The organism is Flavobacterium sp. HTF (assembly GCF_003105115.1).
Classification (GTDB): Bacteria; Bacteroidota; Bacteroidia; order Flavobacteriales; family Flavobacteriaceae; genus Flavobacterium.
Map to the genome: position 1 here is coordinate 1 of NZ_QETH01000013.1, position 87,336 is coordinate 87,336.

Below are 87,336 nucleotides of genomic sequence, written 5' to 3' on the forward strand. Positions count from 1 at the left end.
AATCATAATGTAAATAATGAATTAGGGTCTTCAAATGTAATTTTTTTTAGGGAACATCCGATGTGATTTTATAAGTTTTAAAATATAATATGAATGAAATTTTGAAATGCTGTTTTGTGAAGGGCTTATAAAATAAAAACCCATTTTTTTTGGTTTTTGTAAGTTAAAAAAGCTAAAAAACAAATTTGTAGGAATTGATTTAAGTATATTGTAAACCAGTATTTTGTAATATTTAATTTAAATAAATGATTTATGCGTAAAAATAAAAAAATCCAATTGCTGAAAATTGGATTTTTTGTTGCGTGAAAATGAAAAAATAGGATTGGATTTAATTTTTTGGCTTAATTTTAATCTTCCAAAAAGTATAAACGGTGATTATATTTACACTTACTAAAATCCAAAGAACCGAACTCGAAAAAAAGCTTTTATAACTCCTACCGTTCGGTATTTCAACATACGGAACTGTAATGAAAACGTCTAAAACCAGGGCGGTAAGTGACATTACGATTCCCAGAATCAATCCGTTGATTTTTGAACCGTTTTTATAATAAAAATAAGCTCCTGTTATAGAATATAAAATTATCATTATCAGAACTATTAAGGCCTGTGTGTTAAAGTTGTTTTTTAATATTGGAATTAAGCCTGAAACATAGAAAGAAGCACTAACACAAAGCCAGACAAAAATGCCGGGAAGCAGAATTTTGATACACTTCATAGCTTTGGATTTTAAACATTAACGGTGTTCCAGATTCCGCTTTTTGCTGTTTCTTTTGCGTAAGTGGCAAAATTGGTCGGTTTGCGGCCGGTTACTTTTTCAATATCATGCGTAATGCCCGAATTTCTTCCATCCAGAACCTGTTCAAAAAGGTAATTTACCAACCAGATATGATCCTCCGGAACCTGATATTCCCGTAACATTTGGATGTATTCTTCCAGAGTCAAAGCCTGAAATTGGATCTCCCTGTCCGCTGCTTTGGCAATAATCGAAACAGCCTCTGGAAAGGTAAGTAATTCCGGCCCGGTAAGTTCGTATGTCTGACCGTTGTGTTTGTCGTTTAAAAGGCACTCTGCAACAACATCTGCAATATCATCTGCATCTGTAAAAGGCTCCAGGGCTTCTGCTCTTGGTAAAGCTACAAAACCGGCTAAAATGGGATCTAAAAAGAAGCTTTCGCTAAAATTCTGATTGAACCAGCTCGCCCTTACAATCGTCCAGTTTTTAGCGGAAGCTTTTACAATTTCTTCGCAAACCTGCGCTTCTTTTTCGCCTCTTCCGGATAATAATACCATTTTCTGAACCCCAAGCCTGGTGGCCAGAAATGTAAATTTCTGAATGATTTCTATTGCTGCAGGAACGGCCAGATCGGGCTGAAAAGTAATATAAACCGTATCTGCTCCGTTAAGAACTGCCGGCCAGGTTTCGGGATTTTCCCAGTCAAAAGCCGGTTCTGCAGTGCGTGAACCCATTACGATTTCGATATCATTTCTTTGCTGTAAACGTTCCGCAACTCTTTTTCCTGTTTTTCCGTTAGCACCAAGTACTAAAATTTTCTTTTTGCTCATATCAATATTTTTTAAATGAATACTGATACAAAGGTGTTTAGTTCCTGATTAAACCATTTGTTGCAAAAGAATTATGATTTGTTTGAAAAGCATTTTTGCCTGACGTCATTTGGTCGCGTGGCAAATTTTTTATAGAAGGCATTCGAGAACGAACTAAGGCTTTCGTAACCCACTTCCCAGGCCGCTTCCTGTACAGTTTTGTCACTGTTTTGCAATAGTTCATACGCTTTGTTCAGACGTTCTTCCTGTACATATTTAAAAACCGGAATACCAAATAACTCCTTGAAATTCTTTTTTAGTTTATTGCTGTTAAGTCCCACCATCTTTGAAAGTTGGGTAATCGATGGCGGCTGTGAGTAGTTGTGCGTAACAATTTCCCTGGCCTGAAAAATTTTGTCCCTGTCTTTTTCAGAAAAATCGATTTTCTGATCTGTTGACAATAAGGCAAAAAAATGCGACAGAAGTTCATTGACCTGACTTTTTAAAAACAATAAACGTGTATTTTCAGTATAGGTGGTATGGAATATTTTCTGAACCGCCAACTGCATTTCGAGTGTCATATAAAACGATGGGCCTTTTACAAAATGCTCCTGCGGATTTAATAATTCGGGCAGGTATTTTTCAAAAATCTCTTTCTCTGCCTGTGGTAATAAAGGCAGATTTTTTAGTTTGGTAAAAATACTAATCGACTGCAGAGGCTTATCAGGCTCGATTTTGTGGGCAAATTCTACCTTCTGGTTTCCAAAAAAGCAAATGGCCAGACCGGTTGTGTTTGTTAAGTATTTGGTTTGTTGATTGTGTTTTATTTCGAGTTCGACATTGCCCGAACCATAAAAGGCAAATCCAACAGCATCCCCGTCGATTTCGCATTTCTGAATGAATGTTTCCGAGGCATTTGATTGCTCGATTAAAACAATAAAGTCATTTAATTCGATGATGTCTGTTGTCATTTTTTAGGAATTATGGTATTGTCTGCCAGGTTTTTAATAGGACATCAAATTGAAAATTTGTTACGTGAATTTAAAAAATATTTTTTAGCCGGAGATTTAAATTAGTTGAAGAAACGGTTTTACAGGCTTTACGAATGTTTCAAATTATAGCATAAATCATATTCATGTTTCATTTTATAGAATGAAACATGTTTGCTTGATATTGTATGTTAGTTATTGGTAATTTAGTCATAACCAATAAATTAAGCCTATTCGGGTATAAATCTATAGCATGAGATGTTTTTAAATCATGACAATAAGTTGTGGAAAAGACAGCTAAAACAGGTCTGTTACTAATCAACAGGCAAAGGCTTTTTATAGTTGTTTATTGATTTACTAATCTATAAAACCAAAAAATATGTCTCTTCCCAGTGAATTATACAATGCAAAATTTGCAGAGTATATCGAATCTCTTAAGATTTTGTATTTGGTTGATGATCAATTTAAATCGATCTGTAATGAATATTGCAATAGTCGTATAAAGACCGAAAAATACAAGAAAAAGTTTGAAAAAAACTTCAGGAATAAATTAGAATTTGAAAACCTGTCAAAAGAACTGGAAGAAGAAATCCTGATTTACCTGATCCGGAATAAATAGCCAACATATAAATCATGAAGAATTAAAGTTTTACTCCTTAAAATCAAAGTTATGAATTGTACTAAAGTTATAAAAAAGACACTTGAAATACTTCTTATTAGTACTGTTTTAATCTCTTTTTCGTGCCAAAAGAACAAAGATGAAAAATTAGCTGAAAATGTAAAACCTTCCGTTGATTCTGTGGCAACAACAGACATTGGCTGGCCAAGGGAGGTTACAGTCAACGGATCAAAACTGGTATACTATCAGCCTCAGATTGATCAGTGGAAAGATTTTAAAGAACTGACCGCACGTGTTGCGTTTTCCCTTACCCCAAAAGGCGAAAAAGAGGTTCTGGGCGTAGCTTCTTTACAATCAGAAACGCTGGTAGACAAAGATTCGAGAAATGTATTTTTTAAAAATATTGCAATAACCGATGTCCGGTTTCCGGCTCTTGATGAAAAACGGGTACCTAAAATGGAGCAATTGCTAAAAGAATTATTTCCAAAAGGAGGTGACCCCATTTCTTTGGACCGTGTAATGGCTGATATGGAAAAAAACAGTGTACCGGCAACAGGTGTTGCGGTCAAAAATGATCCTCCACCCATATTTTACAGCTCAGACCCATCTGTGTTGCTTATTGTGCAGGGAGAACCTGTTTTGGTTCCGGTAGAAAAAACAGATATAAGTTATGTAGTCAATACCAATTGGGATTTGTTTTTTGATAAACCCTCCAAAAATTACTATTTACTGGTTGAAAATGTATGGCTGACTTCCAAAGTTTTAGACGGAAAATGGACAAAAACAAGCAGCTTGCCAAAGGCTTTGAACAATTTACCTTCAGGCCAGAATTTTGATGAAGTCAAAAAAATGATTCCGCCGCCATCTGTGAAAACAGAATTGCAGGTTTTCTTTAGCAATAAACCGGCTGAACTGATTTCGGTAGACGGCACACCTAAATTTGTAAAAATCCCCGGCACACAGCTAATGTATATTGAAAACACAGAAAATGACATTTTTGCGGATCAAAAAGACGGACAGTACTATGTTTTATTATCCGGCAGATGGTTTAAGGCCAAAGAACTGACAGGACCATGGAGTTATTCTACCAATAATCTTCCGTCAGATTTTGCAAAAATACCCAAAGATTCGCCACGTGCCAGTGTACTTTCATCCGTGCCCGGTACAATTGAAGCTTCAGATGCCGTAATGTTATCTCAGGTTCCGACAACTGCCATTGTAAAAAAAGCGGATGCTGAAGCCAAAGCTAAAGTAAATTATGACGGTGAACCTCAATTTAAGCCCATAGAAGGCACTTCTATGCAATATGCGAGCAATACTCAGGAAAAAGTGATAAAGGTAGGCGATATGTATTATTTGTGCTTTCAGGCAGTCTGGTTTATGTCTACTCAGCCAAATGGACCCTGGAAGGTTACAAATTCAGTTCCAAAAGAAATTTATAGCATTCCGCCAAGCTCGCCTGTTTATAATGTGACGTACGTTACCCAAACCAATGTGACTGATACAACGGTCGAAAGCAGTACAACGGCAGGTTATTTCGGAGCTTTTGTTGTCGGAGCTATTATAGGTTCTGTCCTCACGTACGGAACAGGGTTTTATTATCCGCCCTATATGTATTATGGACCCATGTATCCAATTTACCGTCCGTGGCCTTGTACCTATGGTATTGGAGCGGTGTATAACCCGTGGACGGGAGGCTGGGCAGCCGGAAGAGCGGTTTACGGCCCTTACGGAGCTGCCGGAACATCTGCCTGGTACAATCCGGCAACAGGACGATATGGACGTTCGGCAAGTGTACAGGGCTGGTATGGCGGACGCACCGTTGCCAGTTCTTATAATCCGTGGACAGGAAATTACGGAAGAACAGTTCAATCTCACAATGCCTATGCGCAATGGGGGCATTCTGCTGCATCAAACGGTCATGACTGGGTAGAAAGCGGACATGTAACAACGAGACGCGGAACTGTAATGGGGTATAAGACTTCAGGCGGCAAGGAAGGCGTTATAGTACATCACAGAGGCGGCGGAACAACAATTCATACCAATAACAACCTGTACGCCGGACATGACGGGCATGTGTACAAAAAGGACAGTAACGGAAACTGGAGCCATTATAACAACGGCAATGGCGGCTGGACGCAGGCGGGAACTTTGGGATCGTCTAAAAATTCAGGCGAAAGGATTCAGCCTTCAGGAGATAAAATTCAGCGGGACAATAATCTGAATTTGCAAAAACCGGACAGAGTACTCGGTTCACCAGATAAACCACTTGGAGAAGCCGGTCGTTCCAGCACAATTGACGGACTGAACCATTCTGATTTTTCGCGTCAGAGAGGGGAGACGCAGGCACGAAATTTCCAAAATTTCCAGAGAAATAGTGGTAGCCGACTCGGTGGCGGAGCCACAGGCGTCAGAGGTTTCAGAGGAAGAAGATAAAAAAACAGGGTTTAGAAACGATTATTCTAAACCCTGTTTTGTATTCTTTTCAAATTCTAATTCTGCAATAATCTGTTTTTTCATCAGGGTATGAATATAATCTTTGGCCTCAGCATACGAGATATTATATTTTCTCGGAATATCCTGTAAATGAAGTGGAAAAGCCTCCAATAACTGGTCATAATAAACATCCAGCTGATCTTCATCCGGCATTTCAAATTGTAATCTTAACTGAAATCTCCTCAATAATGCGGTGTCAATTGCGTGATAATGATTCGTAGCGCAAATCAGCAGGCTGTCAGCCGGTAAATAATCAATTAGCTGGATAATCGTATTTACCAGACGTCGCATTTCGCCCACATCTTTATCATCGCTGTCACGGCTTTTTCCTATCTGGTCAAACTCATCCAAAAATAAAACCGATTTCTCCCGAATTGCTTTGTCAAATATCGCTTTTACATTTTTGGATGTTTCACCAATCTTTGCATTGATTAACGTGCTCAGGTTGATAATCACAATGTTTTTGTTTAAAGCTGTAGCAATAGCTTTTGCCGTTGTAGTTTTACCACAGCCCGAGTGACCGTGCAGCAGGATTTTGTTGTCAACCTTAAGATTGTATTTTTTTAATTCCTCAAGATATTGGTGTTCTTTTATGGTTTGGGTTAAAGCAGCTTTGTTTTCATTACTAAAAAACAAATCGTTTAAAGCAATTTTTTCGGTATCAGTTACGGTAAGTTCGTACAGATTCATTTTTATGTTTTATTTGGTGCAAAATTAGAGTTTATTCCGCAATATTCTTATTTCAGATTCCTTTTGTAAAAGATTGTTTCAGTTGTGAATTAATCCTTTTTATCAGCGAACAAGAGTAGAAATTATCAGGGTTGCAATAATAATCCAGTTTTGATTATTGAAAATAGTCCAGCCTTAGCAGATTCAGTAAATAAAATTTTTCTGGTTGCGATTCATTAGTTTATATTTGTAAGAAGCAATACTTAGTAAAATGAAAATCAGAACTTTTATACTTTATGTTCTTCTTTTGACGGTATCGGTGATGTCTTACGGACAAAACGTAAAACTAATTACAGTCGATCAGCTTCAGGAAAGAATAAAAAACGGAAAAGACAGTACGTATGTCGTTAATTTTTGGGCAACCTGGTGCGCTCCCTGCATCAAGGAATTGCCTCATTTTGAGAAACTGGGACAGGAAAACAAATCAGATAAACTGGCAGTATTATTAATCAGTGTTGATTTTAAATCAAAACTAACTTCCGGGGTTGTGCCATTCGTTAAAAGAAAGAACCTTAAAAATCAGGTTTTTCTTTTAAATGAAAGCAATCCGCAGGAATATATAGACCGTATAGATCCGTCCTGGTCAGGAAGTATTCCGGCAACGCTTTTTATTAAAAACGACAAACGTAAATTTGCCGAAAACGAATTTACTTACGAACAATTAGTAACTGAATATAAAAAATTATAAATCATGAAAAAGTACATCACCCTTGTGCTGGTTTTTACAGCTATTCTTTCTCAGGCACAAAGCAAAACACTAAAAGCCGGAGAAACTGCACCTGATTTTAAACTGAAAAATGTAGATAACAAAGAGATTTCTTTTGAAAGTTACCCGAAAGCAAAAGGATTTATTGTGGTTTTTACCTGCAACACCTGTCCGTACGCAATAGCTTACGAGCAAAGGATTTTAGATCTGGATAAAAAGTTCAAATCACAGGGTTATCCGGTAATTGCCATCAATCCAAATGATCCTGAAGCTTCAAAAGCAGATACTTTTGATAAAATGCAGGATCTGGCAAAAGCGAAAAAATATTCTTTCCCTTATTTATTTGATCAGGGGCAAGTAGTTACAGACCAGTACGGAGCCAAACATACACCGCATCTTTTTGTGGTTTCCAAAACAGAAAAGGGAACCGTTGTAGAATATACCGGAGCAATTGATAATGACCCGGAAGGAACGAAGACGGAAAAAACAAAATATGTTGAAGATGTTATAGCTTCTTTATTGAGTAATAAAAAACCAGCCATTACGGAAACAAAAGAAATTGGCTGTACAGTAAAAAGAAAGCCCAAAGCATAATTAACTGTAACGAACAACATTCCAAATGTTTCAAAAAACGTCCCGATAACCGGGGCGTTTTTTTATTTTTGGAACCAAAATATTTATAATGTATTTTCTTGTTATTAACATAAAAGATGAATTCAATATAAGAAAAAAACTATTTTTTAATGTTTAGTTTGCTTAATTAACTGATTTATATCTATTTTTGTTTAGACCAAATCTAAATAACAATGAAAAATTTCCTTATTGCAGATTCTGAAAACCTACATATAATTGGGCTGAAATACACACTCAAAAAGCTCGTAAAATCTCCCAATTTAAAAATTGTAAACTCAAGAGAAGAATTATTTAGATGCTTAAACTCCGGTATCGTTGAATGTCTGATCATTGACCCAAATAATATCTTTCTTTTTTATGATGATGATCTGAAAATCCTGAAAGCAGATTATCCCAAATGTAAAATCATCATCTTATCTTATTTTAAAAATAAACAAACCATCGACAGCTTTCTGAAAGATAATATAAACGGCTTTATTTCAAAAGACTGCGAAGAACAAACCATTTATGACGCTTTGTACAAAATCGAACATGGCGAGCGCTATTTATGTCCCAAAACTTTAAATGCTCTTATTGACTCTTTTGTACTTCCAAAACAGGAAAGTGATGAAAAACTTACTTTGCGTGAGTTCGAAATTCTGAAACAAATCGCAAAAGGTAATGACGGAAAAAAAATAGCATCACAGCTTTTTATCAGCATTCATACTTTTCGTACCCACAGAAAAAATATTATGAAAAAGACGGGCAGACATACCACTTCTGAACTGATTTTGTATGCTTTAGAAAATAAAATAAGGTAATTTTCGTATAATATAAAATCATTTCAGAGATTATTTCCTACTATAGGTGAGGTATTTTATCTACCTCTTTTGTAGAAATAATTTTCGCTTTTTTGTGGTATTGATTACATTTTTGATCGCCTCTACATTTGTCAAAAAATATTCTTTAGAATCAATCTAAATAAAAAAGAACAAATGGAAGCACAGGAAAACCTAGAATCAATACTGCAGGAAAGGGTAGTTAAGGGAAAGCATAATAAACATGTTTTCTCCAATAACAAAAAATCGATTGGGATTTATACCAAAAGCATGAAAAAGGCTATCAGGACAATTGGTAACCACTTAAAAGAAAGAAATACTCCGTTTACCGGAGCTACAATTTCATCAATCAAAAACAGGATTGATACTATCCATCTCGAAAATAATACGGAAGGAAAAAGCCTGGACTACGTTTTAGACGAACTAAAGGATATTTACCTAAACGACTGTATCCATTTTCATGATCCAAAATACATCGCACATCTTAATTGCCCGATTTTAACGCCAACACTGGTGGCCGAAGCTTTTGTTTCGTCCTTAAATTCTTCGATGGATACCTACGACCAAAGTACCGGCGCCACTTTTATAGAATTAAAACTGGTCGATTGGACAATTGAAAAACTGGGCTATCCTAAAAACGCTGACGGAATTTTTACCAGCGGCGGGACACAATCAAACATGATGGGACTGCTTTTGGCAAGGGATCATTATATCAAAAAACACTACGGAATTGATCCAAAAATGGACGGGCTTCCGCCTGAAGCTTCTAAATTCAGGGTTTTATGTTCTGAGGTAAGCCATTTTAGCTTAAAGAAAAACTTAAGTTTACTGGGATTAGGGCAAAATGCTGTGGTTCCGGTTGCTGTTGACGCTAACTTTAAGATGAATACCAATGCCCTGAAAAAGGTAATTCAGCAGCAAAAAGACTTAGGAAATATTCCGATTGCTGTGGTGGGAACTGCAGGAACAACCGATTTTGGTTCTATTGATCCGCTATCGGAAATTGCTACGATCGCGTACGATAATGAGTTGTGGTTTCATGTTGATGCGGCCTATGGCGGCGGATTGTTAATCAGCAATGCGCATAAATACAAACTGGACGGAATCGAATTGTCTGATTCGGTTACCATCGATTATCATAAAACATTTTACCAGCCGGTAAGTTCAAGCGGATTCTTTATGCGTGACAAATCGTTTATCGATTATATAAAATACCACGCCGATTACCTGAATTCCAAAGAACAGGAAGACGAAGGGATTCCAAACATGGTCAAAAAATCAATCCAGACGACACGCCGTTTTGATGCTTTAAAATTGTGGTTTACACTGCGAATGATTGGTACCGAAGGTTTAAGTTCTTATATGGAAAAAGCGATGGACAACGCCCAGTTTACCGCAGAATTGCTTCAAAACAGGGAAGATTTCGAAATCATCCATAATCCTGAAATTAGCGCCATTGTGTTTCGTTACACGCCATTCAAAGAAAACGGAGCTTCGTTTTGTGCTTTGAATTCGTATATCCGTAAGGCGATTTTCAATGAAGGTAAAGCAATCATTACCAGCACAAAGGTCTACAATGAGGTTTTCCTGAAATTCACTTTGCTAAACCCGCTTACGACTCCTAATGACATTCAGGAAGTCATTGACCTGATCGTACATCACGGACAGGAATATTCATTAAAAAATTAATTCAGTTACCATGCAACATAAAATATACGACTTTATAGCAGTTGGAGTAGGACCTTTTAATTTAGGCCTTGCCTGTCTGACAGCCCCAATTGAGAATCTTGACGGTTTGTTTTTTGATAAAAATGAATCGTTTAACTGGCACCCGGGAATGTTATTGCAGGATACGACTTTACAAATTCCGTTTATGGCTGATCTGGTTACACTGGCAGATCCGACGAGTCCTTTCAGTTTTCTGAATTACATCAAAGAACAGGGAAAAATGTACTCTTTTTACATTCGTGAGAACTTTCTTTTACTAAGAAACGAATACAATCAGTATTGCCAGTGGGCGATCAGAAAACTTCCTAATGTGTTTTTTAATATAGAAGTTACCGCGATTGAATATGATGAAAATCAAAAGATATACCTGGTAAATACACTTTCTGTAAAAACAGGAATTACCACTGTATATCAGACCAAAAAAATCGTTCTGGGAACCGGAACAGCACCGCATATTCCGAAATCCTGTCAGTCTTTGCACGGAAAAGCAATTCATTCTTCGGCTTATATCCAGAACAAAGCTTCCCTTCAAAAGCAAAAATCAATTACGGTTTTAGGAAGCGGACAAAGTGCAGCTGAAGTTTTTAATGATCTGTTACAGGAAATTGATGTTTACGGCTACCAGCTGAACTGGATCACGAGATCATCAAGGTTTTTCCCGATGGATTACAGCAAGTTAACGCTCGAAATGACCTCTCCGGAATATGTTGATTATTTCTACAATCTTCCTTCGGACAAAAGAGATCATTTGCTTAAAAATCAGAAATTATTGTACAAAGGAATCAACAAAGACCTGATTGCAACCATTTTTGATACTATTTACAATAAAAAAGTCATTACTGAAATTGATGTTAATTTAAGAACGAATGCCGCCTGTACAAAAGCTTCTTTTGACGAAAATAACGAAACATTCGAGTTAGAATTACATCAGGTTGAACAGGATAAAAGATACCGTCATAAAACCTCTGCACTTGTTCTGGCAACAGGTTATGGTTACAAAATGCCACGTTTTCTGGAAGGAATTGCCAACCGGATTCAGTGGGACGAAAAAGGCCGTTTTGCAGCCAACAGAAATTATACAATTGATGCTAATGCCAATGAGGTTTTTGTGCAAAACGCTGAATTGCACACACACGGATTCGTCACGCCGGATTTAGGAATGGCGTGTTACAGAAATTCATACATAATCAAAGAAATTACCGGAATCGAACATTATGCCATAGAAACCAAAATTGCATTTCAGGAATTTGGTGTTCCGGCAGCTGAAGTTATTGAATCTCCGGTATTTGAAACTATCGCATAATTATGGAAACAGTACAACAAAAAAAGAGAGTTCTGGCAATCGATATTGCCAGAGGTATGAGTGTGATTTTGATGATGATGATTCACACTATGCTGATATACGGGACAATTCCGACACAAACCAATACCATTTTGGGCGAAATCACTTTATGGCTGGGACGCGGAACAACCATGTTTCTGGTAAGTATGGGAATTTCGTTTGTTTTGTCGAGAAGACAGAGTTTTACCGCCGTCTGCAAAAGAGCGTTATACATTCTGGCGATTGGTTACGGGATGAATTTTTTGAAATTCCTTGTCCCGGAATTTATTTTTGGAGGGCTTCCGGAAGCTTTTGTTTCGGCTTATGGCTTAAAATCGGGCACTTTAGAAACAGGAATTTTCTTTTTGCTTTTAGGAGATATTTTGCAGCTCGCAGGAGTTACGCTGTTTATAATGGGATTGATCAATCATTTTAGCAAAAGCAAATATGTACCTCTTGCGGCTGCATTATTCATAATTGCAGTTTCTAAGGAATTAAGCGGTTTCAGAATCGGGATTACAGGATTGGATTATATCTGTGATTTGCTGTTCAGCAACCAGTTTAATGTGTATTTCCCGGTTTTCCCGTGGAGCGCTTTTATCCTGATCGGAATGTTTTTGGGAAGATGGTATAAGGAACTGAATGAAAATCAGGAATTGTTTTTCAAACGAATGTTATTCGTCGGAATTGGTTTTATGATTTCAGGAAGTCTTTTAAATTTCTCTAATCCGGAATATCATTTTGGAGATTATTACCATTTAGGCCCGGGCGGAAGTATTTTACTTCTTGGTGCCAATCTGGTGCTGTATTGGCTGATTAATATTGTGGTTCAGCTGTTTAAAGAAGATAACAGTGTTTTTAATTTATTGATTTTCTGCAGTAAACATGTGACAAGTTTATACGTGATTCAGTGGGTTTTGATCAACTGGGGAATGTATGTGATTGGATTCTGGAATCAGACTCAATTGACGGTTTTGGTTCTGTTTCCTGCCGTTATTGCACTTAGTATCTCTGTACAGCTTGCTTATAATGAACTTAAAAAGCAATTGCGTACAAAGAAAGCCCGAAAAATTGCTCTGAATTAATTTAAATAGTAAAAAAATGAATACCTATAATTCTATTTATTCTACCACAATTCCGGATTTCGGGACTATAGATTTCCGTCCGCTGCAACTGGATAATGATGCTGAAATCATTCATGACTGGGTCAATCGTGATTATGCGCAATATTGGGGAATGCAGGGAAAAAATCTCGAAGAGGTGCGTTCGGAATATGAAAAAATAACCAAAGATTCAGATGTTTTTATCGGACTGGTAAACGGTGATGTTTCTTTTTTACTGGAACGTTATAATCCAAAACACGATATAATCGGAAATTATTATACCGTTCAGGATTACGATTGCGGGATGCACGTCATTGTGGCGCCATCTGCAAAACAGGTTCATCAGTTTACCTGGCATATTTTTTCGGCCATCATGAAATTTGTTTTCAGTGATCTCAGAATTCAGCGAATTGTTGTAGAACCGGATATCCGAAACAAAAAAATGTTTGGCATTTGCCATCGTGTTGGTTTTGAAGATGCCGACGTGGTTCATTTACCGCACAAAACAGCTTTGCTTGCATTTTGCACGAGAGAGCAATTCATTAAAAAAACAGATTCAGTAAACCTCAATACAAGTGAAATGAGCGAAAATCAAATTGAATTTCCGGAACAGGCGATTACGCACATCCAGCCGGAAGTATGGGAAAAAGCCAATCGTTTATTGGTAAAAAAAGCAATCTGTGAGTTTTCGCACGAACTTTTGATCGAACCGGTTGCAGAACAGGATCTTCAAAACGAAAACCAATATTCATTGTTTTCAGACGATAAGTCGGTAAAGTATATTTTCAAAGGACAATTACTGGCGATGAATCATCTTAATATCGAAGCAGATTCTATTCAAAAATATAAAAATGAACAGCCGGAAGCTTTAGATGCTGTTGATTTTATTCAGGAATTCAAAACAAGCCTTGGAATTTCAGAACAGCTTCTTCCGTCTTATATCGAAGAAATTATCAGTACGCTTCACGGAAGCTGTTATAAATTATTAAAAGAAAATTCCACTTCAAAATCCCTTGCCAATTCTGATTTTCAGACTATTGAACAGGCCATGATGGAAGGGCATCCCGGTTTTGTGGCCAACAACGGAAGAATTGGCTATAACAGTATGGACTACAAAGCGTATGCACCCGAAACCGGAAATCCGTTCAGGATATTATGGCTGGCGGGTCACCGCGACAGAACGGTATATGCCGGAACCAAAAAACTGGATTATGATACGCTGATTCAGCAGGAATTAGGTACGGAAACCATCGCAAAATTCAATGCCACTATTTCAGAAAAAGGGCAGAATCCGGACGATTATTTCTTTATTCCGGTTCATCCGTGGCAATGGTTTAATAAGCTGGCCAATTTGTTTTCACCCGAAATTGCCAAACAAAAACTAATCTGTGTAGGTTACGGCCCCGATTTATATCAGGCGCAGCAATCGATAAGAACATTATTCAACCTGAGTAATCCTAAAAAGTTTTATACCAAAACATCACTTTCCATCCTGAATATGGGCTTTATGCGTGGTTTGCCGGTATTTTATCTGGGAACTGCACCGGAAATGGCCGAATGGCTGGATCAGTTATTAAGCAAAGACGAATACCTGCAGGAAGTTGGTTTCGGAATGCTTGGTGAAGTGGCTTCGGTAAGTTACATCAATCCGTATTTTGAAAGTTTCGGAAAACACAATCCGTACAACAAAATGATCGCTTCCTTATGGAGGGAAAGCCCGGTTGCCAAACTGAAAAATGACGAACAGCTGATGACGATGGCGGCTTTTTTACATCTGGATAAAGACGGGAAATCCTTATTGTCTGAAATCATAAAAGCATCGCCTTTGTCTATAGATAACTGGCTTTCAGAATATTTCAAAGTTTATCTGAGCCCGTTATTGCATTGTTTTTACCAGTATGATCTGGTTTTTATGCCGCATGGCGAAAATCTTATTTTAGGTTTGGAAAACCATGTTCCGGTTCGCTCTTTTATGAAAGACATTACCGAAGAAGCGGTTATTCTAAACCCGGATGTGGTAATTCCTAAAAATATTGAAAGGATTTATGCTGAAGTTCCGGAAGACGTAAAATTACTGTCGATTTTTATTGATGTTTTTGATGGTTTCTTCCGTTTCATGTCAGCGATTTTGGTTTCAAGTGATAATTATAATGAAGATCGTTTTTGGGAATTGGTCGCAGAATGTATTTCTGATTATCAGGAAGCGAACCCGCATCTGGAAGCAAAATTTGAGAAATACGATTTGTTTGCCAATGAGTTTCAGTTGTCCTGCCTGAACCGTTTACAGCTGAACAACAATAAAACGATGATTGATCTTGATGATCCGGTGGCGTTGTTGCAATTTCAGGGAAAATTGCAAAATCCGATTGCACCTTATAAAAAAATAATAGCTTAAGAGATGAATAGTATAATAACTCATCCTGAAAATGACGTCGCAACTGATGTTGTTTTTGTAAAAACGATTCCGGGTTTAGGTGTTTTTGAGCTGCGTCCGATCGATATGCAAAGTGATATTGCCCTGATTCATAACTGGGTAAATCGTGATTATGCCGTTTACTGGGAAATGAATGGATTTTCTGAAGAAGATGTAAGGGAAACGTATTATAAGATTCAGGAAAAAGCGCAGGTTTATATCGGGGTTTTCAACGGAAATGTGGCTTTCTTACTGGAATGTTATGATCCGAAAAATGATATTGTTGGCGATTATTACGAAGCCGAAAAAGGCGATAAGGGCATGCATATTCTGGTGGCACCGTCCGAAAAAGCAATTCCGAATTTTACCTGGACCATTTTTACGGTAATTCTGGATTTCATCTTTTCTGATGCTGCGAATAAGCGAATTGTAGTGGAGCCCGATGCACGAAATCATAAAATTCATTTGCTGAACAAAAGAGCCGGATTTGTTTTTCAGCGTGTACTGGACTTACCGCACAAAAAAGCCCATTTGGAATTTTGTACGCGAAATGATTATTACAAGGCATTACAATCGGTTTAATTTATGAAAATGAAAACACCAACTCAAAACTTAAAACACCTGACCAAAGAAAACTGGGACAGGGCTAATGCCATATTGCTGAAAAAGACACTAAGCGAATTTGCCCATGAATTACTGATTTTACCCATTCAGAACAAGGACAATTCGTATAGTGTTTTTTCTCCGGACCAAACGATAGAATATACTTTTGAAGCCTCTGTTTTAGCTTTAAATCATTGGTCAGTTGCCATTGAATCCATTCAAAAAACGATAAATAATGTGGCATCGCCATTGCGTTTACTGGAATTTATTATTGAATTTAAAGAGGTTTTAGGAATAAGCGAAAGCCTTTTGCCGACTTATCTGGAAGAAATTACAAGCACTTTGTACAGTACGGCCTATAAAATCTCGAATGAAAAATATTCTTCAAAAGATTTATTAGATCTGGATTACCAAAAGACAGAACACGCCATGACCGAAGGGCATCCTTGTTTTGTAGCCAACAGCGGTAAAAACGGTTTTAATATTGATGATTTTGCTACCTATTCGCCCGAAGCCAATGCGCCCATACAATTGTTATGGCTGGCCGGGCACAGGAGCAAGGCTACTTTTTCGGGAATTGAGAATCTGGATTATCAAAAAGTACTGCAACAGGAATTATCTGCCGAAACAATTGCTTTTTTTGAAAATGTAATCACGTCTCAGGGATATCACATTGAAGATTATTACTTTTTCCCGGTTCATCCTTGGCAATGGTTCAATAAACTGGCACTGATTTTTGCTCCCGATATTGCCGAAGGCCATTTGGTTTGTCTGGGTTATGGCGAAGACGAATATTCGGCTCAGCAGTCTATCCGTACTTTTTTTAATCTATCGTCACCGGAAAAATTTTATGCCAAAACAGCACTTTCTGTTATCAATATGGGTTTTATGCGCGGACTTTCTCCTTATTATATGGAAAGCACTCCGGCCATAACCGAATGGGTGGCAGATTTGGTTGAAAATGATGCCTACTTACAACAAAAAGGTTTTACGCTATTGGGAGAAGTGGCCACAATTGGCTATCGTAACTTTTTGTACGAACCTTTAGGGCGAAGTATTCCGCATAATAAAATGCTGGCGGCTTTGTGGCGCGAAAGCCCAATTCCGAAATTAGCAAAAGGGCAGAAGATTATGACTATGGCGGCTTTGCTGCACGTTGATCAGTCCGGAAATTCTTTTGTTTCCGAATTAATAAAAGAATCCGGAATAAGTGCAAAATCCTGGATTAAAAGTTATCTGGATGCTTATCTTTCGCCTTTGCTGCATTGTTTTTATCAGCACGAAATGGTTTTTATGCCGCATGGCGAAAACCTGATTCTGGTTTTAGAAAATCATGTTCCGGTAAAAGCGATCATGAAAGATATTACCGAGGAAGTCATGCTTTTTAATGGAGAAATTCCGTTGCCGGAAAAGGTAAAACGTATTCATATTGATATAAAAGAACCGTTGAAAATCTTGTTTTTATTCAATGATGTTTTTCAGTTTTATTTCCGTTTTCTGTCGGCTGTTTTATCAGAAAGCAAAACACTTGCCGAAGAAGATTTCTGGTCTGCTGTTGCCGATTGTATTCTGCAATACCAGGAAGAGCATCCGCATCTGAAAGAACAGTTTAAAAAGTACAATTTATTTGATTCCGAATTTGATTCCTGCTGTCTGAACCGTTTGCAATTGCGCAACAACAAACAAATGCTGGATTTGGCAGATCCGATAGAGAGTCTGCAATTTGTCGGAAAACTTAAAAACCCTGTAGCGGCTTCAGTTTTGCTATTAAACTAAATCATTTTCCAGTTATGTCATTTCGAAGGAGAAATCTCCGTTTGCTGAGCAGGTTTGCCTGGTTTCTTCTGAAGATTTCTCCTTGTTCGAAGTGGCAATTTTGTTCAGATAAGATGTTGAAATATTACGAATTAGCGTCAATAATATTTTTTACAATAACTATAAAAGTCTCTGTATTTTTAATTTCCTGTTTCATGGATAATAAAACATGATCGGCCAGTTTAAACTGTTCCATCATATCTTTCTTCAAATATTTTATCATGGACTCCAGGCTTCGGGTGTCGTTTTCTTTTTGATTTTTTAATTCACGTTGTTTGCTTTCCAAATATTCTAACGTCCTTTTTAACCTCTGAATGTTTAATTTTTCCAACCTGTTTCTACTTTAAAATTAAGAAAAAACGATAATCAAGAGTGTGATAAATCCAATATGCTCCAAAAAACTATTACCATTTGAATTTACCCTGATCAAGAGTACCGTTTCCTCCATTTACGTACAAACAGATGATTTGGATTGAGAAAGTTTAAAAAAAATTGAAAAGAAAATTGAAAAGAAAAATTATCTTTTGTAACTTATTGAAATTCAGGTTTTATTAAAAAATAATAGCAGAAAAAAATTATTTCAAATTGCGTAAATATTCAGAAGGGGAGATTCCGAATTCATTTTTAAAGTTTACGGTAAATCTTTTGGGTGAATTAAAACCAACCGCATAAGCAATCTCGGCAATCTGAAGCTGACTTTTTTCCAACAGCTGTCGGGCTCTTTTTAATCTTACGGTTCTAATGAATTCCGCAGGGCCTTTTCCGGTGATGTGCATTAGTTTTTTGTACAAATGCGTCCTGCTCAGACCAACGATGGCACTTAGTTCTTCTACTGTAAAGTCGGGATTGCTAATGTTTTCCTCAACCGTTTTAATCGCTTTTTCGATTAATTGTTCATCAAGGGAAGTAATCGTGATTTCGCTTGGCGCAACATCAATTTTCTGGCTGAAAGCCTGATGTGATTTTTTTGTCCAGTCCAGAAATTTGTCAACACGAAGTTTGAGCAGATTAAAATTAAAAGGTTTCGTCAGATAATCATCCGCACCCAGCATAAGTCCTTCAATTTTATATTCTTCTGCCGTTCTTGCAGTCAGTAAAATAACCGGAATATGTGACCATTCGATCGTGGTTTTAATCTGGGCGCACAATTCTGTTCCGCTCATTTTAGGCATCATCACATCGCTTACCACAATATTGACGTTGTTTTCCTGAAGTTTTTCTACAGCTTCCAATCCGTTATAGGCTATTAAAACCGTGTAAAATTCAGAAAGACTTTCGGACATGAAATCGCAGAAATCCTTATTATCATCTACAAAAAGCAAGATTGGCTTTTCGTCTGTTTTCTTTTCAGGAATGATTTCCAATGCTTGTATCTGCTCCTGGTTTTTGACTTTTTGTACCGGAAGGCAAAAGGTAAAAACGCTGCCTTTCGGCGAATTGTCTTTAACCGAAATACTTCCTCCATGCATGTTTATGTATTCGCGTACAATATGAAGCCCGATTCCGCTTCCGGTATTTTCCTCGCTTTGTTCTGCCTGATAAAAACGTTCAAAAATATTTTTCTTTTCATGATCGGGAATCCCATGTCCTGTATCTGAAATGGTCACGCATATGTTTTTATTTTCCTTATAAATATGCAGGTTAATACTTCCGCCATCGGGTGTGTATTTAAAAGCATTCGATAAAAGGTTAAAAAGAATCTTCTGCACTTTTACACTGTCAAATTCCATCAGAAACGTTTCCATTTCACTTGTATAAGAGAATTTTATGTTGCGGTCTGTGGCATACGACTGAAAAAGCGTGCATCTTTCTTCGATATAATAAACAAAATCGCCGGCTTTTAAGTTCAGCTGTTCGGTACCCACGTCAAGTTTTCTAAAATCGAGTAATGAGTTGATGAGCGTCATTAACTGCTCTACATTTTTATACACGATGTTCAGTTTTGCTTTAAGACCTTCTTCCAGATCTTTATTCAAAATAGTCTGTAACGGAATGGTAATCAGTGTAAGCGGTGTTCTTAAATCGTGACTGATGTTGGTGAAAAAGCGCAGTTTCATTTCATTTAGATTTATCTGCTGCAGATGTTCTAAGTTAATTCGTTGTTGTTCAAGTTCTTTTTGATGTTTTTTCTTTGTCTGTCTGATAAAGTAAATCGTAATTCCGGCAATTGCCAGCATATAAAACAATATTGCCCAGCCGGATAAATAGAAGGGAGGCATTACTGTAATATCTAATACGGTCGCTTTTTCGTTCCAGATTCCGTCGCTGTTTGAAGCTTTTATTAAAAGCTTGTAGGAGCCCGGAGCCAGTGATGAAAATTCAATTTTGTTATTTTCTGTCGGAAGCCATTGATTATTAAAACCTTCGAGTTTATATAAATAGCGGACTTTATCAGCATTGATTAAATCTGCGGTGGTAAACTGAATGGCAATTAATTTATCATCATGACTGAATTTTATTTCAGACGTTTGTTCCATAGAACGTATCAGCAATCGTCTCCCGTTGTAGAGCGAATCTACCTGAACCGGAGTATTGCCAAGGGTCAACCCTGTAAAAATAACTTTGGCAAGAGGTTTGCTTTTCTCTGCCATTTTATTCGGATTTACAGTAGTATATCCTTCCGTGCCTCCTAAAAGAATATCTCCGTTCTCCCGTTTGTAAATCCCGTGTGTATTAAAGTAATTATCACGTAGTCCGTCTTTTGCAGAGAAATTTCTGCTGCTTATTTTCAGTATCCCTTTTGCATTGGGTTCAACACTCAAAACCGATAAGCCATTGCTTGTCGTTACCCAGATATGCTGGTGATTGTCTTCGATAATTCCTTTGATGATATTATCGCATAAGCCATTCGTTTTGTCAAAATAATAAACGGTGTCCTTTTTAGTGTCCCAAACAGATAAGCCTTTTGAGTGCCCAAGCCATACATTTTGCCTGGAATCCCGAAAAATACTGGAAGTAAACTGCTGTCTGAATTTTTGGGTTTTGCTTTTGTTTCCGGAGAGTTTTTCCTGCTTTCCTGTAACGATATCAATAGTAAAAAGTCCGCTGTCTGTGCCAACATATAAGGCATCACCATTGTCGTAAAACATATCGAGGGTAAATTCTAAACCTTTGATTGTTTTGGTTATTGTTTCAAAACGGGCTACATCATTTCGAAGGCACTGAATTCCACGCCCCAGCGTACCGATCCATAAGTTGCCATAACGGTCTTCTTTGAGGCTCCAGATGTCATTTGAATTTAAAGTACTATTCTCTGTGGTATAATGCCTGAAACTTCCGTTTTCATAACAAAATAATCCATTTAAATAAGTTCCAACCCAGATTCTGCCTTTTTTATCTTCGAGTAAAGTTACTATCACATTGCTCGCAATAGGCATTTTTCTGATACTGTTTCCGGTGGATTTTTCTTTGAGATACAAACCGTTTCCGTCGGTTCCGAGCCAGAGATTTCCGTTTTTGTCTTCCAGAAAATTACTTACGTCTTTGCAATCCTGCAGTTCTGTATTAACGAGATTTCCGAAACTGCTGTTATAATACGAAATGCCTTTTTTGTTATGGCCTGCCCACATTGTTCCGGTATCGTCTTTATACAAACATCCGATATTATTTGAAGCAATGGAAGAATTTGAATTTGGGTTATAAATAATGTTGGTAACTTCAGTAGTAACGGTATTATAAACAAAAATGCCCTGATGATCTGTTCCGATCCAGACTTTACCGTTTTCGCCGTCTTTTATGTCAAATATTACATCGTTTTGCGAGTTAACAGACGAGTTGAGTGTGATTTTTTTCCACTCTGTCTGACTGTTTTTCTGATAAAAGACCGAAGCCGTTTTAGAATAAATCCATAAGCCGTTTTGGGCATCGGTATAGATTTTATTTTTTTGATTTCGAATGTTTTGTGTGACGAAACCGGGAAGTTTTAGAATAGATTCCTTACCGTCTTTTTTGGTTGTTTTTAAAATATTCCCTGATTTCAGGATTCGGAAAAGAGTATTTCCGTTATCGCCTAAAAAAATATCCGAAGCTTCCGTTATTTTTTCTTTGGTCAGGAAGGTTTTTAAAGCTTTTTTATGCGTGTCATAAACAAAAACTTTATTGCCGTACAAGACCCATAAATCCTTGTTTTTATCTACATAAATTTTGTAATTCTGATCTGCTTTTATTCCAAATTCCTTTAGTAAATTCGGAATATCACTTCTAAAATTATCCTTATTTCGCTGATAGACAATATAACTGAATTCGGTACTGATCCAGATATTGCCCAAACCGTCTTCCTGTAGTCCGCGGATATCGTCATTTATTATCGAGGAAGGTTTATCTGATTTTGTTGCATATACCTTAAATCCGTAGCCATCATAACGATTTAGTCCGGATTCTGTACCAATCCACAAGAAACCATAACTGTCTTTGAGAATGCTTTTTATGGTGCTGTTAGAAAGTCCGTCGCTGGTTCTTAAATGATGAAATGTATACGATTGTCCCGCAGCTTCAAAGCAAGCGAGAAGCGAGAAAAAAAGGAGGTATACAATTCGGTTAAAAGGGTTCATTTAAGGTCACAGCTTTTGAAAGCACAAGATAGTATATTTTGAGAAGGTATAGAAAAAATGTATTGCCACGAATTACACGAATTCCACGAATTTATTAAATATTGATGAAAGAATAATTCGTGAAATTTGTGTAATTCGTGGTAACAAAATCTTAAAATTCCATCATAAGACGTCTTAATTATACCTACAAGGTTTTTAAAACCTTGCAGGAGTTGTTATATGAAATTTGCAGAATATTTTGAAATTAACGTTCCTGCAAGGTTTCCAAAAACCTTGTAGGTATGCTTACAAAATAAAAAGAGGTTTTATGCTAATAAACCTCTTTTTTGTTTTATTTCAGCTTAATAGTCTGCTGCTGTCCGTCATATGTAATTTCTTTTCCTTTCGCCTCATATCAATATTTAATGAATTCGTGAAATTTGTGTAATTCGTGGCAACAAAATCTTAAAATTCCATCATAAGACGTCTTAATTATACCTACAAGGTTTTTAAAACCTTGCAGGAGTTGTTATGTGAAATTTTCAGAATATTTTGAAATTAACGTTCCTGCAAGGTTTCCAAAAACCTTGTAGGTATGCTTACAAAATAAAAAAGAGGTTTATACAATTAGCATAAACCTCTTTTCTGTTTTATTTCAGCTTAATAATCTGCTGCTGTCCGTCATAAGTAATTTCTTTTCCTTTGGCCTCATAATCAAAAGCCTGTGGTTTGTTTTTGCTTACGGCTACAATTACAAATTTTCGGTTTTTGATCATTCCGTCAAATTTGCCTTTTTGGTCACCAATGGTCAGTGTTCCCGAAGCTTCGTTATAACTGAAAGCGATGTTAGAGAAACTTCCTTTTTCGTAGTTATAATTTTCATTTTCATCTTCATATAAAGTAAACTTACCATCTTGTCCCATATAGACATACAGTACAATTTTGTCAGCCGGTTTCTCTGTAGTGTATTGTATTTCAGGTCCAACCGGAATAATGGCGCCTTCGCGAATGAATAGCGGAATCTGCTCATAAGGAGCGTCAACATTTACCTGCTGACCGCCCGTGATGTAACGGCCTGTATAGAAATCAAACCAGTTTGTTCCTTCAGGGAAATACACATTTCGGTTACGGGCTTCGTATTTATAAACCGGACAAACCATAAATGAAGGTCCGAACATAAACTGATCGCTTACATTTTGCACTTTTTTGTCAGCAGCAAAATCCATAAACAAAGGTCTCATGATGGTATAATCATCAAAATACGTCATTCCGGCCATGGTGTAGATATACGGCATCAATCGGTAACGAAGTTTCGTGTAGTACAAAATGGACTGGTAAGCAGGGTGTGTGTCCGGTGCTATATTCCACGGCTCACGGAACGGAAACTGTCCGTGTGCTCTGTACAAAGGAGCAAAAGCACCAAACTGAAACCAGCGTGTGTTTAATTCTCTCCATTCTTTGTAATCAGCATTTTCCTGTCCGTTTTTGTCGTATTGCTGTTGTCCGCCAACATATCTGTCTTCTACACAAAAACCACCAATATCCATTGTCCAGTACGGAATACCGCTTACCGCAAAGTTCAGTCCGGCAGAAATTTGTGCTTTCATATCTTCCCAGCGCGTGGCAATATCACCACTCCAGGTTGCTGTAGAGTAACGCTGTAAACCTGCAAATCCCGAACGGGTTAACAAAAACACTCTTTTATTTGGCTCAACGCTGCGTTGTCCGTCATAAATAGCCTCTGCATTCATTAAGGCATAAGTATTGAAAAACTCGGTAGATGAACCCAAAGCCGTTGGTCCGCACAATGCTTTGCGATAATCCATATCAGTACAATCCAGTACGTTTGGTTCGCTGGCATCCATCCACCAGGCATCAATTTTTAGCGGGTATAAATTATCATAAATCTGTTTCCAGAATAATTTTCTTGCTCCGCCGGAATACGCATCATAAAAAGAACCTACATAACCGGGACCAACCCAGTCACGAACATTGTCTTTTATGGCTTGTTGGTACATCCAGCCTTTTTGGTCAAATTCTTTGAAATGTTCGGTCGTTTTATAAAACTTCGGCCAGACCGAAATCATCATCTTTCCATTCAAAGCATGAATATCATCTACCATTTTCTGTGGGTCCGGGAAACGTTTTTTGTCAAATTCATGGCTTCCCCAGGCATCTTCTTCCCAGTAATTCCAGTCCAGAACGATGTTGTCAATCGGGAATTTGCGTTTTCTGAATTCTTTTAGATTCCCCACAATTTCATCCTGTGTTTTATATCTTTCACGGCTTTGCCAGTATCCCATTGCCCATTTTGGCATAATCTGAGATTTTCCCGTAAGGGTACGGTAGCCTTTAATTACTTCATCTGCAGAATTTCCGTGAACGAAATAATAATCGATTTTCTGCGTCATTTCGCTCCACCAAACCTGATTGTTTACTTCTTCTGCCGGTTGTGGCGTCAGTACACGTAAACCGCAATACGAAGTTCCGCCGTCAGGTTTCCATTCAATTCTTAGGGGTACACGTTTTCCGGCTTGTAGCGGAAGTGCGAATTTAAAACTATTAGGATTCCATGCTGTTCTCCAGCGTTCCGGAACTACTAATTCGTTGTTTAAATACACTTTTACGTAACCGGCATAGTATAAAGTAAATTTATAAGTTCCGTTTTCCGGTGCTTCAATTTCTCCTTCATATGTTACGTTGGCATTTTTTAAAGGGAAATTTTGTGGCAGTTTTTTAATGCTTTTGATGTCTTCAAAGAAAATTGATTCTTCTTTGCGTTCGATGTTTTGTACGTCTTTAACATTCGAAATATAAGTCCCGGTAAGAGCTCCCGGATTTCCTTTTTTATCATATAATTTAAAAACCGTATTCAATTGCGCATACGGACGGCTTTCGCCAAAACGGCTCAGGGAATAACTGTCCCACAAAACCCCGTAGTTTTTGTTTGAAACGATAAAAGGCACGGAAACTTTGGTATTGTACTGAAACAATTCTTCGTTTTTACCTTTATAATTAAACTCATCTGCCTGATGTTGACCCAATCCGTGAAAAGCTTCATCGGCAGGAGAATCAAAAATCTGACGAACGGTATATCCTTTTGTGCCTTCTACTTCAATTGGAGTAAAATTTCTTGTTTTTTCAGCCAGAATCGTTTTACCGTCTTTGTCCTTAAAGTTGATTCCGCCGTTTACTTTAGAAACCATCACTTTTAATTTTGATGTTATTACCGCTATGGAATCGGCAACATTGGTTTCTACTTTATACGGAACTTTTGATTTTCCGGCAACGATAATCAGCGAAGAATCTTTTTTGAATTCTGCATCGGGTGTTGCAGAAACATGAATCAGTTCATCCTGTAAAACCTGAATTCGTACTTTCTGGACATCAGTTGTACTGTTTTGCTTTACGCTTACAATAATGCCGTCATCTATGGTCTGGTATTGTTTTACAGAACACGATGCCAGGAGGGTTGCAGCAAATAAGTAATGTATTTTTTTGTGCATGGTCAAATAGTTAGTTTAAGTAAATATTAAGGTAACAAATTTCACCAATAAAATTGTAATCAGGGTATTTGTATGTTTTGAAGAAGGTATCATGATGAATTATTTTGCAGGTAAAAGCCAATAAACACAGCGATTCTCAGGTTTTGATTCCAAAATAAAAAAGCCTTCTTAAATCGTATGATTCAGAAGGCTTTTGAAAGAGAATAAGTATGTCCTAAATTTATCTCTTAGTATTTTTAGTTTTATTTTTTAATTAATTTCTCGACTTTGACACCGGCTTCGGTTGTAATTCGGATGAAATAAAGACCGTTTGCCTTATTCGAAAGATCAATCTGCGCAGCATTGTTGTCTTCAATTACCGTCTGAAGGATTCTTCCCTGAACATCAAATAATTCAATACTTCTTATGGTCGTATTGCTGTTGATATTTACATTTCCGTTAGTCGGATTTGGATATAAAGCAACACTTTTGTCTACTTCATGATCTTTAACTCCTAATGATTTGAAAATAGTCTCTGCTTTTTCGGTTTCAATTGGTGCGTTGTAGTCAAAATAGATTTCTGCTTCTTTTTCAACATGGTCACCTGTTACAAGATCTGCTGCCGTTTTTATTTTGAATAAAATATTTCCGTGGCTTCCAACCGGAGGATCTTTGGCCATTTTAAGATTAATTTTCGGGAAGCTGAATTCGGCTACATTTCCATGAACAGTAGTTTGTGATGGATGCGAAGAACTTATTAACTGCAATGAATTTACATCGTATTTGGTTTCATCAATAACAATTTTTACCACTACGTTTTCAGCGTCAGCCGTTCCGGTATTTTCAAAATTCACTATATAATGCAGGTAATCACCAATGGTACCAGGAGAAACGCTTTTTCCTTCCAGACAGGTAATGTCATTTGGATCAAATGAACCCACAACAACCTGACTGTAATTGAACACATTGTCTGCCGGGTTAAAATCTCCCGCAATTGGATTTACCGTTGCGGTAAAATTCAGTATATCTCCCAGATTTGCGGGCGGAACCTGTACAGGAGTATTTACATTTAAGCCTACATAATAACTTTTGCTTTCAAAAGGAATCAGGTTGGTGTAATTCCATCCCAGTTCACCCGGAATTTGTACTGCCGGAGCTAAAGTTGCGAGACCGTAATGCAAAAGGGTTTGGTTATAAGTAAAATTAAAGCTTCCGCTGGCAGCCTGATTTCCTTTGTTTTTGATTGTAATCTGGTACCAGGCCATAAAACCGGGTTTTGCAGGAGAAATAGGAGCAATCACAATTTCAACATCACTTTGTGAACCTGCGGCAGTGATACAGAAATCCTGTGTAGTAACATGATTATTCTTGTCCGGAAAAGTAAGTAAGGCATTTACCGGAGAAATAGTAAACAGGGTTGGATTTTCGAGATGCGGTGTGATATTAAAATTTCCTGCATCTGTATAGTAAGTAAATTTTCCGTTGATGTTGGTAAAAGTTTCACTTTGAATAGTCCCGTCATTAATACCGACTTTCACATTGGGTTGTTTAATATCAGCGGCATCACAGCCATTATTGTCAATGTCAAAAGAAATAGTACCGGTTATAGTATTGTAACTTCCGCCCGGAGTAAAAGTACAGTAAGAGTTTACCACCGTATTTGATAATCCCAAATTACCCAGATAGGTTTTTGTAGCGGCGATATCTGCCTCATCCTGACAAACAAATTTAAGGGCAGTATTTGCGGAAGTAAAGAACAGACTTTCGTTTTTTCCGTTTTTGGCAAAAACAGTTTCAAGAGTCGGAATACTGTTTGCTGACAATGACTGGAAATTGGTTAGATTAGAAATATCAATGCTTTTCAGTTGTGTGTTGCTCACGTTTAAGATTTCGATATTCGGAGAATCTGAAAAATCTAATGTGGTTATCGGTGCATTGTTGCAAAACAAACTGGTTAATCCTGAACAGCCTGTAAGGTCAATTGCAGTAACATTGCTATAACTGCAGTTAAATTGCTTTAAACTACTAAGCCCGGCAACATTTACAGTGGTAAGAGGCATTTTTTGAGAAACGGTCCCTGAAATAGAAAAAGTTTCAAGAGCAGTACAGCCCTGCACATTAATGGATGCCAATAAACTGCTTGTATTATTAAGAGAGGGTAAACCAGTACAATTTGAAAAATCGGCATTGGCAATAGTCGTATTTGCAATATTTAAATATGTTAAGCCGCTACAACCGGCAAGATTCAATAAAGTTGTCGGATTATCGTCTATATCCAGCACTTTTAAATGTGTATTGCCCGAAAGGTTTAAGGAAGGAATTTCATTTATACGTACGGTAACCGTTTCTAAATTGACACAGCCCGTCACGTTTAAGTCAGCAATCAGGTTGTTATTTGCTAAAAGTTCGAGAAGATTTGGTGAATCACTCACATCCAGCGCAGTAAGTTTGTTATTGTAAGCTTCGGCCCTGATCAGGGAAGTACAGCCGGAAAGATTTATAAGTGGTAAATCGTTGTTTCTTACACTAAATTGCGTCAGGGCACTACAACCCGAAAGATTTAAGGAAGTCAGTTTATTATCCGGCATATCAAGTCTTTTTAAACTTGTACAATTCGAAAAATCGGCAGTTGTGATTTCATGGTTCTGGGCAAATTCAGAACCCGGAATATCCAGTAATGTACAGCCTGCGGCATTTATTGTAGTAAGAGTTGGATTATCCGTCACGCTAATGACCGTTAATTTGGTTAAACCGGAAACATTTATACTTGTAATTTTATTATTTACTGCATTAAAAAATTCCAGGTTGGGACAACTCGTAAAATCTATTGCAGTAAGCTGGTTATCTGCCAGGTATATTTGTGTTAATCCGTTTAGGTTACTAAGATTCAGAGTAGAAAAAATACTGTTTTGCTGCGCTATAATCATAGACAAAGCCGGACAATTGGAAACCGTTAATGTTGTCAGTAACGGATTTTCCTGTACCGAAAGGGTAGTAAGAGCGTTAAAACCTGAAATTGTAGCAGAAACCAGTGTCGGGCTTTTGCAAAAGAAAGTTTTCAGATTGGGCATTGTAGCCAGATTAATGTTTGTGGCGCTAATTTCCCTGAAACCTAAGTCGGTCAGGTTGGTAAAACCTTCAACTCCCTGAATATTGGTAACCTGCGGGGCATTGAGGCCTTCTATCCAGAGCCTGTCAATAATAGCTGCTTCTGAAGCCTGAATCTGATTGTCAAAGTTGGTATCAATCCGGGTTACGGCAACACCGCCGGAATAGGCTGTAAAGTTATTTGCACCGCCATTTATCAGCATGGCTTTAAAGACAGGATCGGTAAAAGTGAGGATCTGCGCATTTACCATTCCGGTAAAAAGCAATACCATTAAGAGTAATTTTTTTCTCATAATAAACTGGTTTTGAGTATTCGTTAGAAATCTTGGGGTGTTTTTTTAAAGTGAATTAATGAGTTCCTGCAATTTTTCTTTTTTGCTCTGGGCAATCGGAATATTGGCATTATCCGCCATAATTACATATCCGCCATCGGTTTTGATATACGATTTTAAATAAGATAAATTGATTAAATGGGACTGATGAATCCGTTCGAAACCGTGTTCAGTCAATAATTCTTCGTATTCTTTCAGTGTTTTGGAAATCAATACCGGTTTATGATTTTTGATAAAAAACTGGGTGTAATTAATTTTGGCTTCGCAGCGAATGATATCCGAAACTTCAAACAAATGAATTCCGTCGCTGGTAGACAAGGCGATTCTTTTAAAATTATCTACTTTCTTCCGGATATTCTCCAGCAGTAAATCGATGTTCTCAAAGGAGTTGTTTTTCCCGACAGCTTCTTTTATTTTGGCCATTGTAAGTTGCAGCTCTTCGGGGTCAACAGGTTTTAAAATAAAATCCAGAGCACTGAATTTAAACGCTTTTAAGGCATATTGCTCGTGAGCGGTAATAAAAACCACGTGCGCTTTTATTTTGCCGTTTATTTTTGATAAGCGTTCCAGGATATCAAAACCGGTTCCGTCTGTGAGGTGAATGTCAAGAAAAATTACCTGCGGGCGTAATTTCTCTATGGCAACAATTCCTGTTTTGACACTTTCTGCTTCACCAACAATTAGAATATCATTGGTGTAACGTTCCAGAAGTGCTTTCAAACCCGTTCGCAAATGCTTGTCATCGTCTATTAATAGTGCTGTTATCATTTATTCAGGTATTATGGTATGTATTGAATTGGCAGGTACAAAGTGACTTTTGTACCCGTTTTTTGTGGTTCGGAATTTAGATCGGAAATCTCAATTTTAGCCGATTTGGACGTAATGGATTCCATAATCTTAAGCCGTTTTTTGGTGATGGCTAATGCCATGGACTGGTGTGCTGTAACCGAGTTTTCCTTTAAAATTTTCGATTCAGATAAACCGATCCCGTCATCAGTAATAGTGCAGACAAGCTGTAGCTTCTGGACATCAAAACGAACGCTTATTTTTCCTTTTCCGTCTTTGGGAACCATGCCGTGCAGAATGGCGTTTTCTACAAAGGGCTGTATAAGCAGTGGCGGTAATCCCATATTAAATTCTACATTTTCAGTAGACTGAATTTCAAATTCAAATTTATCATCAAACCGGAGCTGTTCCAGTTCCAGATAATTCTGCAGGCTTTCAATTTCCTTATCAATCGGAATCAGGGAACCTTTTGAATATTCCAAAGTAAGCCGCATTAATTTGGAAAACTTAGACAGGTATTTCAAAGCCGAATCCGTTCCGTTCTGAACAATAAAACTGGAAATAGAACTCAGGCAATTAAAAACAAAATGGGGGTTCATTTGCAAATGCAGTGCTTTCTGTTCGTATTCTGCCACTTCTTTTTTTAATGTCAGCTGGCGTTTTACCTGCATTCGGTTATAAATAACCAGACTTAAAATGATCAGCAGCAACCCGCCTAAAATCGAAAAGATAACAAACTGAATTTCCCTTTTGTGCTTTTCAGACAGTAATGCTTCTTTCTTTTTAAACTCATAATTCATTTCCGCTTCCGCGAATTTCATATTTGTTTCCTGATTGATTATACTGTCACGGGCGTTTATATAATTTTTGTAATGCAATAATGCCTCTTTTGGATTATTCATGGATTCGTACAATTCGCTCACCAGTTTCTCCGAATGAAAAGTCTGGTCCTGAACGCCAATTTCCTGTGCATACGCTAATGATTTTTTGGCATAAGAAAGAGCTTCACTGTATTTTTGCTGTTTTTGCAATAAAAGCCCGATGTTGTAAACGGCAAGAGAAGCCCCGAATTTATTCTGCAGTTCCTCATACAAAGCCAGGGATTTTTGGTAATAATTTTGTGCCAGGAGAATATTGTTTTGTTTTTTATAATAATCACCTAGATAATTATTGAGAAGTGCAAATCCGCGTTTGTTCTGGTATTTTTCAAAACCTGCTTTTGCCTTTTCATAATAGGAAAGAGCCTCTTTATATTTTCCTGATTCAAAATAAATGGCGCCAATATTGGTGAGTGTCATGGGAGCATTTTCTTCTTTCAGAACCAATTGTATTTTATAAGCTTCCTTAAGGTAATACAACGCTTTCGGATAAATTTGCTGTGATTTGCAGAGGATGCCAATATTGTTCAGCACTTTAGAAATGTTTTTCTGGTCTTTCAGTTCCTGATAAAATTCTAAGGCTTTTTCGTAATTTTTTAATGATAAAACATATTTGCTTTGCTCGGAATACACGACCCCGGAACTTGCGTAGGCACGTGCCAGGCCGCTTTTTGCTTTTTTATTCAGAGGATCTTTTTGTAAAGCAGCCTGAAATTCTGACTGCGCATTCCTGAAATATTTTAAGGCTACCGAATAATTTGCCAGTATTATAGAAGCATTTCCCTTATTGAAATTTGCTGTTGCCAGTCCAAAATTATAATCGTTTTTTGAACTTAGCAATGCCGCTTTGTTAGCAAAATACAAAGTCGAATCGGGATTGATTTCTTTGTATAAATCTGCCAGCTGATTGTATTGATTAGCCTTTAGTGTATCCGTTTTGGTAATGCGCAGCGCATTTTTTAAACTGTCTATCTGAACATTCTGAGCATCAGATATCCCGAAGGCAAGAATAAATGCTAAGAAACAGATTAAACGGATTTTTGGGTTCACGTGGTTTTGGTTTTTGGTTGTTGTGAGACAAATGTATGATATGTTTTTTAGTATCATAATATCAATTATTATTTATGCGGTTTTGATTATTATTTGCTTCGTCTGACTTATTTTAAAATTCAAACCACATTAAAAGGGCTTGTAGTGCAGGTTTTTCTTTCCTCAAAAATCATCATTTCTAGTGAGCCTGCACGTTTTGTGTTCTTCTACATTTGCTTTCGCTTATCTTAAAAATAAACTGATATGAAAATCAGGCAACGGTGTATAGCTATTATTTTGGTTTTTAATGTCATGCTGGCAATCGCCCAGAATAAAAAAGCGGACAGGAATATGGAAGAATTACAGAACAGAAAAAAAGAAGAGCTGGTACAAATGGCTTTTAACCTGATTATTGAACAACAGCCCAATGTAACATTTGACCCGCGTGATTTTGAAATCACAGCCTGGAAAAACAGCAGGGGAGTGCTGGTGAAATTCCGGAGGATTATTAAATTTTTTCCTTTGAAACCGCTAACTGACAAGCCGGTAGATTTTGATATAACAGTAAATTTAACCCAAAATAATATCCTGCCTTTTGATAACCTTATTAATACGTCTTTTTATATTCCTACTGAAGCAGATCTTGTTGCTCTTGCTTTTATAAAAGAAAAATTTGGTTTGTTTTCCCCAAGTTTTGAAAATGTCATCCGCGAAGGCGAAAATGATTATTTTATTGATTGCGAAAATGAATTTTCATTTGGAAAATACAGTCTCAACAAAAAAACGGGTGAGCATGGTCCCGCTTTGCAGGGGTCTTACATACCGGTTCCTTTTGTGTTGGATGAAAAAGATACAGCAGATTTTTTAATTGAAATAAAAGAATAAATGATGAAGAATTATACTTCTTATAAAAGAATTGATCCGGTTTATTTCAGCGGAGAAGCATTTTTCCCGGTTGGGTTACTACTTGTCGCTGCTTTGATTAGTTATGGCCTGCTGTATGTTTTTGGAATTATTACCGCCATTTTTTTTAATGTTATTATTGCCTGGTGCGGTTACTTTTATATATATTATTATGGCAAATCCCTGACATATATTACATTAGAATTTCTTGCCGGGGTTTTGGGGATAACAGCACTTTTGCTTTTTGTAGATTATGGCGTATATGCATTGGTCAGGTATCAGAAGACCGGTTTGTTTAATGGGCTATATTTTGGTATTTGGATCATTATTCTTTTCGGAAGCCCTTTTGCCCATTACGGATATAAAATCAGCATTAATTATCTGGCAAGGGTTCGGCTGGCACAAACATATTTTAATACCCCGTTTAGCGTTTATCATGATCGTGAACTGCTTACCTATATTGATTCCATTACTTTTATAAACTCTTCTAAACACAGGATTTCAGACATACAGGTAAAAAATGATGTTCCGTTTTATTCCGATAAAGAACTGGACGAAATGGAAACCCGGTCAAAATACAATCACCTGCAGCAATCGGCTTTTTCAAGTTTAATCCATATTCCGTTTAATAGTGACCGTTTTGAAATGAAATGGTATTCTATTGTGGAGGACAAATATTTTAGTATAAATGTGCCTTTTCTAAATGAAAAACTGGTTTTGGAACAGGAAAAATATCCTTATGACGAATCGGAAGCCCTGAGAGGAAAAAAAAGCAAGCGAATGCAGCTTCACCTTTATCAGAACGGAGGATTTAAGTTATATACCGAAGATATAGTTTTGCTTGATTTTTCTGCTAATAATACAGTTGAAATCAGCGCGGAAGAAAAAGAAGAAAGGATAAAAAAACACCGTAGGTCGCACAAGTATTATGATGACGAAGAGCGTTTTTCAGCATTAATAGAAAAACTAAAAAAATCGGATACAATCAGGGAACGCTTTGAACTGCAAAATAAAAAACAGGTCTGGAACCTGAAATTTTCCGGTTTGGACGAACGAAATTATATTGAGTTTTATGATACTTCTTTCAATAGCTATAAAAAAATAGAAAAAGAAGCCATAGCCGAGCCTGAACTGCGATTTTTACCAACAAAAATTGTATTTGTTTACAGAGGCTCATCCCTGTTTCCGTGGTTGAAATTGCATATTGATGTTCAGAAACTCAATCAGGTTATAAAAGAAAACAAAAGCGAAAATGAAAATGATCCGGTTTTATTTTCTCTTGATTTTCATAATGAATCAGAAATTGAAATGGTTTTTAATGTTGTGGTAAACGGAAAAAAGATATTCTTTGGCGATTGGGAAATTGAGATTGATGAAAGGTGGAAAAAAGAAATTGAAGAGGAGCAGGCCGATAAAAAAGAAGACGACCTGAAAAGAAAACTTTTGCAGGAAGGCTGGGATTTTGTTTTTGCAAAGGATTATGATTCGGCACAAAAAAAATGTGATGCTTTATTAGAAATCGATCCAAGGTTTGGTTTTGCTTATTTTCTCGAGGCAAGGCTGGTCTGGTACACCAAAGGTTTTGATGCCTGTTATGCCAAAAAAGATTATTTTATTACCAAAACACAACACGAACCGGCCGCTCTGGCGCACATTTACAATAGTTTTGGCTGTATCCTGGATTTGGAACTGCGTTATGAAGAGGCTTTGGGATATTTTGAAAAAGCGGTAGAGATAAATCCGAAAGAACCTATTTATGTCTGCAATCTGGGAGAGATATTCTACAAATTACACCATCCTAAAAAAGCACTGGAACAGGCAAGAAAAGCCAAAATAATGGGCTATGCGTCTGCAATGCTGAATGAAATTATAGAAAATAAAGGAAAAATCCCTTTGAAAGAAGAAATCAAAATACACTAAAAATCACTAGAAATGGTGATGCCCAATTTATACCATGCTAATACATTTGCCGTATAACAATTACTAAAAAATAAGTAAATATGGGATTAGCAGAAAAGCGTTTAGCCGAATCGATTAAAACAGAAAAAGTTCCTGCTTTTGAAGCAAAATTAAAAGACAGAGCCGGTTATGATATTAAAGTAGACATTGACTGGAATACTTTTACCGCTTATGATGAATATCCATTATCCCGTTTGGATATTGTTTTTGATGATGTAGAGTCATTTGTAAAAAAAATATGTTCTGATGATATGGGCAAAGAAGCGCTGCAGGATAAAATGAAAACAATTCATTTTACCAATTCAGAGAACAACGACGATGTGAAAATGGAATTAAAAGAGAATACTTTGTTTTTAACGGTTCAACTGGTACAATCTTCTTTCAATTCTCAAACCGATTCTCAGATCGCAAATTATGTAGAAGCACTTTTGTAATATGTTGCATTTTTTTGAATATTAGAAAGAAAGGGGAATAGTCTGGTCACTATTCCCTTTTGAATTTTTATATTGTTTTACTTATTTCAGAGTCGATTTAATCACAACCGCAGCCTGTTCTATAGCAGTTTGCACAGCCGGAACATTTGCAATTGGGTTCAAAAGTCCGTAATCATGTATCAATCCGCTGTATCTTGTTAGTGTTACAGGTACTCCAGCTTCGTTTAGTTTTCTGGCATACGCTTCGCCTTCATCTCTCAAAACATCATTTTCGGCAGTTTGCACAAGTGCAGGAGGTAAGTCTTTTAATTGGTCTAAACTGGCCTGCAATGGAGAAGCATAGATTTCTTTTCTTTTATTGTTGTCCGGTAAATAGTTATCCCAGAACCATTTCATCATATTTTTGGTCAAAAATCTTCCGTTTGCAAAAGAATTATAAGATTCAGTTTCAAAATTTGCATCTGTTACCGGCCATAATAAAACCTGTAGTTTAATGTGCGGTCCTTTTTTATCTTTCGCCATTAGGGTAATAGCGGCAGTCATATTTCCTCCGACACTGTTTCCTACTACAGCAAGGTTTTTTCCGTTTACGCCAATTTCTTTTCCATTTTCAGAAACCCATTGTGTTGCCGCATAAATTTCGTTTATGGCCACCGGATATTGTGCTTCCGGAGAAGGAGTGTAGTCCGGAAATACAGCAACCGCGCCACTTGCCACAACCAAATCCCTAACTAATCTTCTGTGTGTCGGATAATCTCCCAAAACCCATCCGCCACCGTGGATAAAGATAAAAACCGGGGCATCTGCTTTTGAACCTTTTGGTTTGGTGATATGAATTTTCACTTTAAGTCCGTTTTGGGAAATCACTTTTTCAGATTCCTCAATTCCGGAATAATTTACTTCTACCGATTTTTGAGCTCCAACCAACACGCCGCGTGCATCAGCGACACTTAATTGTTCAAGCGGTTTTCCGTCACCGGAATTTAATGCTTTCAAAAAACTTCTTACCTCTGTAAAAACCTGTGGGTCATTTTCTCCTTTGTATTGTCTTTCCTGTGCCATGACATTTGTGTTAAGAGTTAGTAATGCGATAATAAACAAACCTTGTTGGATTCTGTTTTTGATGTTACCGTTCAAAACGGCTTGTGCTATAGTTTTCATATCTTATAATGTTTATCAGTTAATTTGACAGGACAAAGATATGGCGGTAGTCAGGCTCAGGAAATAGATAAAAGTCTATTCTGATTGTACATTTTTCCCTTGTAGGTATTTTTTCTTGAAATTTGAGGGAGTATCTCCAACTTTGTTGGTAAAAAGGCGGTTAAAATAAGCCGGATCTTCATATCCGAGCTGGTAGGCAATTTCTTTTACGCTTAAGGCAGAATATCCTAAAAGTCTTTTGGCTTCCAGAATAATCCGGTCTTTTATAATATCGTTTGGCTGCGTTAACTCCAGGCGATTAAATTTATTGGATAAGGTTTTGGGTGCCACGCCCAGTATATCGGCATAATCGGCAACCGTATGTTTGGTCCTGAAGTGAATTTCTACCAGACGGCTGAAATCCCTGAAGAAATCCATTTCTTTTGAAGGCTCATTATTCAGAGCACCCAATTGCTGAATTTTCCAGATTCGGGTTGCTTTTATGATCAGTTGTTTCAGGTACGTCCGGATCATTTCTTCCTGTGAAGAGTCCGGAGTATCAAATTCCTGCTGAATCTGGGTATAAATGCCTTCTACAAACAAAACCTCATTATCAGGCAGGGCTGTCATTGGCATTTCAAATATATTATTAAATAACAATCCGTCACAGGCCACTTCGGCATCGTGAATCTGTACACAATAAAAGTCACGGTTATAATACATAAAATAACCGTGTTGTTTTCCTTCTTTATTAATCTGCAAATATTGGTTGCTGTTAATAAAAAAAAGGGAAGGGCTTGTTGTCTGATAATGTTTGAAATCGATTGTTATCGAATAATTTTCCGGTAAGTAAAGAACTTTAATATAAGGTTTGAAATAATCCCCGTTAATTTCTTCAGCAGAATCAGCATTAAGAACCAGGAACCCTAGTTTTTTATAATTTGATTCAAAAAAATTATGGTTCTTCATTATACCGTAATTTCGGTTTCAACAATTTTTAAAATGTTTTTAGGAATCTCCTCAAAGCCTTCTATAGAATAAGGTTTAATCAGGTACGCTTTTACGCCCAGCTGATCACATTTTTCTTTATAGGCAGGATTTATACTGGTCGAATAAACAAAACACGGTATATGCTTAATTTGATCGGTATTCAAAATTTCCTGTAATGCTTCGATTCCGTCTTTTAGCGGCATATTGATATCCGTAAGAATTACATCCGGTGTTTCCTTAGAAGTGTCTTTCAGGTAATTCAAAAGCTCTTCTCCGTTTGTTACCAGGCTAACTTTATCAAAATGCGCATTCTTATTAAAGGAATCGCAGATGATATCTGCGTCATCAATATCATCTTCGGCAATAATTATATGTAGGTTCATTTTTTGCATTTTTATAGAATTGAGAAATATAGATTAAATGTAGTGCCTTCGTTAAGTTTACTATCGACGGTTATATAACCGGAATGGTTTTCCATAATCTTTTTACAGATCGCAAGACCAATTCCGTTTCCTGAATATTCATTCTTAGCATGTAAACGCTGAAAAATGGTAAAAATTTTGGTCAGGTGGCTTTCTTCCATCCCTATGCCGTTATCTTTTATTTTAATCTGGACAAATTTGTGGTTCTGATTTGGGTTTTGTGCATCGTAATCACCAATCTGAAAAATCTGAATAACAGGAGGAATATCCGTTTTACTATATTTAATGGCATTTGAAATCAGATTGGAAAACAGCTGGCGCATTTGCACTTTGGAAGCGCGCAATACAGGCAGTTTTTCAATTTGGATAGTCGCTTTTTTATCGGTTATGATGATTTCCAGATCTTCTTTTACTTCTGAAATTATTTCGGCCAGATTCACTTCGGTAAGTTCCTCCTGTACCGTATGGGAAGAATAACTAACCAAATCGTCAACGAGTGAATTCAGTCGTACTGCAGATGATTTCATTACATTCATCGCTTTGGCGTCAGCTTCAGCCAGTTTCTCGGCGTTTATTCTTTGGCTGTACATCACTATTTTCCTCAAAGGTTCCTTAAGGTCATGTGATATTACATGTATAAATTCTCCCAGATTTTTGTTGATCCTGTTCAGTTCATTGATTTTTTCCTCAAGCTCCTTCTGATGATGAATTAAGGCATCTTCATGTTTTTTCTTTTCGGTTAAATCCGTAATCACAATACCAATACCCTGTACAGAAGGTTCAAGATCTGTCAGGGCAATGTAAGCCGGAAAAGTTTTTTTCTCATGAATGGTATTAAACACAATTTCATGCGTTGTAACACCATATTTAAGAGCTTCAATAAGAGAAACAAAGTTGCTCTCATTATTAAAATATTCATACAAATAAGTTCCGATTATTTTTTCTGAAGAGATACCTACCAGTTTTGCAAAATAATCATTACAATATAATATCAGCCCATTTCTTGATATACTCAGGGCTCCCTGTCCAAATTTTTCGATAAGGAGCCTGAAGGTGTAATCGGCAGTTTCTAATGAATAAAGCTGTGGTACTCCATTACTGTTTAAAACCAACGCATCTACATCGCCGCCCTTTATAGCATCAACAATACTATTTGATTCATATAGTTCTTCTTTCAAAGACGCTATTTCTGCCAATAAGGATTTGATATTTAAATTTTTATCCTCCAAATTTATTCCTCTATATTTAAAATTTTTAAAACCTTTGCTTTGTCTGATAAATCACCTAAAATGATTCTTTTGGGTTCCGGGCTTGTTTTTATTAAAGTCGGAATGGCAACAATTTGATGTATAATGGCCTGCTCTTTGTCACGGCTGATATCTATAATTTCCAGATCGTAATTATTTTCCAGATACTTGTCACATATCCGGCGCAGGTTCTCTATTGCATGTCCTGATTTAACAGACATACCGGCAACAAAAAGTATAAACCTATGTTTGGACGCACTTGTATCATCAGTTGAGTTACTCATTTTTATGACTTTATAGGTTTAATATTAAGACCCACAAGTACTCTCTCCTCATTAGAAAGGTCGCCAATAATTTTACGGATTGGTTCCGGAAATTTTCTCACTAAAGTTGGTACAGCCAAAATCTGGTCGCCTTCTGCCAACTGTGGATTTTTCAGCAAATCGATAATTTCAATGCTGTATTTTCCGGCCAGATATTCTTCCGCATATTTTTTTATGTTTTCCAGTGCCTTTATTGACTTTGGTGTTTGTCCGGCTATATAAAGCAATAATTGCCATTCGGCTACAACTTCTTTTTTCATTTTACTGTTTTTTTCTGTTAGAAGACAATTTTTTCTGTAATTCTTCTGTGGCTTTCAGGATACTTAATTCATCTTCTGCAGATTCAAACTCGGTTTTAAGTGCTTCTATATTAGCTTCCAAAACTTTACGTTTTCGCTCAATTTCCCTGTCTTTTCGGCTTATTTCGTTTTGTAATTTAATATCCGAAATGGTTTTTTTGAACTGGTGTGACGTTCTCGCTGCACCTGTCAATATTCCCTGCGGGCCCAGTTCTACATCCAGTAATTCAATTCCTTTGTTGGTAATAACAAATTCCCTTACCTGGTTAGAATGCCCCATACCTCTTGATTTTACAATAAAGATTCCACGGTTTCTTTCCCCGATTCCTTCCATATCGCGTACCGTAATCCAGGTGTCAACCAATGAGGATACGGATTCTTCTGCAAGATCCGGTCTGAAATTTTCAGTTTGTTTATTTAAAGACGTAAAAAGTGCCGTAATATTGTTCGCTTTCAGCATATCTATAAGCCTCACCAGCATTGATTTTACCTCGTGCTCGCTTCCTACAGAAATTAAATTACTGATCGGGTCAATAATAATGGTAGTAGGTTCAAACTCTTTGATTAATTTTCGAAGTGTAAGCAAATGCAGTTCAAGACCATTAAGCGAAGGCCTTGACGAGTGAATCTGTAAAGTGCCATTATCTAAAAATTTCTGCAGGTCAACGCCGATTGATTTCATATTTCGAACCAATTGCTGTGGTGATTCCTCAAAAGCAAAATAGATGGTTTTCTCCTTATTTTTACATTGCTGGGTAGCAAAATAACAAGCGATGGTAGTTTTGGCAGTTCCGGCAGTTCCGGAAACCAAAATATTGCTTCCGCGGTAATAACCTCCGCCCTGAAACATACCGTTTAATCCTTCTAACCCTGTCGAAACCACTTCTGAAGAAACTTCGTTGTCCAGTTTCAGGGACGTAATAGGAAGTACGGAAATACCGTTTTCATCAATAAGAAACGGGTATTCGTTTGTACCATGAGTAGATCCCCTGTATTTTACAATTCGGAGCCTTCTGGTAGAAACCTGTTCAATAACACGGTGATCCAGTACTATTACGCAGTCAGAAACATACTCTTCCAGTCCCTGGCGGGTGAGGGTAGCTTCTCCGCGTTCTCCTGTAATAATTGCCGTTACGCCTTTTTGTTTCAGCCAGTGAAATAATCTTCTCAATTCAGCTCTCAGTATCGCCTGATTATCAAGTCCTGCAAATAACGATTCTATAGTATCCAGAACGACACGTTTTGCTTTAATCGAATCAATCGCATAACCTAATCTGATGAATAATCCATCCAGATCATATTCGCCTGCTTCCTCAATTTCAGATCTTTCGACTCTGACATGATCGACTACTAATTTTTTATCTTTTTTAAGTTTTTCCAGGTCAAAGCCCAGTGATTTTACATTTAAAGTAAGGTCATCGGAGGGTTCTTCAAAAGACATGAAAACTCCGGGTTCGTTATACTCTGTAATTCCTTTTATAAGGAATTGCATGGATAACAATGTTTTTCCGCAACCGGCACCGCCGCAGATTAATGTAGGTCGTCCCGAAGGAAATCCACCATCAGTAATCTCGTCCAGACCGTCAACTCCCGTAGGGGTTTTTGGAAAAATAAAACTATGTGATTTTGTTTGTTCTTGCACGATAAAATATATTCTGTTTACTCAAATATACGTTTTCCTGCGAAATTTTCAATTAATATTTATTAAAGATTTAACAGCTGTTTAAAGAAAATTAAAGCTTTTTTAGAAAGATTGGCAATGAATTTATGTTAATGCAACGATTTGATGTGAAAACATGATATTTGGTTCGCTATATTAAATTTTTACTGCTTATTTAGGTTCAGTTGCTCAATATTTTTGCGAATAACATTTTTGTCCGAAGCCGTTTTCGCTAAATCAAGGGCTTTTGCAAACGCCTCTGAAGCCCTTTGTTTATCAGAATCAGCATATAAATTTCCGAGAAGCGAATAATAAAAGTGATTTTCTGTTAAATTAAGTTTTTCAGCCTCAATGATAGCTTCTTTTTTGCCTTTTACTTTAGACAAAGCATACGTCCTGTTTAAAGCAACGATGGGCGAATACTCTAAAATAATGAGATTATTATACAGTTCCAGGATGTGGTCCCATTTTTCAATACTATCTTCTTTAATCGTATGCCAATACGCAATTCCGGCTTCGAGATGGTATTTGGAAAGTTTATTTCCCGTTGAAGAACGGCTCAGGAAATAAGCTCCCCTTTCTATCAGTTCCTGATTCCAAAGGGACTGATCCTGATCTTCATATAAAATAATTTCCCCATTTTCTGATGTCCGGGCTTCAAATCTGGAAGAATGAAAACACATCAGGGCCATCAAAGCGTTGGTTTCGGGCAGATTGGTGTTGTTGTTTTGAATCAGTAAAAAAGTAAGGCGCATGGCCTCTGCGCAAAGATCTTTTCGTAAAGTAGTATTTTGTGAAGTAGAGTAGTAGCCTTCTGAATACAGAAGATAAATGGTTTTGAGCACCGTTTGAATCCTGTCTGTTACCTGAGAGCTGCTGGGGTTTTGTATTTTTATATTTTCTTCTTTGAGTTTTTCCTTAGCACGGTTGATTCTTTTATAAATTACTTCTTTGTTCGAAAGAAAAGCATCGGTAATTTCATTTACTCCAAAACCACATAATAAATTGAGTGCCAGCGCAATTTGTGCTTCATCAGAATTACACGGATTACAGACCGTAAATATCATGGCAAGCTGGCTGTCTGCAATATTCTGTTCTGATAAATCAATGTCGATTTCGGGATTATTTAAAGGCGAATTGTATTTGATTTCGGCAGCAATTTTGGTTTCAAAAACAGTATTTCTCTTCAGGTAGTTTTTGGTTTTATTTTTGGCGACTGTATAAAGCCATGCGGTTGGATTTTCCGGAACTCCCTTTATAGCCCAGGTTTCTGACGCTGCCAGAAAAGTATCACTCACAATATCTTCGGCAATTTCAATATGATGAATGCCAAATAAACTGGAAAGAACTGAAACTATTTTTTGATACTCGGTTCTAAAAAGGTTGGGGATAAGTTCTTGGTTGTTCAATCTTTTGATGTTTTAAGTTTCAGGTTTGAAGTTTCAGGTTTCAGGTTTCAGGTTTCAAGTTTCAAGTTTCAAGTTTCAGGTTTCAAGTTTCAGGTTTCGGGTTTCAAGTTTCAGGTTTCGGGTTTCAGGTTTCGGAATTTGTCATCCTGACGAAGGAAGGATCCCACACAAGAAACTCCGCAATCAAAATTAACAGTTTTCTGTCAGGACAAACTACGGGTAAAAAAATATCTAAACTTCAAATTCCAATTTTCAGGAAATTGGAATTTGGAATTTAAAAAATTGGATTTAAAAAAAAGAATCTAGAACGCCATTCTGATTTCTACGTTTCCGCCAAAGTTCAAAACCGGGCAACCTTGTGCAATAGCTGCAGCTTCATCATAATCTTTGGCTTTTACAATAATCAGTCCGCCAATAGATTCTTTGATTTCAACAAAAGGACCATCTGTAATTCCTTTGGAGCTTACCAGTTTTCCCTGTCCGTCCCAACGCTGCAAAGGTCTTGCTAACTTATCCTGGGCTGCCAGACCGCCAAACCAGTTTTGCCATTGCTGCAAATGCTGCTGCAGTTCTTCCGGAGAAGGCTGTGCTTCTTTTGATATAAAATCTCTTCTGAAAATCAACAAAAATTCATTCATTTTTTATGTTTTTATAAGTTTATCAATTTGCATTTTAAAAAGAAAAGCTGTTTTTATTCCACTATAAATTTAATGTTTTACCGAATAAAAACAGCTGTTTTTTATTTATCCGAATTGCCCGACTCTGTAAGTTCCCGGAGTATTAGGGAAAGCCAGGTTAAAACGGTTCCATGTGTTAATAGTTGTGATGACAAGAGTAAGATCGATTAACTCTTCATCTGAAAATTCCCCATGAGCAAGATTGTAAATATCATCCGGAACATCACAGGCTGTTACTGCTTCTGCCCATGCAAGAGCCACTCTCTCACGTTGTGTAAAATAAGGAGTTTCTTTCCACGCACTGATTCCTAATAAACGCTGGATGTCTTCACCGTGAGCCAAAGCTTCTTTTGAGTGCATGTCTAAACAATAAGCACAATTGTTGATTTGTGATACTCTGAAATCTATTAAATCTACAAGAGATTTCTCAAGAGTAGTTTTTTTCAGATAACCTGTAATTCCAAATAATGGAGCTAATGCTTTTTGACCTTTTTCGAATACATTAATTCTGGTTTCCATGTTGTATAAATTTAAATGTTTATACCTCAATAACAACTGAACTTTTGGAATTGGACAAAAAAATAAAAAAATATTTTTTTTTTTTGAAAGCAGATAAAAGGCAAGGTTTACGGGATCTGGAATAATGCTTAATTCAGTATCAAATCTATTTTTTTAGAAAGCCTGTCGGCTAACTCAGGCGCATTTTTAAGACTATTGTTCATAATCCACGGAGTAAGTTTTCCGTGTTCAATAATTTCTTTTTTAGAATATACCAGACTAAAATAAAGAGTCAGGTCAAGTGGGTCTGTGGGCAAAGCTTTGTTTTTCTCCTCCGCCGGAATATCTTCATAATAATATCGTGAGGTGTTTAAATCGGGATATTTGCCCACTAAATAATCATTTAGCATATAACTCGGCCCTTCACCTTTATATAAATCGTCTCTTAAAATTGGTGTAATTAATTTCTCCTTTACGGTTTTCTTCAATTTCTTATAATCAGATGAAGTTGTAGAAAAATCACCCTGTACAAGTTTATATTTTTCAGATAATTTTCTAATCACAGAAAACCGTACAAAATCACCATTGATTTCAATTACTTTAAAAACAAAATAGTGAGTGGTAAAACTCTGGCTTCCGTTTGAACCTCTTTCGCTGCTGAAAATAAAACTTCCAACCTGCAACTGATGCTCCTTGCTATTGATTGCTTTTTTCCAGGCATAGGGTTTGTAAATAAATTGTCTGACAACAAAAAAGAAAGCGATAACCAATAATGCAGTAATAAAGAATGTTTTCATATTATAAATGGCGTTTAGGAAATATCTGTAAGTAAAATTCAAATTAATTAATGGCGATTCAAAATTATTTATAGAAAACTTTGAATTTATGAATCAGTTATAAGTGCTTTTTTACTAATTGATATAAAATTATTTATGGCAAAAAATATTTTCAGAGTTTATAATTTATATCATTTAGTATAACTCAAAAAAAAACCTCCATAAAATGAAGGCTTTTTTGTTTTATTTTCTGTTTGAAAATATAAAAAATGAAAACAGATTCGAAATCAGTCCGGCAACGATCCAGGAGCGCATCCAGAAAAATAAAAAATTAGATCTGTCTGCGCAATTTATACTAGCCAGGGTAAAAGTAATAAAAAAGGTAGTAGTAAGATTTTGCAGAAACTGAGTTACATATTTTCTTTTGTATAATCCGGCAATCTTCACCTTAATTCAAATTAATAAGTTGCGGGCCAAATTCTTCGTAGAAAATATTGGCCTGATTAACATTTAGGTTGATCAGTGCTTCGTATTGTGTTTTGATAAACATTTCAGGGCCACAGATATAAAATTTTGCTTCTTCCAGTAATATGGCTTCTTTGCATTTATGAAGGTCAACGCGCCCTTTTATGATCTGATTGGAAGTTTCGTCATGACTTTCTACCTTATCATAAAACGTAAAAGTTTCCAGATGCTGCGCTTCTTTTTTGATATCAATAATCTGATTTTTAAAAGCATGAACCGATTCATTTCTGCAACCGTGAATCCAGATTGTTTTTTTATTCTGAATAGAGCTCAGATTTGTTTCCAGCATACTCAGCATAGGGGTAAGACCAACACCACCGCTAATTAATACCAAAGGATTTTTGGAATCTTTTTCTAAATGGAATAATCCTGCCGGAGATGAAATGGAAATCACATCGCCTTCTGATTTTGAATGTAAAGTATTGGAAACAAACCCGGACGGATTTGGTGCAATACCGCTTTCTCTTTTTACCGAAATCCTGTAATATTCAGCATTAGAAGCGCTTGATAAACTATATTGTCTTGGCTGTAAAAGATCTAATTCGGGAACGAAAACCTGAACGCTTATAAACTGGCCGGCATGAAAATCGGCAATGGCTTTTCCGTCTTCCGGATAAAGATAGAATGATTTAATTTCGGTTGATTCCTGAACAATTTTTTTGATGATGAATTTTCTCCATCCGTTCCAGCTTCCCGGTTTTTCTATATTTTCTTCATACAACCCTTTTTCAAGATCAATCATAATTTGCGCCAGCTGATAAAAAGCAACAGTCCAGGCATCAAGTATTTCCTGCGTTGCAGCTTCACCAACCACTTCGCCGATAGAAGCGATAAGATGTGTTCCTACGATTTTATATTGATCAGGCTGAATGTTCAGGCTTCTGTGTTTGGTACCGATTCCTTTCAAAACACCAATTAAAACACCAGGGTTTTCAATGTTTTCGGCGTAAGCCAGAACGGCATTTGCCAAAGCGGATTTTTGTCTTCCGTTGGCCTGATTTCCCATATTGAACATATTTCGCAATTCGGGATGAGCCTTAAACATTCTGGCGTAAAAATAATTGGTCAGGTCTTCACCGCTTTCTCTTAAAATTGGAATGGTAGCTTTGATAAGCTCTTTCTGATAGGTATTCATATTGTGATATTTATATTAGGATTTAAATATTGTGGACGGTAATAATAATAAAGCGCTTTAAAATTTTTACTTCCACAAATTTAGACCAGTACCAAAACGCTATTTTATGACTCAAATCATAAGAAGGAAAAAAAATGCATTAAAGTGAGATCAGGATCTGTTTGATTATAAATGATTTAAATTATAAAGATTTCTTAAAATGATTTGTAAATATTTTCTTATGTTATAAATTAGTGAGGATAATTTTAAAATTCAAACCATGAAAATAAGAATCATTAGTGCTGCACTATTGCTGGGTTTTGCAATATCGGCCAACGCACAAAAGAAAATTACAGTCACAGAGCTGCCGCAGCCTGCGCAGGATTTTCTGAAAAAACATTTTAGCAATTCTGAAATTGCAGTTGTAAAAAAAGATGCCGAACACGGCGAAAAAGGATATGAAGTGAAACTGAAAGACGGAACAGAAGTAGAGTTCTGGAAAGATGGTTCGTACCGTGAAGTCGATGGCGGCGACAAACCGATTCCGACTGCTTTTATTCCGGCGGCTGTAAAAGATTATGTGGCAAAAAATTATCCGAACGAAAAAATCACCCATATTGATTACGGTCACAAAGACCTGGATGTCGATCTGACAAACAAAATTGACCTTGAATTTACTAAAGAAGGAAAATTTATAAAAGGTGAAAAAGACTAAAACATTGAAAGACATAAAGTTTCAGTTGATTTCTAAAAAAAAAGGAAAATAGGATTATACTATTTTCCTTTTTTTGTCGTTATAAATGAACAAATTTTAAACGCCTTTTTTGATTCTTTAAAAAAGGAAAAATAACAGCCGTGCCACTTCAAAACAGCTGTATTTACTAGTAAACCGGAGCACCGAATACACACAAAAGTTGTATAAACATTGTACAAGTGTATAAACTTTATACACTCTGAAATCTCCCGAATTATCGTAAAACGCTCATAACGTACTTTGTAGTACAATGGCACACCCATTGCTAAATTGATTTGTGTAAAATCCTGTCATCAGGAAAAATTTAATAAAAGCCATACAGATACAAATCAATAAGAAAGTGCAATATGAAAAGTGAAACAATTATTTCAGACCAATTTTATACTACAGCCGACAATATCAATACTAACAACGAACTTTCTATAAACAGTTCCATTTTTCGTGTTAACAGCAAATCAAAAACATCAGAGAAAGAAAAAACTTCACGCTTAGGGGCTATTGTACTGTCAGGTACTTTTGCACTAATGCTGGGGGGAGCTTTTATGGTATTTCAGTTTCAACCCGATTTTGACCAGTTTCATATCGACAGATTGAATTCACCTGTTGGATTTTCTTTTTTAATTTTAGCCGCAGCTTTGTTTATCTTTCAGAGCGGGGTTTTTCTATACAACTTATATCTTTTCTTTCAATACAAACCAATTGAGTCTGTTTCAGACGAATTGCTGCCAACGTGTACCGTTATAGTTCCGGCTTATAATGAAGGTAAACTGGTTTGGGATACTTTATTAAGTCTTGCAGACAGTGATTTTCCGGAGCAAAAATTACAAATTCTTGCTATTGACGATGGTAGTAAAGATGATACCTGGTACTGGATGCAACAGGCAAAACTGAAATTAGGAGACCGTTTAACGATTTTTCAACAACCGGAAAACGGAGGAAAACGTCACGCACTTTACCGTGGATTTGAATTGGGTACAGGAGAAATCTTTGTAACCGTAGACAGTGATTCAATCGTAAAAAAGGATACTTTGAGAAATTTAGTGAGTCCTTTTGTAGTGAATAAAAAATGTGGTGCAGTTGCCGGAAATGTTCATGTTTTGAATAATAAAAAAGCAATACTTCCTAAAATGTTAAACGTAAGTTTCGTCATGAGTTTTGAATTCATGCGTTCTGCCGAAAGTCAGCTGGGTTCAGTTCTGTGTACTCCCGGTGCAGCCGCAGCTTACCGCAGAGATGCTGTAATGAGCTGTCTGCCGGAATGGATCAACCAGACCTTTATGGGACAGCCATCTGACATTGGTGAAGACCGTGCGATGACGAATATGATCCTGAAACAGGGACTTCATGTGTTGTTTCAAAGAAATGCTTATGTTTTGACAAACGTACCGGAAGATTACACCGGTTTATATAAAATGTTCATCAGATGGAGCAGAAGTAATGTACGTGAGAACCTGATGATGGCTAAATATGTTTTTAAAGACTTTAGAAAAGAATCTAAATTTGGTGCAAGACTTTTGTTTATTAACCAATCGTTAAAAATCATTTTAGCTTATCCCTTCCTGATTTTTATGTTGATTTTTATTGCAACCCATCCGTTGTTGTTTTTAAGTTCAACTCTATTAAGTATATTAATTGTATCTACTTTTCCAGTACTTTTTTATGCGAAAAGATATAGCGTATCAGAAGCTTTCTGGGCTTATTCGTACAGCATTTTTTATACTTTTAGCTTATTCTGGATAACGCCTTATGCCATTGTAACTGCCAATAAAAGAGGATGGTTGACCCGTGGGTTGACAGTCTGATTATGATATAATTCAGAATGCCTAGAAATTAATTTGTTGTAAACTCCTGTTCATCTGAACAGGAGTTTTTTTTGTTTAAAATAAATGGGTAATTTTAGATATGCTGAAAATTGCAGAAAAAGATATTCGGGTAATTGCTGATTGTATCGGGATTCCATTTTTACCTTCACTACAGGGTGAAGGGAAAGTATGTTTTGCAACGAATGCAGAAATAAGGCCTGAATTTCTGGAAAGTTTTAATGAAAGACATATTCTGGCTTATGTTTCCGGTTATCTCAATGCCAACGGAAACAGAATAACCGGTCTTGTAAAAATACCTTTTCCCGAAAATGCGGATTACTTTTGGAAATTGGTTAAAAAAAGAAATCAGGAAAATTTATTTGATTTGAAAGAGGCTGATTTTGAGATACTTTTTTTCAAAAATAAATAATCTCAAAAGCCCATCAAATCTGATGAGCTTTTATAAAACCTACATTTTATAACTAATTCCAAACATAAATTTTGATGTATTACTTTCAAAGTCATATGCCGGCATTGACCATAAAGTCGATGAAAGTTTTTTAACTGTAAACCTGAAGTTGGGCCCGACGCCGTGAAATCTCCAGCCAGTAAGACCAAAAGTAAAGAGATCTGAATACTGATGAAACAAATTGACTTTGTACAGATAATTATCTTTACCACTGCCCAATTCTCCCAAAACAAGCAGTGATGTCTTTCCTTTTAATTTCCAGATACTGGCACTGTAACGGGGAGAATTTGTTCCTTGTTCAATACCGGCACTTCCCCCAATGCTAAAAGTATTTGTCGGAGAATATTTGACCCCAATCAAAGCTTCGCTCCATTTTTGTTCTACAAGCCCAAAAAAAGTTAAGGATATTTTGTCTGTTATTTTTGCTGCTCCCGAATAATTAATGTTTGGTTCTATATTGCCGTTTTCGGTATATCTGCCGTAAGTTTCAAGCTGTGCCTTCGCCAAAAAAGGAATTATAAATAATAAAACACACAAATAATTATTCCGCATCATGTGCAAACAAATTGTCCAGACTCCAGTTATAAACCGGTATTGTAGCCAGCAAAAGACTTCCTGAACAGGTAGAAAATACAGCAAAGTTCAGTGGAGCTTTTATTCCTAAAAAAGTAGTCATTGCCAAAGCAAAGATCAGGGTCAATAGACAGCTTGCCATTGCTGCCTGACGTGTTTTTAATCCGGCAATAAGCAAAACCCCGATTATAGCTTCTGCTGCGGTGGCAAGGCTTCCCATGATTTCAACTGCAGGTCTGTCCAGAAACGGCATTAATGTCGCGGTGTAATTAATAAAGTTATTCCAGTTTCCCCATTCGATATTTCCTCCCATTGGACCCAAAAGACCAAGTCTGTCTGATACTGTCGAAATAAATCCGATTCCTAACGCAAGACGTAATAGAAGCTGCGGTGTTTTAAATGAATTTTTCATGTCTTTATTTTTTTAATTGATTTATTGGACAAAATTAAATCTATTCTGGACTGCTATTATATTCCAGTTTTGATAAAATATACAGCCCAATAGAATTTGATAAATGAATTGTAAAAGCAAAAAAACCGAAGTCTGGCTAAACTTCGGTTTTTAATAACATGTTGTTATAGAGGTTTTATTCTTTCCAGGGCGAATGTAAAATACAATCACAGAAATTTTTACGGTGAAAATTTGGAATCATGTAAGCACAAACATCCGCTTTGATATTTCCAAAAGTAGTTTCTGTTTTATGTTCAAAACCACTGAAAAAAGTGGGGATTATATTCTTTTTAAAATCATTGCGTGGAAAAGCGTCAAGAATAGCTATTCTGTTCTCATCACTAAGATGCTCGTAACCTTCACCCATAACATCTAGGCCAACTCCGGAATACATGAGTGCTACTTCCGGTTCTTTGTGCTCTGCGATTCCAATAGTGGTATGCAGTGCAATCGTGTCCCAGACTAATTGTAAGGATTCTTTTGGCAATCCGTGGCTTTTTAGGAAATTGCGGGCAGCGTTGGCACCGTCTACTTCAAAACGAAGATCTGTACTGCTGTAGTGTTTTGTTAAACCCAAATCGTGAAAAACAGAAGCTACATACAATAACTCTTCATCGTATTTTAGCTCTTTTCTTTTTCCGTTTAAAGAAGAAAAAAGAAACACACGCAAAGAATGATTGTAGATAAATTCTGTTCCGTGTTCTAATAAAAGTTCTGTAGCCTGATGGGCGATAGCACTATCAGGAATAGTGATTCCTGCAATTGTTTTTAATTTGTTTACTGACATGATTGTTTGTTTTTTTCAAAGGTATCACTGTCATAGAATTTGTAAAATGCCAAATTCCGTCAAGCACATGTTAAAAACGACAATCTGATTTGTAACGTATTAAATTCCAATATTTAAGAAAAGGGAGCGGTAATCGTTGGGTGATACCTGAGTGTTCTTTTTAAAGAAATGACTAAACTGGTCCGGTGTTACAAAATTTAATTCAAAAGCAATCTCTTTAATGGGATTCGAAGTAAACTGCAGGGATCGTTTTGCCTCGGCTATAATTTGTCCGTTTATTAATTCTTTTGCCCCTCTGTCACTGCAACGTTTGGATAAATCAGTTAGTTTGCGTGCAGAAATCCCCAAAAGCCTGGCATAATCGGCAACCTCGCGTGAGGTTTTATAATTCTTGCTAATCAGTGCTAAAAACTGTGCATAGAGTTGGTTTTCATAACTGTCAAATCCTTTTGCAAGCGAATGATTAACATTGGCAATTTTTATCATGATAATTTTAAGGTAAGCCGCCATTGCATCGAGCTGATTGATGTATTCCTCTTTCTGGTATTCATACAATAAAAATTTAAAAACAGCACTTAATTCCTCATGATCTTCCTTATTCAAAGGGATCGTCTGGTTGGCAGAGGCATCATTAAACAAGACCGCTTTGCAGTTATTGGCACTGGAGGGCGTTCTTTCCCAAAAACAGTCACCAAAACTAAGTTCATATCCTGTAAAGGTAGTTTCAGATTTAAAACGTATCAATTGGCCTTTTGCAATCAGAAACAGCATGTTACCCTTAACCTCAAAAGTTTCATCATCAATTAAAATTTCTCCCTTTCCGGAATTAAGCAGCAAAATACGGTTATAAGTAAGGCGATAAACAGGCAGATTGCTGTATTCCTTATTCTCAAAAAAATGAATAGAGAAGGAATTTTTAATCTCTTTTTCTACAAGCAAATCAGATAAGGAAAGCATAATTACTCTGTTGAAATGATACAGCAAAGGTAATCAGAAATTGTCTTTTAATGAGTTTTGTTAATTTTTAAAAACACAGGCCAAAATTTTTGTAAATCTAAAATATCTCGTTAAAGCCCGTAAAATGGCATTAAACTTTTATTTTAAAGGTGAATATAAAGGCATTTTAAACCATTCAGTTTAAAATAAAAGTTAAAATATTTTTTAATTTAGACCGAACGGTCTTATATTTGCAGAGTCAAAATGAGAAGATCATGAGTAAAGCAGAAAGAACACGACAATTTATTATAGAAGCAGCAGCTCCTATTATCAATAAAAAAGGGATGGCGGGAACTTCTATGTCTGATATCATGGAAGCTACGAAGCTGGCTAAAGGGGGAATCTACGGAAACTTTGAAAGCAAAGAAGAAATTTGCATGGAAGCTTTTATGTACCTGAGATCACAATTGGCAAATAAGTTGGATTTGGCTGTTGGCAAAGGGAAATCGGCTCAGGATAAGCTTTTTAATTTACTGGATGTTTATAAAAACGACCAGAGTATGATGGAAGGCTGTCCGATACTAAATTTCGGAACAGAAGCAGATGACACAAATCCTGTAATGAAAGAACAGGTAAAAAAAGCAGCTTATTCTGCCCAGAAAAGATTCTTCAATATACTGGAAAACGGAATCAAAAATAACGAATTGTCATCAGCCGTGAATCCGGAAGAATTCAGCATCAAGATTTTTGCAATGGTAGAAGGTGCCATATTATGTGGAAAATTAGTTGGGAATCAACAAATGGCAATTGTGCTGGAAAGTATCAAAGAGGATTTTAAAAGATATGTGTTATAACATATTTTTTTTACCAATTTTTAGACCGAACGGTCTATTTTAAATAAAAGTTTAATAATTAAATATAATCAGAATGTCAAAAGTAATTTTAATAACAGGAGCCACTAAAGGATTTGGAAGAATCTGGGCAGAAGCATTTTTAAAACGTGGGGACAGAGTAGTGGCTGCCGGAAGAAACACCGAAGCACTTAAAGATCTTAAAACCCAATATGGAGATTTGGTGTTGCCAATTCAACTGGACGTAAACGACCGAAAAGCGGCTTTTGAAGCTGTAAATAAAGCAAAAGAACATTTTGGAAGAATAGATGTCCTGATCAACAATGCCGGTTATGGTTTGTTTGGAGCAGTTGAAGAAACGTCTGAAGAAGAAGCAAGAAACCAGATGGAAACTAATTTTTTCGGCGTGCTTTGGTTATCTCAGGCGGTATTGCCTGTTATGCGCGAACAAAAAAGCGGTCATATTATTCAGGTATCGAGTTTCTTAGGATTGATAACACTTCCGGTTCTCGGACTTTATAATGCCTCCAAATTTGCAGTAGAAGGTTTAAGCGAAACACTTGCATCAGAAGTTAAGGGTTTTGGAATCAATGTTTCCTTGGTTGAACCTAACGGTTACACTACAGACTGGTCGGGAGAATCGGCTTTTCAAACCAAAAGTATGTCAGTTTATGATCCTGTAAAAGCAGGTTTTAACGAAGCGGTAGCAACTCCGGGAATATTCGGAAAACCGGAAGCAACGGCTCCTGTTATCCTGAAACTGGTAGATGCAAAAGAACCGCCTTTGAGATTATTACTGGGTTCATTTGCTTATCCGGCAGTAACAAAAGTATACGAAGAACGTCTTGAAAGCTTTGCAGAATGGAAATCCGTTTCTGATGAAGCGCACGGGGCATAATTATAATAGAAAAAATGAAAACTTTACAAGAAAACCACAAGGGCTTTAGTACTATACTCGCCCTTGCACTGATCCCATTATCCGGTTTTGCAACAGATATTTATTTGCCGTCGCTTCCTGCCATGGCAAGTGATTTGCACGTTTCGGCAGGAGCTGTACAACTATCGCTGGTACTGTTTATGTTTAGCGTTGGGGTAAGCCAGTTTTTTATCGGCAGCATATTAGACAGTTTCGGAAGATATAAGATAGGTGTTGCCTCACTGGCCTTATTTTCTTTGACCAGTTTTGTTATTGCACTCGTTCCTAATATCTATGTGATATACGCTATGAGAATCATTCAGGGAATTACTATTGCACTTATCGTAGTAGGAAAACGAGCTTATTTTGTTGATCTCTTTTCAGGCGAAAAACTAAAAAGTTATATCAGCCTGTTTTCAATTATCTGGGCGTGTGCGCCTATTATGGCACCGTTTTTAGGCGGATACCTGCAAAACAGTTTTGGGTGGAGATCTAATTTTTATTTCCTTGGTGTTTTGTCATTGGCTTTTGTGATTTTAGAATTAATTTACAGCGGAGAATCTTTAAAACATTATCAGCCATTCAAACTAAAATCAATTGTAGAAACTTATTCAGGAATGCTCAGAACAGCTGATTTTACATTAGGTCTTATTATTATCGGAATCTGTTTTGGTATCGTGATTGTGTACAGTTTGTCAAGTCCTTTTATTATCGAACGTGTTTTAGGATATTCTGCCATTACTACAGGTTATAGCTCTTTATTGTCCGGATTTTCTCTGATGACAGGCGGAATTATCGCAAAATCACTGATCAAAAAACCGTTGGCTCAAAAAGTAGGAACGGCATTTGGGATACAGATAATTCTGGTTTTGTTGATGATTTTCACGGCTTCTTATACCAGCAGCCTTTATACGCTGATCGGGTTTATAATCGGAATTCATATTGCCGGAGGTTTTATTTTTAATATTGTGTATGCCTATTGTTTAACCCGTTTTTCAAAAAATGCCGGTGTAGCAAGCGGACTTACAGGCGGTGTGATGTATATGATCAGTTCTGTATTCAGCTATGGATTTACGAATTTATTCGAAGTAAAAAGCCAGTTGTTGCTTGGTGCGGCAGATCTTTCTTTGCTTCTGATTGTTACCGTTCTGTTTATGATTTTTAACACTTACAGAGCAAAAAGCCTGGCATTGAATGTCATTAAAGAATAACAAAATCTCTTTTCTTTCCGATGAATTTTGTATTCATTAAAAAGTCCCGTTTCTTAGACGGGACTTTTTAGTTTGGCATTAACCGGAAAATCAACTTCTTTTTTGCTCAATGTTCATTGCCACAATGGCTGACAGGATTAAGATAACACCCAGCCATTGCAGGAAATTAACGGGTTCTTTAAGCCAGATATACGCCATTAAAATGGTAACAGGTATTTCAATCGCAGCAATGATAGCGCCGAGACTTATGCCTGTTAGCGGCATTCCCCGTGTAAAAAGCAAAGGCGGAAGTACAGTTCCAAACAAAGAAATCAAAACTCCCCAACGCAGAAAAACAGAATATGAAAATTCCTGATTCAGAGAAGAATTAAAAATCAGGGAAATAACAATTAATCCGCCCAAAATCATAAAAAGGCTTCTTCTTAACGGAGGAGAATTAATTTCAATATTATTAGACGAATACATCGTAGCCGTATAAGAAAGTGCAGCCAAATTTCCCCAGAGAAAACCTTCCCAGTTTATCGTTACGGATTCTTTTAGCAGGTTTGTAGCCAGAATTGTTCCTGCCAGAATGACCAAAACAGATACGATTTTGCGTAATCCCGGCGTTTTTTTATGAACGATCATTTCTACAATAACCCCCATCCAGACCGTTTGCATCAACAGCACAATAGCGACACTTACCGGAATAAATTTGACAGACATATAATAAAAAACACTGGTTAAGCCCAACGATGTTCCGGCCATCATAAGCCTTAGAATGCTTTTTATGCCTGATGATGCCGTGTTTGACTCTGGATTTCTTTTGCTAAATAATGTCAGTATAAAAAGCCCTGAAAAACCAAGACTAAATTGCGAGAGGGTTACTTCTGCAGTGGTAAAGCCTTCCTGATAAGCCATTTTTACAAAAGTAGCCAGCATGCCATAACTGGAAGCTCCTAATGCTATAAAAAGACTTCCTTTGAGTGCATTATTTTTCATGATTTTAAAAATTTACGAATCTGATTTTAAATCAGTTTCAGGTCTATTAAATCCCTGACATTCTGATGTGCCGTTTCTACAGTCTTTTTAAGAACTTCCTGATCAAATGAAGCACCGTCTACCGTAATCTGATGAACGTTGTGAATTCCCATAATCCCAAAAACAGTTTTTAAGTAAGTACTCTGAAAATTCAGATGTCCATTAGATTCTCCTTTTTCATAATCCGAAGCACCTCTTGAAAGCAGCAGCACCATAGTTTTGTTTTCGAGCAGCCCGACATACGGATTTTCAGCATTCTCCGGATTTACGGTAAAGGTTTCATTAAACCGGAAAACCTGATCGATATACGCTTTTAAGGCACTTGGGACAGACCAGTTATACATTGGCACTCCCAAAACGATTATATCAGCCTCACGTAATTCTGATATGTAGACATTGCTGGATTTCAGGATTTCGTTATCTGCTTCGGACCTGTCTTTTTCAGGTTTTTGGGTGGCATTTACCCAGTTTTCGCTAATGTGTGAAACAGGCTCATTTCCCAGTTCCCTGTAGGTTATTACAGGATTATCATAACTTTTTTTCCAGTGGGTGGTAAAAACTTCGGTGAGTTTTCTGCTGTGCGAATTAAGCGATCGTATGCTTGAATTCACAACTAATACTTTTTTCATTTTTAAATAATTTTCGTCAAAAGTATCGTGGTTTTGGATTAAATTTGTATACCAATTTTTATTAAAACTACAGCCCAGATGTTGCCGTATAAATCTTTAATCCAGATCGACCGAAAGATACCTGTAACCATTTACATTCAGGTTTGTAATAATTTTATTTCCCTGATTACCAATGGTACTTTGCAGCCTTCGGATATGCTTCCGAGTTCCCGTATTCTGGCAGAACTGATTGGTATAAACAGGAATACCGTAAAACTGGCTTACGAAGAATTAATCAGCCAGGGCTGGGCGGAATCGGTAGAACGAAAAGGTGTTTTTGTGCTTTCTAAGCTTCCGGTTATTTTAAAAAACAATCTTCCTGAAAAGAATAAAAGCAGCGATCAGAAAGAGTCTTTTGTATGGACCAATACTTTTAAAAATGCCGTTCCGAGCCGAAATCTTCAAAAACCGGTTTTGGCAATTGATGATGGCTTCCCCGATGTACGACTGGCTCCGGTAGATCAGTTAATGCGCGAATACAGAAGTCTTTCGAGAAAATTCTACGGAAAAAATTTCCTCAAGTACGGAAGCTCAAAAGGATCAGAACACCTTCGGATTTCACTTTCAGGTTATCTTTCGAACACAAGAGGGTTGGCAGTTTCTCCAGAAAATATACTGATTACAAAAGGAAGTCAGATGGGGATTTACCTGGCGTCTCAATTACTTTTAAGCCCTTCTGATACGATTGCAGCCGGGGTATCAAATTATACATTTGCCGATGATACTTTCAGGCATTGCGGTGCAGATTTGCTTCGTATTCCCGTTGATTTAAACGGACTGGACATTGATTATCTTGAAGAAATTTTGCTTCACAAAAAAATAAAAGCAGTTTATGTAATTCCGCATCATCATTTTCCGACAACCGTGACCCTGAGCATGGAAAGAAGATTAAAACTCTTAAAACTGGCCAAAGAATACCGTTTTGCCATTATTGAAGACGACTACGACTTTGATTTTCACTATGATAATAAACCTTATCTGCCATTGGCAAGTATTGATCATAATCACAATGTTATCTACATTGGTTCGATTTCCAAAACTTTTGCACCGGCATTGCGGATTGGTTTCATGACAGGACCTCCTGCTTTTATTAACGCAGCGGCATCATTAAGAGAATTGATAGACAAACAAGGAGATACTTTACTGGAAGATGCTTTTGCCGTGATGTTTAATAATGGTGAAATGGACAGGCATTTTAGGAAATCATTAAAAATATACAAACAGCGCAGGAATCTGTTTTGTACTATATTAAAATCTGATTTTAAAGATAGTATCGAATTCACCACTCCCCAAGGCGGACTTGCCGTCTGGTCTGTTTTTAATGAAAAAACAAATTTGGTAAAAATGTCTCAAGAAGCCGGAAAAAAAGGTCTTTATATCGATAACGGCAGTTTTTACAAAAATGAATCCTTCTCAAATAATGCCATGAGAATGGGTTTTGCTTCGCTTGACGAAAAAGAAATAGTCCAGGCGCTTGGTATATTAAAACAAGTATTATTTTAGATTACTGGGCTACCTCTTATTTTAGAATTGGTATATTTTGTATCGGTTTTGTTGCTTTAATTTTGCTGAAAAGAAATAGGAATCTATATTTTAAATCAGATGAATTCAGCAATAGAAAACGAAAGCCTTCTTACTATTCTAAATGAATTTTACCACGCACTCAAAAAAATACAGCTATGAAGATAGAAGAGATAATTCGATCGACTATAGCATTACCTGTTAGCAGGAAAATTTTACTGAATATTATTTACACTCAAAATAGTATTTGTGAGCGTTTTAATGAGATATTAAAACCCTACGATTTGTCTTCCGAACAATTGAATGTTTTGGAAATACTGAATGACCAAAACGGGATACCCGCGAATATGTGTGTAATTCAGGAAAAAATGATAACCAAAACAAGCAACACGACACGACTGGTAGACAAACTGCTCCTGAAAAAACTGGTAAAAAGGGAAGTGTGTACTGAAAACAGAAGAAAAATAGATGTATTTATTACCCCAAAAGGAATTGAATTCGTTAATGAAATAAAGCCTAAAATTAGTGCTCTTGAAGAAAAAATGGCACATAATTTAAGTCCGGATGAACTGGATAATCTCAATTTACTTTTAGAAAAATACAGAACAAAAATTAATATCAAATCATAAAGAAAATGAAAACACGAATTCGTATTGATCAGACAGAACCTGCAGGGTATAATGCTATTCTGGGACTGGAGAAATTTATTGAAAGCACTCCTTTAAGAAAAACACATAAGGATTTAATCAAAATCAGGGCTTCGCAAATAAATGGCTGTGCATTTTGTATTGACATGCACACTAAAGAGGCCCGTAAAGCAGGAGAAACCGAGCAGCGTATTTACGCTCTTAATGCTTGGCGCGATACTCCGTTTTTTACTGAAGAAGAAAAAGCCATCCTGGCCCTGACCGAAGAAGTTACATTAATTGGCAATCACGTAAAAGACGAGACCTATGAGCAGGCTGCAAAAGTATTGGATGAAACGTATCTGGCCCAGGTAATCCTGGCTATTATTACCATCAACGCCTGGAACAGAATCGGAATTACAACAAAACTCATCCCGGCTTAAAACCTTTAACTTGTACTGCCCTCAATAACGTATCACCATTTGGGGGCAGTTTTTAAATAATTCTTCATTAATACTTTAGGGGCTCTTTTCTGCCCGTATTTTTATACTTTTGCATTACCATTTTTAATAACTCATTTCCTAAGCAAAAGGCCGGCATTTTATGACTATAAAAAAAATTACAGAAGAGACCGAGACCTGTCCGGCACAAAGGCTTTTAAAAATATTGTCGGGAAAATGGAAAGCAGAAATTTTTCGTCTGGCCGTGCAGTCACCGTTGCGTTTTAGCATGTTGCTCAGAGAAATACAGGGCTCGAACAAACAGTCATTAGCTGTTGCGCTGAGAGAACTGGAAGAAGAAGGCCTTTTGGAAAAAACAACCATCAGGTTAAAACCACTTCATATCGAATATAATCTTACAGAAAAGGGAAGGGCTTTACTTCCTGTTTTTGAGCAGCTCGAAGGATTATCTTAAGATAAATGAAATCAAAAAAAGAAAGATTCCCAATTTCTTCCTGGTCCTGAAACCGGAATGACTGAGAATCATTTCTAAATCCAAAAAATAAAAAACTTGAGTTAAAAAGGAAATTTAGATTTAATCTATAAAGCTAAATTTATCCTCAAAAATTTTCCCGATTACCGGAATAGGTTTCTTTTGTTCGTTGGCAGCATTGATAATACCAAAAATCCATAAAATCAGGATGGCATACCCAATGTAGCTAAGAAAAAATAGAGAAGTCACTGTTGTTACTACAATAGACAGAATAATATTTACGGCAAAAGACACTAAAAAGATTCCGAAACCTTGTTTTAAATGATAGGTTACCAGGTCGCTTTTTGGCGTTAAATCTTTGTTTTTTACAAAAGCAATAATCCAGCCAATGATAGTCACATAGCTTAGGATAGAAAGGGTTTTTCTGTTCATGGTTATCGTATTAATTGCGCCAAAAGTAGATAGAACAGCTGCTACTAAAAGCCCACACTTTGTCTTCTGTAGTTTCGGATTTGTATTCAGGATATTTAAACCGGTATTGCGTATTTAAACCTAAACTTCTTCTTTCATTAATTTAAAAAACTGGTCTTTTTTTCCTCTCGAAATCGGTACCGAAGATTTGTCATTCATCTGCACCATTCCTTCGCGGGAGTAACTCACAATGCAGTTCAGATTGATTAAATGCGACTGGTGAATGCGGAAAAAAGCAGGAGGTTCCAGTAAATCCTCATAATTTTTTAGTGGTTTCGAAACCATGATTTTCCTGCCGTCAGTCAGAAAAAAAGTCGTGTACGATCCCGAAGTTTCGCACCTGATAATCTGGTCCAGTTTTACCACATACATGGCTTCCTGAGTGGGCAGGATGATTCTGTCCGGTGTTTTGATAAGATTGAGCTGCAATTCGCTCAATTGTTGTTTTTCTAAAACCCTTTCGTGCAAAAGGGCAATACGGTCAATTGCTGTTTTGAGTTCCTCAGAATCTATCGGCTTTAAAAGATAATCTATGGCACTGTACTTAAACGCATTAATCGCATGCTGCTCGTAAGCAGTAGTAAAAATGAGATGAAAAGAATTGAATGCAATTTGCTCCAGGACATCAAACCCCGTTCCGTCTTTGAGCATAATATCCATAAAAACCAGATCAGGTTTTAGGCGGTCAATGAGTTTTACGGCTTCTTCGACACTTTCGGCATACGCAATAACCTGAATTTTGTCGGCAGCCGTCATTTCAAGCATAATAGACAAAGCTTCCCTGATGCGATGTTCGTCTTCAATAATAATAGTTTTATACATTTTACTGGAGTATTGGAATATTTAAAATAACGATACAGCCCGGCCCTTCATGAGCATCGCGTTCCCGAACCTCAAATCCCGCATTCGGATTATCCTGCTGCATTTTGTTTAGCCTTTCGTTTGTAATTTTGGTAGACAACGATTCGTGATTGTCTTTGAGTTTTAATTTTCTCGATGCCGCCAGTCCGATACCATTGTCTTTTATCGTACACACCAGATTTCGCTCTTCAAAATCCTGCGTAAAATAAATTTCTATCAAACCTTTAATTTCTTTTACCTGCGGTTTTAAACCATGTTCAACGGCATTTTCTATAAAGGGCTGAATCAATAAAGGCGGAATCAGTACATCAGTTTCAACCGTTTCATCACACTCAATTACATATTCAAAACCATTATTCAGCCTCAGCTGCTGCAATTCGATATAATTTTTTAAAGTATTGATTTCTTCGTCAAGCGAAATAGTTTCTTTGCGTGACTGTTCAAGAACCTGACGTGTGAGTTTGGCAAATTTATTCAGGTAAGACACCGCAGGAACCGTTTCCTTCTGAAGAATCATACTTTGAATATTTCCCAACGCATTAAAAATAAAATGCGGATCCATTTGCGAACGCAGTAATCTCCTTTCCATCGAAAGCCTTGCTGCCAGGTTTTCTATCGTTTCTTTTTCCATCAGCTGCATTTTTAGTTCACTGTTGGCCTGTTCCTGTTTCAGGAAATCTTCGCGGTTTTGGTAATACCTTTGGCGGTAATGGTAGGAGCGGAACATAAAAACGAGACCAATCAGTAAAACTCCCGCAATTCCGTAGCCCAGTAATTTGTTTTTCTGCACCAGTTCATTTTCCAGTTCAAGCTGTTTGATACGTTCTATCTTTTTGGTCGATTCATATCGTACATCGGCATTCTGCAATAAACTCTGAGTAGATTCATTGTATTTTAACTGATTATATTTTACAAATGCCGTATCATAACGATGATAAGCTTCAAAATCTTTACGTTTTGCGGCTACATTCTTTAAACTGTTGTAAAACGTAGCCAAAAGGTAATTATCAGTATAGGGAAGCTTTTTCTGGTATTTTATTCCTTCATTAAAAAGACCTTCGGCTTTGGCATAATCCCCTTTTTCTGTATAATAGAATCCCTGAAGTCCTATAGCACTTCTGTAAATAATCCTCACATCATATTTTTGGGCTATTACTGTAGCTTTTTCCAGATTTTTCAAAAGCGACTTTTCGTCAATCGGTTTCGGGCCTTTGGAATATAAATCGGCAAGGTTGATATACGCGATTCCGATGTTGCTTTTGCTGATAATATTGCTGGAATTTCTTTCTGTAAGAGCAACTGTTTCGTCAAAAAACAGTACCGCATTCCGCCATTCATCCTGGCTCCATGTTTCCAGATTATCAGTCAGATGGCCGCCAAAAGCCAGTCTCGCATATAAGATACTTTCGGGATCGCCGGCTTTAGAAGCATGAAATAAAGCTTCACGGGCATATTTTTCGACTTTGTCCGGAGATCCGGGAGAAAATAGATACGATATATCCGAAGCAATCTTAGCGCATTGGTCATGTGCCTGCACTTTGGCAAAAAGCTTATAAGAAGTCAGCAGATAATCAATGGCATGGGATTTATCATCGATATAAGACTTTAAAGACCCCATAGCAAGCGAAGCATATGCTTTGGCCCGTATATTGTTGGTTTTGGATGAAAGAGAAAATGCAGAATCGGCATAACGCGTAAAACCTTTTAAATGAAGTAGTTTCCTCTGCGTCAGGGCGAGATAAGCATAGCAAATAACCTGATCGTCGATGTTGTTTTTCTTCTTGGCAAGCTCTAAAGCCTGAAGCTGCATTTTTTTGCACACAGCCGAATCAGAAAAGCGTTTGGAATACCCGTAAACTACTAATTTTTCGATTGAAGATGCCTGTTGCGCTTTCGCGAAAGCGGTAAAAAAGATAAGCAGTAAAAGGAAAAAAAATGGTTTTTGAAAACTGTTTTTTAAGATAAAAAGAGTAGAGTTTACGTGCATATATACTGAAATTACGGGGGGAAAGTACAAATTGTATATTGACTGACCAAACATTTTTGAACTGATTTACCGAATTTAACCGCTTTGAAAACAAGGTTTTAAAACCCGTCAAAAAGCCTGTTTTCCTGATATGCGCCTCTAAAGACCAAATAAAAATCTAAAGTACCCATTTGCCAATTCCAGATTGTTGTAAACTCAGCGAAGTAGTAATCTTGCCGTAAATAAATTTTTAGAAATATCTTTTAATTATGAATAAGAAATTTTTTACTTTAATATTAATCGTGTGCTTTTTTTTGAGCGGAGTAAGTTATGGCCAGTTATCTGATAACAAAAGCGTCAAAATTGAAATCACGGTAAAAGATGGCAATAAACTGATTACTGCCCCGGTACGAACTGTAACGGTATCTTTCAGCAGATCGTCCAATAATACAACGGCGGCTGATGGCATGGAGAAAAAAGCAGAAACAAAGAATTATTATTTCTCTTTAGATTTTGAAAAACAGGATCTTAACTTGCTTAAGGCTTTTATGAAAAACAAAACCGGAATCGACGGGCAAGTCACAATGGTTGATTCTGATGGAAAATTGCCGTCAAGAAAATTAGAATTTACAAAAGCGACGATAGAGTCTTTAACAGATCAGTTAAACAGTGATTACAATAGTTCGTATCTGTCGTTAGGTTGCGCTTCGCTGATTATTGACGGTGTAAGTCTGGAATAAATATGGAAACGCTACAGAAATTCACCAAAAACGGAAATCAGTATGTCATGAAGAGACAATATGGTTTTGGCCTTATTGTCGTAATCGGAATGGCAGCACTTACGTTTGCCGGCGTTTGGTTTAAGAATTCAATAATGATCTGGATATTTGGGATTCTCACTGTTTTATGCCTGATTTCAATTTTTATAAACCAAGTTGTAATTGATATGAGCCGAAAAGAAATCAGTATCAAAAACGGCTTGATTATCCCTCCAGTCCAGATTCCGATTAGTGATTTTGTCAATTTTGAATTAGTAAAAATCAAGCAGTATTTTGTAACAATCAATGTTTCGCTCAATCTTTATTACCTGAAAAATGGTAAGGAAAAATGCAGCGGAATCGCACAGGGACTTACCACCCGGTCGATGCAAAATTTGCTAAACGAAATTCAGGAAATACTAAATACAAATGAACATTCAGGAAAAATATAATATAGAAGAAACTCTGAATACTTTTTCGTTTTGCCCTAAAAATCCATCGCTAGCAATGTCGCGATGGTTTTTGGCGGGTATTATTTTTGGTATTATTTTATTGTTCTTTTTTGATAATCTTCTAGATGAAGTAATGCGCTGGGTTATTTATATTTTTATGGCTTACTTTGCTTTGCATAGCTGGTTTGATATTAAAATCGGAAGTAAAATACGCTATACTTTTGATGCGAATAAAAACGCAGTGTACAAAAGCAGCCCTCTTCGCGCAAAAAGAAAGATCCTGAAACTCGACGAATCGGTTATTTTTGTGCATTCAGAAATGGGAAGCTGGTATTATGCTTTAGGGGCTCAAAAAAGCCAGTTTATAAAAAATTATATGATCAGCGAAACTTTTGGTTCAGGCAAAAAGAGTGAAGCAAAACAGCAGTCTTATGAAGATTTTGTTTTAATGAAAATCGACAGACTTATAGATTCGGTGATCAATTAAAAATACTACTATGAAACTTAAAATAATTTCAATTTTTCTTTTACTAAGCTTTCTGTCATCATGCAATTTGTTGAATGACAGCCCGGATCAGGTTTTTCAGACTATAGGCCTGAATGCAAATAAAATTCCGAAAAGCTTTGAACGTGTTTTTAAAGAACTGCGTCAGCATAAAGCTGGCGGTGGCTTAAAGATACCATCTGAAGACGGAAAAACCATGAAACCGGCCAGTTGTGTTGCATCAGTAAAATACTGGTATGGAAATACTTTTAAGGAAGATATCAAAAAAATCAAAAAACTGAAGACAGACGACGAAGCCAAACTAATTGTAAAAGCAGGATTGGAATTGTTTGAATATGCAGACGAGATTCAGGAAACAGATTTTCCGCTGATTGCCAAAATGATCGATGAAGGAAAAAGTGACGAAGAAATTGACGCCGCAGCCAAAAAACTCGACGATACTAAAGGTATTTTGCTGGACAAGAAATACGAAGCGGTAATGAAATTACTACTTCCGTATGCCGATAAAAATGGCGTGAAATACAGTACTTTTTAAGTATTAGACCTCATGGTGGATTCTCTTTCAATAATATGGGTTGGCAATTCAATCATTTGATGCACGACCGGAATATGTTCCTTAATCTGTGCAATTTCATCAATTAATATAGCAGCGGCACGATACCCGATGTCATAACCCGGCTGATCGATTGTGGTTAATTTGGGTGAAATCACCGTACTCATAAACCAGTTGCTGAATCCAAAAACGGCAACCTGCTCGGGAGTTTTTATTTTCTTGTCATTAAAATATTTAATGATTCCGATAGCGACCAAATCGGTTACCGCAAAAACAGCATCAACATCATGGTGATCTGCCATTAATTTTTCGGCATTTTCATAACCGTCTTCAAAATCGGTATTATGATCGCAGACATACACTAAAGTCGGATCGTATTTTATATTATGGTCTTCCAGAGCTTTTTTGTATCCCAAAAAACGATCAATAGAATTCTGCGGAACATAAGAACCTCTAAAATGGGCGATCTTTTTAAATCCTTTTTCTATTAAATAGGTTACAGCATCATAAGCCGCTTTCATATCATTGATAACTACTTTAGAACAATCTACTCTTTTAGCAATTTTGTCGAACAAAACGACAGGCGTATTTTTTCGGATAGCATCGTTGATATGGGAGAAATCATCTGTTTCGTTAGAAAGCGACATCAAAATGCCGTCGACTCTTTTCTGTAATAATAAAGCAATTTGTTTTTTTTCCAGCTCGTATTTTTCACTTGACTGAAGGATAATCACGAGATAACCTCTTTTTTCGGCTTCCTCTAAAATGCCGTTCAAAACACTCGAAAAGAAGTGGTGAACCGTAGCAGGAATAATAACACCAATCGTTTTGGTTTCGTTGGTACGAAGGTTAACGGCAACAGAATTAGGCATATAATTCATCTTATCTGCCATTTCCATCACTTTTTCACGGGTACTTTGACTCACATCACTATATCCTTTTAATGCTTTAGAGACTGTTGTAACAGAAATTCCTAATGCAGAAGCTATATCAATTAATTTGGTGTCATTCATAAAATAAAAGTACTAAAAATATTGAAGTTCAGTGTAAAAAAATCTTAACCGCAAACCAGGCAAAAGATTTGTATGTATTTTTTAAGAAGATTAAGTCTGCCAAGAAAAATGGAATATCACCCGATTATAAATAGCCTTTCTTGCATAAAACCATAACGGCTTTTGCAGTTAAAAAAACGGATAAATAATAAAATTATAGTTTTCGAAAACGTTTTTGGTGATTTCGAAAACGTTTTCGGTTATAATTTCGTCTTCAGGTTTTAATTAGTTATTAAGTTTACAGTAACAATCACAAATTTTACTAACCAAACCAAAAAAAATGAAACTGATTAATACGTATTTAGGCAGATTACTATTGTTGTTTTGCCTAATTTCTGCATCAAACAATGTGTTTGCACAGGAGAAAAATACCGTTTCGGGAAAAGTTTTCGACGAAACCGGACAAACCGTTCCCGGAGCTAATGTATCCTTAAAAGGAGCAGACCAAAATGTAATTACCGATATCAACGGAGCTTATGTATTTTCTAATGTTGCAGCCGGAACTTATACCATCTCTGCAACCAATGTAGGGTATAAAAGCTTTGAGAAACAAATCACCGTAAAAGAAGGTGAGTCAATAGAAGAAAACCTTTTTCTGGAAACCGAATCACAAAACTTAAAAGAAGTTGTCGTAACGGGATCATCAAGCCCAAGGTCTAAACTGGAATCGAGTGTGGCCATCACTACAATGGGAGCAAAAGCAATCGAAGACAGGGCGCCGGCAAGTACGGCAGCATTATTACAGACCATTCCGGGATTTGTGGTAGAAGCATCCGGGGGAGAAATAGGGAATAACCTTTTTGCAAGAGGAATTCCGTCTGCGGGAGCTTATGAATATGTACAGATTCAGGAAGACGGATTACCGGTTTTTGAAGATGGAGCCTTGCAGTTTGCCAATGCCGATACTTTTTACAGACTCGACGAAACCGTAAGCAAAATGGAGGCTGTACGTGGAGGTTCTGCGTCGATTTTTGCCAACAATGCTCCGGGTGGAATTATCAATTTTATTTCTAAAACAGGACAAAATGATTTTCAGGGAAGAGCCAAATTCTCAACTTCAGATTACGGACTTTTCAGAACCGATCTTAATTTATCAGGCGCGCTGATTCAGGATAAACTGTTCTTTAATATTGGAGGTTTTTACAGAGCCGATAACGGAGTAAGAAACACCGGATTTACAGCCAATAAAGGAGGTCAGATCAAAGGAAACCTGACTTACAAATTCGACGACGGAGATTATTTAAGAGTTAATTTTAAACATCTGAACGACAGAAATACATTCTATTTGCCAATTCCTTTAAAAAGCAATAATGGAAAAATTGAAGGTATAGACGGCTTTAACCCAAATTATGGAACACTGACGTCAGTAAATTTCAGTCATTTGAATGTACCTCAATATGGAGGCGGAACTTTTAGCGCTGACTTAGAAGACGGTTCTCATCCGGTAATCAATTCAATTGGAGCTGAATTCAAAAAGAAAATTTCGGATAAAGTATCTTTCAAAAATGCCTTCAAACAAACGGCAATCGATTTGAATTACAATGCTATTTTTCCAAACGGAGGCCCATGGACACAAGATGCGTATGCAACAGATATTCAGAATACCACAGCAGGTAATTTAGCTTACACTTACGTGGATAACGGAGCTGTTGTAGATCCAAATGCCCTGATTATGAGAGCAGACCATTGGTACATTCACAAAAAAATGGACAATTTTGCTAATAACTTTTCTTTTTCTTTTGATTTAGATCCTGTAAAACTGACTGCCGGTTACTACTATTCGAACTGGAAATCAAATCAGTACTGGAACTGGAACTCGTATCTGGTAAGTGTTTCGGACAATCCGAGATTATTAAACGTAGAAGACAATACAACAGGTGTAAATCATACATGGAATGGGGTAGAACGAATCACCTGGTTAGAAAGAGATGCACAAACCAAAGGTCTTTTGAATGATGTGTATGCCGACGCAGAAATAAAAGCAACGGATAACCTTACTTTTAATGCCGGTTTACGATACAACAAAGACAAATATTCAGGTTACAGGGACAATGCCCGATTCTTTGCAGAAGATTTAGGTGTAATAGACAATAACACAGCCGATGATGCGGTAACGACAGTAAAAGGAAATCCGTATACTTACTGGAGATATGATGTAAGCGAATGGTCTTATACTGCTGCGGGAAATTATAAATTTAATGATAATATGGCATCGTATGTTCGCTATAGCCACGGTTTCAGATCGCCAATTGAAGAATCATTTTATGATAATGCGGCTGATTTGAGCAAACTGGAAAATACGGAAGTCAATCAGTTTGAATTGGGTTACAAGTATTCAAATTCATTTTTCTCGGTAAATGCGAACTTATTTCACATGAACCTGAAAAACGTTGCTTTTACCGATATCTTATCTGACGGAAGTTCCGAAAACAAATTTGCAGACGTTAACAATATTGGTCTTGAAGTAGAAACAAATGCAAGATATGAATTCGTAAAACTGAACTTTACATTTACCGTTCAAAAACCGGAATATGATAATTTTACAGGAACAAATGCCGATGGTTCAACATTTGATTTTAATGGAAATACAGCAAGAAGAATCCCTAAGTTTTTCTGTAACCTAAGACCGGAAGTCGACATTACAAAAGATTTTAGTGCTTATGTACAATTCTCTTATTATGACAAAAAGTTTACCAATCAGGATAACAGACAGGTTTTACCGGCATACAAAGAGGTTGGGGCAGGTTTAAATTATACGTACAATAACCTTCGTTTTGCAGTTGATGCATCCAACTTATTCAACGAGATTGGTTTAACCGAAGGAGATCCGAGACAAACTACATCTGCCGCCAGCGATGTGTTTATGGCAAGACCCATTTTAGGACGCGCCTTTAGATTTTCGGTTGCCGTTAATTTTTAGAGTTTGTTGTTAGTTAATTGATATTTAACCAAATGCTGTTGCAAAAGACAGCATTTGGTATTTTTTGTAACTTTATAGGATACCTTCTTTTATAGGCACTTTTATCAAAATAAACCAAGCTGTTAATGAAAAACTTAGGAATAAAAATATCCCTTTATCTCAATTATTTTGTCTTTGCTATTCTATTGAACAGCGTTGGCATCGTAATTCTTAAATCGCAAAAAAATTACGGAGTCGATGAAGTCCAGGCCAGTATTCTGGAAGCCTTTAAAGATATGCCTATTGCAATTGTTTCTTTTTTTATAGCCTCATTTCTCCCCCGGATTGGCTACAAAAAAGCAATGCTTACGGGTTTGGCGCTGGTAACTCTGGCCTGTATTTCAATGTATTTCGGAAATTCTTTTGACAATGCGAAGATATTATTTGCGACAGTTGGTGTGTCTTTTGCTTTGATAAAAGTTTCGGTTTATTCCTTAATTGGTACTGTCACAGAAAATCAGAAAGAGCACAACGCATTGATGAGCAGTATTGAAGGTGTTTTTATGATCGGAATTGCACTGGCTTACTTTTTATTTCCGGCTTTTAATAATGAAAATGATCCAAATTCCTGGCTCAATGTATATTGGTTTTTAGCAGGTTTATCTGTTGTCTCTTTTTTATTCCTGTTTTTTACCCGATTTGAAGAAACCGCAGTAACAGCCGGAGCCAATTTTACAGATGATTTCCTGCAGATGTTTAAGCTGATAGCGAAATTGTTAACGGTTATTTTTGTGATAAGTGTCTTTTTATTCGTCATGATCGAGCAGGGAATACTTTCCTGGCTGCCAACCTTTAATACCAAAGTGCTCCATTTACCGGAAAACATCAGTATTATGATGGCCAGTATACTGGCGATATCACTGGCAGTTGGCCGATTGGTAGCGGGAATTATAACCAAAAAAGTAAACTGGATCTGGGTTTTAGCTATTTGCGTAATTGCTGCCATGCTAATTGTTTATTTTGTGCTCCCAAATGTGGTTGGACTTGAAGTTAAAAAGATCAATACGCTTTCGGATATTCCGTTAATTGCATTTGCATTTCCGTTAATCGGATTGTTTATTGCGCCAATTTATCCTTTGCTGAATTCAATTGTGCTAAGTTCGCTGCCAAAAAACCTGCAGAGTTCAATGACCGGATTAATCGTTATTTTTTCTGCTTTGGGAGGAACGCTGGGTTCGCGTATAACAGGCTGGTTATTCAAAAATGAAGGCCCGGAAAAAGCATTTTATTTCACTCTGATTCCGATGTCTTTATTGTTGATTTCCTTTTTTATTCTCAAAAAAATTACCTCAAAAAATGAAATTTAAATTACACATAAATCAGACTCTTAGTCAGTTACTGGCTCAGGAAGATACTGATGGCGACAAAAAAATAACCATTGACGACAAAGGCCCAAAAAGCTTTTTGCTGCAAGATGAAGAAGGTAATTCGATTGCAATTGAAGGAACGTACCAACTTTCGAATTTACTGCAGGAACTGGCATTGTCAAAAAAAGAAAATAGTGATTTTGCCGAAATCAATTTAGACGAAATCACAGAAGACCCGGTTAAGAGAATTTCACGTAAAATAAAAGACTTATACTGGAATGGACTTACGCGAACAATTGACGCGGCCGGAGTAAAAAAAATACTGGAAGACGACAAAATAGAAAATGCCGTTTCGTATTTGTATGTTCCTGCCGGAGATGGATTTGCTTTTGAGTATTTTAAAAATTTAGAAGCTTCAAATCCTACGTTAAAAGTAGTTCAGCTTCCGGAAAATATTTCACCTGAATATGTTTTGTCACTGAATAAAAAACCCGGAATTTTGGGATTGGCACTTCAGACTAAAAAGGACAAAACCGACGGAATCCCTTTTGTTGTTCCGGGTGGCAGATTTAATGAAATGTACGGTTGGGACAGCTATTTTATCACTATGGGACTTTTGATTGATGATAAAACGGATTTGGCTTTTGGCATGGCCGAAAACTTTAAATATCAGATTGATCATTACGGAAAAATCCTGAACGCGAACAGAAGCTACTATCTGACCCGTACACAGCCGCCATTATACACTTCTTTAATTATTGATATTATAGAAAAATCAAATCCGGATATTTCCTGGATCGAAAGACATTTAAAAACGGCAATTAAAGAATACAAAACCGTTTGGATGGAGCAGGGGAAGAGGCTTACCCCAAACGGATTAAACCGTTACAGGGCAGAAGGAATCGGACTTCCGTTTGAAGTTGAAGAAGGCCATTTTGATGATATCTTAGAAAAATATGCTCCAAAATATAATCTCTCTACAAGGGAATTTGAGAAGAAATATCTCGAACGTGAAATCTTAGATGCTGACCTGGATCATTACTTTACACATGACAGAAGTATGCGCGAGAGCGGGCATGACACCACCAACAGATTAGTGGGTATTTGTGCTGATTTAAACACAGTTGCGATCAATAGCCTGCTTTATAAATACGAAACTGATATTTCTTTTTTGATTTCAAATTATTTCAGTGATAAATTTATTTATAGTAATGATGTTGTTTATTCAGGCGATTACTGGAATCAAAAGGCAGAAGAGCGAAAAGAAAGAATCAATGAATTGTGCTGGAATGAAGAAACCGGAATTTATTTTGATTATAATTTTAAGCTAAAAGAACAGCATTATTTTGAAGCCGCAACAACATTTTATCCGTTATGGGCAAAAATTGCGACACAGGAACAGGCTGAAATTTTAGTCCAAAAGACATTGCCGAAATTTAAAATGAAAGGTGGAATCGCCGGAAGTACAAAATTGTCGGTTGCAGGGGTAAGCGAACATGCTCCTGTAAGACAATGGGATTATCCGTTTGGCTGGGCGCCGCATCAGATATTTTTATGGAAAGGGTTATTAAACTATAATTTTCACAATGAAGCGCAGGAAATGATTTACCGCTGGCTGTGGCTCATAACCCGAAATGCGGTGGATTATAATGGAACCATTCCCGAAAAATTTGACTTGTCTATAAGTTCACACAAGATTTTTGCAGAATATGGCAACGTCGGAACCGAGTTTAATTATATCACCGAAGAAGGATTTGGCTGGATGAATGCTTCGTACCAATTTGGTCTCACACTTTTGAATCCCGATTTAAAGAAAAAATTATCTGATTTGACCGATCCGGATACTCTATTCTAAAATAAAAAATCCTGACAAATTAGCTGTCAGGATTTTTTGTTTGCACTGTTTTTTCGGGAAAAGAATTTGTATTACTAAATCTTTCAATGGCTGTTTCCTGAATACAAACCATTATTGACGTATAAAAAGCTATGATAAAGGAGAGCATCGTCAGGATTGGCTAAAATTTGTAATTAACCTGAGCTGATGCGTAAGGTGATAACTGAAACTGGTAATTGTTGTTATTATTGAAAATGTTTTTGAGGCTTCGTTCTGTAAAATAAGCGGGGCGTGCCGCGCTGATTCCGAGAGTAACCGGAAGCGAGATATTTTTAGTGATTTTAAATTCAGGCCTCAATCCCGTTACAATGTACTGATGTGTAAAGATGACATCTTTTCCTTCTTTTTTCGTAAGTGCCAATTGTCCGTTTACTTCTCCTATTAGGCTTAAAGTCATGTTTTTACTTATTTCATAACCAGCAGATAACTGAAATCCGCTTAAAAGTGAAACATTAAAATTATATTTACCCGGAGAATTATAACTGACATATATAGCAGGAAATAACATAGGATAACCAAAAGCATTGTTGAAGGCAATTCCGCCTCCGAGATCTAATTTAGAATTGATTTTTTTGATGAAAATTGTACCGGCATTTCCGAGGACACTTCTGGCACCCATTTTTGAAATTTTTGTCTGATCCGTATAAATTCCCGCACCTGCAAAGGTGAGCATGCTCCATTTTTTGTTTAGCGGAGCTATGTTAAACAATGAAAATTGTGCATTGACGATATCAGACAATACCCTATCCTGGGTAAAATCTTTATTGTTCAGAGATGTATAGGAACCGGAAACAGCTATTCCCCAGACAACGGCAAGACTGTCTTTGTTTATTTTCATCGAAATCGGAATTTTGGCATTTACCTGATAAACGGCAGCAGAACCTTTGCTTTCGCCCAATTTGTTATTGTTTTCATCCGTGTAATGAGATTCTCCAAAATATTCAGCCTGAACATTTATCTGCGCTTTTGTTTGTGTAACTGCAAGTAATAATAACAAAGTAAGCAATCCTGTTTTCATATTTTATATTTTTAATTTGACAGGACAAAACTATTGTATCCAACAAATGCATTTTTTTGCCTTTGACTAGTGGTCGTGATTTGTTGACCAACGGTCAGCCGATGCGATAGAAAATAAATTAATTTTGCAGTTTAACTTCGCAATTATGTTTACTATCAAAAGAGCAAATCTACTTTTCTGGACTTTTCTGTTCCTCATTGTCCTGCTGCAATTATCACTGTCCACAAGTCCTGCTTTTAGCTTTCCGGTTGCCTTTATACATGCTGTTATTCTCATATTGACTTTGAGGGTACATGTCTATTTTCTTAATCTTCTGATCAAAAAATATATTTACACACACAACACTGCAGATTTTGTGTTTTCAGCACTATCAATCAGTTTACTGACCTCGATTTTGCTTACCGCCGAAAGCTATTTTATTACAATTATCATGTTATCTTCGAGTGTTCTTCATGATAATGACATTATTTCTTTATTCTGTGGAATGCTGCTGGTAAGCATCCTGATTTCGGGAATGAGTTATTCAATCGAATTATTTAAACAGAATATTGCTTCAGCCAAAAGACATCAGGAATTACGAAATAGTGTTCTGGAAATGGAGATTGATCATTTAAGAACGCAGCTTAGCCCGCATTTTACGTTTAATATTCTCAATAACCTGCAATTTCTTATTCGTAAAGATCAGGACGAAGCTTTGGAACTTTTATCGAGGTACAGCAAGATATTACGCTATTATGTATATGAATCCCAAAACAAATGGATCAGGTTAGATGATGAAGTTTCTTTTCTGAAACATTATTTTGAATTAGAAAAAGACCGTTCCGGTGAAGATCTTGAAATTTCGTGTCAGTGGGATATTCCTGAAAACACACTTCTGATAATTCCGTTTTTGTTGTCCACTTTTGTAGAAAATGCCTTTAAACATGTTTCCTCTTTTACAGATAAAAAAAATTACATACAGCTTCATGTTTTTCTAAAAGATGAAAATCAATTGGTTTTAAACATAAAAAATTCAGCGGAATCACATGTACAAAGCCCCAAAAAAGAAGGAGTCGGTTTAAAATATGTAAAGAAAAGACTAGAGCTGTCTTATCATAATAATTATGAATTAGAACTGACTCAAAATACCGATTCTTATACTGTTCAGCTAATATTAAATCTAACCAACGTATGAAATGTATCGTAATTGATGATGAAAGAATCGCCAGGGAAGGTTTGGATTCCTTTATCAAAGAGTTTGATTTTTTAAGTAATGTTGGTGTTTTTTCCAATGCACACCTCGCACTCGAAAAACTAAAAAACGAAGCTGTTGACCTGATTTTTTTAGACATAGAAATGCCACTTCTAAATGGGCTGGAATTTGCCAAACTTATTGCTGACAAGCCTTCGATGATAATTTTTACGACAGCTTATTCCGAATATGCGCTAAAAGGATACAAAGTCAATGCGGTTGATTATTTGTTAAAGCCAATTTTTTTTGAAGATTTTAAAGCGGCTGTTTTCAAAGCAAAAAAGATGTACGACCTGATGTATCAGCAGGAACTGATTTCAAAACCTATGTATTTTAAAGAAAACGGTATTACCATAAAAGTACAGCCGTCGCAGATTTTGTATATCAAAAGCATGCAGAATTACATCGAAATTTATTCGGAAAACAGCAAAAAAATCATCATCCATCAGACTTTAAAAAGCATAATGGATGAACTTTCTGAGAATAACTTCTTGCAGATTCACCGTTCTTATATTGTGAATACCAAATATGTAACGCATCTGGAAGGGTTCACTTTAAGAATAAGAGAGACAAGTCTGCCGATTGCAAGAAACAGAAAAAACAGCATAATGGAGTGGTTTAAAAACGATTAAAAAGTTTTTTTAAATAAAATAATAAATAAAAGAATGTTCATTCATTTATTATTTTATCTTTGTCAAAAAATAATGGCATGAGAATACGTGATATTGACAAGGAAAAACTGGTTATAGAAAAGGCAATCGATCAGATTGTCCGGGACGGATTTCAGGGTTTCAGTATGAACAAGCTTGCAAAGGCCTGTAATATCTCGGTAGCAACATTATATATTTACTATAAAGACAAGGATGATTTAATTCAGAAAATCGGAGCCAGCGTAGCTCTTGAATTTTTTTCGAGTACGATTAAAAACTTTTCTCCAGATATGTCTTTTGAAGAAGGATTGTGGATACAATGGGTAAACAGGGCTGAATTTACCATGAAATATCCTAAGAACGTTGCTTTCTTTGAGATTATCAAACACTCGCCACACGGGGAAATAATATTAAATTCTACTACAAAATTTTCAGATTTCAGGATGATTATGAAACAATTTATAGAGAAGAGTCTGTATAATAATGAGCTAAGCAGCATGTCATTTGAAGTTTTTTGGGCCGTTGCTTACGGACCATTATATACGTTATTAAACTTTCATACTGAGGGTAAGAGTATGGGAGGGAAGCCGTTTTCACTTACCGATACAATGATGAAAGAAGCTTTTGATGCCACAATAAAAGCTTTAAAACCATGAAAAATTATGGAACCAAATTTAAATACCATACATATTTTTAAAACCAATATTAAAAAAACAGAGCCGGGTTGTGTGATGCACGAAACGCTTGACAGTCACAATGCTATACAACAATGGAGTATCGATCATGAAGACGTGGATTGTGTATTGCGCGTAGTTTCAGAAACGCTTCAGCCCAAGGCAATTATAAAAATCATCAATGATCTTGGCCACGAATGCCAGGAATTGAATTAACCAAGACAACCAAATTAAAATGGAAAATACTACAGTAGAAAGCACTGCTTTTACTTCAAAACAAATCATAATCATTGCCATTCTGGCGCTTTTACAATTTACCGTTATACTCGATTTTGTTATTATCTCTCCGTTGGGAGATGTATTAATGAAAACATTGGACATGACAACAGCCAAATTCGGATTCACCGTTTCTGCTTATGCCTTCAGTGCCGGAATTTCGGGATTGCTGGCCGCGGGTTTTGCGGATAAATTTGACCGAAAAAAACTGCTGATTTTCTTTTACGCCGGATTTATTATCGGTACTGTTTTTTGCGCGTTTGCTATAGATTACACAACATTGCTTTTTGCAAGAATCTTTACCGGCCTTTTTGGAGGTGTAATTGGTTCAGTTTCACTTGCTATTGTTACCGATTTATTTGTGATTAAACAAAGAGGACGCGTTATGGGTTTCATACAAATGGCATATGCAACAAGTCAGATTTTAGGAATTCCGCTTGGTTTGTATTGTGCAAATCATTGGGGCTGGCATTCTTCTTTTATCATGATTGCGGTTTTGGGCGTATTGATTCTAATTGCAGTTCTGACTCAGATGCAGCCGATTACGAAGCATTTGGAATTGCAATCAAACAAAAGTCCGTTTCTTCATCTTTGGCACACCATAAGCAACAAAAATTACCAAATCGGCTTTGCATCTATTGCTTTGCTTTCGGTTGGAGGTTTTATGTTACAACCGTTCGGAAGCGCTTTTTTGGTAAACAACATTCATATTAGTCAGCTTGAATTGCCAATGGTGTTTTTCTTTACAGGACTTTCGGTACTTTTTATAATGCCGATAATTGGAAAATTAAGTGATAAAGTAAATAAGTTCTGGCTGTTTACCGGAGGATCAATACTTTCTGTAATTATGATTGTAATTTATACCAATCTTGATCCTATTCCGCTATGGCAAATTGTTGTCATTAACATGATATTATTCATGGGAATTATGAGCCGTATGGTTCCTGCCACAACCTTAAATACCGGAATTCCGGAAATGAAAGATCGTGGAGCATACATGTCTGTCACATCATCATTACAGCAAATCGCCGGCGGAATCGCAGCTGTTTGTGCCGGTTTTATTGTTCACCAAAAAACAAAAACATCACCCTTAGAAAACTATGATATTTTGGGATATGTAATTGCTGTGATTACACTTTGTTCAATTGTATTGATGTGGAGAGTAAGCCAGTTAGTGAAATCTAAAAATGAAACTTCTGTGAAGTAGGGGATAATATAATGTAAAAAAGGCGGTCTTTGGACCGTCTTTTTTTGTTTTAATATAAGATTTACTTTGTTTTAAGCTATTTCAGGACTGACAGAAAAAGTCGGAGACTTTTGAGACGTTTTGTGTTCATATGATGCAAAAAAATTGCGCAAAGTCAGAGACATTTGCGCAGCTTTTCATAAGAACTCTTCGGAGCGGGGGTATTACTATTGCTCATTTTTACTAATAATAATTCTATTTTAGCATGTTAGAAATATAAATCTCATATCAATAATTGAAACCCCTGACTGTCACTTTTACCCCGATCTAAAATAATTATTGATTTATTTTTAAATCTTGGCATTATATTATTAAAATTTGATTCCAAAAAATTTATTGAGGTTGATGTAAATCCGACATCATCTATAATCAATACTTTATTAGCTTCACTATCTAATAATAATTTAAGCAGTACAATATGCAATTTACCTAGCAAGTCATCTAATCTCAAGTCTAATTCTAAACTTTTAAAAACATTTATAAGTTCGTCCACTTCCTTCTTTTGAATTTTTTCAAAAAAAGGAATAATTTTAATTGAGTGATTTAAATTTAAAATTAATTAAAGTCACATCTTCATTATTAAAAGAAAAATTTTCTAATACATTTTTACCCACGACTTGAAATGTACCTAATTTAATATCATTCATACTATTTGACTGGTAATTTATAAATTTTTACACCGTATTGTGCTGGATTTGCAACTGTGAACCTTCCACTATTTACTACAGTTTCTGCATATGTAAAATTGCCTGTTTCAATACCATAGCGTGATGGATTCTGTTTGTATTAATCTATAAATTTCCACAATTTTCTATTATAGTTTTCACTTTTTCGTCATCAGATAAATCCCAGTACCACCATTTGTATATGTCTTTTTTTCTGTTTCAAATCTTTTCATATAAGCTATTTTAAATAAGCTTAAAAGTAATATTAGCTATTTATTGAGTTCATTTTCTGGAAGATTTAGCAATCTTTTTAAGTTATGAGTCCCAACTCCTTTCTGGATTATTACACAAGGTGTATATGTTCTTATTAATTTACTGTTTTCAATAGCTGGTACTATATCTTCATCCTGAGCTTTAGATTGTAAGATAAAAAAAAGTAAATCATATAAATATTTCTTTTTATCATCGTGACTAAATGAATTAAATACAAATATCAAATCTTCAATATCTACAACACTTTGGCCATATTTGTTAAGTAATATTTCGTTTTCTATTTCCATTTCCTTGTTTTAATTATTTACGAGGATTAATTGTTTATCTAGAATTATATTTCAAATTGCACCACTTTGAAACACTACGAATTTTTATCGCTATTATTATAACTGTAACAATTTTTTTCTCGCTTCTTCAAATATTTCAATTAGCTCTTTTAAGTTAAACTTAATTGTATCATTTATATAAAATTCAATATCAATTTCTTCTGCTTCATGACTTAACTCTGCTATAAGTATATTTTCACACCAAATTTCTGCTACAAGATTATCCTTATCAGGTACGCTTGCAATTTCTATATTAAATTTTTTCATTGTACTTCTATAAAACCTATAAATTTTTTACCGTCTGAACTAAACCTAGCACCTTGCCCAGTTGGAAGTCGATATTCCAAAATTTTTCCAAATTTAGCATGATGTCTTACATTCTTTATTACATTTGGGTTAGTAATTATCGTTGTTAGAACTTCCTCTCCAGCTGAATTAACTGCTGCTCTACTGCCAACAACTTTTGGAAAGAAGCTTCCCTCTCTTCCTCCATGTTTCATAAGAGCTCTCCCTGCCGAGCTATACCCTCCTTTACTAATAATATTTCCAGCTTTTATTAAATCATCAATTCCTACACCTTTAACAAGATTACTAAGAAACTTTAAAAGCGAAAATCCTCCTTGTATATCAGCTCCTTCACTTAAAAAACTACCAAATGCATGCGCTCTATTTTCATAACGTCTTAAATCCATTAATTCGTCATCTAAATAATATAAAGTATGTCCATCTTCATCTTTTCCTGATGTAAGATGATTGCCTAGTCCAATATTAAACAGATTAGTTTCTCCTAGTATAGAGGCTGTATTTTCAGCTTGTTTATAATATGTAGCCCAATCTTCTTTAGTCTTACAACTTGGACAATTACCTTGACTAAGTGCATCTTCTACGGAAGCTTCTTTATTATCCTGAGTCCTGTAACCACCTTCGTCCCAATCATAATAAATATAGGCTGTTTGTGATGCTTCAGCCTTCATTCCATCTGGATCAATAAAATATACGGGATTATTAAGAGCATATGTATAAGGACTAAATCTACGAGATTTCTCAGACAATGGGTCCACATTCATCCAACGACCTAAGGCTGGGTCATAATTACGTGCTCCATAATCGTAGAAGTTAAGCCCTAGCTCGTCTTGGAGCTCCTTGCCGTTGTACTTATACTTATTCTCAAAACCAGTTTTAACTATATTATAACCTTCCTGTTTTAAACCAAAGGGATAGAAATTATTCTCTTCCTTAATAACCAGAGTCTTATCGTAAATCAATCGGATGTTACCCAAATGATCTTTGTATTGGTAAATATATTTATAAGAACTTCCTGTAACCTCAACATACCCTTCCGCAGTTGGAAAAAACTTTAATACATTATTATCGTACTGATAGCCTTCCAGATAATCTGTATTAATGTTTGGTTTTCCTGTTTCACTTATAATCTTTTGTACTTTTTCTCCAGATGCATTGTAAAGATATGCAATGTTACCTACTGTTCCAAAAGTTATTAGGGTTGGCAGGTTTAGATAATTGTATTTGATAGCGGTTATATTTTTGTTATTGTCTTTGATCATATTACCGTTGGCATCATAACTGTAATCATCTACCGTGTTAGCAGCGCTGTCTACAAAACCGCCTGCCTTATAAGCCGCATTGGCATTGTCAACCACTTTTATAAGCTGGTTTGACGAATTATTTAGATAACTATAACCCAAATCATCTATAAGGGCAAAACCGGATCCGTTTAAGCCATTACGTTTTAACGTCTGAATATTTCCATTTTTATCATAAGTGATTGCTTCATTATAGGTGTTTGCCAATGTAGTTCCATTTTTGAACACAGCATCCTTTAATCGGTTTAGGTTGTCATATCGATAGCCATAGGATTTTATTATTCCATTGTCTGAATTGGTTGCCCAATACGTCTCTGAAATGTTACCATTATACAAAGGGATAACATTACTGATTCCAGAATTAGCAGCATTGTAATTAATCTTAAAAGCAAATAAATCTTTAGGATCTCCTGTTTTTGCTAGTGAGTTTATATCATTAATTCCTGTTAGCCATCCTCTTATATTGTAATTAAAATTTACTTTTTGTATGCTGGTCCCTGTTCCGCCTACACCTTTTTCATTTAATTGCCCAATATTATCATAAGAATTAGTCGAAATGGTTTCTTGTGCTAAATTATTGATTTTGTGTTTATTCGTAATTAGCCTTCCCATATGATCATACGTGAAAGTTTCTATCTCATTAATATCTGTATTGCCAGCTTTTTTGTGGCTTAATGTAGTTTCTAAAACCTTGCCGGCAAAATCAAGTTGTGACTTTAATGTGGTTACAACCGACTGATAGTTATTGTTATTATAATTATAAATTAATCTTCCTTTTTTGTCGTAATAATTTACATACGTAATCCATTTATCTGTATCTAAAACACGCACTTTGTTGCAAGTAGTGAGACCTTTAGGAGTTGTAACGGGAGTAAGTCCGTAAGATGTTGCAGTTGTACCTCCATCCAAATTAATATTAAGATAGTCATCATAATAATTTATGGTTAATAAATCTATATCGACAGTAGGAAATGCCAGATTTGAATAGTAAACATCAGTTGTTTTAATCTTTATACTGGTAGCCTTTTTATTTTCAAATAGTACAGTGCTTTTGTCAGCTAATTTTTGTACCAGGCTTCTTGTCTTGTCAGTTGTATTTATATATTCTCCAGTATAAACGGGTCTGCTAAAAGGATCATATTTGGTAAAAAGCCATTTGTTCAACGTTCTCAGGTTTGCATCTTGTGTTAGTATTGGCCTGTTTAATTTATCATAAACTATAAATTCCCAGTCTTTTCCAGGTAGTTTTTTCTCAACTAATCTGTTTTTTGTATCATACTTGTATTGGTAACACAATTCTTTTAAAACTAAACTAGTTACAGAACCTTCAGCCGTAGGAGGTAAGACATAGGTCAAATTTCCATAAGTGTCATATATATAGTAGGTGTCATGTTTTACTTCCGATTGTGAAGTGTTTGCATAATCAGAATAAGTACGTTTCAGAATAACCTGGCCTTCCTTGTTTTTAAATTCTTCGACAGTGTTGTTTTTTCCGCTTACCCAGTTTTCATCTTTCGTTATAGTTTTATATAATTGATTGTCTGAATAATTAATTGTTGATGCAACAGTTGGTACATAAACCCCATCAGAATTTAATACTGTTGTTACAACGAAGAATTTCACATTATCAGTAGCTGTTGCAGTATTAGTCTGATAGTCCATTTTTATTTCATGTCCTTTACCTAATGCCCAATCTTTTCCGGGAGCGGCTTGTAATAGAATACGATTTAAAGGTGAATTGTCAAACTTTTTTTGAGAAAACGGATTTGGAAGAGCATTGTCAATATCCTGCGGATAGTTTAATTTATAGTAAGCATTGATTCTGGTTTCTGCATCTGTGCTATTTCTGTATGAACCTATTGAGCCAACATTATCCATATAAGGAAGAAAATCTTTTTCTTGTCTTCCGGCATTGTCATATGTAATGTGAGTAACTATATCATTTTTATTTGGAGAACCTTTTATTGCAATGTTTTGCATTGGCCTGCCTAAACCATCATAATACGAAATATTTTCTATAACATCAGAGTTACTAACAATATCTTCGCCTGATATTAGATTCGTCTGATATTTGCGTGAAAGAATGAAATTTTCATTACTAATTGCAGAAATTGGTATGTAAGCGTCAGGTACAATTTTAGCTGTAAATGTACTGCCGGATTTTATAAGAGTATTTGGGCTAAGCACAATACTTTGCGTTGCAATAAGAGTTTCATTTCCTGTTACGTTATAAGGAGTATTAATACTCCCTTTTACTATCGTAGCCGGAACCTGAGCTGTGGCATATATACTGAATAGCAACAAAATAAATTGGATGCTGTATCGTTTAGTTTTTTTCATCATAATTATGATTAATATTTTTAAATCTTACAAGTTATGGTTCGATTGAGTCGAGAAAATCTACCTGATAGTTCAGATTGTCTGTATTAGATAGCCCTTGCTGAAATGTTATGATCTCACTTTCAAAAGTCAGGGCCGAGGCAACAGTATCAAATCTTTTTGTTGCTATACAAATCAATTTCCCTCTTTTTCCGTTCAAAGATGGCGGTATAAAGAAGAGATCTTTAGATTCCAGTGTTCTGATTAATGGGATTTGCTGCCCGGTAGTTTCCATTTTTAAATACCAATTAAAAGTATAGTTACGACTGTCAGCTACTTTTTGAATTACTGATGCACTATTAAATTTATAGCCTCCTTTAGTTACATAAAAATTAGTATAGTATTCCAACATGTAAGGAAAAGTTATAAAAGAAGGAAAAGCATGAGGAGTAAAAGTACCTTCATTATGAATTCCTCCTATTGGTCTTGGAAAATCAAACAGAGGATGCAAACTTGGTTTAGTAAGGCCAGTCCAGGTAAAAGTTGTTGGAAGAAATGCTGGTACAGGTATTTCGTACATTTTAAAATTATCTACAAATATTTTAAAATCAGGAGTATTCACAGTACCATTATCTATTAACCATGGAGCATCATTCCAATATCCAGGATCTGCAGGTACATTTCCAGAATTATTACCAACACCATACCCTGAAGTTTTGCTGCATACATCTCCTGAATAAAAATCATAAGGACTTAATTTATATAAAGCAGGCACGTTATCATAATCATTTAGTCCGCTTTTGAACTTGGTCAAGTTACTTTTTACAGTATAAATAACAGTATTTCTAGGCGGATCCTGATGGTTATTGTAACCAGAAGTTATTTTTGCAGAACAAATTATTCGCCCATAAATACCATCTAAACATTTTGGTATAAAAAAGATATTGTTATATTCCTGAACTTTTGGTAATTCTATTTTTTTTCCATCAATTTCCATCCACCAGGTCAGCTCTACGACCCTGTCCGGACCAAGAAATTTAGGATTATTTAATCCTGAAAGATTAAAACTATATCCCGATCTTTCTGCAAAGTAATTACAGGTATATTCTCCAATAGGATATGGAAGAGGTAATTGTGTATATTCTACAGCTAATGGATAATAACCGGGTGTGTAATGCACACCTGTCTGAGCTGGATTTGGAAAGTATAATTTGTCATGAAGGCTTAAAATGTTTCTGCCTTTGTATTCAGCACCATCAGGCAATTTATCTTCCCAGCTTACTCCTCTGCCACAAGCTACAGGTACTTTATATGGTTTATAGTCACCAATTGTAACCTGCAAATCGGTATCGTAAACAGAATTATCAACTTCTACCGGAGGTATAGCGCCCTTTTGACAATCATTAACAGCCCCTGTATAACCATAGCAATATTCCTCAATAATATTTTGATCCTGATCTTTAATTTTTTTAAGACGATTCAAATCATCATATTCGTAAGAAATAGAATTGCCTTGTTGATCTACTATAACAGAAATCCCTGTTAAAGGTTTATAGATGTAAGACGTAACCATTGCATTACTTAAACTGGTTCTAATCTTTTGAATCTCATTTTTTAATTTATCTTCATCATAATTTTGTAAATATTCCAGATTTTCAGAGCTTTTCTTACCTAATGAAGTCATAACTTCCGAATAGGTAGCATTTTCTATTTTTGCAATTGGTTTTGAATAGTTATACCCCCATAGATATACTGTGTGTATATCATCTTTTTTAGAGGATTCTATTGAATTACCAAATTTGTCATAATCATGAAATTGAATTTTTTCTTCAAATGGATTTGTAACAGTCTGTTGTCCTTTGACTGTTTGTACTGATTTTGGAAGAATTAAATTTTTCCCTCCTCTTGTGAAAGTGTCATATATTATTTCCTGGCTGTTGAGCTCTTCTGAACTTTGATCAATTTTTCTCAGGTTTTTTATTAATATTGGCTCTGCTATACGATTTGCGTTTGTCAAACTGACCATCAAAGGAGTAGTGAAGTCATGAGGATAACTTGTCTGTGTGATTAAAGAATTCGTATCTCCAGATTGATTAACAATATTTTCTATTGATTTTGGTAACTGATACTTTAAATCATAAACAGTAGTAGTAATATTTTCAACTTTGTTTTGACTGAATTTCGTAACTGTTTTTGTTTCATTGACTAGGTTTCTGCTTGAATAAACAGATGGATAAAAAGCAAAATCAGGCTGAATTGGCTCTGTATCATTTACCTCTCCCGGGAATATATCTTTTCTTGAAATTCCGACCTTATCTTTAATTTGATCAAAAGTATCATATTGATAGCTGTTTTTAGTTTCTTCTACTAAATTATTACCTTTATCGTACTTTCTGATAGATTTTAGTTTGCCTATTAATAATTCTGTATTGTTTGTTGTAGGAAACCTCCACCCATTGTTTAACCCAAATTCAATTTTATTTTTATCAAAATTTTTATAAGTAAACAAAGGTTTTTCTACTGGAAAATCTTTTCTTGTAGAAAATATTTTTTCAACATAGCCATTATCAGCATTTTCTTTAATTAAAACTCTCGAATATCCTACGTTAGATCCCTCCACAATATCAAAATCAGTTCTTGAATTAGTAAATGTGTGAAGTATTAACCCACTTTGAAGCGAAAAACTTGATATTCCCAAATAAGTAGTTGCCAATTGTTCGCTATATGCATGAGCAATTCCTAGTGTAGGCAAGTTGTTTAATATTCCCGAAGAATTACCGTTCGTATCTAAATAATTATATTTTTTTACTTGTAATGCCCCTTTAGTATCAACTAATTTATGAATGGAAATTCTTAGTCCTCCGGATTTAACATTTTGTCCGGTTAATGTAGAATAAAAATCATTTAATTCATATTCAAATTCTTCTTTTCCTCCGGTCGGATATTGCACTTTCGTTAACACACCAGATTTTGTATAAGACAGTGAAGGTTTTAATGATCTTCCTGCTGTAACAAAGCTATCTGAAAAAATAGGAAAAGGAGATATTGAAAAATCTTGTTGATTAGGTTTATAATATAGTTCAGGAGGAGGAATCAGACACATTCTACAGCTGATAGAGGTAATATTGTTATATTCACTTGATACGGGACCATTAGCATATCCTAAATAATCGGTGATGCCCGACCCTCTTTCAGGAAGTCTAATATCGTCATTATAAAAAAAGCGGTATGGTGGTATTGCAGTATTATTTTTGCCTATTTCCTGCACTGTTAAAAGACGAAGTCTTTTGCAAGTAGGTTCCGAACAATTATTGTTAGAAATCATGTAATCATATTCTAACTTTATAGTTTTTATAATATTTGTATTTAAATCCTTTACGATAATTTTTGATAATGCATAATCTCCAGGTAAATCTTTTCGTGGTTCTTCATATTTAAATTCTACACTTCCTTCAGCATAATTTATTTTACTTATTCTGTTTAAATTAGGATATCTGATTTCTGTAGAACTTAAATTTTGTGTTAGTTGATTACCATTTATATTCGTTATCTCAAAATCAGCAGTTTTTCTGTATTCCGGATAATTTATTGCATATGTTTCATATGTAAATGTAACTTCATTACCCTTAAAATCTTTTATAGAGCTCAGTTTGTAAGCCATTATTTCTTGTGATGTAAGATCCCTACTTGATCCTATTGTCTTATAAGGTTGCAGGATTTCTCTATTCACATATTGATTTACATCTAATTGATCAAAAACATATTGAGTTCCATTTATATTGGTAACTTCAATTTTTGTAACACCTTGTATTTTTCGTGGTAATCCACCATCATAATATTTTAAGTGGCTTTCAAATCCATTATCTCTAAATTCTGGAAAAAATGGGATTACAGATGTTTGGCCTATTGTTGTTGTAATTTTATTACCCTGAAATGCAATTTCCATTACTGATTTATCTTTTTTATGAGTAAAAGACGTATTTAGACCAGGTGCATTTACATAGAATAGATCTGGAGATAAATCTTTTTTGTTAGTTGGATACTCCATTTGATCTAATGTATAAATTTTATCAATAGTAGAATTTATATCATAATATTTATTTAAAGAAATGTTTGCATTTTGCATTAGCCAACCAACTTCTTTAAGTTTCATTCCTAATACATCATTAGTACCAAGAGCAGAAAATTTTAGTAGAGGATTATTAGGAATGTAAGGTAGAGTCCCCTCCACAGTAACTTTAAAGTCTTCTATACCTTTTATTACTTTAGTTACAACACCGCCTGCATTTAAGGACCAGTTTTGCCCAACGTTAGATGCTGTTTCATCTACTTTAATACCGGTAGAAGAATAATTTAATTCAATTGGGATATTAATTTGCCCTACCTGTATTTGATATATTGGCACATTAATACTTGATGTTCCTGTATATTCACCAACATTTGAAAAATTTACTTGTTTGAAACCTCCACTGTTAGGAGTTCCAATTTTTGGAGTGAAGATCTCACTGTAAAGTAAATTATTTATCTGTGATGACTGACCATTAGATTCATCTCCAATCGATGTTTGATTAATAGGCAGAGCAGGATTACTTCCTCCGGAAGTTTGAGTTTGCGCTACGATATTGAAAGAGCAGAAAAGCACAAACAAATAGTAATAGTTTTTCATGATTGTATTATGTTTTTTTAAGAAAATTACGATAAATTTTTAATAAATTTATTA

General features: G+C 36.1%; 74 protein-coding genes. 36 read left to right on the plus strand and 38 right to left on the minus strand.

What is annotated here, in order from left to right; translation table 11 throughout:
- Positions 1-328: 328 nt before the first annotated feature.
- From DCO46_RS06040 to DCO46_RS06050, 3 genes are all read right to left on the minus strand, one after another.
- Complete coding sequence (locus tag DCO46_RS06040) at positions 329-715, minus strand: DUF5367 family protein (RefSeq protein WP_116751668.1); 387 nt, start codon at positions 713-715, stop codon at positions 329-331.
- Between the two features lie 11 nt (positions 716-726).
- On the minus strand, positions 727-1,563 hold the full coding sequence (locus DCO46_RS06045) for an NAD(P)H-binding protein (RefSeq protein WP_116751669.1): 837 nt from the start codon (positions 1,561-1,563) through the stop codon (positions 727-729).
- A gap of 71 nt (positions 1,564-1,634) precedes the next feature.
- Positions 1,635-2,513: a helix-turn-helix domain-containing protein gene (locus tag DCO46_RS06050; RefSeq protein WP_116751670.1), complete on the minus strand. Its 879-nt coding sequence runs from the start codon at positions 2,511-2,513 to the stop codon at positions 1,635-1,637.
- Between the two features lie 397 nt (positions 2,514-2,910).
- Between DCO46_RS06050 and DCO46_RS06055 the strand changes: the two genes are divergently transcribed.
- Together DCO46_RS06055 and DCO46_RS06060 are read left to right on the plus strand one after the other, a co-directional pair.
- Complete coding sequence (locus DCO46_RS06055) at positions 2,911-3,150, plus strand: hypothetical protein (RefSeq protein ID WP_116751671.1); 240 nt, start codon at positions 2,911-2,913, stop codon at positions 3,148-3,150.
- A gap of 51 nt (positions 3,151-3,201) precedes the next feature.
- The gene (locus DCO46_RS06060; RefSeq protein WP_116751672.1) at positions 3,202-5,586 is read left to right on the plus strand and encodes a hypothetical protein; all 2,385 of its coding nucleotides are present in this window, start codon (positions 3,202-3,204) and stop codon (positions 5,584-5,586) included.
- A gap of 21 nt (positions 5,587-5,607) precedes the next feature.
- Here DCO46_RS06060 and DCO46_RS06065 read toward each other — a convergent pair whose 3' ends face one another.
- A complete protein-coding gene (locus DCO46_RS06065) occupies positions 5,608-6,336 on the minus strand; it encodes an AAA family ATPase (protein WP_116751673.1) in 729 nt (242 codons plus the stop codon).
- A 250-nt stretch (positions 6,337-6,586) separates the two neighbouring features.
- On the opposite strand from DCO46_RS06065, the gene DCO46_RS06070 reads away from it, so the two are divergent.
- The 9 genes from DCO46_RS06070 (at position 6,587) to DCO46_RS06105 (ending at position 17,476) form a co-directional block, all read left to right on the plus strand.
- The gene (locus DCO46_RS06070) at positions 6,587-7,063 is read left to right on the plus strand and encodes a TlpA family protein disulfide reductase (RefSeq protein WP_116751674.1); all 477 of its coding nucleotides are present in this window, start codon (positions 6,587-6,589) and stop codon (positions 7,061-7,063) included.
- A gap of 3 nt (positions 7,064-7,066) precedes the next feature.
- Positions 7,067-7,675: a thioredoxin family protein gene (locus DCO46_RS06075; RefSeq protein ID WP_116751675.1), complete on the plus strand. Its 609-nt coding sequence runs from the start codon at positions 7,067-7,069 to the stop codon at positions 7,673-7,675.
- A 212-nt stretch (positions 7,676-7,887) separates the two neighbouring features.
- Positions 7,888-8,514, plus strand: coding sequence for a LuxR C-terminal-related transcriptional regulator (locus DCO46_RS06080; protein WP_116751676.1), 627 nt, complete (start codon positions 7,888-7,890; stop codon positions 8,512-8,514).
- Between the two features lie 174 nt (positions 8,515-8,688).
- The gene (locus DCO46_RS06085) at positions 8,689-10,221 is read left to right on the plus strand and encodes a pyridoxal phosphate-dependent decarboxylase family protein (protein WP_116751677.1); all 1,533 of its coding nucleotides are present in this window, start codon (positions 8,689-8,691) and stop codon (positions 10,219-10,221) included.
- A gap of 10 nt (positions 10,222-10,231) precedes the next feature.
- A complete protein-coding gene (locus tag DCO46_RS06090) occupies positions 10,232-11,563 on the plus strand; it encodes a lysine N(6)-hydroxylase/L-ornithine N(5)-oxygenase family protein (protein WP_116751678.1) in 1,332 nt (443 codons plus the stop codon).
- Positions 11,564-11,565: 2 nt separating this feature from the next.
- Complete coding sequence (locus DCO46_RS06095) at positions 11,566-12,666, plus strand: heparan-alpha-glucosaminide N-acetyltransferase domain-containing protein (protein WP_116751679.1); 1,101 nt, start codon at positions 11,566-11,568, stop codon at positions 12,664-12,666.
- Positions 12,667-12,682: 16 nt separating this feature from the next.
- Complete coding sequence (locus tag DCO46_RS06100; protein WP_116751680.1) at positions 12,683-15,079, plus strand: GNAT family N-acetyltransferase; 2,397 nt, start codon at positions 12,683-12,685, stop codon at positions 15,077-15,079.
- A 3-nt stretch (positions 15,080-15,082) separates the two neighbouring features.
- The gene (locus tag DCO46_RS22630; protein WP_165828851.1) at positions 15,083-15,679 is read left to right on the plus strand and encodes a GNAT family N-acetyltransferase; all 597 of its coding nucleotides are present in this window, start codon (positions 15,083-15,085) and stop codon (positions 15,677-15,679) included.
- A gap of 9 nt (positions 15,680-15,688) precedes the next feature.
- The gene (locus DCO46_RS06105) at positions 15,689-17,476 is read left to right on the plus strand and encodes an IucA/IucC family protein (protein WP_243416262.1); all 1,788 of its coding nucleotides are present in this window, start codon (positions 15,689-15,691) and stop codon (positions 17,474-17,476) included.
- A gap of 124 nt (positions 17,477-17,600) precedes the next feature.
- Here DCO46_RS06105 and DCO46_RS06110 read toward each other — a convergent pair whose 3' ends face one another.
- The 6 genes from DCO46_RS06110 to DCO46_RS06135 all read right to left on the minus strand — a co-directional run bounded on the left by DCO46_RS06110 (position 17,601) and on the right by DCO46_RS06135 (position 31,683).
- Positions 17,601-17,846 (minus strand): hypothetical protein, encoded by a 246-nt coding sequence (locus tag DCO46_RS06110; protein WP_116751681.1) that lies wholly within the window; start codon positions 17,844-17,846, stop codon positions 17,601-17,603.
- Between the two features lie 244 nt (positions 17,847-18,090).
- Positions 18,091-22,065 (minus strand): hybrid sensor histidine kinase/response regulator transcription factor, encoded by a 3,975-nt coding sequence (locus tag DCO46_RS06115; protein WP_116751682.1) that lies wholly within the window; start codon positions 22,063-22,065, stop codon positions 18,091-18,093.
- 629 nt (positions 22,066-22,694) lie between these two features.
- Positions 22,695-25,550, minus strand: a complete 2,856-nt coding sequence (locus DCO46_RS06120) for a TIM-barrel domain-containing protein (RefSeq protein ID WP_116751683.1) — start codon at positions 25,548-25,550, stop codon at positions 22,695-22,697.
- 242 nt (positions 25,551-25,792) lie between these two features.
- Positions 25,793-28,930, minus strand: a complete 3,138-nt coding sequence (locus DCO46_RS06125) for a T9SS type A sorting domain-containing protein (protein WP_116751684.1) — start codon at positions 28,928-28,930, stop codon at positions 25,793-25,795.
- 45 nt (positions 28,931-28,975) lie between these two features.
- A complete protein-coding gene (locus tag DCO46_RS06130) occupies positions 28,976-29,737 on the minus strand; it encodes a LytR/AlgR family response regulator transcription factor (protein WP_116751685.1) in 762 nt (253 codons plus the stop codon).
- An 11-nt stretch (positions 29,738-29,748) separates the two neighbouring features.
- Positions 29,749-31,683: a tetratricopeptide repeat protein gene (locus tag DCO46_RS06135; protein ID WP_165828855.1), complete on the minus strand. Its 1,935-nt coding sequence runs from the start codon at positions 31,681-31,683 to the stop codon at positions 29,749-29,751.
- Positions 31,684-31,926: 243 nt separating this feature from the next.
- Here DCO46_RS06135 and DCO46_RS06140 point away from each other — a divergent pair, with 243 nt between their 5' ends.
- From DCO46_RS06140 to DCO46_RS06150, 3 genes are all read left to right on the plus strand, one after another.
- Positions 31,927-32,547 (plus strand): hypothetical protein, encoded by a 621-nt coding sequence (locus DCO46_RS06140; protein WP_124019544.1) that lies wholly within the window; start codon positions 31,927-31,929, stop codon positions 32,545-32,547.
- Positions 32,548-34,485, plus strand: a complete 1,938-nt coding sequence (locus DCO46_RS06145; protein ID WP_243416263.1) for a hypothetical protein — start codon at positions 32,548-32,550, stop codon at positions 34,483-34,485.
- 80 nt (positions 34,486-34,565) lie between these two features.
- The gene (locus tag DCO46_RS06150; RefSeq protein WP_116751688.1) at positions 34,566-34,958 is read left to right on the plus strand and encodes a hypothetical protein; all 393 of its coding nucleotides are present in this window, start codon (positions 34,566-34,568) and stop codon (positions 34,956-34,958) included.
- A gap of 81 nt (positions 34,959-35,039) precedes the next feature.
- Here DCO46_RS06150 and DCO46_RS06155 read toward each other — a convergent pair whose 3' ends face one another.
- The 12 genes from DCO46_RS06155 to hmpA all read right to left on the minus strand — a co-directional run bounded on the left by DCO46_RS06155 (position 35,040) and on the right by hmpA (position 46,059).
- The gene (locus tag DCO46_RS06155; protein WP_207784952.1) at positions 35,040-36,119 is read right to left on the minus strand and encodes an alpha/beta hydrolase; all 1,080 of its coding nucleotides are present in this window, start codon (positions 36,117-36,119) and stop codon (positions 35,040-35,042) included.
- Between the two features lie 75 nt (positions 36,120-36,194).
- Complete coding sequence (locus DCO46_RS06160; protein WP_116751689.1) at positions 36,195-37,067, minus strand: helix-turn-helix domain-containing protein; 873 nt, start codon at positions 37,065-37,067, stop codon at positions 36,195-36,197.
- The gene (locus tag DCO46_RS06165) at positions 37,067-37,471 is read right to left on the minus strand and encodes a response regulator (protein WP_243416264.1); all 405 of its coding nucleotides are present in this window, start codon (positions 37,469-37,471) and stop codon (positions 37,067-37,069) included. Before DCO46_RS06165 ends, DCO46_RS06160 begins: the two co-directional genes overlap by 1 nt.
- A gap of 11 nt (positions 37,472-37,482) precedes the next feature.
- Positions 37,483-38,688, minus strand: coding sequence for an ATP-binding protein (locus DCO46_RS06170; RefSeq protein WP_243416265.1), 1,206 nt, complete (start codon positions 38,686-38,688; stop codon positions 37,483-37,485).
- Positions 38,689-38,741: 53 nt separating this feature from the next.
- The gene (locus DCO46_RS06175; RefSeq protein WP_116751692.1) at positions 38,742-39,041 is read right to left on the minus strand and encodes a circadian clock KaiB family protein; all 300 of its coding nucleotides are present in this window, start codon (positions 39,039-39,041) and stop codon (positions 38,742-38,744) included.
- Positions 39,042-39,043: 2 nt separating this feature from the next.
- Positions 39,044-39,340, minus strand: coding sequence for a circadian clock KaiB family protein (locus DCO46_RS06180; RefSeq protein WP_116751693.1), 297 nt, complete (start codon positions 39,338-39,340; stop codon positions 39,044-39,046).
- A 1-nt stretch (position 39,341) separates the two neighbouring features.
- Positions 39,342-41,021, minus strand: coding sequence for a circadian clock protein KaiC (gene kaiC / locus DCO46_RS06185; protein WP_116751694.1), 1,680 nt, complete (start codon positions 41,019-41,021; stop codon positions 39,342-39,344).
- A gap of 182 nt (positions 41,022-41,203) precedes the next feature.
- Positions 41,204-42,448, minus strand: coding sequence for an RNA polymerase sigma factor (locus DCO46_RS06190; protein WP_116751695.1), 1,245 nt, complete (start codon positions 42,446-42,448; stop codon positions 41,204-41,206).
- A 302-nt stretch (positions 42,449-42,750) separates the two neighbouring features.
- Complete coding sequence (locus DCO46_RS06195) at positions 42,751-43,086, minus strand: YciI family protein (protein WP_116751696.1); 336 nt, start codon at positions 43,084-43,086, stop codon at positions 42,751-42,753.
- A 105-nt stretch (positions 43,087-43,191) separates the two neighbouring features.
- The gene (locus DCO46_RS06200) at positions 43,192-43,644 is read right to left on the minus strand and encodes a carboxymuconolactone decarboxylase family protein (RefSeq protein WP_116751697.1); all 453 of its coding nucleotides are present in this window, start codon (positions 43,642-43,644) and stop codon (positions 43,192-43,194) included.
- 128 nt (positions 43,645-43,772) lie between these two features.
- A complete protein-coding gene (locus DCO46_RS06205) occupies positions 43,773-44,420 on the minus strand; it encodes a hypothetical protein (protein ID WP_116751698.1) in 648 nt (215 codons plus the stop codon).
- A 427-nt stretch (positions 44,421-44,847) separates the two neighbouring features.
- Positions 44,848-46,059 carry an NO-inducible flavohemoprotein gene (gene hmpA / locus DCO46_RS06215; RefSeq protein ID WP_116751700.1) on the minus strand — a complete coding sequence of 404 codons (1,212 nt, stop codon included), beginning with the start codon at positions 46,057-46,059 and terminating at the stop codon, positions 44,848-44,850.
- Positions 46,060-46,318: 259 nt separating this feature from the next.
- Here hmpA and DCO46_RS06220 point away from each other — a divergent pair, with 259 nt between their 5' ends.
- From DCO46_RS06220 to DCO46_RS06230, 3 genes are all read left to right on the plus strand, one after another.
- Positions 46,319-46,753 (plus strand): PepSY-like domain-containing protein, encoded by a 435-nt coding sequence (locus DCO46_RS06220; protein WP_116751701.1) that lies wholly within the window; start codon positions 46,319-46,321, stop codon positions 46,751-46,753.
- A 386-nt stretch (positions 46,754-47,139) separates the two neighbouring features.
- Complete coding sequence (locus tag DCO46_RS06225; RefSeq protein WP_116751702.1) at positions 47,140-48,594, plus strand: glycosyltransferase; 1,455 nt, start codon at positions 47,140-47,142, stop codon at positions 48,592-48,594.
- A 100-nt stretch (positions 48,595-48,694) separates the two neighbouring features.
- Positions 48,695-49,024, plus strand: a complete 330-nt coding sequence (locus DCO46_RS06230; RefSeq protein ID WP_116751703.1) for a hypothetical protein — start codon at positions 48,695-48,697, stop codon at positions 49,022-49,024.
- Positions 49,025-49,063: 39 nt separating this feature from the next.
- Here the strand turns inward: DCO46_RS06230 and DCO46_RS06235 are convergent, their stop codons facing one another.
- From DCO46_RS06235 to DCO46_RS06250, 4 genes are all read right to left on the minus strand, one after another.
- Entirely contained in the window at positions 49,064-49,570 is a 507-nt protein-coding gene (locus DCO46_RS06235) for a hypothetical protein (protein WP_124019545.1), read from the minus strand.
- 34 nt (positions 49,571-49,604) lie between these two features.
- Entirely contained in the window at positions 49,605-50,048 is a 444-nt protein-coding gene (locus tag DCO46_RS06240) for a DoxX family membrane protein (protein WP_116751705.1), read from the minus strand.
- Positions 50,049-50,223: 175 nt separating this feature from the next.
- The gene (locus DCO46_RS06245; RefSeq protein ID WP_116751706.1) at positions 50,224-50,874 is read right to left on the minus strand and encodes an HD domain-containing protein; all 651 of its coding nucleotides are present in this window, start codon (positions 50,872-50,874) and stop codon (positions 50,224-50,226) included.
- Positions 50,875-50,973: 99 nt separating this feature from the next.
- Positions 50,974-51,831, minus strand: coding sequence for a helix-turn-helix domain-containing protein (locus DCO46_RS06250; RefSeq protein ID WP_116751707.1), 858 nt, complete (start codon positions 51,829-51,831; stop codon positions 50,974-50,976).
- A 254-nt stretch (positions 51,832-52,085) separates the two neighbouring features.
- Here DCO46_RS06250 and DCO46_RS06255 point away from each other — a divergent pair, with 254 nt between their 5' ends.
- The 3 genes from DCO46_RS06255 (at position 52,086) to DCO46_RS06265 (ending at position 54,788) form a co-directional block, all read left to right on the plus strand.
- On the plus strand, positions 52,086-52,664 hold the full coding sequence (locus tag DCO46_RS06255; RefSeq protein WP_116751708.1) for a TetR/AcrR family transcriptional regulator: 579 nt from the start codon (positions 52,086-52,088) through the stop codon (positions 52,662-52,664).
- Between the two features lie 73 nt (positions 52,665-52,737).
- A complete protein-coding gene (locus DCO46_RS06260) occupies positions 52,738-53,559 on the plus strand; it encodes an SDR family NAD(P)-dependent oxidoreductase (RefSeq protein WP_116751709.1) in 822 nt (273 codons plus the stop codon).
- Positions 53,560-53,573: 14 nt separating this feature from the next.
- Positions 53,574-54,788: an MFS transporter gene (locus DCO46_RS06265; RefSeq protein ID WP_116751710.1), complete on the plus strand. Its 1,215-nt coding sequence runs from the start codon at positions 53,574-53,576 to the stop codon at positions 54,786-54,788.
- Between the two features lie 90 nt (positions 54,789-54,878).
- Here DCO46_RS06265 and DCO46_RS06270 read toward each other — a convergent pair whose 3' ends face one another.
- Together DCO46_RS06270 and DCO46_RS06275 are read right to left on the minus strand one after the other, a co-directional pair.
- A complete protein-coding gene (locus DCO46_RS06270; protein WP_116751711.1) occupies positions 54,879-55,769 on the minus strand; it encodes a DMT family transporter in 891 nt (296 codons plus the stop codon).
- A gap of 26 nt (positions 55,770-55,795) precedes the next feature.
- Positions 55,796-56,437 carry an FMN-dependent NADH-azoreductase gene (locus DCO46_RS06275; protein ID WP_116751712.1) on the minus strand — a complete coding sequence of 214 codons (642 nt, stop codon included), beginning with the start codon at positions 56,435-56,437 and terminating at the stop codon, positions 55,796-55,798.
- 78 nt (positions 56,438-56,515) lie between these two features.
- Between DCO46_RS06275 and DCO46_RS06280 the strand changes: the two genes are divergently transcribed.
- The 4 genes from DCO46_RS06280 to DCO46_RS06295 all read left to right on the plus strand — a co-directional run bounded on the left by DCO46_RS06280 (position 56,516) and on the right by DCO46_RS06295 (position 59,538).
- A complete protein-coding gene (locus DCO46_RS06280) occupies positions 56,516-57,979 on the plus strand; it encodes a PLP-dependent aminotransferase family protein (RefSeq protein ID WP_116751713.1) in 1,464 nt (487 codons plus the stop codon).
- Positions 57,980-58,155: 176 nt separating this feature from the next.
- A complete protein-coding gene (locus DCO46_RS06285) occupies positions 58,156-58,626 on the plus strand; it encodes a MarR family transcriptional regulator (protein ID WP_116751714.1) in 471 nt (156 codons plus the stop codon).
- A gap of 5 nt (positions 58,627-58,631) precedes the next feature.
- Entirely contained in the window at positions 58,632-59,066 is a 435-nt protein-coding gene (locus DCO46_RS06290) for a carboxymuconolactone decarboxylase family protein (protein ID WP_116751715.1), read from the plus strand.
- A 160-nt stretch (positions 59,067-59,226) separates the two neighbouring features.
- Positions 59,227-59,538 carry a winged helix-turn-helix transcriptional regulator gene (locus DCO46_RS06295; protein WP_116751716.1) on the plus strand — a complete coding sequence of 104 codons (312 nt, stop codon included), beginning with the start codon at positions 59,227-59,229 and terminating at the stop codon, positions 59,536-59,538.
- A gap of 120 nt (positions 59,539-59,658) precedes the next feature.
- On the opposite strand, the gene DCO46_RS06300 is transcribed toward DCO46_RS06295, so the two are convergent.
- From DCO46_RS06300 to DCO46_RS06310, 3 genes are all read right to left on the minus strand, one after another.
- Positions 59,659-59,988 (minus strand): DUF4870 domain-containing protein, encoded by a 330-nt coding sequence (locus DCO46_RS06300; RefSeq protein WP_116751717.1) that lies wholly within the window; start codon positions 59,986-59,988, stop codon positions 59,659-59,661.
- 120 nt (positions 59,989-60,108) lie between these two features.
- Entirely contained in the window at positions 60,109-60,849 is a 741-nt protein-coding gene (locus tag DCO46_RS06305; RefSeq protein ID WP_116751718.1) for a LytR/AlgR family response regulator transcription factor, read from the minus strand.
- A 1-nt stretch (position 60,850) separates the two neighbouring features.
- Positions 60,851-62,875, minus strand: a complete 2,025-nt coding sequence (locus DCO46_RS06310; RefSeq protein WP_116751719.1) for a sensor histidine kinase — start codon at positions 62,873-62,875, stop codon at positions 60,851-60,853.
- A 248-nt stretch (positions 62,876-63,123) separates the two neighbouring features.
- Between DCO46_RS06310 and DCO46_RS06315 the strand changes: the two genes are divergently transcribed.
- From DCO46_RS06315 to DCO46_RS06330, 4 genes are read left to right on the plus strand one after another with little or no spacing between them, the layout of a single operon-like run.
- Complete coding sequence (locus tag DCO46_RS06315; protein ID WP_116751720.1) at positions 63,124-63,594, plus strand: hypothetical protein; 471 nt, start codon at positions 63,124-63,126, stop codon at positions 63,592-63,594.
- A gap of 2 nt (positions 63,595-63,596) precedes the next feature.
- Positions 63,597-64,064: a hypothetical protein gene (locus DCO46_RS06320; RefSeq protein WP_116751721.1), complete on the plus strand. Its 468-nt coding sequence runs from the start codon at positions 63,597-63,599 to the stop codon at positions 64,062-64,064.
- Positions 64,042-64,551: a hypothetical protein gene (locus DCO46_RS06325; RefSeq protein ID WP_116751722.1), complete on the plus strand. Its 510-nt coding sequence runs from the start codon at positions 64,042-64,044 to the stop codon at positions 64,549-64,551. The genes DCO46_RS06320 and DCO46_RS06325 overlap by 23 nt, the downstream gene beginning before the upstream one ends.
- Positions 64,552-64,561: 10 nt before the next feature.
- A complete protein-coding gene (locus DCO46_RS06330; RefSeq protein ID WP_124019546.1) occupies positions 64,562-65,104 on the plus strand; it encodes a hypothetical protein in 543 nt (180 codons plus the stop codon).
- Here the strand turns inward: DCO46_RS06330 and DCO46_RS06335 are convergent.
- Positions 65,101-66,135, minus strand: coding sequence for a LacI family DNA-binding transcriptional regulator (locus DCO46_RS06335; protein ID WP_116751724.1), 1,035 nt, complete (start codon positions 66,133-66,135; stop codon positions 65,101-65,103). The two genes, DCO46_RS06330 and DCO46_RS06335, sit on opposite strands and share 4 nt — an antisense overlap.
- A 319-nt stretch (positions 66,136-66,454) precedes the next feature.
- On the opposite strand from DCO46_RS06335, the gene DCO46_RS06340 reads away from it, so the two are divergent.
- The 3 genes from DCO46_RS06340 to DCO46_RS06350 all read left to right on the plus strand — a co-directional run bounded on the left by DCO46_RS06340 (position 66,455) and on the right by DCO46_RS06350 (position 72,295).
- Positions 66,455-69,094 carry a TonB-dependent receptor gene (locus DCO46_RS06340; protein ID WP_116751725.1) on the plus strand — a complete coding sequence of 880 codons (2,640 nt, stop codon included), beginning with the start codon at positions 66,455-66,457 and terminating at the stop codon, positions 69,092-69,094.
- A 125-nt stretch (positions 69,095-69,219) separates the two neighbouring features.
- Positions 69,220-70,440 (plus strand): MFS transporter, encoded by a 1,221-nt coding sequence (locus DCO46_RS06345; protein ID WP_116751726.1) that lies wholly within the window; start codon positions 69,220-69,222, stop codon positions 70,438-70,440.
- Positions 70,430-72,295, plus strand: a complete 1,866-nt coding sequence (locus DCO46_RS06350; RefSeq protein ID WP_116751727.1) for an alpha,alpha-trehalase — start codon at positions 70,430-70,432, stop codon at positions 72,293-72,295. Before DCO46_RS06345 ends, DCO46_RS06350 begins: the two co-directional genes overlap by 11 nt.
- A 160-nt stretch (positions 72,296-72,455) precedes the next feature.
- Here DCO46_RS06350 and DCO46_RS06355 read toward each other — a convergent pair whose 3' ends face one another.
- Entirely contained in the window at positions 72,456-73,352 is an 897-nt protein-coding gene (locus DCO46_RS06355; protein ID WP_116751728.1) for a DUF6268 family outer membrane beta-barrel protein, read from the minus strand.
- 145 nt (positions 73,353-73,497) lie between these two features.
- On the opposite strand from DCO46_RS06355, the gene DCO46_RS06360 reads away from it, so the two are divergent.
- From DCO46_RS06360 to DCO46_RS06380, 5 genes are all read left to right on the plus strand, one after another.
- A complete protein-coding gene (locus DCO46_RS06360) occupies positions 73,498-74,526 on the plus strand; it encodes a sensor histidine kinase (protein ID WP_116751729.1) in 1,029 nt (342 codons plus the stop codon).
- Entirely contained in the window at positions 74,523-75,215 is a 693-nt protein-coding gene (locus DCO46_RS06365) for a LytR/AlgR family response regulator transcription factor (RefSeq protein WP_116751730.1), read from the plus strand. Before DCO46_RS06360 ends, DCO46_RS06365 begins: the two co-directional genes overlap by 4 nt.
- Before the next feature lie 77 nt (positions 75,216-75,292).
- Entirely contained in the window at positions 75,293-75,889 is a 597-nt protein-coding gene (locus DCO46_RS06370) for a TetR/AcrR family transcriptional regulator (RefSeq protein ID WP_116751731.1), read from the plus strand.
- A gap of 6 nt (positions 75,890-75,895) precedes the next feature.
- Positions 75,896-76,123 (plus strand): hypothetical protein, encoded by a 228-nt coding sequence (locus DCO46_RS06375; RefSeq protein WP_116751732.1) that lies wholly within the window; start codon positions 75,896-75,898, stop codon positions 76,121-76,123.
- Positions 76,124-76,142: 19 nt separating this feature from the next.
- Positions 76,143-77,390, plus strand: a complete 1,248-nt coding sequence (locus tag DCO46_RS06380; RefSeq protein ID WP_116751733.1) for an MFS transporter — start codon at positions 76,143-76,145, stop codon at positions 77,388-77,390.
- A gap of 262 nt (positions 77,391-77,652) precedes the next feature.
- On the opposite strand, the gene DCO46_RS06385 is transcribed toward DCO46_RS06380, so the two are convergent.
- From DCO46_RS06385 to DCO46_RS06405, 5 genes are all read right to left on the minus strand, one after another.
- Positions 77,653-77,922 (minus strand): hypothetical protein, encoded by a 270-nt coding sequence (locus DCO46_RS06385; RefSeq protein ID WP_116751734.1) that lies wholly within the window; start codon positions 77,920-77,922, stop codon positions 77,653-77,655.
- 441 nt (positions 77,923-78,363) lie between these two features.
- Positions 78,364-78,654, minus strand: a complete 291-nt coding sequence (locus tag DCO46_RS06390) for a DUF5958 family protein (protein WP_243416266.1) — start codon at positions 78,652-78,654, stop codon at positions 78,364-78,366.
- 96 nt (positions 78,655-78,750) lie between these two features.
- On the minus strand, positions 78,751-78,960 hold the full coding sequence (locus DCO46_RS06395; RefSeq protein WP_116751735.1) for a hypothetical protein: 210 nt from the start codon (positions 78,958-78,960) through the stop codon (positions 78,751-78,753).
- On the minus strand, positions 78,957-82,640 hold the full coding sequence (locus DCO46_RS06400; RefSeq protein ID WP_116751736.1) for a DUF6443 domain-containing protein: 3,684 nt from the start codon (positions 82,638-82,640) through the stop codon (positions 78,957-78,959). Before DCO46_RS06400 ends, DCO46_RS06395 begins: the two co-directional genes overlap by 4 nt.
- A 31-nt stretch (positions 82,641-82,671) precedes the next feature.
- Complete coding sequence (locus DCO46_RS06405) at positions 82,672-87,282, minus strand: hypothetical protein (RefSeq protein ID WP_116751737.1); 4,611 nt, start codon at positions 87,280-87,282, stop codon at positions 82,672-82,674.
- Positions 87,283-87,336: the final 54 nt, after the last annotated feature.

What these genes read in the sequence shown, in the direction of transcription:
- DCO46_RS06040 (WP_116751668.1), bottom strand. Translation starts at nt 715, where the DNA reads ATGAAGTGTATCAAAATTCTGCTTCCCGGCATTTTTGTCTGGCTTTGT.
- DCO46_RS06045 (WP_116751669.1), bottom strand. Translation starts at nt 1,563, where the DNA reads ATGAGCAAAAAGAAAATTTTAGTACTTGGTGCTAACGGAAAAACAGGA.
- DCO46_RS06050 (WP_116751670.1), bottom strand. Translation starts at nt 2,513, where the DNA reads ATGACAACAGACATCATCGAATTAAATGACTTTATTGTTTTAATCGAG.
- DCO46_RS06055 (WP_116751671.1), top strand. Translation starts at nt 2,911, where the DNA reads ATGTCTCTTCCCAGTGAATTATACAATGCAAAATTTGCAGAGTATATC.
- DCO46_RS06060 (WP_116751672.1), top strand. Translation starts at nt 3,202, where the DNA reads ATGAATTGTACTAAAGTTATAAAAAAGACACTTGAAATACTTCTTATT.
- DCO46_RS06065 (WP_116751673.1), bottom strand. Translation starts at nt 6,336, where the DNA reads ATGAATCTGTACGAACTTACCGTAACTGATACCGAAAAAATTGCTTTA.
- DCO46_RS06070 (WP_116751674.1), top strand. Translation starts at nt 6,587, where the DNA reads ATGAAAATCAGAACTTTTATACTTTATGTTCTTCTTTTGACGGTATCG.
- DCO46_RS06075 (WP_116751675.1), top strand. Translation starts at nt 7,067, where the DNA reads ATGAAAAAGTACATCACCCTTGTGCTGGTTTTTACAGCTATTCTTTCT.
- DCO46_RS06080 (WP_116751676.1), top strand. Translation starts at nt 7,888, where the DNA reads ATGAAAAATTTCCTTATTGCAGATTCTGAAAACCTACATATAATTGGG.
- DCO46_RS06085 (WP_116751677.1), top strand. Translation starts at nt 8,689, where the DNA reads ATGGAAGCACAGGAAAACCTAGAATCAATACTGCAGGAAAGGGTAGTT.
- DCO46_RS06090 (WP_116751678.1), top strand. Translation starts at nt 10,232, where the DNA reads ATGCAACATAAAATATACGACTTTATAGCAGTTGGAGTAGGACCTTTT.
- DCO46_RS06095 (WP_116751679.1), top strand. Translation starts at nt 11,566, where the DNA reads ATGGAAACAGTACAACAAAAAAAGAGAGTTCTGGCAATCGATATTGCC.
- DCO46_RS06100 (WP_116751680.1), top strand. Translation starts at nt 12,683, where the DNA reads ATGAATACCTATAATTCTATTTATTCTACCACAATTCCGGATTTCGGG.
- DCO46_RS22630 (WP_165828851.1), top strand. Translation starts at nt 15,083, where the DNA reads ATGAATAGTATAATAACTCATCCTGAAAATGACGTCGCAACTGATGTT.
- DCO46_RS06105 (WP_243416262.1), top strand. Translation starts at nt 15,689, where the DNA reads ATGAAAACACCAACTCAAAACTTAAAACACCTGACCAAAGAAAACTGG.
- DCO46_RS06115 (WP_116751682.1), bottom strand. Translation starts at nt 22,065, where the DNA reads ATGAACCCTTTTAACCGAATTGTATACCTCCTTTTTTTCTCGCTTCTC.
- DCO46_RS06120 (WP_116751683.1), bottom strand. Translation starts at nt 25,550, where the DNA reads ATGCACAAAAAAATACATTACTTATTTGCTGCAACCCTCCTGGCATCG.
- DCO46_RS06125 (WP_116751684.1), bottom strand. Translation starts at nt 28,930, where the DNA reads ATGAGAAAAAAATTACTCTTAATGGTATTGCTTTTTACCGGAATGGTA.
- DCO46_RS06130 (WP_116751685.1), bottom strand. Translation starts at nt 29,737, where the DNA reads ATGATAACAGCACTATTAATAGACGATGACAAGCATTTGCGAACGGGT.
- DCO46_RS06140 (WP_124019544.1), top strand. Translation starts at nt 31,927, where the DNA reads ATGAAAATCAGGCAACGGTGTATAGCTATTATTTTGGTTTTTAATGTC.
- DCO46_RS06145 (WP_243416263.1), top strand. Translation starts at nt 32,548, where the DNA reads ATGATGAAGAATTATACTTCTTATAAAAGAATTGATCCGGTTTATTTC.
- DCO46_RS06150 (WP_116751688.1), top strand. Translation starts at nt 34,566, where the DNA reads ATGGGATTAGCAGAAAAGCGTTTAGCCGAATCGATTAAAACAGAAAAA.
- DCO46_RS06155 (WP_207784952.1), bottom strand. Translation starts at nt 36,119, where the DNA reads ATGAAAACTATAGCACAAGCCGTTTTGAACGGTAACATCAAAAACAGA.
- DCO46_RS06160 (WP_116751689.1), bottom strand. Translation starts at nt 37,067, where the DNA reads ATGAAGAACCATAATTTTTTTGAATCAAATTATAAAAAACTAGGGTTC.
- DCO46_RS06165 (WP_243416264.1), bottom strand. Translation starts at nt 37,471, where the DNA reads ATGAACCTACATATAATTATTGCCGAAGATGATATTGATGACGCAGAT.
- DCO46_RS06175 (WP_116751692.1), bottom strand. Translation starts at nt 39,041, where the DNA reads ATGAGTAACTCAACTGATGATACAAGTGCGTCCAAACATAGGTTTATA.
- DCO46_RS06180 (WP_116751693.1), bottom strand. Translation starts at nt 39,340, where the DNA reads ATGAAAAAAGAAGTTGTAGCCGAATGGCAATTATTGCTTTATATAGCC.
- DCO46_RS06195 (WP_116751696.1), bottom strand. Translation starts at nt 43,086, where the DNA reads ATGAATGAATTTTTGTTGATTTTCAGAAGAGATTTTATATCAAAAGAA.
- DCO46_RS06200 (WP_116751697.1), bottom strand. Translation starts at nt 43,644, where the DNA reads ATGGAAACCAGAATTAATGTATTCGAAAAAGGTCAAAAAGCATTAGCT.
- DCO46_RS06205 (WP_116751698.1), bottom strand. Translation starts at nt 44,420, where the DNA reads ATGAAAACATTCTTTATTACTGCATTATTGGTTATCGCTTTCTTTTTT.
- hmpA (WP_116751700.1), bottom strand. Translation starts at nt 46,059, where the DNA reads ATGAATACCTATCAGAAAGAGCTTATCAAAGCTACCATTCCAATTTTA.
- DCO46_RS06220 (WP_116751701.1), top strand. Translation starts at nt 46,319, where the DNA reads ATGAAAATAAGAATCATTAGTGCTGCACTATTGCTGGGTTTTGCAATA.
- DCO46_RS06225 (WP_116751702.1), top strand. Translation starts at nt 47,140, where the DNA reads ATGAAAAGTGAAACAATTATTTCAGACCAATTTTATACTACAGCCGAC.
- DCO46_RS06230 (WP_116751703.1), top strand. Translation starts at nt 48,695, where the DNA reads ATGCTGAAAATTGCAGAAAAAGATATTCGGGTAATTGCTGATTGTATC.
- DCO46_RS06240 (WP_116751705.1), bottom strand. Translation starts at nt 50,048, where the DNA reads ATGAAAAATTCATTTAAAACACCGCAGCTTCTATTACGTCTTGCGTTA.
- DCO46_RS06245 (WP_116751706.1), bottom strand. Translation starts at nt 50,874, where the DNA reads ATGTCAGTAAACAAATTAAAAACAATTGCAGGAATCACTATTCCTGAT.
- DCO46_RS06250 (WP_116751707.1), bottom strand. Translation starts at nt 51,831, where the DNA reads ATGCTTTCCTTATCTGATTTGCTTGTAGAAAAAGAGATTAAAAATTCC.
- DCO46_RS06255 (WP_116751708.1), top strand. Translation starts at nt 52,086, where the DNA reads ATGAGTAAAGCAGAAAGAACACGACAATTTATTATAGAAGCAGCAGCT.
- DCO46_RS06260 (WP_116751709.1), top strand. Translation starts at nt 52,738, where the DNA reads ATGTCAAAAGTAATTTTAATAACAGGAGCCACTAAAGGATTTGGAAGA.
- DCO46_RS06265 (WP_116751710.1), top strand. Translation starts at nt 53,574, where the DNA reads ATGAAAACTTTACAAGAAAACCACAAGGGCTTTAGTACTATACTCGCC.
- DCO46_RS06270 (WP_116751711.1), bottom strand. Translation starts at nt 55,769, where the DNA reads ATGAAAAATAATGCACTCAAAGGAAGTCTTTTTATAGCATTAGGAGCT.
- DCO46_RS06275 (WP_116751712.1), bottom strand. Translation starts at nt 56,437, where the DNA reads ATGAAAAAAGTATTAGTTGTGAATTCAAGCATACGATCGCTTAATTCG.
- DCO46_RS06280 (WP_116751713.1), top strand. Translation starts at nt 56,516, where the DNA reads ATGTTGCCGTATAAATCTTTAATCCAGATCGACCGAAAGATACCTGTA.
- DCO46_RS06285 (WP_116751714.1), top strand. Translation starts at nt 58,156, where the DNA reads ATGAAGATAGAAGAGATAATTCGATCGACTATAGCATTACCTGTTAGC.
- DCO46_RS06290 (WP_116751715.1), top strand. Translation starts at nt 58,632, where the DNA reads ATGAAAACACGAATTCGTATTGATCAGACAGAACCTGCAGGGTATAAT.
- DCO46_RS06295 (WP_116751716.1), top strand. Translation starts at nt 59,227, where the DNA reads ATGACTATAAAAAAAATTACAGAAGAGACCGAGACCTGTCCGGCACAA.
- DCO46_RS06300 (WP_116751717.1), bottom strand. Translation starts at nt 59,988, where the DNA reads ATGAACAGAAAAACCCTTTCTATCCTAAGCTATGTGACTATCATTGGC.
- DCO46_RS06305 (WP_116751718.1), bottom strand. Translation starts at nt 60,849, where the DNA reads ATGTATAAAACTATTATTATTGAAGACGAACATCGCATCAGGGAAGCT.
- DCO46_RS06310 (WP_116751719.1), bottom strand. Translation starts at nt 62,875, where the DNA reads ATGCACGTAAACTCTACTCTTTTTATCTTAAAAAACAGTTTTCAAAAA.
- DCO46_RS06315 (WP_116751720.1), top strand. Translation starts at nt 63,124, where the DNA reads ATGAATAAGAAATTTTTTACTTTAATATTAATCGTGTGCTTTTTTTTG.
- DCO46_RS06320 (WP_116751721.1), top strand. Translation starts at nt 63,597, where the DNA reads ATGGAAACGCTACAGAAATTCACCAAAAACGGAAATCAGTATGTCATG.
- DCO46_RS06325 (WP_116751722.1), top strand. Translation starts at nt 64,042, where the DNA reads ATGAACATTCAGGAAAAATATAATATAGAAGAAACTCTGAATACTTTT.
- DCO46_RS06330 (WP_124019546.1), top strand. Translation starts at nt 64,562, where the DNA reads ATGAAACTTAAAATAATTTCAATTTTTCTTTTACTAAGCTTTCTGTCA.
- DCO46_RS06335 (WP_116751724.1), bottom strand. Translation starts at nt 66,135, where the DNA reads ATGAATGACACCAAATTAATTGATATAGCTTCTGCATTAGGAATTTCT.
- DCO46_RS06340 (WP_116751725.1), top strand. Translation starts at nt 66,455, where the DNA reads ATGAAACTGATTAATACGTATTTAGGCAGATTACTATTGTTGTTTTGC.
- DCO46_RS06345 (WP_116751726.1), top strand. Translation starts at nt 69,220, where the DNA reads ATGAAAAACTTAGGAATAAAAATATCCCTTTATCTCAATTATTTTGTC.
- DCO46_RS06350 (WP_116751727.1), top strand. Translation starts at nt 70,430, where the DNA reads ATGAAATTTAAATTACACATAAATCAGACTCTTAGTCAGTTACTGGCT.
- DCO46_RS06355 (WP_116751728.1), bottom strand. Translation starts at nt 73,352, where the DNA reads ATGAAAACAGGATTGCTTACTTTGTTATTATTACTTGCAGTTACACAA.
- DCO46_RS06360 (WP_116751729.1), top strand. Translation starts at nt 73,498, where the DNA reads ATGTTTACTATCAAAAGAGCAAATCTACTTTTCTGGACTTTTCTGTTC.
- DCO46_RS06365 (WP_116751730.1), top strand. Translation starts at nt 74,523, where the DNA reads ATGAAATGTATCGTAATTGATGATGAAAGAATCGCCAGGGAAGGTTTG.
- DCO46_RS06370 (WP_116751731.1), top strand. Translation starts at nt 75,293, where the DNA reads ATGAGAATACGTGATATTGACAAGGAAAAACTGGTTATAGAAAAGGCA.
- DCO46_RS06375 (WP_116751732.1), top strand. Translation starts at nt 75,896, where the DNA reads ATGGAACCAAATTTAAATACCATACATATTTTTAAAACCAATATTAAA.
- DCO46_RS06380 (WP_116751733.1), top strand. Translation starts at nt 76,143, where the DNA reads ATGGAAAATACTACAGTAGAAAGCACTGCTTTTACTTCAAAACAAATC.
- DCO46_RS06390 (WP_243416266.1), bottom strand. Translation starts at nt 78,654, where the DNA reads ATGGAAATAGAAAACGAAATATTACTTAACAAATATGGCCAAAGTGTT.
- DCO46_RS06395 (WP_116751735.1), bottom strand. Translation starts at nt 78,960, where the DNA reads ATGAAAAAATTTAATATAGAAATTGCAAGCGTACCTGATAAGGATAAT.
- DCO46_RS06400 (WP_116751736.1), bottom strand. Translation starts at nt 82,640, where the DNA reads ATGATGAAAAAAACTAAACGATACAGCATCCAATTTATTTTGTTGCTA.
- DCO46_RS06405 (WP_116751737.1), bottom strand. Translation starts at nt 87,282, where the DNA reads ATGAAAAACTATTACTATTTGTTTGTGCTTTTCTGCTCTTTCAATATC.